Annotated in this window: 97 protein-coding genes and 3 tRNA genes; 69 read left to right on the forward strand and 31 right to left on the reverse strand. The window is 71.5% G+C overall.

Annotated elements, in window-relative coordinates; all coding sequences use genetic code 11:
- The first annotated feature begins 207 nt into the window (after positions 1 to 207).
- A complete protein-coding gene (locus tag ACTZWW_RS05065) occupies positions 208 to 1,896 on the forward strand; it encodes a lysine--tRNA ligase (protein ID WP_444779856.1) in 1,689 nt (562 codons plus the stop codon).
- A gap of 183 nt (positions 1,897 to 2,079) precedes the next feature.
- Here the strand turns inward: ACTZWW_RS05065 and ACTZWW_RS05070 are convergent, their stop codons facing one another.
- On the reverse strand, positions 2,080 to 2,793 hold the full coding sequence (locus tag ACTZWW_RS05070; protein WP_444779949.1) for a DUF1013 domain-containing protein: 714 nt from the start codon (positions 2,791 to 2,793) through the stop codon (positions 2,080 to 2,082).
- 366 nt (positions 2,794 to 3,159) lie between these two features.
- On the opposite strand from ACTZWW_RS05070, the gene ACTZWW_RS05075 reads away from it, so the two are divergent.
- Positions 3,160 to 3,660: a carboxypeptidase regulatory-like domain-containing protein gene (locus ACTZWW_RS05075; RefSeq protein WP_444779857.1), complete on the forward strand. Its 501-nt coding sequence runs from the start codon at positions 3,160 to 3,162 to the stop codon at positions 3,658 to 3,660.
- A gap of 7 nt (positions 3,661 to 3,667) precedes the next feature.
- Here ACTZWW_RS05075 and ACTZWW_RS05080 read toward each other — a convergent pair whose 3' ends face one another.
- Positions 3,668 to 4,648 carry an NAD(P)H-quinone oxidoreductase gene (locus ACTZWW_RS05080; protein WP_444779950.1) on the reverse strand — a complete coding sequence of 327 codons (981 nt, stop codon included), beginning with the start codon at positions 4,646 to 4,648 and terminating at the stop codon, positions 3,668 to 3,670.
- A 200-nt stretch (positions 4,649 to 4,848) separates the two neighbouring features.
- Here ACTZWW_RS05080 and ACTZWW_RS05085 point away from each other — a divergent pair, with 200 nt between their 5' ends.
- From ACTZWW_RS05085 to ACTZWW_RS05095, 3 genes are all read left to right on the forward strand, one after another.
- Entirely contained in the window at positions 4,849 to 5,055 is a 207-nt protein-coding gene (locus tag ACTZWW_RS05085; RefSeq protein WP_444779858.1) for a DUF1192 domain-containing protein, read from the forward strand.
- Positions 5,056 to 5,547: 492 nt separating this feature from the next.
- Entirely contained in the window at positions 5,548 to 6,075 is a 528-nt protein-coding gene (gene rcdA, locus ACTZWW_RS05090; protein ID WP_372422429.1) for a protease adaptor protein RcdA, read from the forward strand.
- A 97-nt stretch (positions 6,076 to 6,172) separates the two neighbouring features.
- Complete coding sequence (locus ACTZWW_RS05095) at positions 6,173 to 6,487, forward strand: hypothetical protein (protein WP_444779859.1); 315 nt, start codon at positions 6,173 to 6,175, stop codon at positions 6,485 to 6,487.
- Between the two features lie 13 nt (positions 6,488 to 6,500).
- On the opposite strand, the gene ACTZWW_RS05100 is transcribed toward ACTZWW_RS05095, so the two are convergent.
- Positions 6,501 to 7,340, reverse strand: a complete 840-nt coding sequence (locus ACTZWW_RS05100; protein WP_444779860.1) for a TrmH family RNA methyltransferase — start codon at positions 7,338 to 7,340, stop codon at positions 6,501 to 6,503.
- Positions 7,341 to 7,552: 212 nt separating this feature from the next.
- On the opposite strand from ACTZWW_RS05100, the gene ACTZWW_RS05105 reads away from it, so the two are divergent.
- The 4 genes from ACTZWW_RS05105 to ACTZWW_RS05120 all read left to right on the forward strand — a co-directional run bounded on the left by ACTZWW_RS05105 (position 7,553) and on the right by ACTZWW_RS05120 (position 9,131).
- Positions 7,553 to 7,638 (forward strand) — tRNA-Tyr (locus tag ACTZWW_RS05105).
- Between the two features lie 30 nt (positions 7,639 to 7,668).
- A tRNA-Gly gene (locus ACTZWW_RS05110) sits at positions 7,669 to 7,742 on the forward strand.
- A 104-nt stretch (positions 7,743 to 7,846) separates the two neighbouring features.
- Positions 7,847 to 8,164 (forward strand): GNAT family N-acetyltransferase, encoded by a 318-nt coding sequence (locus ACTZWW_RS05115; RefSeq protein ID WP_444779861.1) that lies wholly within the window; start codon positions 7,847 to 7,849, stop codon positions 8,162 to 8,164.
- 28 nt (positions 8,165 to 8,192) lie between these two features.
- The gene (locus tag ACTZWW_RS05120) at positions 8,193 to 9,131 is read left to right on the forward strand and encodes a DUF5996 family protein (RefSeq protein WP_444779862.1); all 939 of its coding nucleotides are present in this window, start codon (positions 8,193 to 8,195) and stop codon (positions 9,129 to 9,131) included.
- Between the two features lie 26 nt (positions 9,132 to 9,157).
- Here ACTZWW_RS05120 and ACTZWW_RS05125 read toward each other — a convergent pair whose 3' ends face one another.
- Together ACTZWW_RS05125 and ACTZWW_RS05130 are read right to left on the reverse strand one after the other, a co-directional pair.
- Entirely contained in the window at positions 9,158 to 9,928 is a 771-nt protein-coding gene (locus tag ACTZWW_RS05125; RefSeq protein ID WP_444779863.1) for an anti-sigma factor, read from the reverse strand.
- The gene (locus ACTZWW_RS05130) at positions 9,925 to 10,494 is read right to left on the reverse strand and encodes a sigma-70 family RNA polymerase sigma factor (RefSeq protein WP_444779864.1); all 570 of its coding nucleotides are present in this window, start codon (positions 10,492 to 10,494) and stop codon (positions 9,925 to 9,927) included. The genes ACTZWW_RS05125 and ACTZWW_RS05130 overlap by 4 nt, the downstream gene beginning before the upstream one ends.
- Before the next feature lie 196 nt (positions 10,495 to 10,690).
- On the opposite strand from ACTZWW_RS05130, the gene ACTZWW_RS05135 reads away from it, so the two are divergent.
- The gene (locus ACTZWW_RS05135) at positions 10,691 to 11,272 is read left to right on the forward strand and encodes a fasciclin domain-containing protein (RefSeq protein ID WP_444779865.1); all 582 of its coding nucleotides are present in this window, start codon (positions 10,691 to 10,693) and stop codon (positions 11,270 to 11,272) included.
- A 45-nt stretch (positions 11,273 to 11,317) separates the two neighbouring features.
- Here the strand turns inward: ACTZWW_RS05135 and ACTZWW_RS05140 are convergent, their stop codons facing one another.
- Both ACTZWW_RS05140 and ACTZWW_RS05145 read right to left on the reverse strand, forming a co-directional pair.
- Positions 11,318 to 11,674, reverse strand: coding sequence for a DUF190 domain-containing protein (locus tag ACTZWW_RS05140; protein ID WP_372422455.1), 357 nt, complete (start codon positions 11,672 to 11,674; stop codon positions 11,318 to 11,320).
- Positions 11,671 to 12,660 (reverse strand): sodium-dependent bicarbonate transport family permease, encoded by a 990-nt coding sequence (locus ACTZWW_RS05145; protein WP_444779866.1) that lies wholly within the window; start codon positions 12,658 to 12,660, stop codon positions 11,671 to 11,673. Before ACTZWW_RS05145 ends, ACTZWW_RS05140 begins: the two co-directional genes overlap by 4 nt.
- Before the next feature lie 176 nt (positions 12,661 to 12,836).
- Here ACTZWW_RS05145 and ppc point away from each other — a divergent pair, with 176 nt between their 5' ends.
- The 5 genes from ppc (at position 12,837) to ACTZWW_RS05170 (ending at position 19,220) form a co-directional block, all read left to right on the forward strand.
- On the forward strand, positions 12,837 to 15,632 hold the full coding sequence (gene ppc / locus ACTZWW_RS05150; RefSeq protein ID WP_444779867.1) for a phosphoenolpyruvate carboxylase: 2,796 nt from the start codon (positions 12,837 to 12,839) through the stop codon (positions 15,630 to 15,632).
- 56 nt (positions 15,633 to 15,688) lie between these two features.
- A complete protein-coding gene (locus ACTZWW_RS05155; RefSeq protein ID WP_444779868.1) occupies positions 15,689 to 16,090 on the forward strand; it encodes a carboxymuconolactone decarboxylase family protein in 402 nt (133 codons plus the stop codon).
- Between the two features lie 115 nt (positions 16,091 to 16,205).
- Entirely contained in the window at positions 16,206 to 17,267 is a 1,062-nt protein-coding gene (locus ACTZWW_RS05160; protein WP_444779869.1) for a TRAP transporter substrate-binding protein, read from the forward strand.
- Positions 17,268 to 17,281: 14 nt separating this feature from the next.
- Positions 17,282 to 17,875 (forward strand): TRAP transporter small permease, encoded by a 594-nt coding sequence (locus tag ACTZWW_RS05165; protein WP_444779870.1) that lies wholly within the window; start codon positions 17,282 to 17,284, stop codon positions 17,873 to 17,875.
- A gap of 16 nt (positions 17,876 to 17,891) precedes the next feature.
- Positions 17,892 to 19,220, forward strand: coding sequence for a TRAP transporter large permease (locus tag ACTZWW_RS05170; RefSeq protein WP_444779871.1), 1,329 nt, complete (start codon positions 17,892 to 17,894; stop codon positions 19,218 to 19,220).
- Positions 19,221 to 19,449: 229 nt separating this feature from the next.
- Here ACTZWW_RS05170 and ACTZWW_RS05175 read toward each other — a convergent pair whose 3' ends face one another.
- Positions 19,450 to 20,232: a crotonase/enoyl-CoA hydratase family protein gene (locus ACTZWW_RS05175; RefSeq protein ID WP_444779872.1), complete on the reverse strand. Its 783-nt coding sequence runs from the start codon at positions 20,230 to 20,232 to the stop codon at positions 19,450 to 19,452.
- Positions 20,233 to 20,411: 179 nt separating this feature from the next.
- Between ACTZWW_RS05175 and ACTZWW_RS05180 the strand changes: the two genes are divergently transcribed.
- From ACTZWW_RS05180 to ACTZWW_RS05250, 15 genes are all read left to right on the forward strand, one after another.
- Complete coding sequence (locus ACTZWW_RS05180; RefSeq protein ID WP_444779873.1) at positions 20,412 to 21,626, forward strand: thiolase family protein; 1,215 nt, start codon at positions 20,412 to 20,414, stop codon at positions 21,624 to 21,626.
- The gene (locus ACTZWW_RS05185) at positions 21,623 to 23,143 is read left to right on the forward strand and encodes an AMP-binding protein (RefSeq protein ID WP_444779874.1); all 1,521 of its coding nucleotides are present in this window, start codon (positions 21,623 to 21,625) and stop codon (positions 23,141 to 23,143) included. Before ACTZWW_RS05180 ends, ACTZWW_RS05185 begins: the two co-directional genes overlap by 4 nt.
- 91 nt (positions 23,144 to 23,234) lie before the next feature.
- Positions 23,235 to 24,200: a TRAP transporter substrate-binding protein DctP gene (gene dctP / locus ACTZWW_RS05190; RefSeq protein ID WP_444779875.1), complete on the forward strand. Its 966-nt coding sequence runs from the start codon at positions 23,235 to 23,237 to the stop codon at positions 24,198 to 24,200.
- Positions 24,201 to 24,240: 40 nt separating this feature from the next.
- A complete protein-coding gene (locus tag ACTZWW_RS05195; RefSeq protein WP_444779876.1) occupies positions 24,241 to 24,771 on the forward strand; it encodes a TRAP transporter small permease in 531 nt (176 codons plus the stop codon).
- Entirely contained in the window at positions 24,768 to 26,090 is a 1,323-nt protein-coding gene (locus ACTZWW_RS05200; protein WP_444779877.1) for a TRAP transporter large permease, read from the forward strand. The genes ACTZWW_RS05195 and ACTZWW_RS05200 overlap by 4 nt, the downstream gene beginning before the upstream one ends.
- A 397-nt stretch (positions 26,091 to 26,487) precedes the next feature.
- Positions 26,488 to 27,171, forward strand: a complete 684-nt coding sequence (locus tag ACTZWW_RS05205) for a TetR/AcrR family transcriptional regulator (protein ID WP_444779878.1) — start codon at positions 26,488 to 26,490, stop codon at positions 27,169 to 27,171.
- Positions 27,172 to 27,424: 253 nt separating this feature from the next.
- Positions 27,425 to 27,934, forward strand: coding sequence for an OsmC family protein (locus ACTZWW_RS05210; protein ID WP_444779879.1), 510 nt, complete (start codon positions 27,425 to 27,427; stop codon positions 27,932 to 27,934).
- 99 nt (positions 27,935 to 28,033) lie between these two features.
- Positions 28,034 to 28,690, forward strand: a complete 657-nt coding sequence (locus ACTZWW_RS05215) for an MBL fold metallo-hydrolase (protein ID WP_444779880.1) — start codon at positions 28,034 to 28,036, stop codon at positions 28,688 to 28,690.
- On the forward strand, positions 28,687 to 29,925 hold the full coding sequence (locus ACTZWW_RS05220; protein ID WP_444779881.1) for a threonine ammonia-lyase: 1,239 nt from the start codon (positions 28,687 to 28,689) through the stop codon (positions 29,923 to 29,925). Before ACTZWW_RS05215 ends, ACTZWW_RS05220 begins: the two co-directional genes overlap by 4 nt.
- Before the next feature lie 28 nt (positions 29,926 to 29,953).
- Positions 29,954 to 30,475 carry an RDD family protein gene (locus tag ACTZWW_RS05225; RefSeq protein ID WP_444779882.1) on the forward strand — a complete coding sequence of 174 codons (522 nt, stop codon included), beginning with the start codon at positions 29,954 to 29,956 and terminating at the stop codon, positions 30,473 to 30,475.
- A 128-nt stretch (positions 30,476 to 30,603) separates the two neighbouring features.
- Entirely contained in the window at positions 30,604 to 31,353 is a 750-nt protein-coding gene (locus ACTZWW_RS05230; protein WP_444779883.1) for an arginyltransferase, read from the forward strand.
- Positions 31,354 to 31,387: 34 nt separating this feature from the next.
- The gene (locus tag ACTZWW_RS05235) at positions 31,388 to 32,287 is read left to right on the forward strand and encodes a LysR substrate-binding domain-containing protein (protein WP_444779884.1); all 900 of its coding nucleotides are present in this window, start codon (positions 31,388 to 31,390) and stop codon (positions 32,285 to 32,287) included.
- 106 nt (positions 32,288 to 32,393) lie between these two features.
- Complete coding sequence (locus ACTZWW_RS05240; RefSeq protein ID WP_444779885.1) at positions 32,394 to 33,098, forward strand: type 1 glutamine amidotransferase domain-containing protein; 705 nt, start codon at positions 32,394 to 32,396, stop codon at positions 33,096 to 33,098.
- 171 nt (positions 33,099 to 33,269) lie between these two features.
- The gene (gene flgK / locus ACTZWW_RS05245) at positions 33,270 to 34,943 is read left to right on the forward strand and encodes a flagellar hook-associated protein FlgK (protein WP_444779886.1); all 1,674 of its coding nucleotides are present in this window, start codon (positions 33,270 to 33,272) and stop codon (positions 34,941 to 34,943) included.
- A gap of 14 nt (positions 34,944 to 34,957) precedes the next feature.
- Positions 34,958 to 35,995, forward strand: coding sequence for a hypothetical protein (locus tag ACTZWW_RS05250; RefSeq protein WP_444779887.1), 1,038 nt, complete (start codon positions 34,958 to 34,960; stop codon positions 35,993 to 35,995).
- On the opposite strand, the gene ACTZWW_RS05255 is transcribed toward ACTZWW_RS05250, so the two are convergent.
- Together ACTZWW_RS05255 and ACTZWW_RS05260 are read right to left on the reverse strand one after the other, a co-directional pair.
- Positions 35,986 to 36,420: a type II toxin-antitoxin system VapC family toxin gene (locus ACTZWW_RS05255; protein WP_444779888.1), complete on the reverse strand. Its 435-nt coding sequence runs from the start codon at positions 36,418 to 36,420 to the stop codon at positions 35,986 to 35,988. The genes ACTZWW_RS05250 and ACTZWW_RS05255 overlap by 10 nt on opposite strands.
- Positions 36,417 to 36,671 carry a FitA-like ribbon-helix-helix domain-containing protein gene (locus ACTZWW_RS05260; protein WP_444779889.1) on the reverse strand — a complete coding sequence of 85 codons (255 nt, stop codon included), beginning with the start codon at positions 36,669 to 36,671 and terminating at the stop codon, positions 36,417 to 36,419. Before ACTZWW_RS05260 ends, ACTZWW_RS05255 begins: the two co-directional genes overlap by 4 nt.
- Positions 36,672 to 36,905: 234 nt before the next feature.
- Here ACTZWW_RS05260 and ACTZWW_RS05265 point away from each other — a divergent pair, with 234 nt between their 5' ends.
- The 9 genes from ACTZWW_RS05265 (at position 36,906) to ACTZWW_RS05305 (ending at position 45,229) form a co-directional block, all read left to right on the forward strand.
- On the forward strand, positions 36,906 to 38,066 hold the full coding sequence (locus ACTZWW_RS05265; protein ID WP_444779890.1) for an ABC transporter ATP-binding protein: 1,161 nt from the start codon (positions 36,906 to 36,908) through the stop codon (positions 38,064 to 38,066).
- A gap of 12 nt (positions 38,067 to 38,078) precedes the next feature.
- Positions 38,079 to 39,014: an ABC transporter permease subunit gene (locus ACTZWW_RS05270; RefSeq protein WP_444779891.1), complete on the forward strand. Its 936-nt coding sequence runs from the start codon at positions 38,079 to 38,081 to the stop codon at positions 39,012 to 39,014.
- 13 nt (positions 39,015 to 39,027) lie between these two features.
- On the forward strand, positions 39,028 to 39,825 hold the full coding sequence (locus ACTZWW_RS05275; protein ID WP_444779892.1) for an ABC transporter permease: 798 nt from the start codon (positions 39,028 to 39,030) through the stop codon (positions 39,823 to 39,825).
- Positions 39,826 to 40,095: 270 nt separating this feature from the next.
- On the forward strand, positions 40,096 to 40,365 hold the full coding sequence (locus tag ACTZWW_RS05280) for an SEL1-like repeat protein (RefSeq protein ID WP_444779893.1): 270 nt from the start codon (positions 40,096 to 40,098) through the stop codon (positions 40,363 to 40,365).
- Between the two features lie 76 nt (positions 40,366 to 40,441).
- A complete protein-coding gene (ndk, locus tag ACTZWW_RS05285; protein WP_444779894.1) occupies positions 40,442 to 40,864 on the forward strand; it encodes a nucleoside-diphosphate kinase in 423 nt (140 codons plus the stop codon).
- 497 nt (positions 40,865 to 41,361) lie between these two features.
- Positions 41,362 to 42,084: a protocatechuate 3,4-dioxygenase subunit beta gene (gene pcaH, locus ACTZWW_RS05290; RefSeq protein WP_444779895.1), complete on the forward strand. Its 723-nt coding sequence runs from the start codon at positions 41,362 to 41,364 to the stop codon at positions 42,082 to 42,084.
- Complete coding sequence (gene pcaG / locus ACTZWW_RS05295) at positions 42,077 to 42,673, forward strand: protocatechuate 3,4-dioxygenase subunit alpha (protein ID WP_444779896.1); 597 nt, start codon at positions 42,077 to 42,079, stop codon at positions 42,671 to 42,673. Before pcaH ends, pcaG begins: the two co-directional genes overlap by 8 nt.
- A gap of 10 nt (positions 42,674 to 42,683) precedes the next feature.
- Positions 42,684 to 43,877 (forward strand): 4-hydroxybenzoate 3-monooxygenase, encoded by a 1,194-nt coding sequence (gene pobA / locus ACTZWW_RS05300; RefSeq protein WP_444779897.1) that lies wholly within the window; start codon positions 42,684 to 42,686, stop codon positions 43,875 to 43,877.
- On the forward strand, positions 43,874 to 45,229 hold the full coding sequence (locus ACTZWW_RS05305) for a lyase family protein (RefSeq protein WP_444779898.1): 1,356 nt from the start codon (positions 43,874 to 43,876) through the stop codon (positions 45,227 to 45,229). Before pobA ends, ACTZWW_RS05305 begins: the two co-directional genes overlap by 4 nt.
- A 25-nt stretch (positions 45,230 to 45,254) precedes the next feature.
- Here ACTZWW_RS05305 and ACTZWW_RS05310 read toward each other — a convergent pair whose 3' ends face one another.
- Complete coding sequence (locus ACTZWW_RS05310) at positions 45,255 to 45,425, reverse strand: hypothetical protein (protein WP_444779899.1); 171 nt, start codon at positions 45,423 to 45,425, stop codon at positions 45,255 to 45,257.
- Positions 45,426 to 45,522: 97 nt separating this feature from the next.
- Between ACTZWW_RS05310 and ACTZWW_RS05315 the strand changes: the two genes are divergently transcribed.
- Genes ACTZWW_RS05315 through ACTZWW_RS05325 form a run of 3 tightly spaced genes read left to right on the forward strand, consistent with a single transcriptional unit; the run spans position 45,523 to position 47,397 of the window.
- Complete coding sequence (locus tag ACTZWW_RS05315) at positions 45,523 to 46,200, forward strand: energy-coupling factor ABC transporter ATP-binding protein (protein WP_444779900.1); 678 nt, start codon at positions 45,523 to 45,525, stop codon at positions 46,198 to 46,200.
- Positions 46,197 to 46,853 (forward strand): energy-coupling factor transporter transmembrane component T, encoded by a 657-nt coding sequence (locus ACTZWW_RS05320; protein ID WP_444779901.1) that lies wholly within the window; start codon positions 46,197 to 46,199, stop codon positions 46,851 to 46,853. Before ACTZWW_RS05315 ends, ACTZWW_RS05320 begins: the two co-directional genes overlap by 4 nt.
- A complete protein-coding gene (locus ACTZWW_RS05325) occupies positions 46,840 to 47,397 on the forward strand; it encodes a biotin transporter BioY (RefSeq protein ID WP_444779902.1) in 558 nt (185 codons plus the stop codon). The genes ACTZWW_RS05320 and ACTZWW_RS05325 overlap by 14 nt, the downstream gene beginning before the upstream one ends.
- A gap of 16 nt (positions 47,398 to 47,413) precedes the next feature.
- On the opposite strand, the gene ACTZWW_RS05330 is transcribed toward ACTZWW_RS05325, so the two are convergent.
- The 11 genes from ACTZWW_RS05330 to ACTZWW_RS05380 form a co-directional block, all read right to left on the reverse strand.
- Positions 47,414 to 47,752, reverse strand: a complete 339-nt coding sequence (locus tag ACTZWW_RS05330; RefSeq protein WP_444779903.1) for a branched-chain amino acid transporter permease — start codon at positions 47,750 to 47,752, stop codon at positions 47,414 to 47,416.
- A complete protein-coding gene (locus ACTZWW_RS05335; RefSeq protein WP_444779904.1) occupies positions 47,742 to 48,401 on the reverse strand; it encodes an AzlC family ABC transporter permease in 660 nt (219 codons plus the stop codon). The genes ACTZWW_RS05330 and ACTZWW_RS05335 overlap by 11 nt, the downstream gene beginning before the upstream one ends.
- A 215-nt stretch (positions 48,402 to 48,616) precedes the next feature.
- The gene (locus ACTZWW_RS05340) at positions 48,617 to 49,246 is read right to left on the reverse strand and encodes a LysE family translocator (protein ID WP_444779905.1); all 630 of its coding nucleotides are present in this window, start codon (positions 49,244 to 49,246) and stop codon (positions 48,617 to 48,619) included.
- 76 nt (positions 49,247 to 49,322) lie between these two features.
- On the reverse strand, positions 49,323 to 49,943 hold the full coding sequence (locus ACTZWW_RS05345) for a formyltransferase family protein (RefSeq protein WP_444779906.1): 621 nt from the start codon (positions 49,941 to 49,943) through the stop codon (positions 49,323 to 49,325).
- 139 nt (positions 49,944 to 50,082) lie between these two features.
- Positions 50,083 to 50,703 (reverse strand): LysE family translocator, encoded by a 621-nt coding sequence (locus ACTZWW_RS05350; protein ID WP_444779907.1) that lies wholly within the window; start codon positions 50,701 to 50,703, stop codon positions 50,083 to 50,085.
- A gap of 46 nt (positions 50,704 to 50,749) precedes the next feature.
- The gene (locus ACTZWW_RS05355) at positions 50,750 to 51,865 is read right to left on the reverse strand and encodes a hypothetical protein (protein ID WP_444779908.1); all 1,116 of its coding nucleotides are present in this window, start codon (positions 51,863 to 51,865) and stop codon (positions 50,750 to 50,752) included.
- A gap of 182 nt (positions 51,866 to 52,047) precedes the next feature.
- The gene (locus ACTZWW_RS05360; protein WP_444779909.1) at positions 52,048 to 53,403 is read right to left on the reverse strand and encodes an aspartate aminotransferase family protein; all 1,356 of its coding nucleotides are present in this window, start codon (positions 53,401 to 53,403) and stop codon (positions 52,048 to 52,050) included.
- A 3-nt stretch (positions 53,404 to 53,406) separates the two neighbouring features.
- The gene (locus ACTZWW_RS05365) at positions 53,407 to 53,586 is read right to left on the reverse strand and encodes a hypothetical protein (protein WP_444779910.1); all 180 of its coding nucleotides are present in this window, start codon (positions 53,584 to 53,586) and stop codon (positions 53,407 to 53,409) included.
- Positions 53,587 to 53,623: 37 nt separating this feature from the next.
- Positions 53,624 to 55,462: a carbamoyltransferase family protein gene (locus ACTZWW_RS05370; RefSeq protein WP_444779911.1), complete on the reverse strand. Its 1,839-nt coding sequence runs from the start codon at positions 55,460 to 55,462 to the stop codon at positions 53,624 to 53,626.
- Complete coding sequence (locus ACTZWW_RS05375) at positions 55,455 to 57,662, reverse strand: iron-containing redox enzyme family protein (RefSeq protein ID WP_444779912.1); 2,208 nt, start codon at positions 57,660 to 57,662, stop codon at positions 55,455 to 55,457. The genes ACTZWW_RS05370 and ACTZWW_RS05375 overlap by 8 nt, the downstream gene beginning before the upstream one ends.
- A gap of 265 nt (positions 57,663 to 57,927) precedes the next feature.
- A complete protein-coding gene (locus ACTZWW_RS05380; RefSeq protein WP_444779913.1) occupies positions 57,928 to 58,899 on the reverse strand; it encodes an SGNH/GDSL hydrolase family protein in 972 nt (323 codons plus the stop codon).
- 704 nt (positions 58,900 to 59,603) lie between these two features.
- Between ACTZWW_RS05380 and ACTZWW_RS05385 the strand changes: the two genes are divergently transcribed.
- The 6 genes from ACTZWW_RS05385 (at position 59,604) to ACTZWW_RS05410 (ending at position 65,791) form a co-directional block, all read left to right on the forward strand.
- Positions 59,604 to 59,679: transfer RNA gene (locus ACTZWW_RS05385), tRNA-Ile, on the forward strand.
- 173 nt (positions 59,680 to 59,852) lie between these two features.
- Positions 59,853 to 61,844 (forward strand): oxidoreductase, encoded by a 1,992-nt coding sequence (locus ACTZWW_RS05390; RefSeq protein ID WP_444779914.1) that lies wholly within the window; start codon positions 59,853 to 59,855, stop codon positions 61,842 to 61,844.
- 165 nt (positions 61,845 to 62,009) lie between these two features.
- Positions 62,010 to 62,975: a tripartite tricarboxylate transporter substrate binding protein gene (locus ACTZWW_RS05395; RefSeq protein ID WP_444779915.1), complete on the forward strand. Its 966-nt coding sequence runs from the start codon at positions 62,010 to 62,012 to the stop codon at positions 62,973 to 62,975.
- Positions 62,972 to 63,481 carry a tripartite tricarboxylate transporter TctB family protein gene (locus tag ACTZWW_RS05400; RefSeq protein ID WP_444779916.1) on the forward strand — a complete coding sequence of 170 codons (510 nt, stop codon included), beginning with the start codon at positions 62,972 to 62,974 and terminating at the stop codon, positions 63,479 to 63,481. Before ACTZWW_RS05395 ends, ACTZWW_RS05400 begins: the two co-directional genes overlap by 4 nt.
- Positions 63,482 to 63,497: 16 nt before the next feature.
- Positions 63,498 to 65,009, forward strand: a complete 1,512-nt coding sequence (locus tag ACTZWW_RS05405; RefSeq protein ID WP_444779917.1) for a tripartite tricarboxylate transporter permease — start codon at positions 63,498 to 63,500, stop codon at positions 65,007 to 65,009.
- Positions 65,006 to 65,791, forward strand: coding sequence for an aspartate/glutamate racemase family protein (locus ACTZWW_RS05410; protein ID WP_444779918.1), 786 nt, complete (start codon positions 65,006 to 65,008; stop codon positions 65,789 to 65,791). The genes ACTZWW_RS05405 and ACTZWW_RS05410 overlap by 4 nt, the downstream gene beginning before the upstream one ends.
- Positions 65,792 to 65,890: 99 nt before the next feature.
- On the opposite strand, the gene ACTZWW_RS05415 is transcribed toward ACTZWW_RS05410, so the two are convergent.
- From ACTZWW_RS05415 to ACTZWW_RS05450, 8 genes are all read right to left on the reverse strand, one after another.
- Positions 65,891 to 66,610 (reverse strand): SDR family NAD(P)-dependent oxidoreductase, encoded by a 720-nt coding sequence (locus ACTZWW_RS05415; RefSeq protein WP_444779919.1) that lies wholly within the window; start codon positions 66,608 to 66,610, stop codon positions 65,891 to 65,893.
- Positions 66,607 to 67,623, reverse strand: coding sequence for a CobW family GTP-binding protein (locus ACTZWW_RS05420; RefSeq protein ID WP_444779920.1), 1,017 nt, complete (start codon positions 67,621 to 67,623; stop codon positions 66,607 to 66,609). The genes ACTZWW_RS05415 and ACTZWW_RS05420 overlap by 4 nt, the downstream gene beginning before the upstream one ends.
- 16 nt (positions 67,624 to 67,639) lie before the next feature.
- Positions 67,640 to 68,365: an isochorismatase family protein gene (locus ACTZWW_RS05425; protein WP_444779921.1), complete on the reverse strand. Its 726-nt coding sequence runs from the start codon at positions 68,363 to 68,365 to the stop codon at positions 67,640 to 67,642.
- Between the two features lie 49 nt (positions 68,366 to 68,414).
- A complete protein-coding gene (locus ACTZWW_RS05430; RefSeq protein WP_444779922.1) occupies positions 68,415 to 69,776 on the reverse strand; it encodes a dihydroorotase in 1,362 nt (453 codons plus the stop codon).
- Between the two features lie 130 nt (positions 69,777 to 69,906).
- Entirely contained in the window at positions 69,907 to 70,302 is a 396-nt protein-coding gene (locus ACTZWW_RS05435; protein ID WP_444779923.1) for a nuclear transport factor 2 family protein, read from the reverse strand.
- The gene (locus ACTZWW_RS05440) at positions 70,299 to 71,426 is read right to left on the reverse strand and encodes an AbrB family transcriptional regulator (RefSeq protein ID WP_444779924.1); all 1,128 of its coding nucleotides are present in this window, start codon (positions 71,424 to 71,426) and stop codon (positions 70,299 to 70,301) included. Before ACTZWW_RS05440 ends, ACTZWW_RS05435 begins: the two co-directional genes overlap by 4 nt.
- Positions 71,427 to 71,434: 8 nt before the next feature.
- The gene (locus tag ACTZWW_RS05445; protein WP_444779925.1) at positions 71,435 to 71,944 is read right to left on the reverse strand and encodes a tripartite tricarboxylate transporter TctB family protein; all 510 of its coding nucleotides are present in this window, start codon (positions 71,942 to 71,944) and stop codon (positions 71,435 to 71,437) included.
- Entirely contained in the window at positions 71,937 to 73,457 is a 1,521-nt protein-coding gene (locus ACTZWW_RS05450) for a tripartite tricarboxylate transporter permease (protein ID WP_444779926.1), read from the reverse strand. Before ACTZWW_RS05450 ends, ACTZWW_RS05445 begins: the two co-directional genes overlap by 8 nt.
- A 265-nt stretch (positions 73,458 to 73,722) precedes the next feature.
- Between ACTZWW_RS05450 and ACTZWW_RS05455 the strand changes: the two genes are divergently transcribed.
- The 3 genes from ACTZWW_RS05455 to ACTZWW_RS05465 all read left to right on the forward strand — a co-directional run bounded on the left by ACTZWW_RS05455 (position 73,723) and on the right by ACTZWW_RS05465 (position 75,808).
- Entirely contained in the window at positions 73,723 to 74,805 is a 1,083-nt protein-coding gene (locus tag ACTZWW_RS05455; protein WP_444779927.1) for a Bug family tripartite tricarboxylate transporter substrate binding protein, read from the forward strand.
- A 77-nt stretch (positions 74,806 to 74,882) separates the two neighbouring features.
- A complete protein-coding gene (locus tag ACTZWW_RS05460; protein ID WP_444779928.1) occupies positions 74,883 to 75,107 on the forward strand; it encodes a tautomerase family protein in 225 nt (74 codons plus the stop codon).
- Positions 75,104 to 75,808, forward strand: a complete 705-nt coding sequence (locus ACTZWW_RS05465) for a dienelactone hydrolase family protein (protein WP_444779929.1) — start codon at positions 75,104 to 75,106, stop codon at positions 75,806 to 75,808. The genes ACTZWW_RS05460 and ACTZWW_RS05465 overlap by 4 nt, the downstream gene beginning before the upstream one ends.
- Here the strand turns inward: ACTZWW_RS05465 and ACTZWW_RS05470 are convergent.
- The gene (locus tag ACTZWW_RS05470) at positions 75,757 to 76,557 is read right to left on the reverse strand and encodes a GntR family transcriptional regulator (protein ID WP_444779930.1); all 801 of its coding nucleotides are present in this window, start codon (positions 76,555 to 76,557) and stop codon (positions 75,757 to 75,759) included. The two genes, ACTZWW_RS05465 and ACTZWW_RS05470, sit on opposite strands and share 52 nt — an antisense overlap.
- A gap of 206 nt (positions 76,558 to 76,763) precedes the next feature.
- Here ACTZWW_RS05470 and acnA point away from each other — a divergent pair, with 206 nt between their 5' ends.
- The 18 genes from acnA to ACTZWW_RS05560 form a co-directional block, all read left to right on the forward strand.
- A complete protein-coding gene (gene acnA, locus ACTZWW_RS05475) occupies positions 76,764 to 79,514 on the forward strand; it encodes an aconitate hydratase AcnA (protein ID WP_444779931.1) in 2,751 nt (916 codons plus the stop codon).
- A gap of 95 nt (positions 79,515 to 79,609) precedes the next feature.
- On the forward strand, positions 79,610 to 80,557 hold the full coding sequence (locus tag ACTZWW_RS05480; RefSeq protein WP_444779932.1) for an isocitrate lyase/PEP mutase family protein: 948 nt from the start codon (positions 79,610 to 79,612) through the stop codon (positions 80,555 to 80,557).
- A 1-nt stretch (position 80,558) separates the two neighbouring features.
- On the forward strand, positions 80,559 to 82,025 hold the full coding sequence (locus ACTZWW_RS05485) for an FAD-dependent oxidoreductase (RefSeq protein WP_444779933.1): 1,467 nt from the start codon (positions 80,559 to 80,561) through the stop codon (positions 82,023 to 82,025).
- A 69-nt stretch (positions 82,026 to 82,094) separates the two neighbouring features.
- Positions 82,095 to 83,057, forward strand: a complete 963-nt coding sequence (locus ACTZWW_RS05490) for a tripartite tricarboxylate transporter substrate binding protein (RefSeq protein ID WP_444779934.1) — start codon at positions 82,095 to 82,097, stop codon at positions 83,055 to 83,057.
- Positions 83,058 to 83,207: 150 nt separating this feature from the next.
- Complete coding sequence (locus ACTZWW_RS05495) at positions 83,208 to 83,675, forward strand: tripartite tricarboxylate transporter TctB family protein (protein WP_444779935.1); 468 nt, start codon at positions 83,208 to 83,210, stop codon at positions 83,673 to 83,675.
- Positions 83,676 to 83,678: 3 nt separating this feature from the next.
- Positions 83,679 to 85,178 (forward strand): tripartite tricarboxylate transporter permease, encoded by a 1,500-nt coding sequence (locus ACTZWW_RS05500; RefSeq protein ID WP_444779936.1) that lies wholly within the window; start codon positions 83,679 to 83,681, stop codon positions 85,176 to 85,178.
- Between the two features lie 432 nt (positions 85,179 to 85,610).
- On the forward strand, positions 85,611 to 86,546 hold the full coding sequence (locus ACTZWW_RS05505) for a sugar ABC transporter substrate-binding protein (protein ID WP_444779937.1): 936 nt from the start codon (positions 85,611 to 85,613) through the stop codon (positions 86,544 to 86,546).
- A 166-nt stretch (positions 86,547 to 86,712) separates the two neighbouring features.
- Entirely contained in the window at positions 86,713 to 87,741 is a 1,029-nt protein-coding gene (locus tag ACTZWW_RS05510) for an ABC transporter permease (protein WP_444779938.1), read from the forward strand.
- Between the two features lie 12 nt (positions 87,742 to 87,753).
- Positions 87,754 to 88,710 carry an ABC transporter permease gene (locus ACTZWW_RS05515; RefSeq protein WP_444779939.1) on the forward strand — a complete coding sequence of 319 codons (957 nt, stop codon included), beginning with the start codon at positions 87,754 to 87,756 and terminating at the stop codon, positions 88,708 to 88,710.
- Positions 88,707 to 90,242 carry a sugar ABC transporter ATP-binding protein gene (locus ACTZWW_RS05520; protein WP_444779940.1) on the forward strand — a complete coding sequence of 512 codons (1,536 nt, stop codon included), beginning with the start codon at positions 88,707 to 88,709 and terminating at the stop codon, positions 90,240 to 90,242. The genes ACTZWW_RS05515 and ACTZWW_RS05520 overlap by 4 nt, the downstream gene beginning before the upstream one ends.
- Positions 90,239 to 91,129, forward strand: a complete 891-nt coding sequence (locus ACTZWW_RS05525; protein WP_444779941.1) for an NAD(P)-dependent oxidoreductase — start codon at positions 90,239 to 90,241, stop codon at positions 91,127 to 91,129. Before ACTZWW_RS05520 ends, ACTZWW_RS05525 begins: the two co-directional genes overlap by 4 nt.
- A complete protein-coding gene (locus ACTZWW_RS05530) occupies positions 91,126 to 91,845 on the forward strand; it encodes a ThuA domain-containing protein (RefSeq protein ID WP_444779942.1) in 720 nt (239 codons plus the stop codon). Before ACTZWW_RS05525 ends, ACTZWW_RS05530 begins: the two co-directional genes overlap by 4 nt.
- A complete protein-coding gene (locus ACTZWW_RS05535; RefSeq protein ID WP_444779943.1) occupies positions 91,842 to 93,647 on the forward strand; it encodes an extracellular solute-binding protein in 1,806 nt (601 codons plus the stop codon). Before ACTZWW_RS05530 ends, ACTZWW_RS05535 begins: the two co-directional genes overlap by 4 nt.
- 40 nt (positions 93,648 to 93,687) lie before the next feature.
- Positions 93,688 to 94,494 (forward strand): SDR family oxidoreductase, encoded by an 807-nt coding sequence (locus ACTZWW_RS05540; protein ID WP_444779944.1) that lies wholly within the window; start codon positions 93,688 to 93,690, stop codon positions 94,492 to 94,494.
- 111 nt (positions 94,495 to 94,605) lie between these two features.
- The gene (locus tag ACTZWW_RS05545; protein WP_444779945.1) at positions 94,606 to 95,910 is read left to right on the forward strand and encodes a M24 family metallopeptidase; all 1,305 of its coding nucleotides are present in this window, start codon (positions 94,606 to 94,608) and stop codon (positions 95,908 to 95,910) included.
- A gap of 29 nt (positions 95,911 to 95,939) precedes the next feature.
- A complete protein-coding gene (locus tag ACTZWW_RS05550; protein WP_444779946.1) occupies positions 95,940 to 96,956 on the forward strand; it encodes a thiamine pyrophosphate-dependent dehydrogenase E1 component subunit alpha in 1,017 nt (338 codons plus the stop codon).
- A complete protein-coding gene (locus ACTZWW_RS05555) occupies positions 96,949 to 97,944 on the forward strand; it encodes an alpha-ketoacid dehydrogenase subunit beta (RefSeq protein ID WP_444779947.1) in 996 nt (331 codons plus the stop codon). Before ACTZWW_RS05550 ends, ACTZWW_RS05555 begins: the two co-directional genes overlap by 8 nt.
- Positions 97,934 to 98,470, forward strand: a 537-nt coding sequence (locus ACTZWW_RS05560) for a biotin/lipoyl-containing protein (RefSeq protein WP_444779948.1), incomplete at its 3' end; no start/stop codon positions are given. The genes ACTZWW_RS05555 and ACTZWW_RS05560, both read left to right, overlap by 11 nt.

A 98,470-nucleotide genomic window follows, 5' to 3' on the forward strand; every position in this document is an offset into this window, starting at 1 on the left:
AGAGCCGACGGCGGCGGACAACGCCGTTTCGCAGAGGAATCCTACAGGGAAGGAGGACGGGTGCATCGGCACGCGGTGTCGGCGGAGTATCGACGAGAGACGAGAGCCTGCGCATCGGATCGCGGGGGCGCAGCAGCCTGTTGACGCCCCGCACCGCCGGGGCGTAAGCCTCGGCGCCCCATTCTCTCATCATGGAAGCCGCCCACGATGATCGACCCGGACGCGCTGCGCTCCGCCAACGCCTGGCCCTTCGAGGAGGCGCGCAAGCTCGTCGCGCGCCTGGAGCGTACGGGCAAGAAAGAGGTCGTCTTCGAGACGGGATACGGCCCGTCCGGCCTGCCGCACATCGGCACGTTCGGCGAGGTGGCGCGCACGACCATGGTGCGCAACGCCTTCCGCGCGCTGACGAACGATGCCGTGCCGACGCGCCTCGTCGCCTTCTCGGACGACATGGACGGCCTGCGCAAGGTGCCCGACAACCTGCCGAACCAGGCGCTCCTGCGCGGCGCGCTCGGCCTGCCTCTGACGAAGGTGCCGGACCCGTTCGGCACGCACGAGAGCTTCGGCCACCACAACAACGCGCGCCTGCGCGCCTTCCTCGACGCCTTCGGCTTCGACTACACCTTCCTGTCGTCCACCGAGTGCTACCGCTCCGGCCGCTTCGACGACACGCTGCGGCTCGTGCTCGAGCGCTACGAGGCGGTGCTCGCCATCATGCTGCCCACGCTCGGCGAGGAGCGGCGCGCCACCTACTCGCCCTTCCTGCCGATCCACCCGAAGACCGGGATCGTCATGCAGGTGCCCACCGAGGAGCGCAACCTCGCCGCCGGCACCATCGTCTGGCGCGACCCCGAGAGCGGCGAGCGGTACGAGACGCCGGTGACCGGCGGCCACGCCAAGCTGCAGTGGAAGCCCGACTGGGCGATGCGCTGGGTGGCGCTCGGCGTCGACTACGAGATGGCCGGCAAGGACCTGATCGACTCGGTGAAGGTCTCGGGCGCGATCGCCCGCGCGCTCGGCGCCGAGCCGCCGGAGGGCTTCAACTACGAGCTGTTCCTCGACCAGAACGGCCAGAAGATCTCGAAGTCCAAGGGCAACGGCCTGACCATCGACGAGTGGCTGACCTACGGCACGCCCGAGAGCCTGTCGCTCTACATGTACAACCGCCCGCGGGAAGCGAAGCGGCTGTTCTTCGACGTCATCCCCAAGCACGTCGACGAGTATCTCGGCTTCCTCGAGCGCTACCAGCGCCAGGACGACAAGAACCGTCTCGGCAACCCGGTCTGGCACATCCACGGCGGTGCGCCGCCGGAGCCGGAGACCGTGCAGAGCGAGGGCGGCAACGGGGCGGCGGCGCAGATCACCTTCGGCATGCTCCTCAACCTCGTCGCCGTGGCGAACGCCGCGGAGCCGGGGCTGCTCTGGGCCTTCATCCGCCGCTACGCGCCGAGCGCCTCGCCGCAGACGCATCCGCGGCTCGATGCGCTCGTCGGCCTCGCGGTGCGCTACTACCGCGACTTCGTGCGCCCGGCGAAGACCTATCGCGCGCCCACCCCGGAGGAACGCGCCGCGCTCGAGGACCTCGACGGCGCGCTCGCGTCGATGGAGGGCTCCACCGACGCCGCCGCGCTCCAGGACGTGGTCTACGAGGTCGGCCGCACGCATTTCCCCGACACGTCCGGCAAGTCGAAGAGCCCGGACGGACGCCCGGGCGTCTCGCAGACCTGGTTCGCCACCCTCTACCAGGTGCTGCTGGGCGAGGAGCGCGGGCCGCGCTTCGGGTCGTTCGTGGCGCTCTACGGGGTGGCCGAGACGCGGGCGCTGATCGAGAAGGCGCTCTCGGGGGCGCTGGAGCGGGAGCACGCGGCGTTCCTGGAGGGGCGGAAGGCTGGGTGAGCCGCGCGGACGCCGCCGGCCGCATTGGTGGTCGCGGATGTGCTGCTGCGTGCAGGGCGTCTCGTATGCGCAGCCGCCCCCGTGCGCGAGCCGGCGGCGTGAGGCCGCCCGAAATGCGAGAAAGGGCGGCCCCACCCGGGGCCACCCTCCATCCATGTCATCGATGCGGCGCGCCGCCGAGGATCACTCCTCCTCCTCGTCCTCCGGCCCCTTGAGGTTCTTGAGCTTGGCGAAGACCGAATCGGCCTCGGCGCGCTCCTCCACCTCGCGGCGGCGCTGGGCGCCGTAGCCGCCGTACTCCTCTTCCTCCGGGGGCTGGTAGCCCGGATCGGTGGAGACGTCGGCCGGCAGCAGCGTCTGGCCGCCCTCGCCAACGGGCGCGGGCGGGCGGTCCTTGGCGGCGCGCTGGACCTCGAGGTCGAGGTCGATCTGCGAGCACAGGCCCAGCGTCACCGGGTCGAGCGGCGAGAGGGAGGCCGAGTTCCAGTGGGTGCGCTCGCGAATCTGCTGGATCGTCGTCTTGGTGGTGCCGACGAGGCGCATGATCTGCGCGTCCTTCAGCTCCGGATGGTTGCGCAGGAGCCAGAGGATGGCGTTGGGCCGGTCCTGGCGGCGCGAGACGGGGGTGTAGCGCGGGCCGCGCTTGGTCTTGATCTCGGGCAGGCGCACCTTCGGCGGCGCGATCTTGAGCCGATACTCCGGGTGCTTCTGCGCCTTCTCGATCTCCTCGTGCGTGAGCTGGCCGCTGGTGATCGGGTTGGCACCCTTGATGCCGGCCGCCACCTCGCCGTCGGCGATGCCCTTCACCTCGAGCGGATGGAGCTTGCAGAAGTCGGCGATCTGATCGAACGTCAGCGACGTGTTCTCGACGAGCCAGACGGCGGTCGCCTTCGGCATCAAGGGAACGGCAGCGGACACGGGACTTCCTCCTGGAAACGAGCGCGGGACCGCGGATACCCCGCGATGCGCCGGCGCGCGGCAAACCTTCTCCGTGCTCCGACCCGGCCTGCGGCCGGAGCGACGACGTACCCGATTGTGAGGGGACGCGAACAATATAGGCGCTTCGCGGGCGGGGCGCAACGAGGATGGCGGGTGTCTCGCTGGGGCGGTATGCAGCTTGAAATTAGCATTGAACGCCAGCGTGACTCATAGTAGGAATTAAAGCGGAATGCAACATGGAAACATCTCTGTGTTGTTTCGATGGAGCTGAGCCGCGGTCTAGGCCTGCGGACCGCCCCTCGCTTTGGCTGTCGAGACTGGGGGTTGATTGTGATCCGACTGCTTGTAATCCTGCTTGCCGGCAGCTTTTTAGGAGCCTGCGTTACAGCGGAACTTCGGACGTCGTTCGACCCCGCAGCCGCGGCGTATATCTTTGAAGACGGCGATGCTTCCGTTAAAGGGCAGGCATTTCTGCGTCGCCGCAACGGTGACGTCGTTCGGGCCGCGGGAGAGGTTGTCAACCTGATTCCTGCAACCGAGTATGCTATCGAGCGGTTTGACGTACTCTATCGTGGCAGCAAGTTCGCTCAATTCGCGCCGAGGATTGAGAATACGCCACAATCGTATCTGGACGCTGTGAGACAGACAACGACAGATGCTGACGGAAATTTCGCCTTTGAGAACATATCTGCGGGAAGATACATCATTCAGACACAGGTCTACTGGGAGGTTCCCAACTCCATTCTTCCAAGCGGCGGTTCGTTCTATGATCTCGTTAATCTTCAGCCGGGACAAGAATTACAGGTAATTCTAGCAGGGCAGTAAGCGGCAATCAGCGGGTAGTCAGCACGATCTTCCCCACATGCGCGCTCGAGTCCATCCGCGCGTGCGCCGCCCGCACCTCCTCCAGCGGATAGGTCGAATCGATCACCGGCCGGCAGCGACCCTGCTCGACGAGCGGCATCACCTCGCGGGTCAGCGCGGCGGCGATCTCGGCCTTCTGGGCGACGCTGCGCGGGCGCAGCGTGGAGCCGGTGTGGGTGAGGCGCTTCATCATCAGGCGGCGGAAGTCGACCTCGACCTTCGGGCTCTGCAGGAAGGCGATCTGCACGATGCGGCCGTCGACAGCGGCCGCATCGTAGTTGCGCGGGATGTAGTCGCCGCCGACCATGTCGAGGATCACGTCCGCGCCGCGCCCGCCGGTGGCCTCCTTCACCGCGGCGACGAAATCCTCCTCGCGGTAGTTCACCGCCCGGTCGGCGCCGAGTGCGCGGCAGCGCGCGCACTTCTCGGCGGAGCCGGCGGTGGCGATCACCGTCGCGCCGAAGGCCTTGGCGAGCTGGATCGCGGTCGTGCCGATGCCCGAGGAGCCGCCGTGGACGAGGAGCGTCTCGCCGGACGCGAGGCGGCCGCGGTCGAACACGTTGGTCCACACCGTGAAGTAGGTCTCCGGGATCGCGCCGGCCTCGACCATGGAGAGGCCCGTCGGCACCGCGAGCGTGTTGTCCTCGTGGGCGAGGCAGTATTGCGCATAGCCGCCGCCCGGCACCAGTGCCATCACCGCCTCGCCCTCGCGCCAGCGCTCCGCGCACGCACCGCGGGCGACGACGGTGCCGGCGATCTCGAGCCCGAGCACGTCCGGCGCGCCGGGGGGAGGGGGGTAGTTCCCCTCGCGCTGGATCACGTCGGGACGGTTGATGCCCGCGGCCTCCACCTTCACCAGGATCTCGCCCGGCCCGGGCGCGGGCACGGGGCGCTCGACGAGCGTGAGGACCTCCGGCCCGCCGCCGCCCTCGGCGATCACGGCGCGCATGGTCCGCGGGATGGTCTCTCTCGTCGTCGCCACGGCTCGGCTCCCTCTCTGTTCGGTCTCTTTCGCGATCGGTCTCGTGGCGGGGAGGTGACACGCGCTCGCGCGGCTTGGCAAGCCGTGCGAGCGCTCCCGCGGGGTTGGCCATCGGGGGCGGGGCGCGCTAACATGGGGCTTCGACGATCGGCGCGGAGGAGACGGACATGTCCATCGATCCCTTCGGCGAGGCGCTGCCGCGGCCCCGCCCCGACACGCACGTGATCGGGCAGGACCTCGCGCATCTGTCGATCGAGGAGCTCGACGAGCGCATCGCCGTGATGGAGACCGAGATCGGGCGGCTGCGCGAGGCGAAGGCGAAGAAGCTCGATTCGCGCACGGCGGCGGACGCCTTCTTCAAGCCCGCCACCTGAGCCGCGCGACGAGAGCCGGAGAGGGTCGGGCCCGGACGCATCGGAGCCTGTGCCGAAATCGGCCAGGTCGCTCGCACTTCTCGCCGCGCGTTAAGTGTTCGTTAAGCTTCCTGTTTCATGAATATGGGTATCCAGTCCTTCTGGATGCGAGTGGCTCCTGTCCACTCTGTTTGACGCCTCCCTGTTGACGACTCCAGAGCCGCCTCACGGCGGCTCTTTTTTGTGCGCGCTGCCCCCGCGCCGCTCGCCACCACCCCGCGGGGCGTCGACGAGCGCAGAGAGACGGGTGGGGCCGAGCCGCCTGCCGGGCATCTCCTTCACGCGGTGCGCCTCGACGGCGTCGCGGTGCCGTTCTCACCCCGTTAACGTTAACCACATCCTAACGGAGCGCGCGGGCGCGTTCGGCGCTAGCCTTGCTCCGACGACTCGGGAAAGCCGCGCGCCGTATCGCGCCGGCACAATTCGAGACAAATTTTCGTCAGGAGGCGGCACATGAACGCGGACTTCACATTCCGGGACACCCGCGATCCCGTCGATTTCGGGCGGACCTTCGTGCACTCCGACGCGTTCCGCGCGCTGTTCCGGGACGGGATGGCGCTCGTGGAGGAGACGGCCGCCTACCTCGACGGGCAGGGGCGCGAGGAATCGCGCACGCTGCCGCGCCAGGCGGCCCTCACCTACGCCAGCGAGAGCATGCGGCTCACGACCCGCCTGATGCAGATCGCCTCCTGGCTCCTCGTCCAGCGCGCCGTCGCCGAGGGCGAGATCACGGCGGAGGAGGCGCTCAAGGAGAAGACCCGCGTGCGCCTCACCCGCCAGGAGAGCGCGAGCCCGGTCTTCGACGCCGCCGCGCTGCCCGAGCGGCTGAAGGAGCTGATCGGCACGAGCGTGCGCCTGCATGCCCGCATCGTTCATCTCGACGGCGTCATGTCCGAGGCGATCGCCGCGCCGAAGCCGGCGGCGGACAGCCCCGTCGCCATGCAGCAATGGCTGATCCGCTCGGCCTTCGGCGGCGGCTGAAACGCGATGAGCCGGGCTGCGGCGAAACGCAGCGGAGGACGCGCGACGAAGTTCGGGTTAACCTCTCGTTCACCATAACGAAGAGGGAGCGGTCGTCATGCGTGCATCCATCATCGTCAAGGCTTCTGCCGCCGGCGCGCTCGCGCTCGGCCTCCTCGCCGCCGGCCCCGCCGCCGCGCAGTGCGCCTGGGACGCGGCCAAGCGCGACCAGACCATCGCCTCGACCGTCGAGGCGCCGGTCCTGCGCACCGACGAGGGTCGCGTCGTGCTCGCGCCGCGCACCCCGGCGCCGCGCGAGATCGTCGTCACGCAGGGCGTGCCCGCCGTGACCGGCATCCGCCCGGCGCCGGTCGAGCCGCCGGCGATCTACGTCATCGAGGCCGCCGGGACGATCCTCGTCGACCCGTCCTGACGCGTTCTTCGCGTCACAGCCGCCGCGTCAGCGCGTAGAGCGCGATCGCGGCGGCGTTCGAGACGTTGAGGCTCTTGATCGCGCCGGCCATGTCGAGCCGCGCCACGACGTCGCACAGCGAGCGCGTGCGCGCCCGCAGGCCCTTGCCCTCGGCGCCCAGCACGAGCAGCGCCGGCCGGCGCGCGGGCAGGCTCTCGAAGGTCTCGTCACCCTCGGAATCCAGGCCGACGCGCAGGAAGCCGCGCGTGCCGAGCCGGTCGAGCGCGTCGCCGAGGTTCCTCACGACGACGAAGGGCACGTGCTCGAGCCCGCCCGATGCCGATTTCGCCAGCACCCCCGTCGCCGCAGGCGAATGCCGCGCCGTCGTCAGGATCGCGGTGACGCCGAAGGCGGCGGCGGTGCGCACGATGGCGCCGACGTTGTGCGGGTCCGTGATCTGGTCGAGGGCGAGCACCAGCGCGTCGTCGGGCAGGGTGTCGAGGTCGTAGCCCTCGAGCGGCTCGGCCTCGGCGTAGAGCCCCTGGTGCACGGCGTCGGGGGGGACGAGCGCGTCGATCTCGGAAGGGCGCACGATCTGCGGGCTCGCGACGACGCCCGGCAGCTCCTCGGCGAGCCGCCGCGCGGCGTTCTCCGTGGCGAGCAGGCGATGGATCGTCCGCTTGCCGTTGCGCAGCGCCTCTGCGACAGGATGCCAGCCGTAGAGCACGACGGCGTCGTCGAGCTCGGGACGCGGCGGACGCGCGCGGGGCCCGCGGGAGCGCGCCCGGGCGCCGGGGCCGATGCGGCCGTTGCCGGCGCGCGCGTGCGGCGGCTTGCCGGGGGGCTTGCGGGGCGGCTTGCGATCGTCTGGCACGGCGGCGGCTCCGGTCGGGTCGTCGCCAGGGCATGCGCGCCGGGCGCTCCCGGGTCAAGGCCGCGACGCGCGCCGAGCGTCGGCAAATCGGGCGCGCGCGCGCGATTTCGCCGTTGACACGCCTCGCCCGGGTCACCATAAGAGCCCCCACGCCACGGCCGAGGCGTCGGGCGCGGCCCGGCGCACCGAGAGATCGGCAGCCGGAGCGAGACGGGGGAATGTCCCGAGCGGCAAAGGGGGCGGACTGTAAATCCGCTGGCTTACGCCTTCGTAGGTTCGAGTCCTACTTCCCCCACCATCGCCACGGCGCTATGATCCGAGCAGCCGGGCGGGTGTAGCTCAATGGTAGAGCAACAGCCTTCCAAGCTGATGACGAGGGTTCGATTCCCTTCACCCGCTCCAGCACTCCCGTGTCCAGCCTAGCCGACGCGCGACGAGCCGCTTGCCCGCTCGGCCCTCTCCTGTAGTCTCGCTCACAGGGGCGAGGCCGGGACGATGGAGAGCGCATGTCCGACGTAAGCGACGTCACGGCCTCCGGCGAGCCGCCGGTTCGGCACGAGGACAACGGCTCCAAGGGCCGCTACGTCGTCGTTCTGGACGGCCACGAGGCCGAGATGACCTACACGCGCGCCGGCGAGAGCCTGATCATCATCGATCACACCGGTGTGCCGGACGCGTTGCGCGGCCGCGGGCTCGGCCTCGTCCTCGTGCGACGCGCGGTCGAGGACGCTCGGGCGGCCGGCAGGCGGATCATACCGCTGTGCCCGTTCGCCAAGGCGACGATCGAGCGGCATCCGGAATTCTGGGACGTGGTCGGGCGGTGACGCCGAACGTGGCTCGTCGGGGGTGATCATGAACGAACGCTGGCCGCCGCTCCCTCACGAAGCCTGGGGCGAGACCTGCTCGGCGCTGCACCTCTGGTGCCAGATCCTCGGCAAGTATCGTCTCGCGCACGCGCCGTGGGTCAATCATTCATGGCACGCGACCCTCTATGTCGGCCCCCGGGGCCTGACGACCGGAGCGGTGCCGGATCCAACGGGTGCGATCGCGCTGACGCTCGACCTGCACGATCACCTCCTCGTCGTGGAGGCGGCGGACGGCCGGCGCGAGACGATGCCGCTCGGGCCCATGAGCGTCGCGGACTTCTGCGCGCGGACGCGGGAGATGGTGGTCGCCCTGGGCGGTGGGTTCGCGATCCACGGGCGCCCGAGCGAGATCCCGGACGCGGTGCCGTTCGCGGACGACCGAACCCAACGGCCCTACGACGCGCGCGCGGTGGAGTATTTCCACACGGCGCTCCTGTCGATCGAGGCGGTCTTCCAGCATTTCCGCACGAGCTTCCTCGGCAAGGTCTCTCCGGTCCATTTGTTCTGGGGCTCGTTCGACCTCGCCGTGACGCGCTTCTCCGGCCGGCGCGCGCCGGAGCACCCGGGCGGCATTCCCAATCTGCCCGACGCCGTCACGCGGGAAGCCTACAGTCACGAGGTCTCGTCCGCCGGCTTCTGGCCCGGCGGGAACGGGATGGACGCCGCGTTCTATTCCTACGCCTACCCGACGCCGGAGGCCTTCGCTCGCGCGCAGGTCGCTCCGCAGGCGGCGACGTGGAACGGTGATCTCGGCGAGTTCCTCCTGCCCTACGAGGCGGTCCGCACCGCCGAGGACCCGGCAGCGACGCTCCTGGCCTTCCTGGAGAGCACCTACGCGGCCGCCGCCGAGACCGGCGGCTGGGACCGCACGGCGCTCGAGTGCGCGCGGGGCGTGCCGCGCGTTCCCCGTGCGGTCCCGGCCTGAAGCCGGGACGCCCGACACCCCGCGCGTCACTGCGGGATCAGCACGCCGGTATACACCACCGGCCCCGTCGGCGCGCCCGTCGGAGAGCCGCCGAGCGGCTCGACGCTGACCGCGAGGGTGGCGCCGGGCGTCGTGCGGGCGACCGCGGGCTCTAGGCGGATGTCGCTCGAGTCCTCGACGATGCCGAGCGAGCGTGGCGCGTCGCCCTCGGCGACCAGCCAGAGCTCGAGCGCCTGCTCGGGCGGCGCCTCCGCCGCGGGCGCGCGAACGCGCACGAGGCCGCTCTCCACGTCCACCTGGACGATGAGCGCGGGGAGCTCACCGCCGCGATCGACGACGGCGACGTAGCGCTCCGCCGCCGGCTCGTCCGGCGGCAGCGGCGCGAACGTACCCGGCGCCAGGATCGCGAGCGCCACCAGCGCCGCCGCCAGCGCGCCGAGCGAGCCCGCCGCGACGCGCCAGCGCCCGAGCGCCCGGCGCAGCCGGCGGACCTCGTCGAGGGAGACCAACTCGGCCGCGGGCGAGGGCGAAGATGCTGGCCGCGTCGCCGGGCGGCCCTCGTCGAGCCGCGCCTCGATGCGCGCGAACAGCCCAGGCGGCGGCGCCACCGCCGGGACGGCGTCGCTCAAGGGCGCGAGCCGCTCCTGCCACGCCGCGACGGCGGCGGCGAGCGCCGGCTCGCGGGCGAGCCGTGCCTCGAACGCGGCGCGCTCCGCGCCGCGCAGGGTGCCGAGCGCGTACTCGCCGGCCAGCGCGTCGTCGTCGTCGCCTTCGTACATGTCCGTCCCGGCGCTCATGACGACAGGCACCCCCGGAGCGCAGCGAGGCCGCGGTGCAGCCAGGTCTTGATCGTGTTGACGTTCTTGCCCGTGCGGGCGGCGAGCTCCTCGCGCGACCAACCTTCGCAATAGGCGAGGAGAATGCAATGCCTCTGCGTCTCCTCGAGGAGATCGAGGCAGCGGGTGAGCGCGTCGCGGTCGGCGAAGCTCTGGGCCGCGTCGAACGGGTCGGGGATCGCGGCGAAGGGGTCGTCGCCGTCCTCGCCCGGCTCGAGCAGCACCTCGCGGCGGACGCGCACTGCGTCGATGGCGCGGTTGCGCGCGATGGTGATCATCCAGGTCATCGGCCGCGCCTTCTCCGCCGCATAGGACGAGGCGCCGCGCCAGATGCCGAGAAAGACCTCCTGCAGCACCTCCTCGGCCATTCCCCGATCCCGCACGATACGGAGCACGACGCCGAAGAGTTTCGCGCTGGTTCGCTCGTACAGCCGCGCATAGGCACCGCGATCGGCGCGCGCGACCGCCGCGAGGAGGTCCTCCAACGGCTCGTCCACGGGCTCCTGCGGATCGGGGGGATGACGCACGCGGACCTCGTCGCTCGACGCAAGGCGCGTAGAGATAGCGCATCGCGCGCGGAAGTCACGCGCTCGGCGGCGCGCGAAGCGCGCTACAGCCGGCCGCGACATTTCTCGCGCGCGCCCGAAACCTCGGCCGTCGGCGCTCCGTAGCTGCGCGCGATCCCCCAGGAGGATCGACGTCCAGAGACAGGAGCAAGATGCCATGAAGACCACGCTTCGAAGCCTCGCCCGTCACCTCGTTCTCGGCGCCGCGGTCTGCGTACCCCTCGCCTTCGGCGCCGGGCTCGCCTCCGCCCAGGCGGTCAAGATCGTCGGCGGCGCACCGATGCTGCCCTCGCGCACCATCGTCGAGAACGCGGTGAACTCCGCCGACCACACGACCCTCGTCGCCGCCGTCCAGGCCGCGGGGCTCGTCGACACGCTCTCGGGGCCCGGCCCGTTCACGGTCTTCGCGCCGACGAACCGCGCCTTCTCCCGACTGCCGGCGGGCACGGTCGACACGCTGCTCGAGCCGTCGAACAGGGGCCAGCTCACGGACGTGCTGACCTTCCACGTCGTGCCGGGCACCTACACGGCGTCCGAGCTCCTGGCGCTCGCCCAGCGCGAGGGCGGGCAGGCGGAGCTGCGCACGGTCGAGGGCGGGACGCTCGCCGTGCTGCTCGACCGCAACGGCAACGGCCCCTACATCGCCGACAACCAGGGCAACACCGCGCGCGTGCCCATCTCGGACGTGATGCAGGCGAACGGCGTCATCCACGTCATCGACAAGGTCCTGCTGCCGTGAGGCCCGCGGCGCCGGGCGGGGCCTTTCGCCCGCGCCCCGGCGCCCTCAGAAATGCTCGCGCCGGATCACGGACACGTCGGACACGGTGACGACACCGATCTGGCGCGAGAGGAGCTTGTAGACGGGCTCGAGCACGTCCGGCACGCGGCTCTCGTCGAGGACGCAGATCACGAGCACCATCTGGCCGGCGTCGGAAACGAGCCCGGCGCGGCGCCAGGAGCCCTCGCGGCCGCGCCCGGCCAGCGCCGGGACCACGGTGTAGCCGGTCACGGCGAGGCGATCGAGCAGGTCGAGCAGGCGGTTCATGATCGGCGCCTCGACGATGATGTCGAGGCGCTTCTTGGCGTGGGTCTCGAGCCGCGGCCTGGGGGCCGCGGGCGCGGGCGTCTCGTCGTTGGTCATGACAGCGCCTCCGCGAGCGCGATGTAGAGCGGGATGCCGAGCGTCAGGTTGAACGGGAAGGTGACGCCGAGCGAGAGGGTGAGGTAGATCGCCGGGCGCGCCTCGGGGAGCGCGAGGCGCATCGCGGCGGGCACGGCGATGTAGGAGGCCGACGCCGAGAGCGTGATCAAGAGCGCCGTCCCGCCGGCCGAGAGCCCGAGAGGCAGGGAGACCAGCGCCGCCAGCGTCGCGCCGACGAGGGGCATGTAGAGCCCGAAGGCGAGCACCGGCCCCTTCAGCTCGCGCCAGCCCGAGCGCAGGCCGCGCCCGGCGACGAGGCCCATGTCGAGCAGGAACAGGCACAGCACCCCCTGGAAGGGAGCGACGAGGAACGGCGAGACGATCTCGAGCCCGCGATCTCCCGTGATCCAGCCGATCACGAAGGCGCCGGCGAGAAGCACGATCGAGCCGTTGAGGAGGATCTCGCGCAGGAGCGCTCCCTGCGGCTCGGCCTCCTCGCCCTCCGCGCCGCGCCCCGCCGCCTTGCGCGCACGCTGGGCGAGCCACAGCGCGGTGAGGATGGCGGGCGCCTCCATCACGGCGGCGACCGCGACGAGGTAGCCCTCCGCCACGAGCCCCGAGAGCCGCACCGATTCCGAGGCGGCGACGAAGGTGACGATCGAGATCGAGCCGTAGTGGGCCGCCACCGCCGCGGCGTCGAGCGCAGGCAGCTTCGTGGTGCGCCGCAGGATCTGGAAGGCGATCCAGGGAATGGAGAAGCTCAGCAGCGCGCCGGCGATCACGGCGCCGATCAGCCGGGCGTCGACCCCATGGCCGGCGACGCTCGCCCCGCCCTTGAAGCCGATCGCCATCATCAGGTAGAGCGCCAGCGCCTTCGCCACGGCGTCGGGCACAGCGAGATCCGAGCGCGCGAGCGCCGCCGCGAGCCCGAGCGCGAAGAACAGGACGATCGGCGAGGTGAGGTTGGCGAGGACGAGATCCAGCACGCGCGTGACACCCGGGAGCTCGAAGACGGATGCCCGGTCCTAGCGGAGGACGGCGCGCGTGAGAAGGGCGCCTCAGGGTGGGTTGGAGGTTGGCGAACGAAGATCGCCCGCCCCCCGCTTGAATGCAGCGCAAAAATCGTCACCCTGTCCTCGTCGAAACCGCGGGGAGAAGCCTCATGGCTGTCGGGCACGGCGTCGCGATCGGTGTGGCCGAGCGGGCGGAGGAGAAGGACAAGCCGCTGTGGGAGGACATCCGGCTGCTCGGCCGGATCCTCGGCGACACGGTGCGCGCGCAGGAGGGGGAGGCGACGTTCGACCTCGTCGAGCGCATCCGCCAGACCAGCCTGCGCTTCCACCGCGACGAGGACCCGGCCGCGCGGGGCGAGCTGCAGACCATCCTCGACGCGCTCTCGCGCGACTCGAGCCTGCAGATCATCCGCGCCTTCTCCTACTTCTCCCACCTCGCCAACCTCGCCGAGGACCAGCACCGCCAGCGGCGCTCGCGGGCGCACGCCAAGGCCCGCTCGGAGCCGCGCGAGGGCACGCTCGCGCGCACGATCGCGCTGTGCAAGGAGGCCGGCATCGCCCGGGGCGACCTCGAGGCCTTCTTCGAGGGTGCGGAGATCTCCCCGGTGCTCACCGCGCACCCGACCGAGGTGCGGCGCAAGTCGACGATCGATCGCGAGATGGAGGTGGCGCGCCTGCTCAAGGCCCGCGACACGGGCCTGCTCACGCCCGAGGAGCTCGCCGAGAACGAGGAGGCGATGCGGCGCAACGTGCTCGCGCTGTGGCAGACATCGATCCTGCGCGGCGTGCGGCTGCGGGTCGTCGACGAGGTGATCAACGCGCTCTCCTACTACGACGACACGTTCCTGCCCGCGCTGCCGCGCCTCTACGCGGCGCTCGAGGACGCGCTCGGTACGGAGGGGCTCGGTACGGAGGGGCTCGGCGGGGCGGAGCTTCCGCCCTTCCTGCGCATGGGCTCCTGGATCGGCGGCGACCGCGACGGCAACCCGTTCGTCACCGCCGACGTGCTGCGCGAGGCGCTCCACCTGCAGAGCCGCAAGGCGCTCGCGCATCATCTCGCGGAGATCGAGGCGCTCTCCGCCGAGCTGCCGCTCGACGAGCGGCTCGTGGGCGTCTCCGACGAGGTGCGCGCGCTCGCCGACGGCTCCCCCGAGCGCTCCGTCTTCCGGCAGGCCGAGCCCTACCGCCGGGCGCTCGCGCACGTCCATGCGCGCCTGTGCGCCACCGCCGCCGCGCTCGGCCACCCCGACCTGTGCCGCGACGCGGTGACGGACGGGATCGCGGCCTACGCGACGGTCGACGCGCTGGCGCAGGACCTCGACGCCATCCACCGCTCCCTCGTGGCCAACGGCTCGGGGGTGCTGGCGCGGGGCCGGCTACGGCTGCTGCGCCGGGCGGTGTCGGTGTTCGGCTATCACCTCGCCACGATCGACCTGCGCCAGAATTCCGACGTCCACGAGCGCACCATCGCCGAGCTGATCGCGGTGGCGACCCCCGGCGTCGACTACCTCGCGATGCCCGAGGAGGCGCGCATCGCCCGTCTCGTCGAGGAGCTGCGGACGCCGCGCCCGCTCTTCTCGCCCCACGTCGCCTACTCGGAGACGACGGCGTCGGAGCTCGCCATCGTGCGCGAGGCGAAGGCGGCGCGCGATCGCTACGGCCCGGCGGCGCTGCGCCACTACGTGATCTCCAAGGCCGACTCGGTCTCGGACGTGCTCGAGGTCGCGGTCCTCCTCAAGGAAGCCGGGCTCCTGCGCCCGCTCGAGGGCACGCTCGACGTCGACATCGTGCCCCTGTTCGAGACGATCGGCGATCTCCAGGCCTCGGCGCGGATCATGGCGGAGCTGTTCTCCGTCTTCGAGTACCGGGCGCTGCTCGAGACCCGCGGCAAGACCCAGGAGGTCATGCTCGGCTACTCGGACTCGAACAAGGACGGCGGCTTCCTCACCTCGAACTGGGAGCTCTACAAGGCCGAGATCGCGCTCGTGCGCGTCTTCCGCGAGACCGGCGTTCGGCTGCGGCTCTTCCACGGGCGCGGCGGCACCGTCGGCCGCGGCGGCGGGCCGTCCTACCAGGCGATCCTCGCCCAGCCCGGCGGCGCAGTTCAGGGCTCGATCCGCATCACCGAGCAGGGAGAGGTCATAGCGGCGAAGTACGCGACCCCGGAGCTCGGCCGGCGCAACCTCGAGATCATCGCGTCGGCCACGATGGAGGCGAGCCTTCTGCACGGCGACGACCCGGCCCCGCGCGACGCCTACCTGAAGGTGATGGAGGACCTCTCCGCGCGCGCCTTCGGCGCCTATCGCGCGCTCGTCTACGAGACGCCCGGCTTCGAGGATTATTTCTGGGAATCGACGGTGATCGGCGAGATCGCCAACCTCAACATCGGCTCGCGCCCCGCCTCGCGGAAGAAGTCGCGCTCGATCGAGGACCTGCGCGCCATCCCCTGGGTGTTCGGCTGGTCGCAGTCGCGGCTGATGCTGCCGGGCTGGTACGGCTTCGGCACGGCGGTGGAGGGCTTCCTCGCCGAAGATCCCGGCCGCATCGAGATGCTGCGGGAGATGCACCGGGAATGGCCGTTCTTCCAGGCGCTGCTGTCGAACATGGACATGGTGCTGGCGAAGTCGAACATCGCCATCGCCTCGCGCTACGCGGGCCTCGTCTCCGACGGGGCGCTGACCGAGCGGATCTTCCCGCGGCTGCGGGAGGAGTGGACGCGCTCCATCGAGACGCTGCTTTCGATCTCCGGCCAGGCGACGCTGCTCGAGAAGAACCCGCTGCTGGCCCGCTCCATCCGCAACCGCTTCCCCTACCTCGACCCGCTCAACCATCTCCAGGTCGAGCTCCTGCGCCGCCACCGGGCCGGCGACGCCGACGCGCGGGTGACGCAGGGCATCCACATGACGATCAACGGCGTCGCCGCCGGCTTGCGCAATTCCGGCTGATCGCGTCTCCTCCGGCAGCCGCCGGGCGGGCGGGCTATGGGGAGGGGAGACGCATCGTGGACGACGAGAGGTACGAGACGGGGCTCGCCAACCGCAAGGCGGTGCTCGGCGAGGCGCACGTCGAGCGCTCGCTGGCGGGGGCGGGCGCCTTCGCGGGGCCGTGGCAGGACTTCGTCACGCGCACCGCCTGGCACGACGTGTGGAACGACGAGGCGCTGCCCTGGAAGACGCGCTCGATGATCGTGCTCACGATCACGACGACGCTCCACCGCGAGGAGGAGTTCAAGCTCCACCTGCGCCCGGCGCTGAAGAACGGGGTGACCATTCCCGAGCTGCGGGCGCTCCTGATCCAGTGCGCGGTCTATGCCGGCGTGCCGGCGGCGAACGCCGCCTTCCGCTGGGTTCGCGAGGTCCTCGGCGACGAGGCCGACGCGCTGGCGGCGCCGGGAGACGGTTGACGGCGCAACTAATATCATGCTGACTTGAGGACGAGGTCGTATGCGCACGAATGATCGTCGTCGCGCGCGCCGCGAAGCCCGGAAAACGGGCCGACAAGAGGGAGAGACCGACATCATGCCCAGGATTGCCGTCACCCGTCTCGCGCTCGCCGCCGTCGCGGCCGCGCTGACGTTCTCGACCGCGCTGACCAGCCCGGCCGCCGCGCAGGAGGTGACGCTGCGCGTCCACCACTTCCTGCCCGCAGCCTCGCAGGCGCACCAGAACTGGCTCGTGCCCTGGGCCGAGAAGGTCGAGGCGGACTCGCAGGGCCGCATCGACGTCGAGATCTTCCCGGCGATGCAGCTCGGCGGGCGCCCGCCGCAGCTCTACGATCAGGCCCGCGACGGCATCGTCGACGTGGTCTGGACGCTCGCCGGCAACACGCCCGGCCGCTTCCCCTCGCTCGAGGCGATGGAGCTGCCCTTCGTCCCGCACGCCACCGGCGCGGTGACGAGCGCCGCCGCGCACGAGTTCTACGAAGAGAACGCGACGGGCGAGCTCGACGACGTCCACGTGCTCGCGGTCTTCGGCCACGGCCACGGCAACTTCTACACCCGCGAGAAGACGATCGTGCGGCCCGAGGACGTCGAGGGCATGACGATCCGCGTGCCCAACCGCGTCATCAACCAGACGCTCGCCAACCTCGGCGCCAACCCGCAGGGCATCCCTGCGCCGGGCGTGCCGGAGGCGCTCTCGCGCGGCGTCGTCCAGGGCGTGGTCTTCCCCTACGAGGTGGTGCCCGCGCTCAAGGTGAACGAGCTCACCGACAAGGTCGGCGCCTTCACCGGCGACCGCTCGCTCTACACGGCGATCTTCCTGTTCGTCATGAACAAGGGCGTCTACGAGGGGATGTCGGACGAGAACAAGGCGGTGATCGACGCCAATTCCGGCCTCGAGCTCGCCCGCCAGACCGGCGCCAAGTGGGACGAGTGGGACCTCGTCGGCAAGGCTGCGATCGAGGAGACCGGCAACGAGATCACGCTGATCGAGGGCGAGGCGCTCGAAGCCTGGAAGGCCGCCGGCGAGCCGGTGATCGAGGCCTGGATCGCGGAGCAGGACGCGGCGGGCCGCGACGGCGCCGCGCTCGTCCAGTCCGCGCGCGACCTCGTCGCCCAGCACGAAGCCGCGGCCAACTGAGGCGACCCGGGTCGATGACGGCGACGACGACACGACGACCGACGGCGGCGCTCTCCGCCGTCGGCGCCTTGCTGGAGCGTGCCTGCGGCGCCGTCGCGGTGCTCGGTGGCATCGCGCTGCTCGGCATGATCGCCGTCTCGGTCGTGTCGATCACGGGGCGCTCGATCCTGCCCGGGCTCGCTGGCCTCGTCGGGCTGGAGTTCCGGGCGGCCTCGATCCCCGGCGACATCGAGCTCGTGCAGATCGGCACGGGCATCGCCGTGTTCTCCTTCCTGCCGTTCTGCCAGCTCAGGCGCGGCAACGTGCTCGTCGACTTCTTCACCTCGGGCGCCGCCTTGCGCGTGCGCGCGGCGCTCGACCTCGTCGGCAACCTGATCTTCACGGTGCTCGCCGGCTTGATCGCCTGGCGCCTCGTGCTCGGGCTCCAGGACAAGCTCGCCTACAACGACACGACGATGGTGCTGCGCCTGCCGGAGGCGTACCCCTTCGCCTTCGGTGTCGCCTGCGCCTGGCTGCTCGCGATCGTATGCGCCTACACGGTCTGGCGCTCCGCCGAGGAGATCCGCGCGAACAGGCCGATCGGCCCCCACGACGTCGCCGAGCACTGAGAGAGGCGCTCCTTCCATGTCCAACGTCGCGCTGGGCGTTCTCTCCTTCGGGATCCTGCTCGGGCTCCTCGTCGTGCGAATCCCCATCGGCGTGGCGATGGCGGCGGTGGGCGGCGCCGGCTTCGTCTACCTGTCGGGCCTGACGCCCTTCCTCGCCTACCTGAAGCAGACGCCGTGGGAGGTGTTCGCCAACTACTCGCTCTCGGTGATCCCGCTCTTCCTGCTGATGGGGAACTTCGCGGCGCGCTCGGGACTCTCGGCGAACCTGTACCGGGCGGCGAACGGTTTCCTCGGGCACTACAAGGGCGGGCTCGCGATGTCGTCGGTGGGGGCCTGCGCCGCCTTCGGCACGATCTGCGGCTCCTCGCTCGCGACCGCGGCCACGATGGGCCGCGTGGCGCTGCCGGAGATGCGCAAGTACGGCTACTCGGGCGCGCTCGCCACGGGCTCGATCGCGGCGGGCGGCACGCTCGGCATCCTGATCCCGCCTTCCGTCGTGCTGGTGATCTACGCCATCCTCACCCAGCAGAACATCGCCAAGATGTTCCTCGCCGCCGCGGTGCCGGCGCTCTTGGCGGTCATCGGCTTCATGATCGCGGTGCGCGTCTACCTCGCGCTCTCGCCCGAGTCCGGGCCGCCGTCGCCGGCAATTCCGTGGCGCGAGCGCATCGCACGCCTCGCGAGCGTGTGGCCCGTCGTCGTGATCTTCCTCGCCGTGTTCGTCGGCATGAACGGCGAGACGCTGTTCGGCCGCGCGCTGTTCACGCCCACCGAGGGCGCGGCGGTCGGCGCCTTCGGCACCTGCCTCGCCGCGCTGACCTACGGCCACCTGCGCCCGCGCGAGATCGTCGAGGTCTTGAAGGACACCGCCGTGCAGACGGCGATGATCTTCCTCATCCTGCTCGGCGCGGACTTCTACAACGCCTTCCTCGCCCGCACGCAGATGCCCATGGCGGCCGGCGAATGGATCTCCGCGCTCGGGCTGGCGCCGATCGTGGTGCTGATCGTCATCGTCGCGCTCTACCTCGCGCTCGGCGCGATGATGGATTCGCTGTCGATGATCCTGCTCACCATCCCGATCTTCTTCCCCATCGTGATGGCGCTCGACTTCGGGCTGACGCCCGAGGAGACCGCGATCTGGTTCGGGATCATCATCCTGATCGTGGTGGAGCTGGGGCTGATCACCCCGCCCGTCGGGCTCAACGTCTACATCATCAACGGCTTGGCCAAGGACGTCCCGATGTGGGAGACGTTCAAGGGCGCCTCGGTCTTCCTCGCCGCCGAGATCGTCCGCGTGGCGCTGCTCATCGCCTTCCCGGCGCTGACGCTGTGGCTCGTGACGTAGGGGTCGTTCGCCCTCGCTCGCCGGGATCGCCTCAGCGCCGATGCCGCTCTTGTCCTTCCCCTACAGGGAAGGACAGGGGGCGCCGGCGTCCTTCGGCCAACTCTCCGGCACACGTCCTCCGGAGCCGAGGGAGGCACAGGAGGCGTGTGCACCGACTGGCCCTGTCGGGGAATGAGAAGGCTGGCCGCTCGACCCATGCCCGACCCGCTCCGAGCAGGGCCGCCCGCGATCAGCCCTCGCCGTCGCCGCTCCCCTTGCGCCCGAGGAACGCCTCCATGCGCGCCTTCGCCTCGCCGTCGGTCTGGACGAAGGCGGCCGCGAGCGCTTCCGTGTAGAGCCCCGCCGACTGGGGCATGTCGGCGATCTCCTCGAGGGCGCCGATGATCATCTGGTTGGAGAGCGGCGCGTTCGTCGCGATCTCGGCTGCGAGCGCCAGTGCCTCGGCGAGGCTCCCGCCCGGGGCGCTGAGGCGGTGGACGAGCCCGATGCGCAGGGCCTCCTCCGCCTCCACCTCGCGCCCGGTGAGCATCATCTCCGCGAGCCGGCTCGCGCCGACGAGGCGCCCGACCCGCACGGAGGCGCCGCCGCCGACGAAGATGCCGCGGCGCGCCTCGGGCAGGCTGAAGCGGGCGGACGGATCGGCGATGCGCACGTGCGCCACCGCCGCGAGCTCGAGCCCCGCGCCGATCACCGAGCCCTGGAGCGCGGCGACGACGGGCAGGCGCCCGGCGCGCACCGCCTGCGTCGCGCGGTGCCACAGCCGCGAGACGGCCATCACGTCGGCGGGCGTGCGCGCACGATGCTCGGCGAGGTCGAGCCCCGCGCTGAAATGGTCGCCCTGCGCCGCCAGCACCGCCGCCCGCCACGCCGCCGGCGGGTCCGCGAAGAGCGCGCAGATCTCCCGAATCATCTCGGTGCAGATGGCGTTGCGCTTGGCCGGACGCGACAGCGTCACCACCCCGACGGCGCCCTGCGTCGCGATCCCGATCTCGGGGCTTCGAGAGGCCGTCATGCGCTTCCCCCATTGCTACACACCCTGTGAAGTAACCGGTCGAGGGTGGCCGCTGTCAACGCGGTCCCGATTGGGCGCGAAGCCAACGCGCCATTGGCCGTTGACGCATGCGCAGCGCTGCGCGAATCTTCGACACAAATGTAAGTATCCCGGATCGAAGCCGGGAATGGAGGCGTCGCATGGCCGAACCCGTCGTGGCCATCCCCTACGGTGGCTACTGGTCCAGCCCCTTCGTGAAGTGGCAGGGCGCGCTCGCGGGGCACCACGCGCTCCGGCTCGCGGCCCGCACGGCGCGCGACGTGCTCGCGGCGCGCGGGATCCCGCTCGAGGCGATCGACCACGGCGTGCTGGGCACCACCGTGCCGCAGCGCGGCGCGTTCTACGGGCTTCCGTGGGTGATGGGGATGATCGGTGCCGAGCGCGTCGCCGGCCCCACGCTGGCGCAGGCCTGCGCCACGGGGGTGCGCATCCTCGCCTCGGCCTCCGACGAGATCGCGGCGGGTCGCGCGACCTGCGCGCTGGCGATCGCCGCGGACCGCGTCTCCAACGGGCCGCACCTGCTCTATCCCGACCCGCGAGCCCCCGGCGGCGCGGGCGCGCACGAGCACTGGGTGCTCGACAATTTCGAGCGCGACCCCTTCGCGGGCTGCGCCATGGTCGACACCGCCGAGAACGTGGCGCGGCGGCTCGGGGCGACGCGCGAGGAGCAGCACGAGGTCGTGCTCTTACGCGCCGAGCAGTATGCCCAGGCGCTCGCCGACGATCGCGCCTTCCAGCGCCGCTTCATGCCGCTGCCCTTCGCCGTGCCCGACCGCCGCTTCGAGGGTGTCGCCGAGACGCTCGACGGGGATTCGGGCATCTACCCGACGAGCGCGGAGAAGCTCGCGCGCCTCGCCCCGGTGCGCGAGGGCGGCACGGTGACGCTCGGCGCCCAGACGCATCCCGCCGACGGCAACGCCGGCATGATCGTCACGACGCCCGAGCGGGCGCGGGACCTCTCGCGTCGCCCGGAGATCGCCATCACCCCTCTCGCCTTCGGCCAGTCCCGCGAGGAGCGCGGCTTCATGCCGGCCGCCCCGATCGCCGCCGCGCGGCAGGCGCTGGAGCGGGCGGGGCTGCGGATCGAGCAGGTGGATGCGATCAAGTCTCACAACCCGTTCGCGATAAACGATCTCGCCTTCGCCCGCGCTTTCGGCATAGACTGGCGCCGCATGAACGCGTTCGGCTCCTCGCTGATCTACGGCCATCCCCAGGCGCCCACGGCGCTGCGGGGCGTGATCGAGCTGATCGAGGAGCTCGTCGAGCGGGGAGGGGGCATGGGCCTGTTCCAGGGATGTGCCGCGGGCGACAGCGCGATGGCGGTCGTCCTGCGCGTGGAGGACCGCCGGGCATGACGCTGCCGCGGATCCACCCGACCGTCGTGCACATGCTCGCCGACGCGGCGGCCGTGGCGCCCGGGCGCGAGGCGCTGGTCTGCGGCGACGAGCGGGTCTCCTACGCCGCCTATGCCGGCGCCGCCGAAGGCCTCGCGCGCGAGCTGCGGGACGCCGGCGCCGCCGGCGAGCGCGTCGCGATCCTCATGCCGAACAGCGTCGATTTCCCGGTCGCGCTGATGGCCGCCTTCGCCGCCGGCGCGCAGGCGACGCCGCTCAACCCCGCCTACACGGTCCACGAGCTGCGCCCGATCCTCGCCGACGCCGCGCCCCGCCTGATCCTCGCCGCGCCGGACGTCGCGGAGCGGATCGCACCTTCGTGCGCCGAGCTCGGCCTGCCGGAGCCGACACCCGTCGGGCCGGGCGCACGGCGGCTCCACGCCATCGCCGGCGACCCGGCGCGGCTGCCGCTGCCGGACCCGGACACGCTCGGCCTGCTGCAATACACCGGCGGCACGACGGGCGTCCCGAAGGGCGTCGACCTCGTTCACCGCGCTCTCGCGATCAACGTCTCCCAGCGCGAGGCGATCGTGCCCACGACGCCGGACGCCGAGCGGGCGCTCGTGATCACGCCGCTCTATCACGCCTACGCCATGGCGATGGGGCTGATGCTCGCGCTCTGGGCCCGGGGCACGATGGTCCTCCTGACGCGCTACTCGCCCGAGGCGACGCTTTCGCTCATCGAGGCGGAGCGCATCACCTTCCTCGCCGGCAGCCCGACGATCTACCACGGTCTCCTCGCCGCGCCGCGGGCGGCGCACACGGACTTCTCGACGCTGTCGCTGTGCTTCTCGGGAGCCTCCGCCCTGCCGGAGGCGACGCTGACGCGCTGGATGGCGCTCACCGGCGCCTCGCTGTGCGAGGGCTACGGGCAGACGGAGGGCGGCCCCGTCCTCGCGGCGAACCCGAGGGCGGGTCCGCACGTGACCGGATCGGTCGGCGTGCCGCTCCCCGAGACCGAGATCGAGATCGTCGATCCGGCGACGGGGGAGGGGCCGCTCGCGCCCGGCGAGCCGGGCGAGATCCGCGCGCGCGGGCCGCAGATCATGCGCGGCTACCGCAATCGCCCCGAGGAGACCGCCGAGGCGCTGCGCGACGGCTGGCTGCACACCGGCGACATCGGCGTGCTGCGGCCCGACGGCATCCTCGAGATCCGCGACCGCAAGAAGGACATGGCGATCGTCTCGGGCTTCAACGTCTACCCGCGAGAGATCGAGGAGGCGCTCCTCGCCCATCCCGCGGTGGCGGAGGCCGCCGCCTTCGCCGTGCCGGACGCGCGCAAGGGGGAGGTCATCCACGCCCGCGTCGTGGCGTCGGGCACGGACGTCGCCGCGCTGGAGGCGCATCTCGCGGAGCGCCTCGCCCGCTACAAACTGCCGGCCGTGCTCGCGCTCGTGCCGGCGATCCCCAAGACCGCGATCGGCAAGATCGACAAGGCCATGCTGAAGGCCGACGTCGCGGCCCGGCGCGCCTCGTGACCTCCGTCGAGGCCCAACGGCTCGAACCTGGGGCCGGCACCTCGAGAAGAGCTCTTCGATACCAGTCGAGAAAATGGAAAGGGACAAGGGAATGCACCGTCGCTCGCTCCTCCTCGCGGCCGCGCTCGCCGCCCTCGCCGCCGCCGCGCCCGCAGCGGCCCAGGACAAGACCCTGCGGGTCGGGACCTTCCTCGCGCCGCAGGGCGTGTGGCACGGCCCGATCGCGCACCTGATCGAGACGGTCAACGCCAAGGACGTGGGCCTCACCCTCGAGCTCGTGGCCGATCCGTCCTCGGTGAGCCCCTTCCAGCTCGGCAACGCGGTGCAGAGCGGCGTGGTCGACATGGCCTACATCTCGGGCTCGTTCTACACGACGCTCGTCCCCGAGGCGGACGCCAACAAGCTGTTCAACATCCCGGTCCAGGAGCTGCGCGAGAACGGCGCCATGGAGCTGATGGACGAGATCCACCGCGAGCGGATGGGCGCGGTGTTCCTCGGCAAGCTCGGCGACGGCATCCAGTATCACCTCTACACGGCCAAGCCCCTCGAGGCGCCGGACATGGCCGGCTGGAACATGCGCGGCACCCCGCTCTACCGCCCCTTCCTCACCGCGCTCGGCGCGAACGTCGTGCAGATGCAGGGCTCCGAGGTGTACGCGGCGATGGAGGGCGGCGTCATCGACGGCTATCCCTGGCCGCTGTGGGGCATCGGCGACATCGGCCTGCTGGAGGTGACGAAGTACCGGGTGGAGCCGGGCTTCTACAACGCCGAGATCAGCGTGCTGATGAACGAGAATTCCTGGAACGGCCTCACCGACGAGCAGCGGGCGGCGCTCACCGAGGCGATGATCGAGACCGAGGAGTGGTTCATCGACTACCGCAACGAGGTGGACGCGGCGCAGCGCGCCCTCCAGGACGAGGCCGGAATCGAGGCGATCACCTTCTCCGAGGAGGAGAACGCCCGCATGATCCAGACGGCCGACGACGCCGCCTGGGCCGTCGTCATGCAGAACTCGCCGCAATACGGCGAGCGGATCAAGGAACTGACCTACCGCTGACGCTGACGCTGACGCTGACGCTGACGAAGGGGCGAAGGGGATGACGGCGCTCAGGCTGCTCGATCGCGGGGTTGGGCTCGTGATCGAGGCGTTCGGCCTCGTCGCGGGTGCCGTCATCGCCTTCATGGCTCTCGCGATCAGCGCCGAGGTCCTGGTGCGGGCGCTCGGGCTGCCGGCCTTCGGCTGGACGCTCGAGCTCTCCGAGTACGGGCTCCTCGTCGTCGGCTTCCTCGGCGCGCCGTGGGTGCTGCGCCATTCCGACCACATCCGCGTCGACGTGGTGCTGCGCTCCGCCTCGCCGCGCGGGCGCCACTGGATGCTGCTTCTCGCGAACGGGATCTCGGCGCTCGCGTGCTTCGTGCTCGCCTGGTACGCGACGGTCGCGGCGGCGGAGGCCCAGGCGCGCGGCGCGCTGCTGTTCAAGCACCTCGTCATCCCGCAATGGTGGATCCTCGCGATCCTGCCGGTCGGCGTCGCGCTGCTCGGCTTCGAGTTCGTGGCGCGCATCGCCCGGCGCCTCGCCGGGCGCCCGCCGCCGCAGGAGGACGAGCTGGGGGAGGCGGTGCTGTGAGCGGGCTCTCCTGGGAGGTCGTGCTCGGGCTGATGGGAGGCGGGCTCGTCGCGCTGATGGGGCTCGGCGTCCCCGTCGCCTTCGCCTTCCTCGCCGTCAACCTCGTCGGTGCCTGGTTCATCCTCGGCGGCGAGGCGGGGCTGAAGCTGCTCGCCATGAACGCGACGGAGGCGGTGGGCTCCTTCGCGCTCGTGCCGATCCCGCTCTTCATCCTGATGGGCGAGCTCCTGCTCCATACCGGGCTCGCCACCCGCGCGATCGCCGCGATCGAGAAGCTGATCGCGGGCGTGCCGGGGCGGCTCTCCCTCGTCGCCGTGACGAGCGGCGCGGTGTTCGCCTCGCTGTCGGGCTCGACCATCGCCAACACGGCGGTGCTCGGTCGCGTGCTGCTGCCGGACATGCACCGCATGGGCTATCACCCCGTGCTCTCGCTCGGGCCGATCCTCGCGGTGGGCGGCATCGCCATGCTGATCCCGCCGTCCGCGCTCGCCGTCCTGTTCGGCTCGCTCGCGGGGATCTCGATCTCGGGGCTGCTGCTGGCGGGCATCGTGCCCGGGCTGATGCTGGCGGCGCTCTACTTCCTCTTCATCGTCGCCGCCGTGCGCGTCTCGCCCGGCCTCGCGCCGCCGGACCCGGTGGAGCGGCTGCCGCTGCGCGCCCGGGCCAAGCCTTTCCTCGTGTACGTCGTGCCGTTGATGGGGATCGTCGTCGTCGTCGTCGGGTCGATCCTGGCGGGCGTGGCGACACCGACCGAATCGGCGGCGCTCGGCTCGATCGCGACCCTCGTCGCCGCGGCCGCCTACCGCGCGCTCGACTGGAACGCCCTGCGCGCGGCCCTGCTCGGGACCGCGCGGACCTCGGCGCTGATCCTCATCATCATCTCGGGCTCGATCACCTTCTCGCAGATCCTGTCGTTCTCCGGGGCGAGCCGGCAGCTCATCGGGATCGTCACGGACATGGGGCTCGAGCCCCTCGTGCTCGTCGCCGCGATGCTCGTGCTCGCGCTGCTGCTCGGCATGCTGATGGACCAGGTCAGCATCATGCTGATCACGCTGCCGTTCTTCATGCCGCTCGTGAACCAGGCCGGCGTCGACCCGATCTGGTTCGGCGTGATGATGCTCGTCGCTCTCGAGATCGGCCTGATCACGCCGCCCTTCGGGCTCCTCCTCTACATCATGCAGTCGGTGGCGCCCAAGGGCGTCGGCATGCGCGCGATCCTGGGGGGAATCATGCCGTATCTCGGGCTCGAGCTCGTGGGGCTCGCGCTGCTCTTCGCCTTTCCCGCGATCGCCCTCTGGCTGCCGGGCCTGCTGCGATGAGGCGGACGGCCGCCTCCGCGGTGCGACGGCACGCAGGCGCTACCGAGCCGCGCGGCGCCGCCCGCGGCTTCGCGCCTAGCGGGTGGGCGCGTCACGTCACCTCCGCCTTGTCGGCTGCGCCTCGGAGGCACCGGTTGCGATCGCTGCGGCCGCGCTCTACAAATCCAGGGCCTACACGGACGAATGCGACGCCGCGGGTCCACGGTCTCGAGCCCGCCGTCGCAGGACCGATCACGGAGGAATTCGACGGCGTGACGCGGATCGTGCATCATCTCGGCCGGACGTCGGCGGCTGGGCAGGACCCGGTGGCGGGCGTGCCCGCGGGTCGGGCCGGCGGTCTCGCGGTTGGGACGGCATCGGCGCGCGTGGCGGCGCGTCGCCCGACGGAGCCCGCTCGATGAGCCCTGCGAAACCCCGCGCGACCCGCACGCGCCTCAAGCCGCCGCGGCGCGACGGCGAGCGCCGCACAGCGATCGTGCGTCGCGCGACCGAGATCTTCAAGGCCAAGGGCTTCGCCCACACGACGATCGAGGACATCGCCGAGGCGGTGGGCGTCACCCGCGAGGCGATCTACTACTACTTCCGCGACAAGGCGGAGATCCTCATCGAGATCATCAAGCCCGAGAGCGACTACCTCGTCTGGGGCCTGGAGCGCATCCTCGCGCACGACGTCTGCTCGCGCGAGAAGCTCGTCATGGCGGTGGAGAGCCACATGATGCGCTTCAACCCGAACTACCTCGAGATGGCCATCGCCGTGCGCGAGCTCAACGGCACGACGCGCGACCCCCGGATCTCCGCCCTGCGCCAGACCTGGCGCCGCTACACGGCGCTGTGGGTGTCGCTGATCGAGGAGGGGCAACGCACGGGGACCCTGGAGCGCGACCTCGACCCCAAGCTCGTCGCCTTCGCCGTTCTCGGCATGCTGAACTCGGCCTCGAGCTGGTTCGACCCGTCGCGCGGCTCGAGCGCCGAGCTGACCCGCACCTTCGTGCGGATCGCCGCGACCGGCGTGCTCTCGGACCCCAACCGCGCGCGGCGCGACATGGACGAGGCGCTGGCGCGCGCCGAGGCCGACGCCTGAAGCGGCGCGCCCGCCCGTGCGCGGGTGCGCGACCCGGGCGTGCGCATCCGCCCGCCGGCGGTCGTCTGCAAGCAAGACCCGCGCCGGACGTCGCCCGATCCGCGCACGCTCTGGAGCCCAAGCGCGGCGATGGTCGCGGCCCGGGCGGCGACCTATCCTGATGATGCGACACGCTGCTCGATGCACAGCCGGGGATGGCGCGTGCGTCGTGCGGATGGCCGGACGAACTGCAGACGAACCTTCGGAGACGACCATGGACGCTGCCGCACTGCGCGCCCTCCAAGCCCCGATCAAGCAGAAGTACCGTGAGGCGCCGCAATCATCGATCGTTACGATGAAGGCGCAGGGAACGCTCGATTCGGAAGCCGTCGCCTGCAAGGTCGAGACGGCCCGCGCCGTCGCCGTCGCCGGCCTGCACAAGGCCGCCGGCGGCACGGGGGCGGACCTGTGCTCCGGCGACATGCTGCTCGAGGCGCTCGTCGCCTGTGCCGGCGTCACGCTCAAGGCGGTGGCGACCGCCCTCGAGATCCCGGTGCGTTCCGGCGTCGTGCACGCCGAGGGCGATCTCGACTTCCGCGGCACGCTCGGCGTCGACCGGGAGGCGCCGGTGGGCTTCAAGGCGATCCGCCTGTCCTTCGAGATCGACGCGGATGCGAGCGAGGAGCAGCTCGCGCGCCTGCTCTCCCTGACGGAGCGCTACTGCGTGGTCTTCCAGACCCTCAACGCCAAGCCGGACCTCTCGGCGACCCTCGCGCGCGCCTGATCGCGCGCCGCCGCGTGCGCCGCGCATCGGGGCCGGGGGTGGAAACGCCCGGCCCGTCGTGCGAGAAAGCGGCATCGCGGGGGCGAGCGGGGGAGACCCATGGCCGAACAGGAACCGAGGCTCGGCGCGGCGATCGTGCCGGTGACGCCGTTCCAGCAGAACTGCTCCGTGCTCTTCGCCCGCGACACGATGCGCGGCGTGGTCGTCGACCCTGGCGGGGACGTGCCGCGCATCCTCGAGGCGATCCGCCAGACGGGCGTGACGATCGAGGCGATCCTGATCACCCACGGCCACGTCGACCACGTCAGCGGCGTCGAGGAGCTGCGCGACGCGCTGAAGGTGCCGGTGATCGGCCCGCATCCGGCGGACGCCATGTTCATGGACGAATCCCTCACGGCGACGTCCCAGGCCTACGGCCTGCCGCCGGCGCGGCCGGTGCGCGTCGACCGCTGGCTCGACGAGGGCGACACGGTGGACGTCGGCGGCATCGTCTTCGACGTGCTGCACACGCCCGGGCATTCGCCCGGCAGCATCACCTACGTCTCGAAGGCCGACCGCTTCGCGCTCGTGGGCGACGTCGTCTTCGCCGGCTCGATCGGCCGTACCGACCTGCCCGGCGGCGACCACGAGCAGCTGATCGAGACGATCCGCACGAAGCTCCTGCCGCTGGGCGACGACGTCGCCTTCCTGTGCGGCCACGGCCCGATGTCCACGCTCGGCCAGGAGCGGCAGACGAACCCGTTCCTCGTCGGATGAGCTACGCGGTCACCCTCGCGGACATCCGCGCGGCCGCGGAGACGATCGCGCCGCACGTGGTGCGCACGCCGCTGGTCGCCGCGCCACGGCTCTCCGAGCGGCTCGGCGCGCGGCTTTGGCTCAAGCTCGAGACGATGCAGCCCACCGGCGCCTTCAAGGAGCGTGGGGCGGCGAACCGTCTCGCGGCGCTCGACGCCGACGAGCGGGCGCGCGGCGTCGTCGCGATGTCGGCGGGCAACCACGCGCAGGCGGTGGCCTATCACGCGGCTCGGCTCGGCGTGCCCGCGACCATCGTCATGCCCGAGGGCACGCCGCTCGTGAAGGTCGAGAACACCCGCTCGCACGGCGCGCGGGTGATTCTCTCCGGCGAGACCGTCGCGGAGGCCGAGACCGAGGCGCGCCGGCTGGCCGACGAGGAGAGCCTCGTCTTCGTCCACCCCTACGACGACGCCCGCGTCATCGCCGGCCAGGGCACGATCGCCCTCGAGATGCTCGCGGACGCGCCCGGCCTCGAGATGCTCGTCGTGCCGATCGGCGGCGGCGGGCTCGCCGCGGGCATGGCGATCGCGGCGAAGGCGCTTTCGCCGTCGATCCGCATCGTCGGCGTGGAGACGCGGCTCTACCCGTCCTTCCGCAACGCCATTCACGGCGAGACGCTGCCGGTGGGCGGCGCGACGCTCGCCGAGGGCATCGCCGTCAAGAGGCCGGGTGGGCTGACGCTGCCCATCGTGCGCGACCTCGTCGACGAGATCGTGCTCGTCGACGAGCCCGAGATCGAGCGCGCGGTGAACCTGTGCGCCACGAGCCAGCGGATCATGGCGGAAGGGGCGGGGGCGGCGGGCATAGCCGCCATGCTCGCGCGCCCCGAGCTGTTCCACGGGCGCGCGGCTGGCGTCGTCATATGCGGCGGCAACATCGACCCGCGCATCCTCGCCTCCGTGATGGTGCGCGAGCTCGAGCGCGACGAGCGCATCGTCTCCTTCCGGATCTGGTCGAACGACCACCCGGGGCTTCTCGGGCGCATCGCCAGCCGATTGGGGGCGCTCGGCGCCAACATCCTGGAAGTTTCGCACGGTCGTCTCTATCTCGATGTTCCCGCCAAGGGCGTGACGGTCGACGTCACGATCGAGACGCGGGGCGCGGCGCACACCTCCGAGGTGCTGGCCACGCTGGCGCGGGAGGGCTTCGCCCCCACCCGCATCGACCCCCGGGGGCTCTCGCACCTCGGGTCCTGAGGACCGAGCGCGCAGAGAACGGAGCGACATGAGCACGAGCGACCATTCACCCGACCTCCCGCGTCCCGGTGCGGGCGGCCCGGACGTGCCGGCGCCGCGGCCGAGCTACGAGATCCGCATCGCGACGGACGGCGTGCTCGCCCGGCGGCTGTTCGCCTTCTGCCTCGACATGCTGGTGATCGGGGCGCTCGTGATCCTGTTCTCGCTGGCGATCCTCGTGCTCGGCGTGCTGACGCTCGGCCTCGCCTGGCTGCTCTTCGCCATCCTCGTCCCCGCGGTCGGCCTGCTCTACAGCGCCATGACGGTCGGCGGGCCGAACCAGGCGACGATCGGCATGCGGATGATGGGCTTGCGCGTCTCGCGGGTGCAGTCGACGGGGCGCGTCGACGCCATCACGGCGGCGGTGCATGCGCTGCTGTTCTGGCTCGCGACCTCGACCTTCTTCCTCTGGCTGCTCGACGTCGTCGTCGGCGTCGCGCGCGACGACCGCCGGATGGGGCACGATCTCCTCGTCGACGTGATGGTCACGCGCACGGACGCGACGCCCTGAAGCGCCGATATCGTGTTCCAATTGCGTGAGCACCGGCGCGTGCGGCGTCGAAACCCCTTGTTGGCGCGTGCGGGAATGGTATCGTCGACCAAAGCCGTTCGGGCGCGCTTCGCCGAGGTCAGACCCGCGTGACGAGCCATTCCCGCGAGACGCCGCAGTTCTTCCTGACGGCACCCTCCGCCTGCCCCTACCTTCCGGGGCAGGAGGAGCGCAAGGTCTTCACCCACCTCGTCGGGCGCCGCGCGGGCGAGCTCAACGACATCCTCACCCACGGCGGCTTCCGGCGCTCGCAGACGATCGCCTACCGGCCCGCCTGCGAGACCTGCCGCGCCTGCATCTCCGTGCGCGTGCCGGTGGACGCCTTCGAGCCCTCGCGCAACCTGCGCCGGATCGCCCGCTCGAACCGCGACCTCGTCGGCACCAGCGTTCCGAACCAGGCGACGAGCGAGCAGTACTCCCTCTTCCGCCGCTATCTCGACAGCCGCCACGCCGACGGCGGGATGATCGACATGACGGTGCTCGACTACGCCATGATGGTCGAGGACAGCCACATCGAGACGAAGCTCGTTGAGTACCGCCGGCGTGGTCCCGACACGGCGATCAACGGGCGCGGGGAGGGGCCGCTCGTGGCCATGTGCCTCACCGACGTCCTCGCCGACGGTCTCTCGATGGTCTACTCGTTCTACGATCCGGAGATGAGCGCCCGCTCGCTCGGCACCTGGGTGATCCTCGATCACATCGGCCGCGCCAGGGCCATGGGCCTCCCTTACGTCTATCTCGGCTACTGGGTCGAGGGCTCGCGCAAGATGGCCTACAAGGCCCGCTTCATGCCCCAGGAGCGGCTGCTCTCGCAGGGCTGGACGCGGGTGGAGGAGTAGGCGTGCGCCCGGGCGCCGCCGTGGCCGCCGCGCGATGAGCCTCGACCACGGCCTCCTGCGCACGCTCGTCGCGCTCGTCGAGGAGCGAAACGTCACCCGTGCGGCACGGCGGCTGGGGCTCGCCCAACCCACCGTGTCCGGGGCGCTGGCGCGGCTGCGGGACGCACTGGGCGACCCACTTCTCGTCCGCGACGGGCGCCGTCTCGCGCCGACGGCGCGGGCCCTCGCCCTGGTGGCGGAGGTGACGCCGCATCTCGACGCGATCGACGCCGCCGTCGCTGGCACGACGTCCTTCGAGCCGGGGCAGGCGCGGCGCGTGTTCCGCCTCGGCTGTACCGACGCCGTCGCCTTCGCGCTCCTGCCGGCGCTGTCGGCGCGGCTGCGGCAGGCGGCGCCGGGCTGCGATCTGCTGCTGCGTACGGGCGACTTCCGCACGCTCCCGGACCTGATCGCCACCGGCGCGGTCTCCACCGCGCTCGCGTATCTGCGCGACGACCCGTCCGCCACGGCCCGCATCCGCGCTGTGCGTCGCTCGCCCTGGGTCGTCCTGCGCGACGCCGCCTCCCGTCCGATCACCGACCTCGACGGCTTCTGCGAGCGGCCGCACGCCCTCGTCACGCCCTCGGGCGATCTGGGCGGCGTCGTGGACGATGCGCTGGCTTCCGAGGGCCGCACCCGGCGCGTGGCGCTCGGGCTGACGAGCTTCGCGCTGCTGCTCGCCGCGCTGCCCGGCGGTGACCTGGTCGCCACCGTGCCCGACTTCGTGGCCGCGCGCCTCGCCGCGCTCGCGCCGCTGGCCGTCGATCCCTGCCCCGTCGCCGTCGCGCCGGTGGTCAACAGCCTCGCCTGGAGCGCGGTGGCCGACCGGGACCCGGGCGAGCGCTGGTTTCGCGCGCTCGTGCGCGAGACCTTCGCGGCCGCCGAGCCGCGCTGATCGCGCGGTGCCGATAGCTCCTATCGGTATCCGTGATTTCCCGCCCGGGGCCGCGCACCCCATCTACCGGCCACACGCTCATCCCCCGACACGAGAGGCAAGCCGCATGGCCCGCATCCTGATCGTCCTCACCTCCCACGCCACCCTCGGCACGACCGGCAAGCCGACGGGCTTCTTCTACGAGGAGCTCGCCGCGCCCTACTACGCCTTCGTCGACGCCGGCCACGCGGTCGAGATCGCCTCGATCGCCGGCGGCGCGCCCCCGGCCGATCCGTCGAGCCTCGACGCCGACGAGTCGAAGCGTCCCGCAGCGGTGCGCCGCCTCCTCGCCGACGCGGCCGCGATGGAGGCGCTCGCCGGCACGCCGGCCATCGACGCGATCGACCCCTCCGGCTACGACGCGGTGTTCCTCCCCGGCGGTCACGGAACGATGTGGGATTTCCCGCAGAGCGTCGCGCTCGCCCGTGCGGTCTCCGCGATCCACGCGCGCGGCGGCGTCGTCGGTGCCGTCTGCCACGGCCCGGCCGGCCTCGTCGGCGCGACCCGCACCGACGGGCGCCCCCTCGTCGAGGGGCTGCGCGTCAACGGCTTCACCGATGCGGAGGAGGCCGCGGTGGGGCTCACCGACGTGGTGCCCTTCCTGCTCGAGAGCCGGCTCGTCGCGCAGGGCGCTCGCTTCGAGAAGGGCGGTACGTTCGAGCCCTTCGCCGTGCGCGACGGCCGGCTCGTGACCGGCCAGAACCCGATGTCGAGCGAGCGCGCCGCCGCCCTGATGCTCGAGGCGCTCGCCGAGGCCCGCGCGGCGGCCTGATGCCCCAGTCCGGCAGTTTCTTCCGGCCGACCGGGCAGAAACTGCCGGATACCCCCGCTTCTCGACGATCCGATCAAGGCGAACGCAAGACTTCTGCGTTGGCATCGCCCTTGCTGGCAGAATGCCGCCCGGGGTCTCGCCTCTCGGGCATCGAGCGAGCGAGGTCGCGCCATGACGCTGATGTCCGCGTTGAGCACTGCCGTGTCGGGCCTGCGCACCACGCAGGCCGGCATCTCGCTCGTGTCGCAGAACGTGGCGAACGCCGACTCCGCCGGCTACACCAAGCGTCGCCTCCAGCCCGTGGAGGCCGTTGCGGGGGATCGCTCGGCCGGCGTGCGCACCGGCGAGATCCAGCGCGTGCTCGACCGCGTCGTGCAGCGCACGCTCTGGCAGGAGACGTCGGGCGCCGGCTACACGGGCCAGCGCGCCATGCTGGCGGGCGCGCTCGAGCGGCTCTATGGGCCGCCGGCTTCCGCCAGCGCGCTCGACACGCTCATGAACAAGTTCTCCACCGCCGTGGAGCAGCTCGCCGACGATCCCGCCAACGCCACCACGCGCTCGGGCGTGATCGAGGCGGGGCAGGCGCTCGCCGGGCGGATCGGCACGATCGCTCAGGGCGTCCAGGCGCTGCGCACCGAGTCGGAGGGGCGCATCGCGTCCATGGTCGACGAGGCGAACGGTCTCCTCGCCGGCATCGAGCGCGTCAACCGCACCATCGTGCAGAGCGGCTTCACCGCCCCCCTGGCAGACGAGCGCGACCGGCTGATCGGCGCGCTCGCGGGGATCATGGACCTGCGCGTCCAGCCCTCCGAGAACGGCAGCGTCACCCTCACGACCGGCGCGGGCCAGACGCTGTTCGACGGCGTGCGGGCGCTCGAGCTGCGCTTCGACGCCCGCGCGACGCTGACCCCGAACATGCGGGTGGACACCACGCCGCCCTCGGTCGGCGTCGTCACGGTCGTCTCGGGCAGCGGCATGCAGACGAACCTGCTGGCGGCGGGCGGCATCAGCTCCGGTTCGCTCGCGGCGGCGCTGGAGATGCGCGACGAGACGCTCGTCCAGGCCCAGCGCCAGCTCGATGAGCTCGCGGCGGGCCTCGCGCGCTCCGTCTCCGACACGCCGCTGACGGTGACCCAGACCGGCGCGACCACGTTCGACCTCTCCGCCTTCACCGGGCCACGGACGGTCGATCTCGTGGTGAACGGGCGCTTCGAGCGGGTCAGCGGCACGCAAGCCGAGATCGACACCGCGCTCGGTGCCTTCGGCGGCGGCTTCGACGGCACGACGGTCACGATCCCCGGCGGCAGCGTGATCTCCGCGTCGGGCACCGCGACGGACCCGACGACCGGCACCGGACCCTTCCCGTTCTTCGCGGATTCGCCCGGCAACACGCCCTTCACCGGCGCGGGCGCCACCGATCCGCTGACGGGCTTCGCCCAGCGCATCCGCGTCAACTCGGATGTCGCGGGCAACCCCGCGCTCCTCGTCAACTCGACCTTCCAGGGTGACGCGGCGCGCCCGAGCGCGATGCGCGACGGGCTCGCGCGCGTGCAGACGATCGCCTCGCAGGCGGGGCTCTCGGGCGCAGCGCCCTTCCGCGCCGACATATCGGCCGCGGTGCGGCGCACGATCGAGGTGCAAGGCGCGGCCTCCGCGACGGCCGCGCGGCTCGACGAGGGCCAGCGCGTCGCGCTCGCCGCCGTAGAGGGGCGCTTCGCCGAGGTCGCGGGCGTGAACATCGACGAGGAGATGGCGCAGCTCGTCCAGCTCCAGACCGCCTACGGCGCCAATGCGCGCGTCCTCTCGGCGGTGCGGGAGATGATGGACGTGCTGATGCGGATCTGAGGGGACGACGAGACATGACGAGCATCACCCCGTTCGCCGCCGGCTCCTTCGACACGCGCGAGACCTCGCGCATGTTCGTGGAGATGCGCAAGGAATCGCAGCGGCTCGAGCGCCAGATGGCCACGGGCCGCAAGGCGGACACCTATTCCGGCTTCGGCTTCGAGCGGCGCACCGCGCTCGACCTGCGCGCCAGGCTCGGCGCCTTCGAGGGCTACGGCGAGACGATCACCAGCGCGAACCTGCGCCTGAAGGTCATGACGGGCGCCGTGCAGAGCCTGGAGAAGATCGCCTCCGACACCCGCTCGGCGGCGGCGGAGCCCCTGTCGGGCATCGTCGACGGCACCGGCGTGCCGCAGGAGCAGGCGCTTGCGCGCAACAACCTCGCCTTCGCCGTCGAGATCCTCAACACGGACGTGAACGGCCGCCACGTCTTCGCCGGCCGCGCCAGCGACACGCGGCCCGTCGCGTCATACCAGCAGATCTTCACCGACCTGCGCGCGGCGGTCGCAGGGATCGCCGACCCGACGGACCCGAACCAGATCGTCCAGGCGGTGTCGGACTATTTCGACACGACGGCCTGGCGCACCCCGGGATCCGAGACGACGACGCCGATGCCCACCACCCCGGACGCGCGCGCGAGCGTGCTCGCGCGCATCGACGAGGAGCAGAGCGTCGCCATCGGCGCGCGGGCGGACGAGCCGGGCTTCCGCAATCTCCTTGTCGCGCTCGGATCGCTCGCGGCGGCGGACGAGACGCAGCTCTCGCAGGAGGACTTCGCCGCCCTCTCGAGCCGCGTCTCCGACCTGCTCTCGCCCTCGCGGCCCCAGCCGCGCGACATCGCCATGGACCTCGGCCGCGCCCAGGCGACGATCAACGCCACCAAGGAGCGCCAGGACGCCAGCGCCTCGCTGCTGCGCGAGGCGCTCGACGACGTCGAGCTCGTCTCCACAGAGGAGGCCGCGGTCTCGCTCCTCAACCTGCAGACCCGCCTGCAGGCGAGCTTCCAGACGACCGCGATGCTCTCGCGGCTGTCGCTGGTGAACTACCTGTGAGGTAGGAGCGGGTCCACCCAAGGGTCCACGACGCCGACGCCTGCCGCCGTGAAGGGGCCGGTGTCGCGGGTCGCGACCGGCAGGCCGTGCGCCGCAGCGATCGCGGCGATGTAGCCCTCGGGTATCGGAAAGCCCTTCCCGGCAGCACGGGCTTTCGCGGCGAGGCTGCCGTAGCAATCAGCGGCGTCAGTATCGAAGGGAAGAATGCGTGGGCCGAAGGAGTCGATGATCGTCTGGAGTATCCTGGCGAGACCCTCCTTGCGCCTGCCCGTCGGGAGCAAGGCGACCCCGAGGCGCAGCTCGGCGACCGAAATGCTGGACAGATGCAGAGTCTCGACGGCTTGGGCATCCAGCCAACCCCGCACCGTCGGGTTCGGCGCCAACCTCATCGTCTCGGAGACGACGTTCGTGTCGAGCAGGATCATTCGAAGCTGACCGGTTCGGGGGGGCGCCGGTCGCGCAGGCTCTCGATCATCTCGACATCGTCGTCCGTAAGTCCAGCTTCCCGGCTCATGGTCCACAGCGTCGTCCCGAGCCGCAGCCGTCCCTCCGGAAGCGCCGCTTCCTCCAATATGGCGCGCATTTCGGCTTCCGTGCTGCGATTGTGGCTCGCCGCGCGGACCTTCAGGGCACGATGTGCTTCGTCGCTCAAGTTGCGGATGGTGACGGCTGCCACAGGACGACTCCCGGCGACGTGTTCTAATGATATCATCGTAGGCCATCTGATGGCATGCAACACGGGTGGCCGTCGCGCTGGATGCACCGAGCGGCAGCATCGGCTCGCGTTCCGTCCGAGCCTTGTCCATGGGCTCGATCCGACCGGCCCGGCATTGCTCTTGCCTCCCCCGGCTGGAATGCCCTAAGGGGGCGCGCAGCCGAACCATCCCGCCGGGGGGCCGATGAATTGCCCGTGGTCGACAAGTCCTCCCGCGCCATCGGCGCGGTGCGCCAGTCCTTCGCGCCGTGGAACGACCCGGCGGCGCGCCCGCTCATCCGCTTCGAGGGCGTGACCAAGCGCTTCTCGGACGCGGTCGCCGTCGACGACGTCACCCTCGACGTCTACGAGAACGAGTTCTTCTGCCTGCTCGGCCCGTCGGGCTGCGGCAAGTCCACGCTGATGCGCATGCTCGCCGGCTTCGAGGAGCCGAGCGGCGGGCGCATCCTGCTCGGCGGCGTGGACCTCGCCGGCGTGCCGCCCTACGAGCGCCCGGTGAACATGATGTTCCAGTCCTACGCGCTCTTCCCGCACATGAGCGTGGAGAAGAACGTCGCCTTCGGGCTCAAGCAGGAGGGGCTGGCCAAGGACGTCATCGCCGCGCGTGTCGCGGAGATGCTCAAGCTCGTGCAGATGGAGCGCTTCGCGTCGCGCAAGCCGCATCAGCTCTCGGGCGGCCAGCGCCAGCGGGTCGCGCTCGCCCGCGCTCTCGCCAAGCGCCCGAAGGTGCTTCTCCTCGACGAGCCGCTCGCCGCGCTCGACAAGAAGCTGCGCGAGGAGACGCAGTTCGAGCTGATGGACATCCAGATCGAGCTCGGCACCACCTTCATCATGGTCACCCACGACCAGGAGGAGGCGATGACCATGGCCGACCGCATCGCCGTGATGGATGCCGGGCGCCTCGTCCAGGTGGCGACGCCGGGCGAGATCTACGAGCAGCCGAAGAACCGCTTCGTCGCGGACTTCGTCGGCGACGTGAACATCCTCGACGGGACGGTGACCGGGCGCGAGCCGTCCGGCCTGTGGCGCATCGCGGCGCCCGGCGCGCTCGGCCCGCTCGCCGTCGACGATCCCGACGAGGCGCTCGACCCCGGCCAGGCGGTCGCGGTCGCGGTGCGCCCGGAGAAGATGACGGTCTCGCGCGAGCGGCCGCAGGGCGAGAACGCCCTCGAGGGCGAGGTCTGGGACATCGGATATCTCGGGGACTGGACGGTCTACCGCATCCGCCTCGACGACGGGCGCATCCTGCGCGTCACCCGGGCGAACACGACGCGCTTCGTCGAGCGGCCGATCGACCTCGAGGAGCGCGTCCACATCGGCTTCCTCCCGGACGCCGCCGTGATCCTCTCGAGCTGAGGAGGGGAGGGGATGGCACGCGACGAGATCCGCCGCGACGAGCCCCGACGCCGCGGTCTGGGCCGCCGGCTCGTGATCGGTGCGCCCTACCTCTGGCTCGGCGCCTTCTTCGCGCTGCCGGTGCTGATCGTCCTCAAGATCGCGCTCTCCTATCCGGAGCTGGCCCAGCCGCCCTACGGCCCGACGCTGGACCCGGCCGGCGGATGGGAGGGCTTCGTCGCCTTCCTCGGTGATCTGTCGTTCGACAACTTCGTCTTCATCACCTCCGACGACCTCTACGTCGCCGCGCTCGGCTCGTCCCTGCGCATCGCCGCGTCCTCGACGCTGATCCTGCTCCTCGTCGGCTACCCCATCGCCTACGCCATGGCGAAGGCCTCGCCGTCGCTGCGCGGCATCCTCGTCGCGGCGGTGATCCTGCCGTTCTGGACGAGCTTCCTGATCCGCGTCTACGCCTGGATCGGCATCCTGCGCCCGGAGGGCCTGCTCAACGGCGCCCTCATGGCGATCGGCGTGATCGACCGGCCGCTGACGATCCTCAACACCGAGATCGCGGTGCACATCGGCATCGTCTACACCTACCTGCCCTTCATGGTGCTGCCGCTCTACGCCACGCTGGAGCGCATGGACGACACGCTGATCGAAGCGGCGCAGGACCTGGGCTCGACGCCGCTGAAGGCCTTCTGGACGATTACCGTGCCGCTGTCCTGGCCGGGTATCGTCGCCGGCGCGCTCTTGTGCTTCATCCCGGCGGTGGGCGAGTTCGTCATCCCCGACCTGCTCGGCGGCTCGGACACCTTGATGATCGGGCGCATCCTGTGGAGCGAGTTCTTCTCGAACCGGGACTGGCCGCTCGCCTCGGCCGTGGCGATCGTGATGCTGGTCGTGCTCGTCGTCCCGATCGTGCTCTTCCGGGAGGCCGAGGCGCGGCGCCTGGAGGAAGGCCGATGATGGAGGAGAGCCGATGAGAGGCCGCCTGTCGCCCTTCAACGTCGTCTCGCTGACGCTGGGCTTCGCCTTCCTCTACATCCCGATCCTGATCCTGATCCTCTACTCCTTCAACGCCTCGCGGCTGGTGTCGGTGTGGGGCGGGTTCTCGACGCAATGGTACTTCGCGCTCCTCCAGAACCAGCCGCTGATCGACGCCGCCTGGGTGACGGTGCGCGTCGCCTTCGTCACCGCGATCCTCGCCACCGTGCTCGGGACGATGGCGGCGATCTCGCTCACCCGATACGGGCGCTTCCGCGGACGCGCGCTGTTCACCGGGATGGTCTACGCGCCGATGGTGATGCCGGAGGTGATCACCGGCCTGTCGCTCCTCCTGCTGTTCGTCTCGATAGACCTCGATCGCGGCTTCTGGACGGTGACGCTCGCCCACGTGACCTTCACCATGTGCTTCGTGACGGTGGTGGTGCAGGCCCGCCTCGTCGCCTTCGATCGCTCGCTCGAGGAGGCGGCGATGGATCTCGGGGCGACGCCGTGGCGCACCTTCGTGTCGGTGACGCTGCCGGTCATCGCGCCCGCCGTGCTCGCGGGCTTCCTCCTCGCCTTCACGCTTTCGCTCGACGACCTCGTCATCGCGAGCTTCACCTCGGGCCCGGGCGCGACGACGCTGCCGATGCGCATCTACTCGTCGGTGCGGCTGGGCGTCACGCCCGAGATCAACGCCGCCTCGACGATCCTCATCGCGCTCGTCACGATCGGGGTGATCGTGGCCGCGCTGGTGACCAAGCGCTCGGTGATGATGCGCCGGGCGGGCTAGCGGGCAACCTCCCCGCAGGGGAGGACGACGGCCGAAGGCCGGAGGGTGGGGAGGGCGGCGGTGCCGCTCGCAGGACGTTCGAACGGCCCCGCCGCCCGCGCGTTCCGCGCGGATTTCTCCGCTCCGGGGAGAACGCGGCTTCACCCCGCATTCACCTAAACACGTGGTCATCTAGGTTACGCACCGATTCACCGACAATTTTAGACGAGATTTCATCCGTCCCCGGCAAGCTTCCCTTCAACAACGCAAGTGGAACAGGGGAGCAGGACCATGGCTCGTCTCGATCTCGGTGCCGCCGACATCGCCGCCCTCGTGCCGGATCTCGATACCGGTGAGGCCTACCTCGAGCTCGGCCTCATGCATGCGGTCGGCCGCTCGGTGCCGCTCGATCTCGTCGCCGCGCACAAGTGGCTGAACATCGCGGTCGCCAAGGGCTGCCGGGCGGCGGTCTCGCGCCGGGCCGAGCTCGCGCAGGAGATGAGCGCCGACGAGATCGCCGCCGCCCAGCGCGCCGCGCGGATGTTTCTCGCCGCCGCCTGATCGGGCCGCTTGAGGGTGCGGGGCGGCGCGGCTATAAGCCCGCCATCTTCCACGCATCCCGAGAGCGGATACCGACATGGCCACCGAGCGCACCTTCTCGATCATCAAGCCCGACGCGACCAAGCGCAACCTCACCGGCGCCGTGAACGCCGTGATCGAGGAGGCGGGCCTCAGGATCGTCGCGCAGAAGCGCATCCTCATGACCCGCGCCCAGGCGGAGACGTTCTACGCCGTGCATTCCGAGCGTCCGTTCTTCGGCGAGCTCGTGGACTTCATGATCTCCGCTCCCGTCGTGGTGCAGGTGCTCGAGGGCGAGAACGCCATCGCCAAGTACCGCGAGGTGATGGGCGCGACGAACCCGGCCAACGCCGCCGAGGGCACGATCCGCAAGAAGTTCGCCCTGTCGGTGGGCGAGAACAGCGTCCACGGCTCGGACTCCGCCGAGAACGCGCAGATCGAGATCGCGCAGTTCTTCGCGGGCAACGAGATCGTCGGCTGACGCGCGCGGTTTCCGGAACTCGGACGACGATCGGTCGCGTCGCCGATGACGCGCGCGACGGTCTCCCCTCTCCCTTGTGGAGAGGGGCCGGGGGTGTGGGGCGTCTAGGATTGTCGCCGACGCCGATGCCGTCCCGGACCCCCTTTCGTTCCCGACCATCGGCCTGCCGGCGCGGCGCCGCTGCCTCCCCCCCCTCGGGCCACGAGCGCAGGTCGTCCCGCGGTATCGTTCGCAAGAGAGGGGCGGCATGAATTCGCCTCGAGCAACTCCTGCACGCCCCCCACCCCCGCCCCTCCCCACGAGGGGGAGGGGAGACCCGCGGCGCAGCCGCGACGGCGAAGCGCTTCATCTCGACGCTCTCACGTGATCACGCCCTCGCGCGCCCGCGCGGGGGCGTCCTCGTTTTGACAAGGCCTCCCTTTCGCGCCAAGATCATTCGCATACGAATGACCGCGCCCGGCAGCGCCGCCGGAGCGCGGCGCGAGGAGGGACGGGAGATGTCTCAGACGCCCACGCGCGCGTACCCGCGCGAGAGCCTCGCCGCCCATCCGCCCAACGACGCGCCGGCCTACGCCTCGACGCGCCTGCGCGCGCCCCGCAAGCCGCTGGTGATCCTGCCGCATACGCTGACCGAGCTGACCGGCCCGGTCTACGGTCACGAGAGCGTCGCGCCCGACGAGAACGACCTGACCGCTGGGCATGCGGGCGCGCCGATCGGCGAGCGCATCGTGGTGACGGGCCGCGTCCTCGACGAGGACGGGCGGCCGGTGCCGCATACGCTCATCGAGATCTGGCAGGCCAACGCGGCCGGCCGCTACATCCACGTGAACGACCGCCACGACGCGCCGCTCGACCCGAACTTCACCGGCGCCGGCCGCGTCGTCACCGACGCGAGCGGCGGCTACACCTTCACGACGATCAAGCCCGGCGCCTATCCCTGGCGCAATCACCACAACGCCTGGCGCCCGGCGCACATCCACTTCTCCCTCTTCGGGCCGAGCTTCGTCACGCGGCTCGTGACGCAGATGTACTTCTCCGGCGACCCGCTGCTCGCGCTCGACCCGATCTGGCAGTCGATCCCAGACCCCCGCGCCCGCGAGCGGCTGGTCTCGTCCTTCGACATCGAGACGACGACGCCCGAATGGGCGCTCGGCTACCGCTTCGACATCGTCCTGCGCGGGCGCGCCGCGACGCCGATGGAGGACCCGCATCATGACTGAGCGCCGGGTCACGCCCTCCGGGATCACCCCGTCCCAGACCGTGGGGCCCTTCTTCGCCTATTGCCTCACGCCCGAGGCCTACGACGCCCGCGGCATCGCCGGCAGCATGCTCGTCACGCCGGATGCGACGGGAAAGCGCATCCGCATCGAGGGCCGCGTCCTCGACGGGGCGGGCGAGCCGGTGCCGGACGCCATGCTGGAGATCTGGCAGGCGGACGGGGAGGGGCGCTACCCCGACGATGCCGCCGACACCGCCTTCCGCGGCTTCGGCCGCGCGGAGACCGATGCCGACGGCCGCTTCGTCTTCGTCACGGTGAAGCCCGGCGCGGTGCCCGGCCCGGACGGGACGAAGCAGGCACCGCACATCGCGGTGTCCGTCTTCGCCCGCGGGCTCCTGAACCGCCTCGCGACCCGCCTCTACTTCGACGACGAGCCCGCCAACGCCGCCGACCCCGTCCTCGCCCTGGTGCCCGCGGAGCGCCGGGCCACGCTGATCGCCCGCCGGGGGGGCGAGGGCGAATACGCCTTCGACGTGCGCCTCCAGGGCGATGGTGACGGCGAGGGCGAGACCGTGTTCTTCGAGGTCTGAGGAGGCCGCAATGACGCAGCCACATGTCCAGGTCGGCATCGTCGGCGCGGGGCCGGCGGGCCTGCTCCTGTCGCACCTCCTCGACCTCGTCGGCATCTCCTCCGTCGTGATCGAGGCGAGGAGCCGCGCGCATGTCGAGGGGCGCATCCGCGCGGGGGTGCTCGAGCAGGGCACGGTCGACGTGCTGCGGGATACCGGCGTCGGCGCGCGCATGGACCGCGAGGGGCTCCTCCATCACGGCACGATCCTGAAGGTCGCGGGCGAGGCACGGCGCATCGATTTCCAGGACCTCGTCGGCAAGTCGGTGATGGTCTACGGCCAGCACGAGGTGGTGAAGGACCTCGTCGCCGCGCGGCTCGCGGCCGGCGGCGAGATCGTCTTCGAGGTGTCCGACACGCGCATCGACGGCATCGAGGGCGACGCGCCGACGCTCTCCTGGACGCAGGACGGCGTTCAGCACGCCCGCCGCTGCGATTTCATCGCGGGCTGCGACGGCTTCCACGGCGTCTCGCGCGCCGCGATTCCCGCCGACGTGCTGCGGGTCTACGAGCGCGTCTATCCCTTCGGATGGCTCGGAATCCTGGCGAGGACGCCGCCGGCCTCCGAGGAGCTGATCTACGCGCACCACGAGCGCGGCTTCGCGCTCCTCTCGATGCGCTCCCCGGAGATAAGCCGGCTCTATCTGCAATGTCCGCCCGACGAGGACATCGCGACGTGGCCCGACGCGCGGATCTGGGAGGAGCTGCAGGTCCGCCTCGCCGGGGGCTCGGGCTGGCGGCTCGAGGAGGGCGAGATCGTCCAGAAGGGCGTCACCGCCATGCGCAGCTTCGTCGCCGAGCCGATGCGCCACGGCCGCCTCTTCCTCGCCGGCGATGCCGCGCACATCGTGCCGCCGACGGGGGCCAAGGGCATGAATCTCGCGGTCGGCGACGTGCGCGTCCTCGCCCGCGCGCTCGAGAGCTACTACGCTCGCGGCTCGGAGGCGGCGCTGGAGGCCTATTCCGACACCTGCCTGCGCCGGATCTGGACCGTGCAGCGCTTCTCCTGGTGGATGACGCAGATGCTCCACACCTTCGACGACGCGTCCCCCTTCGACCGCCGCCGCCAGCTGGCCGAGCTCGACTACGTCACCACCTCGCGCGCGGCGATGACCACGCTCGCCGAGAACTACGTCGGCCTGCCGATGGACTGGGGGCCGGCATGACCTTCTCCGCGCTCGATTCCGCGCTGACCGGCCCGCTCTTCGCGAGCGAGGCCATGCGCGCGGTCTTCGACGATCGCGCGCGGATCGCCGACATGCTGGCGGTGGAGGCGGCGCTGGCGCGGGCGCAAGCGGGCCTCGGCCTCGCGCCGGAGACGCTCGGCCCGGCGATCGCGGCGATCGCGCCCGACGCCGTCGACCTCGCGGCGATCGGCCGGGAAACGGCGCATGCCGGCGTGCCCTCCATCCCGTTCCTGAAGGCGCTTCGGGCGATGCTGCCGCCCGCGCTCGCCCGCGACCTCCACAAGGGCGCGACCACGCAGGACCTGATCGACGGCGCGCTGGCGCTCGCCCTGCACCGCGCCTTCGCCCTCGTCGCGGCGGATCTCGACGCCATCCTCGCCGGGCTCGCGCGGCTCGCCGAGGCCCATGCGCGCACCCCCTGCGCGGGGCGCACCTATGGCCAGCACGCGACGCCGGTGACGTTCGGGTTCAAGGCGGCGGTCTGGGCGGCGGGGATCGCCGACGTCGCGGCCGAGCTGCCGGCGGTGCGCACGGGCGCCTGCGTCGCCTCCCTGGCCGGGCCGGCAGGAACGCTTCCCGCCTTCGGCGCGCGGGCGCCCGAGGTCGCCGACGCCTTCGCCCGCGAGATCGGGCTGGCGGCGGCGCCGATCGCCACTCACACGCGCCGGGCGGGCGTGGTGCGGGCGGGGACCTGGCTCGCGACGCTCATGGGTGCGCTGGGCAAGATGGCGGGAGATGTCGCCCATCTCGCCGCGACCGAGGTGGGAGAGGTGGCCGAGCCGCACGCGCCCGGCCGCGGCGGCTCCTCCGCCATGCCGCACAAGCGCAACCCCGTCTCCTGCACCGTGATCCTCGCGGCCGCGAGCGCCGCGCGCGGTCCCGCGACGACGCTCCTCGACGCCATGGTCGCCGCGCACGAGCGGCCGGCGGGCGCTTGGCACGCCGAATGGCATGCGCTGCCGACGCTCTTCGGGCTCGCGTCGGGCGCGCTCGCCGAGGCGCGGCGGCTGGCGGAGGGGCTCGTCGTGGACGAGGCGGCGATGGCGCGCAACCTCGACCTGACCCGTGGCCTTCTCTTCGCCGACGCCGCCGCCGCGGCGCTCGCGCCGGTCCTCGGGGCCGAGGAGGCGCACGCGCGCGTCACGGCCGCCGCCGACGACGTGCGGTCGCGGGGCATGTCGCTGCGCGACGCCCTCGCCGCGCCGGGCGATCTTCCCGCGGACGTGCTGGCGCGCGCCTTCGACCTCGCGCCCTACGTCGACGCCGCCGCGGCTTTCGTGCCCGGTGCGCTCGCGCAGGTCGAAACGGCGCGCCGCGCGCTCGCCCTCTGATGGTCAGCCGAACGGCCGCTGCGGCTCAGGACGCGAGCAGGATCTTGCCCGCTCGCCCCGACCGCTCGGCATGGCGCAGGGCGTCCGCGATCTCCGCGAGCGGGAGGGTCGGGCCGGTCTGCTGTGCCCCGTGCGTCTCCAGGCGGACCACGTCCGCGGGTTCGCCGAAGCGGTGGACGAGCGTGGCGAGCGTCATCGTGCCCGCGACCCTATCCCATCGCAGCCGCGGGTGCTAAGGGCCGATGCCGCTAGACCCCGAGACCCCGAGACCCCGAGCCCCCGCCGTCCCGAGCATGTCCATCGTCGTCGACAACGTCAGCGTCACGTTGCAGGAGCGACCCGTGCTGCGCGGGATCGACCTCGTGCTCGAGGAGCGGCGCGTGGGGGTCGTCGGCCTCAACGGCTCGGGCAAGAGCACGCTGGCGCGCCTCCTCAACGGCCTCGTCCTGCCCGACGCGGGCACGGTGCGCGTCCACGGCCTCGACACCCGCACGCAGACGCGCGCCGTGCGCCGCGCGGTCGGCTTCGTGTTCCAGAACCCGGAGAACCAGATCGTCTTCCCCATCGTCGGCGAGGACGTCGCCTTCGGCCTGCGCAACATCGGGTTCTCGAAGAGGGACGCGCAGGCGCGGGCGCTCGCGGCGCTGGCGGAGCACGGGCTCGACGGGCTCGCGGATCGGCCCGCCCACACGCTCAGCGGCGGCGAGAAGCAGATGCTCGCCCTCGTCTCCGTGCTCGTCATGGAGCCGGAGATCGTCGTCCTCGACGAGCCGACGACGGCGCTCGACCTGCGCAACCGCAACCGCATCCGCGATGCGATCGCCATGCTGGCGCAGACGGCGATCGTCGTCACCCACGACCTCGATCTCGTGGGCGACTTCGAGCGCGTCCTGGTCGTCGACGAGGGCCGCATCGTCGCCGACGACGCGCCGGAGCCGGCTTTGCGCTGGTATCGGGAGAACCGCGCATGAGCCCCTCGCTCTACGTTCCGGGCGACGGGCCCCTGCACCGCCTGCCGGCGGGCGCGAAGCTCGCGGCGCTGGCGGGGCTCGGCCTCGCGCTGTTCCTCGTCTCCTCGCCGATCGTGCTCGGCGCGGCGGCGATTGCCGCGGCGGGCGTGGTCGCGGCGACGGGCGTGCGGCTCGCCCGCATCCGCGGCGCGCTCGCCGGGATCGCCATCGTCGTCGCAGTCGTGGTCGCCGCCAACGTCTGGCTGGTCGGCTGGCGCGAGGCGGCGGCCCTGGGCGCGCGCATGGTGGCGCTCGTGCTGCTCGGCTATGCTCTGACGCTGACGACGCGCACCTCGGACCTGTTGGCGACGCTGGAGCGGCTGCTGATGCCGCTCGAGCGCATCGGCATCGCGGACGCCGGCAAGGTCGCGCTCGCGGTGGCGCTCGTCCTGCGCTTCGTGCCGGAGCTCGTGAAGCAGGCCGCCGACATCCGCGAGGCGCGGGCGGCGCGCGGCCTGCGGGTCGGGCCCGTCGCGCTCGTCGTGCCGATGATCGTGCGCGTCCTGCGCAGCGCCGACGCGATCGCCGAGGCGATCGACGCACGCGCCTATCCGCCATCCAGATCGATCTCCTCCAAGACCGGCCCCGGGAGTGCCGACCATGACAACGCGTGACCTCGTCCTCGTCGCCCTCTTCGCCGCCCTCACGGCGGCGCTCGGGCTCGTGCCGCCGATCAACGTGGGCTTCCTGCCCGTGCCGATCACGCTGCAGTCGCTCGGGCCGATGCTGGCGGGGCTGATGCTCGGCCCGAAGCGCGGCGGCCTCGCGCTCGCGCTGTTCGTGCTCCTGGTGGCGCTCGGCCTGCCGATCCTCGCCGGCGGGCGCGGCGGCTTCGGCGTCCTGCTCGGGCCGACGGGCGGGTTCATCCTCGGCTGGATCGTCGGCGCGGTCGTCGTGGGTGCGCTGGCGGCACGCATCCGGCGCATGGGACCGTGGCGGACGCCGGATCTCGCAGGCGCCGCGCTCGCCTGCGTCGTCGGCGGCATCGGCGCGGTCTATGCGGTGGGCGTCCCGTGGCTCTCGGTGGTGACGGGCATGGGCCTCGGCCCGGCGGCGGCGAGCATGGTCGTGTTCCTGCCCGGCGACGCGATCAAGGTCGGCGTCGCCGTGATGGTCGCCCGTGGCGTGCAGCGCGCCTATCCGATCGCGCTGCGCTGACGAACCACGGCCCCGTTCATACGAGGCCGTTCACCGCCACGAGGTGGCAGGCGAGGCCCGCCCCGATGCCGACGAGGGCGTTTCGCGTGAACCAGTAGAGCGCGAGTGCCACAGCGGCGGAGCCGAGGATCGGCAGGCCGTAGGGATAGGTCGTGACATCGACGTCCTGGAGGGTGTAGGCCACGAGCAGAACCATGACGCCCACCGGCATCTTTCGGCCGAGGTGCAGCAGGTAGCCGTTGCGCGCGAGCGCGTCCATGGCGACGTAGGGCATCGCCCGCAGCGCCACCGTCACCGCGGCGACGACGAGGATGACGGCGAGCACCCGCCCGTCGGAGATCGTCTCAGCCGGCATGGGGGGCCTCCTCGCGGGCTCGCTGGGAACGGACCCAGTCGGCGCTGACGAGGCCGAGATAGGCGATCAGCCCAGCGATCAGGAAGGCGTTCTCGGCGACGAGCCGCTCGGCGGCGAAGCCGGCCGCGCAGGCGGCCCCGGCGTAGACGAGCAGGCGCCCGTCGCGGCTGTGGCGCACGGCGTCGACGGCGAGGATCAGGAACATGGCGGTGAGCGCGAACTCGAAGCCGCCGATGTGCGGCGGGATGATCGCGCCGAGCCCGGCGCCGAGCCCCGCGCCGAGGATCCACCAGAAATGGCTCACGAGCTGGAGGAGCGTGATCCCCGGCCCGTCGAGCCGGCGCCCGTCGCCGGCCGCCGTGATCCCGTAGGTCTCGTCGGTGAGCGCGTAGACCCCGTAGAGCTTCTGCGGCAGCGTCCTCAGCCGGCCGATGGGGAAGGAGAGCCCGTAGAAGATGTGGCGGAAGTTCACGACGAAGGTCGTCCACGCCACGACCGCCAGCGGCAGGCCGGCGATCAGGAAGCTCACCGCGAGGAACTCGATCGAGCCCGCGAAGATGATCATCGCCGACAGCGGCGCCCAGTACCAGGCGATGCCGCTCGACACGAGATAGACGCCGAAGGCGACACCGAGCGGGAGGTAGGCCATCGCGACGGGGACCGTCAGCCGCAGCACGCGCGCGAGGCGTGCGCGCGGCGTGTCGGCGTGTACGCGTTCCGCGAAGTGTTCCGTGACGTGTTCCGTGACGTGTTCCGTGACGTGTTCCGTGACGTGTTCCGTGACGTGTTCCGTGGACGTTTCGGCAGGCATGGTCCGAGACTCCGGCGCGGCGGTCGGTCGGGAGGTTCAGGAAGGGTCGGGGGTCAGGAGAGCAGGAGGCGCGTGCCGGCGGCGCCGAAGAACAGCGCGATCACCGCGCTGATCCAGCGCCGCAGCCCCGCATAGATCCGAACCACCGGCGCGCTCGAGAACACGATGGCGTAGGTGACGAAGACGAGGACGCCGAGCACGGCGCAGCCGGCGACGATCAGCGCCGCGAGTACCGGCGGCGCGCCGACCGGCAGGCCGAGCGTGATGATCGCCATCCAGACGAACACGGCCTTGGGGTTCACCAGGTGGATGCCCAGCCCGCGCAGATAGTGGCGGCGCAGCGTCATCGTCACGCCCGTCGCCGGCCCGGACGGCAGCTCGACGGCGGTCTTCGACAGCGCGCCGCGCGCGGCGCGGAAGGCGAGCCAGAGGAGGTAGAGCCCCCCCATCACCTTCATGACGACGAGCGCGGTCGCGGAGGCCTCGAGCAGCGCGCCGAGGCCGAGCGCCGCCACGGTGCCCCACATCACCGAGCCGGAGACGACCCCGAAGGCCATGGCGACGCCGGCGGTCCGGCCGGCCTCCATCGAGGTCGCCATGATGGCGAGGTTCGCCGGGCCCGGGCTCGCCGTGCCGACCACGTAGGTTCCGTACGCGATGAGCAGGTAGGGAAGGATGTCCACGAGCCGCTCCGCCTCGGGGAGAATACGCGCATGCCGCGGGCGATCTCATACGCCGCCCGCGGTCGCTCCGCAAGCGTCAAAGCAGGCAAAGGTGGTTCGGCTCCGTCTCGCGCATGTGGGCGAGCCAGGCGTCGATCTCGGCCTGCCGGTAGAGCCGGTCGCCCCAGCGCCGCTCCGAGCGCGGCAGCGGGTTGCCGGGCAGGATGTAGCGCGTGAGCAGCCGCAGGTACTGCTGCAGGCAGGCAGCGCCCACGTGGATGCGCAGCGTCGAGGCGGTGGAGCCCGGCGCGACGTCGAACTCCTCCACGTCGATGATGTCTCCCGTGTCGACCGAACGCGCCAGGTGGTGGCAGGTCGAGCCGTAGGTCTTGTCGCCGGCGTAGATGGCGTAGTGCTGGCTGCCGAGCCCGCGATAGCGCGGCGGCGCCGGGTGGAAGTTGATCGCGCCCTTGCGCGCGCGAGAAAAGACCCGCTCGGGGAAGATGAAGTCGCCGCGATAGGAGATGATCCAATCGCCCTCCCAATCGTCGACCATGGCGGGGTACGGGTCCCCCGGGTCCCACAGCAGCACGTCCATGTTGGTGAAGACACGCTTGGAGAAGGCCACGCCGAAATCGCACCAATCCATCGTGCAGACCGACAGGAGGACCTTGTCGTGGTTGAGGATCGGGTCCGGGGCGCGGGGGATCTGGATCATTCCGGTCTCCTGGTATGGACGATCGCGAGCATGCGGACCCGTCCGCACACGGGAGCCGGGCGGGTCGTATCATGATTGAGAGTTGTACGATGCTGCGGCGGTCGGTTGCAAGACCGCAGATGGGTGCCGCCGTGCCCGATCAGGGCGTAAGGTAGATCGACAGGACCGGCCAGAGCGACGCGACGAGGAGCGCGGCCATCGCCACGTTGAAGGCCCGCAGCCAGCGCGGATCGCCGAGCACCCGCCGCATCGCCGAGCCGCCCAAGAGCCAGACCGCCGAGCAGGGCGTGCCGAACAGGAAGAAGATCAGCGCGATGGCGAAGACCTGCATCGCATAGGTGTCGGACGCGATCGAGTAGACGCTGACCGCGCCGACCGCCATGATCCAGGCCTTCGGGTTGACGAGCTGGAACAGCGCGGCCTGCATGAAGGTCAGCGGGCGCGCGTTCGCGCCCGCGTCCTTGCTGCGGCCCGCCGTGGCGATACGCCAGGCGAGCCAGAGCAGGTAAGCCGAGCCGACGATGCGCAGCACGTCGTGCAGGACCGGCCACGTCTGGAATATGCCGCCGATCCCGAGCCCCACCGCGACCACCATCAGCGGGAAGCCGATGTTGATGCCAACGAGCAGCGGCATGCTGGAGCGCACGCCGTAGTTCACGCCGGAGGCTAGGAGCATGGTGTTGTTCGGTCCCGGCGTGATGCACGTCGAGACCGTGAACAGGATCAGCGACAGGTACTCGAGCCCGAGACCGGTTCCCATGGGTGCCTCCGGATGCGTGGAGCGTGACCATGCCAATCGTCGCGGGTCAGGTATAGTCCTCGAGCGTGCCGCGCCGGCGGATGTCCACCGAGACGCAATGGAAGCCCCCCGAGAGGGTGCGCGCCTGCCGCATCGGCAGCGGCACGACGCCGACGCCGTGGGACTCGAGCTGGCGGATGAGCGGGCGCTGGAGCTCGTTCACGACGGCGAGCGCGGGGTTGATCATGATGAAGTTCATGCCCTGCCAGATCGAGGCGCGCGGGTAGGACCAGGCGTAGCCGGTGTCCACCATGTCCTCGACCCAGATCTTGTCCCAGCGCGCGAAGATCGCCGGCACCTTGTCCGGGCTCACCCGCTCGGCGCTCAGCGCGACGAGGCCGGGACGCACGAGGGTGATCGAGGTGTCGATGTGGGTGCCGTCGTAGACGCCCTCCACCGCGTGCACGCGGTACTGCGGACCGAGCACGCTGCGCAGCCAGGCGAGCCCCAGGCGATTGCCGCTGCGCGAGATCTGGAAGAGGATGTCGCGCCCCACCCGCAGGACGTTCGCGGCGTCGAAGAGCGGCTCCAGCTCGGCGATGATCGGGCCCTCGCCGGGGCGCGCCGTCCAGGTCTCGTCGGGCAGGCGCGGCTTGGGCGCCGAGATCCAGCGCGCGCCGCTCTCGACGTACTCCGCCAGCAGGTGGCGGTAGGCGAAGGGCTCGAAGTAGCGCGAGCGCAGCATCATCGGCGCCTCGATGATCATGTCGCCGATCGGCAGCAGCACGTCGCGCGGGCAGTAATTGTATTCGCCGTCGGTGGTCCAGCCGGGTGCGCCGAAGGTGGCGGCGTGATCCGTCGGCTCCGGACGGCGCACCGTGACGCCGTGGGCGGCGAGCGTCTCGGCGAAACGCGCGAGATCCTCGTTCGCCTCGGCGATCACCCGGTGCTCGTAGGGGCCTGACGGGATCTCGTCGGCGCTCGCGTGATTCTCCGCGTAGTCGACGGCGTAGAGGCCGGGATCGGCCCGGGGCACGCGGGCGCCGTCGGCGATGCCGACGATCATCTCCTCGAGCGGGTCCCACTCGTTGTGGACCTGGACGAGGGGCCGGCGGACGGGCGAGGCCGTCGGCGAAGGGGCCGCCGCGGGCTGCGCGGCGACGAGGTCGGACACGATCGACATGGACGGTTCCTCGGTTGCTGAGCTTCTTGGGCGCCCCTTCGCCCCTCGGTCGTGCCGGGTCGCTTCGTTCCGCTACCGCACGTTTTGAGGGTTTCATTCCGCCTTGTACACTTTAAAATGGCATACTTACTTCGTCGCGTCCATGACGGGCGGCGACGTTCCCGCTCCGTCGTGCGCGTGCCTCACGCGTGGGCGGGCGCGCGGGCAGCGGCCTCCAGCGCAGGGCGCGCGTCGGCGAGCACCTCGGCGAAGCGCGAGACCATCTCGGCGATCTCGGCGGGGCTCGAGACGAAGGGCGGGGCGAAGAGCACGTGGTTGCCGCGCACCCCGTCCGCCGTGCCGGAGCCCGGATAGATCAGCAGCTCGCGGGCGAGCGCCCGGCGCTTGAGTTCCGCGACGAGCGCGCCGCCGCCGTCGAGCGGCTCGCGCGTCTCCCGGTCCGCCACGAGCTCGACGCCGAGGAAGAGCCCCCGGCCGCGGACGTCGCCAACGAACGGATCGTCCGCGAAGGCCTCCTCCAGCAGCCCGCGCATCCGGTGGCCGTGGGCGGCGGCGATCGAGAGGAGGTCCTCCTCCTCGATGATCCGCTGCGCGGCGAGCGCGACCGCGCAGCCGAAGGGATGGTTGACGTGCGTCTGGCCGTTGCGCAGCACGCCCGAGCCGTCGCGGATCGCGTCGAAGACGTGCTGGGCGAGGAGGTAGCCGGAGATCGGCTGGTAGCCGGCGGCCAGGCCCTTGCCGACGGCGACGATGTCCGGGACGATCCCGTCCTCGAGGTGCGAGTAGAGCGGTCCCGAGCGGCCCATGCCCGACATCACGTCGTCGAGGACGAGCAGCGCGCCGTGCCGGTCGCAGACCCTGCGCACCGCCTCGAAGTACCCCGGCACCGCCGGCACCGCGCCGTTGGTGGAGCCGACGACCGGCTCCGCCAGGAAGCCGGCGACCCGGCCCGGGCCGATGGCGCGCATGGCCTCGTCGAGCTCGTCGGCGAGGCGCGCGGCGTAGTCCGCGTCGCTCTCGCCCGGCGCCTTGCCGCGATAGGCGTAGCAGGGCGAGACGAACTCCGTGCGCATCAGGAGCGGCTCGAAGACCGAGCGGCGGTCCCGGTTGCCGGAGACCGCCAGCGTGCCGAGCGTCGAGCCGTGGTAGCCCTGCCGGCGCGCGACGAAGACGCTGCGCTCGGGCTCGCCGCGCTCGCAATGGTACTGGTACGCGACCTTGAGCGCGAGCTCCATCGCCTCCGAGCCGCCCGAGAGGAACTGCACCCTGGCGAGCCCGCCGGAGCGCGCGACGAGGAAGTCGGCGAGCTCCTCCGCGGCCTCGCAGGTGAAGCTGCCGGCGTGCGCCCAGGCGACGTCGCCGGCGGCGGCGCGCATCGCCTCGATGATGCCGGGATGGCGATGGCCGAGGCTCGAGACGCACACGCCCCCGCAGGTGTCGAGGATGCGCTCGCCGCCCGCGCCGTGCAGCCAGGCGCCCTCGCCGCCGACGACCGTGATCGGCGTCGCGGCGAGCGTCTTGTAGATCGTCGCCGACATGGCTCAGCGCCCCTGCGTCCGGGAGGAGACCGTCGCGGGGGCGACGCGGACCACCGGCCTGTCCCAGGCCGAGGGCGCGGCGTGGAAGCGCCGGCCGAACCGCGAGCCGCCGGTGATCCGGCGTACCGCCCAGATCGGCAGGAGGACGACGACGTAGAGGAGGTGATACAGCGGATGCAGCATGACGTTTCCCTCGTTGCGACGCGGTGCGGCGTGGCTCTCAGTCGAGCGGGATCTCCGCGCGCCAGTCGACGTCCTCGACGAGCGGCGCCTGGTCGCCCTTCACGAGGAGGCACGAGCCGAGCACGAGCACGTCCATCTCGGTGCGCATGAAGCAGCGGTACGCCTCCTGCGGCGTGCAGACGATCGGCTCGCCGCGCACGTTGAACGACGTGTTGACGAGAACCGGGCAGCCGGTGAGCGCCTTGAAGCGCCGCAGGAGCCGCGCGTAGCGGGGCGAGCGCGCCTCCGTCACCGTCTGCACCCGCGCCGAGAGGTCGACGTGGGTGATCGACGGGAGCGTCGAGCGCACCTCGTTGATGGCGCCGAGCGAGCGCCGCGGCGTCGGCCCGACGCGGATCGCCTCCGCCACCGGCGAGACGACGAGCATGTAGGGGCTCTCCTCGCGCACCTCGAAATACTCCGCCGCGTCCTCCTCCAGGACGGAGGGCGCGAAGGGGCGGAAGCTCTCGCGGTACTTGATCTTGAGGTTCATCGTGCGCTGCATCTCGGTGTTGCGCGGATCGCCCAGGATCGAGCGGGCGCCGAGCGCACGCGGGCCGAACTCCATGCGGCCCTGGAACCAGCCGACGACCGCGCCCTGCTCCAGGTGCCGCGAGACGGCGTCGAGCAGGTCCTCTTCCGGCATCCGTTGATGGGCGTGCCCCGCCTCCTCGAGATAGGCGACGATCTCCTCGTCGGAGAAATCCGGCCCGAGATAGGCGCCCTTCATCGCATCGGGCTGCGCGGGCACGCGCCGGCCGGTGCCGGTGATCGCCGTGTCGAGCGCGGCGCCGAGCGCGCAGCCGGCGTCGCCCGCCGCGGGCTGGACCCACAGCCGCGAGAACAGGCCCGAGCGCGAGACGTGGCCGTTCGAGACGCAGTTGAGCGCGACGCCCCCGGCCATGCACAGCGCGTCCTCGCCGGTCATCTCCTTCGCGGCGCGGGCGAGCCCGAGCACCGCCTCGTCGGTGACGGCCTGGATCGAGGCGGCGATGTCGCACTCGCGCTGGGTGAGCTTGCTCTCCGGATCGCGGGCGGGGCCGCCGAAGAGCTTCGCGAAGGCCTCGCCGATCATCCGCTCGCCGCGCAGGAACTCGAACTCGTCCAGCGCCAGGGTAAAGGAGCCGTCCGGGCGCAGCGCGATGATCTCGCGGCGGATCAGGTCGGCGTAGCGCGGCTCGCCGTAGGGCGCGAGGCCCATGAGCTTGTACTCGCCCGAATCGACCTTGAAGCCGCAGAAGGAGGTGAAGGCGGAGTAGAGCAGCCCGAGGGAGTGCGGGTAGGAGACCGAGTTGACGAGCTCGAGCGCGCTGCCCTTGCCGTGCCAGATCGTCGTCGTGTGCCACTCGCCGACGCCGTCGATGCACAGCACGGCCGCGCTCTCGAAGGGGGAGGGGAAGAAGGCGGAGGCCGCGTGCGAGCGGTGGTGCTCGATGGCGCGCGCCTTCGGCGCGGTGCCGAGGCCGAGCTTCGCGAGCTCGCCGTCGACCACCGAGAGCGCGTTGCGCTTCCAGCCGAGCCACTCCGGCGCGATGCGCCCGAAGGCGCCGATCCCGCGCGGGCCCGCGCTCGCGAAGGAGGACAGCGTGCGGCGGAACTTGATGTCGGGGCGCTCGTAATAGGTCACCGAGGCGAGATCCGACAGGGAGATTCCCGCCTCCGTCAGGCAGAAGCGTACCGCGTTCGCGGGGAAGCTCGAATCGTGGCGGCGCCGGGTGAAGCGCTCCTCCTGCGCCGCGGCGACGGGCGCGCCGTCGCGCACGAGGGCGGCGGCGCTGTCGTGGTAGTAGGCGGAGATGCCGAGGTGATAGCCCGAGTGCTTGCCTTGGTCACGCATGTTCGGCCTCGCGGGCGGGCGCCCGGACGGGCGCGTGATGCAGGAGCTCGAAGGCGCTCGGCGTGCCGGCGGCGGCCGGCGCGCCCTTGCGGAAGTAGTCGAGCTCGGCGGGACGCTTGACGATCGGCGCGAGCGACTCGTAGCCGGCGCGCACGCGCTCCCAATGGGGCTCGGGGTCGTCGATCTCCCCGACCGCGAGCATGTAGGCGTCGATCGCGTCGGCCGCCCAGGCGGAGTGCCCGGTCGAGACGTTGTCGATCGTGTTGTGAAGGTCGACGAACAGCGTCGGGAAGCCGTAGTGCTTCAGGAAGCGCCGTGCCGAGCGGTAGGCGCCGCCCACGCCCGAGAGCTCCATGGCGAGGTTCATGCCGAGGATCTCGGGGCGCAGCGTCGTCGGGAACTTGCCGAGGCACAGCCAGTAGACCGGCAGGCGGAACGACGCGTCCTCCAGCAGCGGGCTGTCGGCGAAGGCCCGGGAGCCGGTCGGCGGCAGGCGGATGTCCATCGCCGCCAGCACCTCGCGGTAGATCTTGGGGTGGTTGATGGTCCAGTCGCCGTTGCCGAGCTCGTCCCAGTAGGTCTCGAACAGCGGGAAGCCGACGCGGGTCGCGGCGAGCGAGGTCTCGGTGAAGCCCTGCAGCCAGGCGCCGTCGATCAGCGTCAGCGGCGCGAGCTGGAGCGTCTCCCGGATCACGTCCTCGCGGCTCGGCATCGCGTCCTCGCGGTGCTGCTCGAACGTGTCGGCGTTCTTGTCGTGCGAGTCGAGGAGCCAGGCGCGCACGCGCCCCGGCGACCAGTCCGCCGGCAGCGAGCGCTCCGTCGCGTCGATCGAGCGGCGCGCGGCGTCGAGCCAGAACCGGGCGTAGTCGAGGGCGAACGCCCGGGTGCGCGGGGCGAGCGCACGGCCCTGGAGCAGGTGGTAGGCGTCGCGGATCGTCGCCGGGACCGCGCCGAGCGCGGCATCGCCCGCCGCGATCGGCCCCCGCCGCGGCGCGAGCACGTCGAGCGGCAGCCGCGCCGGCGCCTCGGCCGCGTCCGCGGCACGCGGCTCGGCGAGGCTCGCGATCCAGCGGCGGATCACCGCCACGTCCTCGGCGCGGAAGATGCGGAACATCGGGCCGTTGGGGCGGATCAGCGTGCCGATCAGCGCCGAGCGGTCGGGGTCGCTCGGGCGCACCAGCTTGGAGCGGGCGAGCGCGTCGACGAGCGGCAGCGGATCGTCCTGCGCCTCCACGAACCAGGCATCGAGGGTCTTGCCCTCGAGCTTGTAGGTCTGATGGTAGACCGCGGCCTCGCGGGCGCGCTCCCGCACGAGCAGCGCCATGGCGAGCCGCGGATCGACGGCGGTCGCGGCGAGCTCCTCGATCTCGCGCGCCGCGCCGAGGATGCCGCGCGCGCCCCAGGCGAAGCCCTCGGCCACCCGTCGCGCGGCCTCGGGAACGGCGTAGCGCGCGGCGATGCCGAGCGAGAGCGAGAGCGGCGTGTGGCCCTTCGGCAGCGCCTCGTCGGTGAGCGCGCGCGCGAGGTCGAGCTGCGGCAGCTCGGGCATCTCGCGCAGGGCGGCGAGGGCCGAGAAGGCGGGGGCGACGCCCATCGTGCGCAGCGCGAGGTCGATGCCCGCGAGCTCCGGCGCGAAGGCGTCGGAGCGGCGCGAGAGCGCGAACAGCACCGCGGGAAAGCGGAAGGCCACGTCCTGGATCTCGCGCACGGCGACGAGGTCGCGCGGGCCGCCCGCGACGTCCGGCAGGCCGGCGCGCCGCGCGAGGAGACGGAAGGCGTCGGCGCGCGACGCCTCCGGCTTGCCGACGCCGACGTCGTCGGCGAGCAGCGCCAGGATCTCGAGGTGCGTCTCGTCCTCGAACACCCCGGGCGCCGAGAGCCCCTGGAGCCAGGCGCCGAGCGCGGACGCGAAGGGGGCGGACTGGCCGATCAGCGTCTCCTCGATTCGCTTCCCCGCGTCCTGCGCGCCGGTCTCCTGCGAGCGCGCCGAGCCGACGAGCCCCGCGAGCGAGGCGCGCGCCCCCTCGACGGCCTCGTCGAGCCGCGCGCGCGCGGCGTCGAGATCGCCCGCGGCGGGCGCGGCGAAGGCCGCCTCGCCCTCGGGGCCGGCGAGACCGGCCTGGCGCACGAGGTCGCGCAGGTTGGCCGCGTCGAGGAAGACTTCCGGGTTGATCGCCCAACGGTAGACGTGACGCCACATCGCGCTCTCGCTCCAGCATGATCGGTGGATGCGCCCGCACGCCGGGCGTGCGGGGCCGTCTCCCGCGCGCGTCGTGGCGCGCGGGATCTCTCGTCCTGCGGTGAGGGACGGTGCCGAGCGCGCTGCGCTCAGGACATCGGCGCTCGGAACATCGGCGCTCAGAACATCGGCGCTCAGAACATCGGGTAGATCGACGCGTCCTTCTTCTTGGCCTGCTTGCGGCCGAAGAGACGGGCGAAGAAGGAGAGAATGGTCTTCATGGTGATTATCCTCCGTTGAGCGTGCGAAGCATCAGCTTCGCGACGAAGTCGTGCCCGTCGTCGGTGAAGTGGATCCGGTCGACGAACAGCCAGCGGTCCGGCGCCGCCTCCGCGGCGATCACCGGCGCGAGATCCACGAAGCGCACGCCCATGCCCTCGGCACCGGCGCGCAGCCGCTCCGCGTAGGTTCGGTGGGTGTCGGCGGCGAGGATGTCGCCGTACATCTCGGTGAAGGAGCCGCGCCGCTCGAGCTCGGCGAACAGCGCCTCCTCCTCGCGCGAGCCCGTCGCACGCACCCAGTTCGCCAGCGGCTGCAGCACGTAGGTGAGCCTCGCGCCCATGTCGGCCGCGAGCGCGCGCCAGACGTCGAGATGGCGCAGCGTCAGGCCCGCCGCGTAGTCGATCTGCTCGGCCATGGTCGGCGGCGCCTCGTCCTCCTCCTGCTCGCCGCGGCCGCGCAGCCAGGAGGTGAAGGTCGAGGGCTTCTTGCGCGACATGGCGTCGAAGAAGTCGCGGCACATGAAGAAGGCGCCGTGCTCGCCGCGCATGCGCGCCGGGAGCCGGGCGAGGCCCAGATCGTTGAAGCCCGAGAGCAGCACGATCTCCTCGACCTTCGGCAGGCGGTGCTTGTTCAGCGTGAACAGCACCAGCTCCTGCGTCGAGTTGAAGCTGCGCCCGCCGAAGTTCACCCACGCCTCGGGGCGCGTGTCGTTCTCGGTGAGGCGCGCCGCCAGCGTGTGACGGTCGCGGCTCGCGCCGATGCCGAACACCGTCGAGGAGCCCGCGACGACGCGAACGGCATCCATCCCGTCGAGGTCCGCGACCGAGTAGCGCCGGTTGCGCGCCTCGGTGTAGCGGAAGCCGCTGGCGTCGGTGGAGACCGTGTCCGAGCGGTAGCCGAACGGATGGAAGTACATCACGTAGGGCAGCCAGTTGATGTTGCCGGAGTCCGCGAAATCTCCAGCGTAATCAGCCATTTGAGGCGTAAGGTCAGCGATCGCCGGCATCGTCCTCCCCACCGTTTTCTTCAACCCGCGACACCAGCGGGGCGGGTTCCATACCACCGGCGATCGTTGTAATCAAGAGATGTTTTCGTTAGCTCTTGCACGCCTTTGTTTATACGTATTTCAACCAAAGAGTGCAACACCGGGCGGCGTCGAGCTTTCGCCGGCGAGCGCCGCGCGCTGCCCAGGCAAACACGCGCAGGGCGATGGAGCGATGCACCGCTGGATGGGTGTTTGCGCACCGTCATCACCGAGGCGTGGCGACGCGCCGCAGCGGATGCGGTGCATCTCGGACGCATCCCGCGGAAAATGCGTCATGTGCCGGGATGGCAGCGGGACGGCGAGTGCGGACCGAGGTCCTCCTGATCCATCGTCCGCGTCTGCGGCGAGGCGAAATGGTCCGCCAGCGGCGCGATCGGGCTCTGCGGCGGGACCGCGCCGCGGCGGCGCATGCGCTCGGCGGGGATCGGCGTGCGTTTCGGTCCGCATCCACACGGAATGCGGTCGGCGCGGGTCACCACCTTGCGGCACCGGCGGCCGACGCCTACAAGGGGCGCCGGTGGATCGGAGCACCCGTTCGCGGGAACGGGACGGGGGCGGGTTCACCGTGAAAACGTGGCGATGCCGGACCGCTCGGCCCGGGATCGCACAGGCCGCAACGCCTCATCCCCCGTCGGGGGCCCGTAGCTCAATGGTTAGAGCCGGCCGCTCATAACGGTCTGGTTGCAGGTTCGAGTCCTGCCGGGCCCACCAAAGCCTCCGACAGTCGATCCGCGCTCCTCGTGCCGGTCTCGGGGCTCTCCATCCGGACGCGCCGGCGGGCCCTCCCGGGCTCGCGATCGCATCAGCGAAGTGTTGACAGTTATTGCTTCGGACGGCAGGTTCGTCGCGTCGGCGCCGCGCGCGCGCAAGCACGAGAGCGTCCAATGCCCGCCAACGACGCCTATCCCGCGATCCATGCGCCTCTGGCCCTCGCGGGGCGTCCTTTGAAGAACCGGATCGTCCACGCGTCGATGACCACGCGCCTCCAGAAGAACGGACGCGTCACCGAGCCCTTGATTCGCTACTACGAGAACCGGGCGCGGGGCGGGGCGGCGATCATCGTGTCCGAGCCGCTCGCGCTCCTGGCGCGGCAGGCCGCGGATCCGAAGGTCCAGGTGCGCGACCCCGAGGCGGCGACTGGGCTCGCCGCGTGGGCGGCGGCCGTCGGCGACCACGGCGCGCTGCTGCTGGCGCAGCTCCAGCATCCCGGGCGCGGGCGCCATCATCCGGGGCGAACCGTCGATGCGATCAGCGCCTGCGCCCTGCCGGACGCCCTGAGCTGGACGATGCCGCGCGCGCTCGAGGCCCCCGAGATCGCCGCCCTCGTCGCCGAGCTCGCGGACAGCGCGCGTCGCCTCGCAGACCTGGGTTTCGCCGGCGTCGAGATCTCGGCGGGGCACGGGCACCTCTTCCACCAGTTCCTCTCCCCCGTGTCGAACCAGCGCGACGACGCCTATGGCGGCGATACCGAGCGGCGCACGCGGCTGCTGCGCGACCTCGTGCGCGCGCTGAAGCGGAGCTGCGGGGCCGGCTTCGTCGTCGGCGTGAAGCTGCCCGCGGAGGACGGCGTCCGCGGGGGTGTCGACATCGAGGAGGCCGCGGCCATCGCGCGGCTGGTGACGGGGACCGGCGATGTCGACTACGTCGCGTTCGCCCGGGGCGCGCACGACCGCTCGCTGGAGGATCACCTCCCGGATCGGCATGGGCCTCCCATCCCCTGGCGCGCGATGCTGGCCGCGCTCCGCCCGGCCTGCGGCGCGGTCCCCCTGATGGCGCTCGGCCGCATCACCGATCCGGCCGAGGCGGAGGGGCTGCTCGCCGGCGGCGAGGCCGAGCTCGTCGGGCTCGGTCGCCCCTTGCTGGCGGACCCGGCCTGGCTCGAGAAGGCCCGCGCGGGGCGCAGCGACGAGATCCGCTATTGCCTCTCGTGCAATTCCTGCTGGGGGCACGGGACGATGTTCGGCCGCAGCCTCTCCTGCGTCACCAACCCCCGCGTCGCCCGCGCCGACGAGGTCTGGTTCTCTCCTCCGAAGGCGGAGCGGTCGCGCCGCATCGCCGTCGTGGGCACGGGGCCGGCGGGCATGGAGGCGGCCTGGGTGGCCGCCGCGCGCGGGCACGCCGTCACCGTGCTCGGCCGCGGGAGCCGCATCGGAGGGCGGCTCGCGTCCGCGGCGGAGCTCCCCGGCGGGGAGAGCCTGACGAGCGTCCCGGACTGGCAGGCGAGCGCCGCCGCCCGCCACGGTGTCGACATTCGGCTCGGGGTCGAGGCCGATCTCGAGGCCGTCCTCGCGTGCGCTCCGGACGCGGTCGTGATCGCGACCGGCGCGGAGCCGACGATCCCGGGCTGGGTTCCGCCGGACCATGCCGCGGAGGGCGTCGTGCCCGACCTCGGCGCGGCGATGGAGTCCCTGCGCGGCCGCACCGCGCGACAGCCGGGGACGGCGGTCGTCTACGACATGGATCACGGGGAGGCGGTCTACGCGGCGCTCGAGCGGCTCGCCGCCCTGTTCGAGCGTGTCGTCGTCGTCACGCCGCGCGAGGCGATCGCGATGGACGTCTTCCTCGTCGCACGCCAGGGCGTGCTGCGCCGGCTCTCCCGGCTCGGCGTCGCCGTCACGACGCTCGTCGAGCCGGTCTGGACCGACGCCTTCGAGGAGGAGGGCCGGCTGGCGCTGGAGCACGTCTACACGGGCGCACGCAGCGAGATCCCGGGCGTCGCCTTCCTCGCCTACGCGACCCCGCGCAGACCGCGCACGACCCTCGCCGCGACGCTCGTCGCGCACGGCGTGCCGGTGCGTGTCGTCGGTGACGCGCGCTCGCCTCAGGACCTGATGTTCGCCACGGCGACGGGGCACGAGGCCGGCATGGCCGTCTGACCATCGTGCGGCGCAATGCCTACACTCTGGCCACTCCCGCTCCCCGTATCGCTGAGGTTTCCTGGATTCGTTAATCATAAGTGTTGACTCTTTTGTCCAAGGAGCCGCATCCTGGCCACAAGCGGACACCGAGGTCCGCAAGGGAACTCGTGGAGGACGATCGAGATGAAGACCCGCCTCGCCACTCTCGCGCTGGCCGCCTTGGCCGCGCTCGCGCCCGCCGCCGCCTCGGCCTTTCCGGAAGAGGGGCGTGCGGTGACGATCATCGTGCCGTTCTCCGCCGGCGGGACGACGGACGTGTCCGCACGGCTTCTCGCCGAGTTCCTGGAGCCGGAGCTCGGCGTGCCGGTCCAGGTCGTCAACAGGCCGGGCGCGACGACGCAGATCGGGAACACGGAGCTGTCGCGGTCCGAGCCCGACGGCCACACGCTGGCGCTCGCCTCGCTGCCGTCGCTGGCGATGACCTATCTCGACGCGGAGCGGCAGGCGCCCTACGACCGCGCGAGCTTCACGCCGATCGCCCACTACATCTCCGGCGCGAACCTGCTGGCCGTCCTCGCCGACAGCCCGTTCGACGACGTGAACGATCTCGTCGCCGCCGCGAAGGAGAGCCCGCGCACGGTGCGGATGGGCACGGTCGGCCTGATGAGCAACGGGCATCTCCCGGGCGTCGCGCTCGAGGAGGCCACCGGCGCCGAGTTCGCGTTCGTCCATTTCAACGGCGCCGCGCCGCTCGTGACCGCGCTCCTGGCCGGCGACGTTGACGTCGCGATCAACGGGACGCAGACGACGGTCCCGCACATCGACTCCGGCAGCATGCGGGCGATCGGGTTCTTCGGGGACCGGCGGACCGGCTTCCTGCCCGAGCTCGCGACGCTGCGCGAGCAGGGCATCGACGTCTCCGCTCCCTCGTCGTTCGCGATCATCGGCCCGGCCGGCATGGACGACGCCGTCGTTGAGCGGCTGTCCGAGACGATCGGCGAGGTCGTCGCCCGCGACGCCTTCCAGGAGCGCCTCGCCGCCCTCTCGCTCGAGTCCGAGTACATGGATCCGGCGGCGCTCGAGGCGTTCTGGGCGGACTTCGACGAGCGCCAGGCACGCCTGATCACCCTCGCTCGGGAAGAGCAGTGAGCGCCGGCACGACGAAGCGCGGAGCCGCACCCGGCCGCCGCGGGGTCAGCGTCAGCTACCTCGTGGCGGGCTTCGTGCTCCTCGCGCTCGCCGCGATCGTCGGCCGCGAGGCGGTCGAGATGCGGTTCTACTCGTCGCTGGGCCCCGGTGCCGGCTTCTTTCCGGCGATCCTGGCCGGTCTCCTCGCCCTCCTCGCGCTCGCGCTCGTCTGGCAGGCGACCTTCCGCGCGGACACGCTGCCGAGGACCGAATTCGCCTCCGTCGGGCGGGCCGGCTACGCGCGCATCGGAGCCATCGTCGCGGGCCTCCTGGCGATCGCGTTCCTCGTCGAGTGGGCGGGCTTCCGCCTGTCGGTCGGGCTCTTCCTGTTCGCCCTGTTCGTGATGGTCGGGCGCTATCCGCTCCTGCGGAGCGCGCTCGCGGCCGCCCTGCTGGCCGCGGCCTACCACCTCGTGTTCGACGTCCTGCTGCGCGTGCCGCTCCCCGCGGGCGTGCTGGGCTTGTGAGGGAGCGCACAGTGCGATGAGCGAGAACTTCGCCCTCCTCGGCGCCGGGCTGGCGGCCGCGCTCCAGCCCCTCAACCTGCTCGCCGCTTTCGCGGGCTGCTTCCTCGGCACGCTGGTGGGCATGCTGCCGGGCCTCGGCCCGTCCGCCGCCATCGCGATCCTCCTGCCGATCACGGTCGCGATGGATCCGACGAGCGCCATCATCATGCTGGCGGCGATCTACTACGGCTGCCAGTACGGGGATACGATCACGGCGGTCCTGTTCAACACCCCCGGAACGGGGGCGGCCGCGATGACCGCGGTCGAGGGGCATCAGATGGCGCGCCAGGGCCGGGCCGGGACCGCGCTCGCCGTCGCGGCGATCGCGTCCTTCGTCGGCGGCACCGTCACCATCTTCGCGCTCGCGCTCGTCGCCCTGCCGCTCACCTCGCTGGCGCTGAGGTTCGGTCCTCCGGAATTCTTCGCGCTGATCGTGCTCAGCCTCCTCCTCGTCGTCACGCTGGGCGGCAGCTCCATCCTGCGCGGCCTGATCGCGGCGGTCGTCGGCCTCCTGCTCGCCATGGTCGGCACCGACCCCGTGATGGGGCTGCCGCGGCTGACCTTCGGCCAGATGCACCTGCTCGACGGGGTCGCGTTCATCCCGGCGATCATCGGCCTGTTCGGCGTCGGCGAGATCCTGCGCAACCTGGAGAACCCCAAGGCTTCCTTCGCGCCGGTCGCGACCAGCCGCCTGTCGATCACCCGCGACGATCTCCGTCGCTCGGCGCCGGCCATCGCCAGAGGGACCGGGATCGGCTTCGCGATCGGCATCGTACCCGGCCTCGGCACGATCCCCGCCGCCTTCATGTCCTACGTCGCCGAGAAGCGCCTGTCGCGCCGTCGCGAGGCGTTCGGCACCGGGGTGATCGAGGGCGTCGCCGGCCCCGAGAGCGCCGCCAACGCGGCCGCGAACGGCGCGCTCCTGCCGCTCCTGACGCTCGGCATCCCGGGCTCCGGGGTGGTGGCGATCCTCATGGGCGCGCTCCTGATGAACGGCATCATCCCGGGCCCGATGATGTTCCAGGAGCACGGCGACATGGTCTGGACGCTGATCGCGAGCCTCTACGTCGGCAACGTCATCCTCCTGATCCTCAACCTGCCCTTCATCCCCATGTGGGTGTCGATCCTGCGCATCCCCTACGGAATCCTGTTTCCGCTCATCCTCGGCTTCACCGTCGTCGGTGCCTACAGCCTCGCCAACAGCCGCTTCGACATCGGCCTCATGGCGGTGTTCGGCCTCGTCGGATGGGTGGCGCGCAAGCTCGACATCCCGCTCGTCCCCATCATCATGACGATGGTTCTCGGGCCCCTGATGGAGGGCGGCCTGCGCCGTTCCCTCGAGATGTCCCAGGGCGATTTCACGATCCTGCTCACGCGTCCCATCGCCGCGACGTTCCTCGCGCTGGCGGTCGCCGTGCTCGTCGTTCCCCCGCTCGTCGCGCTGGCGCGCCCGCGGCGGGCGGCGGTCGAGAGCGGGGGCGAGGCATGAGGCTCTGGTACCAGAGCCTCGGGCGGCTCGATGCCTGGGGCGGCTACCCGACCGCGCTCTCGGCCCTGATCACGGCGGCGGCTCCCGGCATCGCGGTTCGGCTCGAGGGCACCGGCCGCGGAGTCGCCGAGCATCATCACGCCACCGCGCAGGCCGCCGCGGGAGACGTGCTCGACGCCGTGCGTGCGGCCGTCGCGGAGGGCGTCGATGCGCTCGTGATCGGCAACTTCTTCGACATCGGCCTCGACGCCGCCCGCGAGATCGCGCCGTTTCCCGTGCTCGGCCTCGGCCAGACGAGCCTGCACCTCGCCGCCCAGATGGGCGCGAGCTTCGGGCTCGTGGCGCCCAACGAGAAATACGCGGCGCGTCTCCTGGAGGGCGTCCGGCGCCACGGCCTGGAGGGCCGGCTCGCCGGCATCGCGGCGCTGGACCTGCCGCGCATCCGCCGTCTCTCCGCGGCCTTCGACGACGAGGCGGCCCGTGCCGACTTCCTCGACGCCGTCGCCGTTGCGGTCGAGCGCGAGCTCGGCCGGGCCGAGGTGATCGTGCCCGCGGGCGGGGTGCTGATGGCGCTCCTCTGGCGGGCGGGCGTCACCTGCACGCCGCGCGGCGCGCCGATCCTGAACGGGATCGCGGGCCTCGTCGGGATGGCGGAGGTCGCCGTGCGGCTCGCGCGCCTGCACGAGGGCGGCTTCGTCAGCCGACGCGCGACCTGGGCGCGGCCCAGCGCGGAGGAGGCCGAGGAGATACGCCGGTTCTACGGGCCGATCTACCCGGCCTAGAGCGCCATCCGACCTGACGGGGTCGGGTCGGGCACTCCAGGTCTTCGTCTTGTCGCATCATTCTTCCCGCGACCGGCATCCACTCGCTGGGATGATGCTCTAGCCCGCCGCGCGCGGGAGCGACGCGCCGCCGCAGACGGTGAGGACCTGACCGGTGATGGCGCCGCCGTCCTCCGAGAGGAGCAGCGCCGCCAGCGCGGCGATCTCGTCGGGACGGATGATGCGGCCGATGGGCAGGGGCGCGATCGGCGCGTCCGCGCGGGCGGGGTCGCGCAGCATCGGCGTGTCGACGGTCGCCGGCGCGATCGCATTGACGGTGACGCCGCGCGGGACGAGCGCCGCCGCCCAGCTCCTGACGAGACCCGTCAGCGCCGCCTTCGAGGCGGCGTAGAGCGCGCGCCCCGCGCGTCCGTCCCCGGCGCGGCTCGACAGGACGACGACGCGGCCGCGCCCGTCGGGCATCGACGGCGCGAGGCGCTCGACGAGGCGGTGCGCCGCAGCGACGTGGACCGACCAGAGCGCGAGGCCGGGGGGCTCGTCGTGTCCCGCCGAGGCGTCGGAGCGCATGAGTCCGGCCGCGTGCACGATCGCGACCGGTGCGTCGCCCTCGCGCACGAGGACGTCGAGCACGCCGTCCAGGGCGTCGCCGTCGGCCAGGTCGACCAGGATCGCCCGCGACCGCAGGTCGCTCGATCGCGGCGGCTCCCGGTCGAGGCCGGTGACGCGCCAGCCGTCGCGGATCAGGCGCTCCGCGATCGCGGCGCCGATCCCGGATGAGGCGCCGGTGACCAGCGCATGCCCGCGGTAGCGCGATCTCATGATTCCTCCTCAAGGGCGGCTGCGATCTCCCGGAGCCGATCGGGCGGCGTCCCGCGGGCGATCAGGACGAGGCGGTCGCGCGCCTCCGGGGGTGGGGCCCAGGCGAGCCGTCGTGGCGGATCGAAGACGAGGCGCACACCCTGGAGCGCGTAGGTCGCGCCGTCCTCGAAGCCGATCAGGCCCTTGACGCGCAGGATGTCGTCTCCGAGCGCACGGGCCCGCTCGACCATGCGCGCATACCCCGCCCACGTCGCCGGCCGCCCGATCCGCGCCGCCACGCTGACGTAGCCGTGCGCGGCGATATGGCCGTGCGCGTGGTCGTGTGCGTGGCCGTGCGCGTGATCATGCGCGTGGTCGTGGTCGCACGCGGCCGGCGCGGGGGCCGCCGGGAGTCGCCCGGTGTCGGCGGCGCCGAGCACGAGCGCGGGATCGATGGCACCGGACACGGCGGCGAGCCGCTCGGCGTGCGGCGCGAGCGCGTCGAGCGCCGCCTCCGTCGCACGACGCCGGTCGCCGCTCGCGACGTCGGTCTTGGTCAGGACGAGGCGGTCGGCCATGGCGGCCTGGAGCCGCGCTTCCTCGAAGCGGGCGAGCTGCTCCGCGCCATTGACGCTGTCGACCGTCGTCACGATCGCCGCGAGCCGGACGAAGCGCGACACGAAGGGACCGGCCGCGAGCGCGTTGGCGATCGGTCCCGGATCGGCGAGCCCCGTCGTCTCGACGACGACGCGCGCGAAGCGCGGGATCTCGCCGCGCTCGGCCTTGTAGTAGAGGGCCTCGAGCGTGTCCTCGAGCGAGCTCGTCAGCGTGCAGCAGATGCAGCCGGAATCGAGGAGGACGGCGTTCGTCTCGTCGCCCTCGCTGACGAGGAGGTGATCGAGGCCGACCTCGCCGAACTCGTTGACGATGACGGCGGTGTCGGCGAAGCCCCGATGGCGCACGAGCGCGGAGAGCAGCGTCGACTTGCCCGAGCCGAGGAAGCCCGTCAGCAGGAAGAGCGGGATCGTCGTCATGGTGCGGGCTCCCGCCTCAGCCGACCGCGACGTCGGCGCGCACGGGCAGGCCGGCGAGGTAGTCCTCGACCTCCCGGGTCGGGATCACGTCGGCGTATTTCGAGTTCAGGTCGAACAGGTTGACGGCGTGGCTCGCCTGGAAACGGTCGAACGTCGTCTCCTCCGGGATCACGACCTTGAAGTTGAAGGAGTAGGCGTCGACCGCGGTGGCGCGCAGGCAGCCGGACGTCGTCCCGCCGGTGAGGATCAGCGTGTCGACGTCGAAGAAGTTGAGATGGCTCATGAAGATCGTGCCGAAGAAGCACGACGGCTTGCGCTTGCCGATGCGGATGTCCTGGGGCCGCGGCGCCAGCGGAGCGACGGTCTGGGTCGCGTGGGTGCCCTCCGTCGAGGTCCGCTCGCCGCCGCGGTGGCTCTTGCCGACCTGGACGCCGGAATCGATCATGTCCGGCCGCCGGGCGCTCTCGGTGTAGAACACCGGGATGTTCTTCTCGCGCGCCTGGTGCAGCAGCGGCTCGATGTGCCGCACCGCCTCCCAGGCCTCGCGTCCGCAATGGGTGCGGTACTGCTTCAGCCCCTCGAGGATGTCCTCGGGCCTGTCGCCGCAGAAATTGTACTGGACGTCGATGATGAACAGAGCCGGGCGCGTGCCGAACCCGCCGCGCTTGCCGTAGCCGGCCGCCTGGAAGACCTGCTTGTCGCGCTCGGTGAGGAAGTCGTCCCAGATCCGCTTCTCGGTCATGATGTGCTCTCTCGGTTCGCGTGCGTGGCGGGCGTCCGTGGCGGGCGTCTCAGGCGGGGCGGGCGAGGTAGCGTCCGGCCGGGGCGCGGCGCGCCTCCTCGGTGATCGCGCCGTTCTCGACGACCTTGCGGCCGCGCAGCCAGGTCGTGTGGGCCCAGCCCTTGAGGGCCATGCCCTCGAAGGGCGAGTAGTCGGCGAAGGATTCGAGGTTCGCCGCGTCGACGACGCGCTCGGCGTCGGGATCGACCATCACGAGGTCGGCGTCGTAGCCCGGCGCGATCTGTCCCTTGCCCTTCAGGCCATAGACCTTCGCCGCATTCGCGCTCGTGACGGCGGCGATGCGCTCGATCGGCACGCCGCGGCGGTGGTGGCCTTCCGTGATCATGACCGGCAGCATGGTCGCGACCCCGGGGAATCCCATGGTCGAGGACCAGATCTCCTGCTTCGTCTCGCGCTTGCGCGGCACGTGGTCGGTGCCGACCGTGGTCACGGTCCCGTCGAGCACGCCCTCCCACATCGCCTCTACGTCCGGCTGGCTGCGCACCGGCGGGTTCACCTTGGCGAGGACGCCGCACGGGGACTCGCGCGTGAGCGAGAGGTAGTGCGGGCAGGTCTCCACCGTGATCCGCGCCTTGTGGTAGCTGCGGTGACGGCGGACCTCCTCCAGCGCCTCGCGGCTCGACAGGTGGACGATGTTGACCGGGCAGCCGGTCTTGCCGGCGAAATACGCCACCCGGTGGACGTTCTCCGCCTCGAGGAAATCGGGGCTCTGGTCGTCCCAGGCGCCGAGGCCGGTGCGCCCCTCCCGGCGCAGCGGGTCGCGCAGGACGGGGATGACCTCGACGTTCTCGCAATGGACGCCCAGCACGCCGCCCGGGATGCGCAGGGTCTGGAGCATCGCCGCGTAGAGAAGGCCGTCGTCGATCTCGGTGAAGCCCTTCGAGAGGCCGGCCTGCCCCTTGTACATCAGGTAGAGCTTGTAGGAGGTCACGCCGAAGACCTTCGAGGCCTCGACCAGGGTGTCGACATGCAGGCGATGCGTGATCCCGAAATGGAAGCCGACGTCGATGCAGGCCTGCTCCATCGCGCGCTGGCGCACGGCCACCAGGCCCTCGCGCGGATCCTGCGAGCGGTGGAAGGACAGGACGGAGGTGACGCCGCCGAGCGCGGCGGAGCGGGTCTCGGTGGCGAAGTCCGTCTCCGGCGACCCGAAGCCGAAATGGACGTGCGGGTCGACGAGCCCCGGCATCACCCAGCGTCCCCCGCAATCGACCTCCTCCGTCGCGTCGAGGCGGACGCCCGGCGCCAGCACGGCCGCGATGCGCCCGTCCTTCACGCCGATCGAGCCGGGCGTCACGCCGACGTCGGGGTGGACGATCATCGCGTTGCGAAGAAAGAGGTCGAGGGTCATCGCGGGCACAGCCTCCGTTCGCGCCTTCCGGGCGGGCCTCCCCTCCGGACGAAGGGTGGCGAAGATCATGTCAATGGCGGCAATCTGTCGACACTTTTGCGTCGTTGTCAATCGGCCGCGCAGGCTCCGCTCACCGCGGCGGGCGGGCGTGGGCGGCGTCGTTCCAGACGTCGTGGCGGACGATCAGGCCGTCCCGGACGACGAATCGATCGATGAAGCGGATGCCGTCGAACGCCTCACCGTCCGCGAAGACGCCGTGCAGCGTCCCGAAGCAGTAGACGATCGCGTCGGGGCCGTCCTGGAGCGTGTCGAACCGCTCGAAGCGCTTTCCGACCCGGCGGTAGCGCGCGGCGGAGCCGGCGACGATCTCCTCGATCGAGCGGCGTGTCGCGCCGCCGGGAAAGGTGATCGCCGCATCCGGGGCGAGGGCGGCACCCGCGGTCGCGAGATCGCGCCGCTCGAGGTCGGCGAGGAAGCGGCGTGCGATGTGCTCGGCCGCGTCGAGCGGCATGGAGGGCGCGGTCATGGTGTGTCCTTTCCCGGATCGTCCGGCCGGCCGTGCGGGCCGCCTTCGGCGCCCTTCGGTCGGGGGCGCTTCCCGCCGCCGGCGATCGTCGCGAAGACGATCACCACGGCGAGGCGCGCGAGCTGGTGCGTCGCCACGAAGGCGGCGTCGATGCCGAGCACGAGGGCGAGGAGCCCGAGCTCGGTCATTCCGCCGGGCGCGTAGGCGAGCACGATGGAGGGGAAGTCGGCGATGCCGCCGAGCGCCAGCAGCGCGGCGGCGGCCGTGGCGACGCCGAGGGAGAGCGCGACGAAGCCGAGCGATTCGGCGGCGATTCGGCCGACGACGGCCGGCGGTGTGCCGAGGAAGCGGCAGCCCGCCACCGATCCTATCACGATCTGCGCGGCGGCGAGGAGCGGCCCCGGCACGGCGGCGTCGGTCCAGCCGAGCACGTGGGCGGGCACCGACACGAGGAGCCCGCCGAGCAGCGGCGCCACCGGCAGGCGCAGTCGCTCGGCCAGCCGCCAGGCGACGATCCCGGCGGCGACGAGCGCGACGAGATGGTGGACCGGCGTCCCCAGGCCGTGAGGCGACGCGGCCGCGGGAGCGGCCGGCGGCTCGCCGAAGGCCAGGGCGAACCCGAGCGGGACGAGCGTCACCGTCGCGAGGATGCGCCCGGCATGCGCCAGCGCGACCCGTCTCAGGTCGGCCCCGGCCGCCTGGCTCAGCAGCAGCATCTCGGACAGGCCGCCGGGGATCGCGGCGTAGAAGGCCGTCGCGCGGTCGTAGCCGCCCACGACCCGGAAGTAGACGCGACCGAGGAGCGCCACCGCGACGAGATAGGGGATCATCAGCGCGAGGCTCGGCCACCAATCGGCGACGCGGCCGATCGTGTCGGGGGTGAACGACGCGCCGAGCGCGAGGCCGAGCAGCATCGCCATGGGCGGGCGCAGCCAGCCGGGGCTCGCGAGCGGCGCGCCGGCGAGGCTCGCGGCGAGGCAGGCGAAGAGCGCGCCGAGCATCCATGCCAGCGGGAAGTCGACGGCGAACGCGAGCGCGCCGCCGGTGGCGCCGAGCGCGAGGGTCGGGGCGGATGTGGCGGCGCGTCGGGCGCGCGCCGCCGCTCGCTCGGCGAAGCGTGTCATCCGCCGGCTCAGAACGTCGTCGCCCAGGGCACCAGGTCCCCGAGCACGCCCTGCGGCCAGTAGACGTTCAGCGCGAGGCCGAGGCCACCGGTGAGCCCCAGCGCCAACGCTCCCACGACGAGGACCGTGAGCCACGAGGTGCGGCCCTCGATCCTGAGGAAGCCGACGATGAAGGCGACGCTCGCGGGCAGGAAGCCGAGAAGGGGCAGGAGGACGAGGTAGCCGAGCATCCAGCCCCACATCCGCACCGCGGGCCAGCCTTCCGCGGACTCCGAGGTCGCGTCGAAGGCGGCCTGCGATGCCCGGGTACCGCGCCAGGCGTTCACGACGTGGAAGATCCACAGCGCGAGCGTCGCCGTGCCGACCGAGATCGGGAAGAGCTTCGCCGCCCAGGGCAGATCGAGGGCGCCGACGACGGCGAGGACGATGGCGCCGCCGATCGCGAGATCGAACAGGCGCCGTCCCCAGGGCACGCCCGAGAAGGCTGGGAAGGCGGATTCGTCGCGCGTGTCATCCATGGCTGCGCTCCTCGCCGGCGTCCGCCGTCTTGGGGAAATCCTCGTGGTGGACGAGCGGCTTGCGCCTGCGGCTGCCGATCACGACGAGGATGACGGTGAGGAGGCCGATGGTGATCACGCCCGGGCGCTCCAGCCAGTCGAGCCCATAGCGCTGGGTGGTGATCCAGAGGTTCCGCTCGACGAGGGGCGAGAGGATGAAGCCGATCAGGAGCGGTGCCCGCGGGAAGCCGTGGCGCTTCATCAGCCACCCGAGGAAGCCGAAGGCCGCGAGCACGATCAGGTCGCCGACGTGCCGCGTCGCCTGGAAGGCCCCGACGGTCACGAGCAGGAAGATCACCGGGAACATCGTCGAGAACGGGATCGTCGTCAGCCGCGCGATCGGCCGGATGAAGACGAGGCAGGCGATCGTGCCGAGGATGTTGGCGAGCGCGAGCGACCAGATGATCACGAAGACGAGCGAGAGGTTCGTGTCGAGCATGCGCGGCCCCGGCTGGATGCCGAAGACCACGAAGGCGCTCAAGAGGAGCGCCATGCCCGCGCTCCCGGGCACGCCGAACAGCAGCGTGGGGATCAGCGCGCCGCCCTCCTTGGCGTTGTTGGCGCTCTCGGGCGCGATGACGCCGCGCACGTCGCCGCGCCCGAGCTCGCCGCGATCCTTGGCCGTCTGGACGAGGTAGCCGTAGTTCATCCAGTCGACGATGGCCGAGCCGAGGCCCGGCACCATCCCGACACCGACGCCCATCAGGCTGTGGCGCAGGACGAGCCACCAGTGCCGCACGATGTCGCGCGCGCCCTCGAGCCAGCCGCCGCCGAGCGCGGCTCCGCGCTTGGCGATCGCGCCGCCGCGGGCGAGCAGGTCGACGAACTCGGGCAGGGCGAACAGCCCGAGCGAGACGACGACCAGCGGCAGGCCGTCGAACAGGTAGTCGTAGCCCATGTCGTAGCGATAGGCCGGGGCCACCTCGGCGGCGCCGATCGTTCCGACGAGCAGGCCGAGGCCCGCGACGAGCAGGCCCTTGAGCGGCGCGTCGCCGCTCAGCACGCCGATCATGCACAGGCCGAGGATGCTCATCATGAGCAGCTCCGGCGTCGCGAAGGACAGGACGAGCGGACGCGCGATCGGCAGGCTCGCGGTGAGCGCGAGCGCGCCCAGCACGCCGCCGAACATCGAGGCGATGAAGGCGGCCGAGAGCGCGCGCGCCGCCTGGCCCTTCTGGGCCATCGCGTAGCCGTCGATGATCGTCGCCTGCGAGCCGGCCGAGCCCGGGATGCCCATCAGCACCGAGGGGAAGGTGTCGGACGTGGTGATCACGGCGGCGACGCCGATGAGCATGGCGATGCCGGTCTGCGGGTCCAGCTGGAACGCGACGGGGAGCAGGAGCGCCATCCCGACGATTCCCCCGAGCCCCGGCAGGAACCCGACGGCGAGCCCGACGAACACGCCGAGGCACAGGAAGGCGAGGTGCGTCGGATCGAGCACCAGGAAGAAGGCTGCGACGGCGGCGTCGATCATGGCCGCGCCTCCCGCACGCATTCGGCTGCGGAACGTCGACAGTACGCCCCCTCGATAGGCAATGAGTCACCGCGTGTCGGACCCATGAACGTCTTCCTCCTTTGATTTGTGGCGATCCTGCCTCGACTGCCACCCCCTCGTCAAACCAAAATGTTGACACTATGCCATGAGTGAGGGCACCTTGACGTCTCGCGCCGGGCAGGAACCGGCCGGCGCCGATCCGGGGCCGAACCCCGTGATGCGACCAGCAGGGAGGATGCAATCCATGATCAAGTTCGCAGGCCGTCTGGCCACGTCTGTCGCAATCCTGGCGCTCACCGCCACAGGGCTCGCCGCACAGCCCTTCTACGAGGGCAAGACCGTGACGCTCCTCGTCGGCTTCTCGCCCGGCGGCGGCACCGATCGCTTCGCGCGGGTGGTGCAGCAGCATCTCGGCGCCCACATCGCCGGCGAGCCGACGGTCCTCGTCCAGAACATGCCCGGCGCCGGCAGCGTGCTCGCCTCGAACCACTACGTCGATCGCGCGCCGCGCGACGGGACGATGCTGATGGTGGGCACGGGCCAGCTCCTCATGCGCATCCTCCTGGGGGTCGAGGGCTCGACCGCGCGCATCGCGGACTACGAGCCTCTGATGGCGGGACCGGTCGGGCGCATCACCGCCGCCTCGGCCGATCTCGGCATCGACGGACCCGCCGACCTGATGGACGGCGGCGAGGAGCTGATCGTCGGCAGCGCCGGCATCATGGCCTCGATCGACACCATCCTGGGCCTGCGCCTGCTCGACGTCGACTTCCGCGCGATCTCGGGATACGAGGGCAAGGCCGAGACGCTGCTCGCCATGCAGCGCGGGGAGGTCTCCGTCGACGGCCAGACGACGCCGGTCTACAACGCGACGGTTCGCCCGCTCGTCGAGGAAGGCTCGGTGACGCCGCTCTTCGCCCAGGGCTTCATCGACGGCGAGGGCAACCTCGTGCGCGACCCCGCAGCCCCGGAGGTCCCGACCGTGCTCGAGGTCTACCAGGAGGTCCGCGGCGAGATGCCCTCGGGTCCGGCCTGGAACGCCTACATGGCCACGACCGCGGCGACCGTCGTGGCGGGCAAGGTGCTGATGATCCACGAGGAAGCACCGCAGGACGCGAAGGACGCGCTTCGCGCCGCCATCGATTCCATGGTGGAGGACCCCGCCTTCCAGGCGGACGTGGAGGATTCCCTCGAAGGCTACGACATCTTCCTCGGCGCCGATCTCGATGCGGCCGTCCAGGCGGCCGTGGGCATCGGCGAGGAGGACCTCGCGTGGCTGAGGGACTACCTGTCGAGCGAGCACGGCATGCGCTTCGACACCAACTGAGACCCGAGGGCGCCGCCGTCGTCTCGCAGGACGGCGGCGCCCCGCATGTCGCATCCAAGCAGGAGAGAGACACGACCATGCCCGTCATAACCGTGGCGGCGCCCGAGGGCGCCTGGGACCGCGCCGCGAAGGAGCGCCTCGTCGCCGAGATCACCGACGCCGTCGTTCGCGTCGGTGGCGAGCGCCAGCGGGGGAACACCCGCATCCTGATCCAGGACGTGCCCGAGGGGAATTGGGGCTCCGGCGGGAAGGTCTTCGTGCGCGCCCCCGCCGCGCCCGTCGCAGAAGGAGGTGACCGATGACCGCGACCCGTTGGGAGACGATCCTCGAGGCGGAGGGGCGCGCCATGCGCGCCTACGTCAGCCTGCCGCCGAGCGGGCGCGGGCCGGCGTTGGTCCTCGGCGCCGAGATCTTCGGCATCAACCTCCACATCCGCGAGGTCGCCGATCAATGGGCGGCGGAAGGCTTCGTGGTGGTGGCGCCCGACCTGTTCTGGCGCCTCGAGCCAGGGGTCGAGCTGGGCTACGACGGCGAAGACCTCGAGCACGCGCGCACGCTCTACCGGGCGCTCGACCTCGATCAGGCGGTGCGCGACGCGGCCGCGACGCTCGACCATGCCGGGCGGATGCCCGAGTGCGCGGGTCCCGTCGGCTTCCTCGGCTTCTGCTTCGGCGGGAAGCTGTCGTTCCGGGTCGCCGCCGCCGCGGATCCGGCCTTCTCGATCGGCTATTACGGCGTCGGCCTCGAGACGATGCTCGACGAGGTCGGCGACGTGCGCTGCCCCTACATGATGAACTACGGCGGGGCGGACAAGTCGACGCCGCCGGAGGCGGTGGAGGCGGTGCGCCGTGCGATGCAGGGCCGGGACGACGCCGTGATCAACGTCTGGGAGGGCGCCGGGCACGGCTTCAACAATTGGCGCAAGGCCAACGCCTTCCACGGGCCGGCGTCTCAGCGTGCCTTCGCCCGTTCGCTCGCCTTCGCGAAGGCCGCGCTGGCGTGAGGCTGGTCTCCCGCGAGCCCGGCATCCGCGGGGCTCGCGGGGACGAGCCGTCGCCGTCGCCGCCGCGGCGGCTTGGGCGGGGTGCTCTCGCCCTCCGCGGCACGCTCGGCGGCGAGCGTCGCGAGCAGCGACTCGGTCGCGCGCGCGATGTGGGACCGCATCAGCGATTCGGCGAGGTCCGCATCGCGGTTGTGCATGGCGCGGACGATCTGCCAATGCTCGTCGAAGGCCTGCTCCCGCCGCCCGGGGAGGTCGCCCGAGCGACGGCGGTAGAGCCGAAGCAGGTGGTAGAGCTCCTCGGTCAGGAGCTGGCGCGCGCGCTCGTTGCCGCAGGCGACGGCGACGCGGATGTGCAGGTCGAACGGCTCGCCCGGAATGTCGGCGCTGCGCGCGCCGTTGCGTCTCGCCCGCTCCAGGTCGGCCATCAGCCGGTCGAGCGCCTCGTCGCTCATGGCGTTGGTGGCGAGGCGGCAGGCCATCCCCTCCACGACCTCGCGGAGCTGGAAGATCTCGACGACGTCCTGCTGCGACAGCGAGACGACGCAGGCGCGCATGTAGGGCTCGCGCGTGATCAGCCGCAGGCCCTGCAGCCGCCGCACGGCCTCGCGCACGGTGCCGCGGCTGATGTCGAAGCGCTGGGACAGCGTCACCTCGTTGACCTCGCTGCCGAGCGGCAGCTCTCCCGAGAGGATCAGCTCGTAGATGCTCTCGAAAGCCTGCTCCGCCAACGTGCGCTGCTCGCCCGGCATGCGTTGTCCGCCTCCCATGATCTCGGCACGTCTCGTATGTGATCTCCCGTAAACTGTCAACGCATCAGCACATGTTCGGATTGCCGATGCGAGAGCGGGCGGCTTTCGGAGCGGGGGTCTGGTACCAGAGTGTTGACAGTTTTGTTGCGCCTGCTTAGTGTCGACACCGTCGGCTCCGGAGGCCGACCCCGCTCGTGGAGGACGTCATGGCAGACCTCGTCGCCGCACGCGCCGACGCCTATCGGACGCTGCCGGAAGCCGGCCCGCGGGGCGCCTTCCTCGACGTCTGCGCGCTCGCCGGAACCTCGCGCGCGACACGCGAGGCGCTGCCGTACACGATCCGGATCCTCGCCGAGAACGCCGCGCGAAACGCCGGCCCCGGCTTCGCCGACGACGCAGACGTGAGGCGCCTCGTCGGCTGGCGCCCGGGTGCCGCTCCGTTCACGGTACCGCTGCGCGTCTCGCGCGTGCTCCTGCCCGATTCGAGCGGGCTCCCCGCCTTGATGGATCTCGCCGCCCTGCGCAGCGCGCTGGCGCGGCGTGGTCTCGACCCCAGCGTGGTCGAGCCGCAGGCGCCGGTCGACCTCGTCGTCGATCACTCCCTGACCGTCGATTTCTTCAACCGGCCGGATGCGGCCTCGCTGAACGTCGCGCGGGAATACGAGCGCAACGCCGAGCGCTACCGCTTCCTCAAGTGGGCGGAGCAGGCGTTCGCCGGCCTGCGCATCGTGCCGCCGGGCATGGGCATCGTCCACCAGGTCCATCTCGAGCGTCTCGCCCGGATCGTCGCGACCGAGGAGCGCGACGGTCGCACCGTGGCGTTTCCCGAGTTCGTCGTGGGCGGGGATTCGCACACGCCGATGGTCAACGCGCTCGGCGTGCTCGCGTGGGGCGTCGGCGGGGTCGATGCCGAGTCGGCGATGCTGGGGCGCGCCTACGTCGTCCCGGTGCCGCGGGTCGTCGGCGTGCGGCTCGAGGGGCGGCTGCGCGAGGGGGCGACCACCACGGATCTCGTCCTCACGGTGACGGAGCGGCTGCGGCGGGTCGGCGTCGTCGGCGCCTTCGTCGAGTTCGTCGGGCCGGGGGTGTCGACGCTCTCCGTGCCCGACCGCGCCACGATCGCGAACATGGCGCCCGAGTACGGGGCGACCGTCGGGTTCTTCCCCGTCGACGAGAGCACGCTCACCTACCTGCGCCAGACCGCGCGCGAGCCCGACCACGTCGCGCTCGTCGAGGCGCATGCGAGGGCCGCGGGCCTCTTCCGGGACGAGGATGCGCCGGTCCCCGCCTACGACGAGCTCGTGGAGCTCGACCTCGACGACGTCGTCCCCTGCGTCGCCGGGCCACGCCGCCCGCAGGACCGCGTCGCGCTCGCCGACGTGAAGGCGGGCTTCGCGGCGGCGCTCGCGCGCTCGCGCGACGAGGGGGGCTTCGGCGTCGCGCCCGACGCGCTGGCGCGCAGCGTCGAGATCGTCGTCGACGGCCGGCGCGAGACGCTGCGCCACGGCGCGCTCGCCATCGCCGCCATCACCGCCTGCACCAACACCTCGAACCCGAGCGTCATGCTCGCCGCCGGGCTCCTCGCGCGCAAGGCCTGCGAGAAGGGCCTGCGTCCTCCGGCGTCCGTCAAGACGTCGCTGGCGCCGGGCTCGCGGGTGGTGACGCGCTACCTCGAGGAGACGGGGCTGCTCGAGCCCCTCCAGCGCCTCGGCTTCCACGTCGTCGGCTACGGCTGCACGACCTGCAGCGGCAAGTCCGGCCCCCTGCAGGAGCCCGTCGCGAAGGCGTTCGAGGAGCACGGCCTCGTGCTCGCGGCGGTGGCGTCGTCGAATCGCAACTTCGAGGGCCGGATCCACCGGCAGGTCCGCGCGGCCTATCTCGCCTCGCCGCCGCTCGTCGTCGCCTACGCGCTCGCGGGTCGCGTCGACCTCGACATCACGGCCGAGCCCCTCGGTGTGGGGACCGACGGCGCGCCCGTCTACCTGCGCGACATCTGGCCCAGCCGGGAGGAGATCGACGCCCTCGTCGGCCGCTCGCAGGTCCCCGATCTGTACCGCGAGAACTACGCCCGCATCTTCGCCGGGACGGAGCACTGGCAGGCGCTCGAGGCGCCCACCGGCCCGCTCTTCTCCTGGGATCCGGGCTCCACCTACCTGCTCGAGCCGCCCTTCTTCACGATGGCCGAGGCGGCGGCGCGCGGCGGGATGCCGGACACGATCGTCGGCGCGCGGGTGCTCGGCGCCTACGGCGACATGCTCACCACCGACCACATCTCCCCGGCGGGGGAGATCCCGGTCGAGAGCGAAGCCGGGACGCTGCTCGTTGCGCACGGCGTCGCGCCGCGGGCGTTCAACGCCTTCACCATGCGGCGCGGGAACCACGAGGTGATGGTGCGTGGCACCTTCGCCCACCCGCGCATCCACAACATGATCGACGCCGACCTCGCGCCCGGGCAGACGCTGAAGCTCCCGGAGCGGGAGCGTGTCTCCGTCTACGAGGCGGCCCGGCGCTATCGCGCGGAGAAGGCGCCGCTCGTCGTGCTCGGCGGGCAGGCCTACGGCATGGGCTCGAGCCGGGACTGGGCCGCCAAGGGGCCGTTCCTGCTCGGCGTACGGGCCGTGATCGCGGAGAGCTACGAGCGCATCCACCGGGCCAACCTCGTCTCGCTCGGCGTCGTTCCGCTGACCTTTCCGGAGGGAGAGAGCTGGCGCTCGCTGGGGCTCGACGGGTGCGAGGTCTACGCGATCGAAGGCCTGCGGGCCGGGATCGCGCGCGGCGCGCCCGTCGCCGTGACGGCTTCGCGGCCCGACGGGACGGCGATCCGCTTCACTGCACGCGCCGCGATCGCGGGCGCTGCCGAGGCGCACATGCTCGAGACCGGCGGCATCTTCGAGGCCTTCCTGGAACGGATGACGGAGGCGGCCCGCGTGGCCCGCAGCCGTCCGGCCACCGGGTGAGGGGGCGGTCCGGCGCGATGCCGGACCATGCCCCCGACCGGCGATCCTCGCCGGCAGACGACAGATCCAACGCTTGAAGAGGGCGGCGAAAGACGATGACGGGTTCGACAGCGACCAAGAGCAAGGCGCGGATCTATCGGGACCTGCTCGAGAGCGGCGAGTTCATCGTCTCTCCGGGCGTGTACGACGGCTACAGCGCCCTGCTCGCGCAGGACGCGGGGTTCAAGACCGCCGCCACGAGCGGCGCGGCGATCGCCAACGCCCTGCTGGGCATGGAGGACGTCGGCGTCCTGGGGCTCAGCGAGAACGTGGCCCACTGCCGCAACATCGCCCGCGCCGTCGACATCCCCCTGACCTGCGACGCCGACACCGGCTACGGCAATCCCGTCAACGTCTACTTCACGACGCAGCTCTTCGAGGAGGCGGGCGTCGCGGGCATCAACATCGAGGACCAGGTCTCGCCGAAGCGCTGCGGCCACATGCCCGGCAAGGAGGTCGTCCCCGCCGAGGAGATGGCCAAGAAGATCGAGGCCGCCTGCCTCGCGCGCCGCGACGACGCCTTCGTCATCGTCGCGCGCACCGACAGCCTCGCGATGGAGGGCATCGAGGGCGCCATGGCGCGCGTGCGGCTGTACGCCGAGGCCGGCGCGGACATGATCTTCCCCGACGCGGTGCGCTCGGAGGACGACATCGCGCGCATCGTCGAGGCGGCGGGCGTGCCGGTGACCGTGAACATGGGTTTCGGGATCCGCGAGCGTCCGACGTCGCCTCTCGTGCCGATCCCGCGCCTGAAGGCGCTCGGGGTCCGGCGCATCAGCCTGCCGCGGATGCTGCCCGCCGCCGCGATCAAGGGCATGAAGGAGGCCCTGCGGATCATGCGCGAGGTCGCCGACACCGGCGTGCCCGCGAACCGCCCCGACCTCCTCGTCTCCATCGACGAGATCTGGAGCCTGATGGGCTTCGACGGGATCCGGGCGCTCGAGGAGAAGCTCCTCGTCACCTCCGCCCTCGAGGCGAAGTACGGCGCGCGCCGCGGAGATTGACATGGGTGCGTCGATGGCTCCGCGCGTCCTCCCCGCGCCCTGGGTCGAGGCGAGCAGCGAGGCCGGGCGCGCGCCCGACCTCACGGTCGACGTGCTCGTGGTCGGCGCCGGCGGTGCCGGCCTCGTGGCGGCGCTCGCGGCCGCCGAGGCGGGCGCCGAGGTCGCCGTCCTGGAGAAGGGCGAGCGCCTGGCCGGCAACACGGGCCTCTCCAGCGGATCGATTCCGGCGGCGGGCACGCGCTTCCAGCGCGCCGCCGGCGTGAGCGACGATCCCCGTCGCTTCGCGGACGATCTGCGGCGCGTCGGCGGTGCGCACGAGGCGGATCACCTCGTCGATCGTCTGGCGGAGGTTTCGGCGCCACTCGTCGAATGGCTGGTCGACGTGGCCGGGGTGCGCCTCGGGCTGGTCGAGACGTACCGGCACGTCGGGCATTCGGTGAACCGCCTCCACGCCCCGCCGTCCCGGCGCGGGGCCGATCTCCTGCGCGACCTCGAGCGCGCGGCCGCGGAGCGCGCCGTGCCGGTGGCGCTCGGCAATCCCTGCGTCGCGCTGCTCACCGATCGGGACGGATCCGTCCGCGGAGCCCGCGCGCGGACCCGCGCCGGGGCGACGACCGACATCGCCGCGCACGCCGTCGTCCTCGCGACGAACGGCTTCGGGGCCAACGCCGCCCTCAAGGCGCGCCTGTGCCCGGAGGCCGCCGGTCTCGCTCATGCGGGCGCCGGCACGAGCGAGGGCGAGGCCGTCCTCTGGGGCGAGGCGCTCGGCGCCCGCATGGCGAACCTCGGAGCGTACCAGGGGCATTCGGCGCTGGCGCAGCCGCACGGCGCGCTCGTCACCTGGACCGTGGTCGAGAAGGGCGGGCTCGTCGTGGACGAGAGCGGGCGCCGCTTCGCCGACGAGACGCTGGGCTACTCCGCCTTCGTCGCGCCGCTCCTGGCCGCCGGCGGGCGTGCGGTCGTCGTCTACGACACCCGCGTCAGGGATCTCACGGCCGCAGGGCAGGAGGAGTTCGCCGAGCTCGTCGCCGCGGGCGGGGCGATCGAGGCGCCGGATCTCGCGACGCTCGCCGCCCGTCTCGCCCTCGATGCGGACGCGCTCGCCGCAACCCTCGCCGCGGCCCGCGCGGCGGCGCTCGGCGAGGCGCGCGACCCGTTCGGGCGAACCACCTTCGGGATCGGTGCGCTCGAGCCCCCGTTCGTCGCGACGCGGATCGCGCCGGCGCTGTTCCACACCCAGGGCGGCCTCGCCGTCGACGCGCAGGCGCGGGTCCTCGCCGCGTCTGGCGTGCCGATCGCAGGCCTGTACGCCGCGGGCGGCGCCGCCGCCGGCGTCAGCGGGCGCGACGGCCCCGGGGGCTATGTTTCCGGCAACGGCCTCCTGGCCGCGCTGGGGCTCGGATTCCTCGCCGGGCGCGCGGCCGCGGCCGCCGCCGTCGAGGGAAGAAAGACGCAAACCGCCGGCTGAGGCAGCTGCCGGGGGAGGCGGCGGGCGATGCGCCCGTGCACCAGAGCTGCCAGGATCGGGAGGACCGACATGTTCACGAGACGCACCCTCATCGCCGGCGCGGCCGGCCTCGCCCTGGCGGCGACGGCGGCGACGGGCGCCGCCGCCTTCCCCAACGACACGATCACCCTGGTGGTGCCGTACTCGCCCGGAGCGACGGACACGCTCGCGCGCACGCTCGCGCCCGAGCTCGAGCGCATCCTCGGCCAGACGGTGCTCGTCGAGACGCGGCCGGGGGCCGGCGGCACGGTGGGCGCCAACTTCGTCGCCAAGTCGTCGGAGGCCGACGGCCATACGCTCCTGTTCGGCGTCAGCTCCGTGCAGACGGTGGCGCCGCATCAGCAGGATCTGCCCTACGGCTTCGCGGATCTCGTGCCCGTCGCGCGTATCACGGCCGGACCCAACATGATGGCCGCGCGCACCGACGCGCCGTTCGGCACGCTCGAGGAGCTCGTCGCCTACGCGAAGGCCAATCCGGGCATCGTCACCTTCGGGAGCGCGGGTACCGGCGGCGCGACCCATCTCGCCGGCGAGGCCTTCGCCCGGGCCGCGGACGTCGAGCTCAACCACATCCCGTTCCAGGGCGTGACGCCGGCGGTGGCGGCGACGGTCGGCGGCACGATCGATCTGGTGCTCGGCTTCGCGTCCGCGCTGATGCCGCAGGTCGCGGGCGGCAACCTCGTCGCCATCGCGCAGTTCGGCGACGCGCGCGCCTCGGTCGTCCCGGACGTGACGACGCTCCAGGAGGGCGGGGTCGACCTCTCGATGCCGCCGAACATCGGCGTGTGGGCTCCGGCAGGCACGCCGGCGGAGGCGATCGCGACGCTGGAGAGCGCCTTCGAGGAGGCCGCGGCGTCCGAGGCCTTCCAGCAGCATGCCCGCAACTCGCTCACGGAGGTCGCCTTCCTCGGTGCGGACGCCTTCGCCGAGGAGCTCACCCGCGAGGACGCGTTCTACGCCGACCTGCTCGCCGCGCTCGGCATGGCCAAGTGAGCGTACGCTGAGTGGGCGCACGGCCGAACGCGCGCATCGCCCCCCCGACGTGGCGCGCGATCGGCATGCCGGACGGACGGAGCCCCGGCTCCGTCCACGACCCGCGAGCGGGACCACCGCTCGCGGACACGAGATCGAGGAGATAGCCCCATGTCCCGCGCCCGCGACCTGATCGCCGGCTGCGCCTTCGCCGCCCTCGGCGCGACCGGGATCGCGCTCGCGTACGACCTGCCGATGGGCTCTACGCGGCTGCCCGGAGCCGGTGCGATGCCGATCCTGCTGTCGTGCGCGCTGCTCGTGCTCGCGCTCGCCCTGATCTGGCGGACGCTCGCCGGGGGCGCGGCCTCCGAGGAGGATACGGACGGTCCCGTCGACACGTTCGGCCAGGGCCGCGTCGCCGTCGCGGCCGCGCTGATCGCGGCCTACGCCGCGGTCCTCTCGTGGCTCGGCTTCATTCTCGCCACCAGTATCCTGATGGCGCTCCTGTTCATGCTCGGCGCCAAGAAGCCGCTCTCGCTCGCCCCGGTCCTCTCCGGCATCGGCGTGACGGCTCTCGCCTGGGCTCTGTTCGTTCTCGCGCTCGACGTCCGCCTGCCGGTCGGCGCGATCTGGGGGTGACGCATGGAAGGCCTTCTCGGCGGCTTCGTCGCCATCCTCTCGCCCGAGACCCTGCTCTTCTGCTTCGTCGGCGCGCTCGTCGGCACGCTCATCGGCGTCCTGCCGGGGCTCGGGCCCACCGCCACGATCGCCATCCTGCTTCCGCTCACGATCGGGCTCGATCCGGTCACCGCCATCGTGATGATCGCGGGCATCTACTACGGCGCGAGCTACGGCGGCTCCACGACCGCGATCCTCGTCAACATACCCGGCGAGGCGCAGAGCGTCGTGACCTGCATCGACGGCTACCGCATGGCTCAGCAGGGCCGCGCCGGCCCGGCGATCGGCATGGCGGCGCTGGGCTCGTTCATCGCGGGCACGGCGGGCGCCTTCGGCATCGCGCTCGTGTCGATGCCGCTGATCGCCTTCGCGGTGCGGTTCGGGCCGCCGGAATACTTCGCGCTGATGCTGCTCGGCTTCATCGTGCTGCTGGTCCTCGCGCGGGGCTCCGTCGTCCGGTCGCTGATCATGATCGTGACCGGGCTGCTCTTGAGCATGGTCGGCCAGGACGTGATCACCGGCGAGGTGCGCTACGCCTTCGGCGTGCCGCAGCTGATCGACGGGATCTCCATCGTGACGATCTCGATGGGAATCTTCGGCCTGGGCGAGGTGTTCTTCAACCTCGAGCGCCTGGCGCATCGCAGCGTCCAGGCCGTGCCCGTGAACCACATCCTGCCGAGCCGCGACGACTGGAAGGCCTCGGCCGGCCCGATCGCGCGGGGGTCGGTGCTCGGCTTCCTCGTCGGGCTGCTTCCCGGCGGCGGCGCGACGCTCGCCTCCTTCGTCTCCTACGCGCTCGAGAAGCGCATCGCCAAGGATCCGAGCCGCTTCGGGAAGGGGGCCATCGAGGGGGTGGCCGGGCCCGAGGCGGCGAACAATGCCGGCGCGACGGGCTCCTTCATCCCGCTCCTGACCTTCGGCCTTCCGGGCAACCCGGTGACGGCGATCCTGCTCGGCGCGCTCATCCTCTACGGCGTCACGCCTGGGCCGCTGATGATCCAGACCAACCCCGAGATCTTCTGGGGCGTGGTGGCCTCCATGTACGTCGGCAACGTGATGCTGCTCGCCCTGAACCTGCCGCTCGTCGGCCTGTGGGTGCAGCTCCTGCGCGTTCCGTACCGCTATCTCTATGCACCCCTGATCCTGTTCATGATCATCGGCGCCTACTCCATCAACAACAGCGTCTTCGACGTGGGCGCGCTGCTCTTCTTCGGCGTCGTCGGCTACGTCCTGCGCAAGCTGCGTTTCGATTCCGCTCCGCTGATCCTCGCCTTCGTGCTCGGAGGTCCCATCGAGACCAACCTGCGCCAGACGCTGATGCTCGGCCGCGGGTCGTGGGAGTACGTCCTCGATCGACCGATCGCGCTCACGATCCTGTCGGTCGCGTTCGTCGTCGCGGTTCTTCCGATGTTCGGCTTCGTGCGCAAGGGGCTCAAGCAGGCCCGGGCGGTGAACGAGCTGTGACGCGACGCCGTCGTTCGGCATTCGCGCGCCAGCCGTCGTGCAGGCTGCGCCCGAGTATGGCGTAGACGCCCTGGAGCGCGATGCCCTGGCCGTCGGCGTGCGGTCGCCCAAGCGCGCCACCATCGCGACGCCCCCGTCCCGCCATCGGTGGGGATGACCGCCCGGGCGTGAAATGGACGCAACCTCCCAAGCGCCCCGTTCATCCCCGCCGACCCCGGGGGGCGGGGCGCGACGCCGCACGCGAGGGCGTCGGCAGGGCCGCATCAATCTGGATATCCGGGCGAGATCGCCCTCCCGTGGCGGGCCCGCCTTTATCCATTGTGGATAGAACAGCGGCACGATCCGGATTTCGTTCCTGTACGGTAGCCGCAGTGGCCGATGCGGATCGCTCGACGAAGACCGCAGCAGGCAACGCCCAGGGAGGAAAGAACCATGAAACGTGCCCTCGTCACGTCGCTGCTCGGCTCCGTCGCGCTCGTCGGCGCCGCCGCCGCGCAGGAGCCGATCCGCATCGGCATCACCCAGAACAACGTCGGCGTCGACAGCTACCAGACCACCTACGAGCAGGCCTTCATCGAGGCCGCGGAGGCCGACCCGCAGGTCGAGGCCGTGGTGCTCGACGCCGGCGGCGACGTCGCCCGCCAGATCGGGCAGGTTCAGGACCTGATCCAGCAGGGCGTCGACGCCATCATCATCTGGCCGACGAACGGCCAGGCCGTCGTGCCCGTCGTGCGCCAGGCGCATCAGGCCGGCATCCCGGTCGTCGTGACGAACAGCCAGATCGCGGAAGCCGGCTTCGACTTCATCGCCTCGTTCTCCGGCCCGGACAACATCACGCAGGGCCAGTACGCCGCCGAGATGATGTGCGACGCGCTCGACAATGCCGGCCGTGTGGTGCAGATCGCCGGCCAGCCCGGCTACACGACCGCGATCGAGCGGCAGAAGGGCTTCGAGGACGCCCTCGCCGAATCCTGCCCCGACGTCGAGATCGTCGAGACGCAGCCGGGCGACTGGAACCGCGAGAAGGCCCAGCGGGTGATGGAGAACTTCCTCACCAAGTACGACGACATCGACGGCGTCTATTCCGGCGACGACAACATGGGCGTCGGCGCGCTCAACGCCGCCAAGGCGGCGGGCCGCGACGACCTCGTCTTCATCGGCGCGACCAACTTCGCGGTCGGCTACGACGCGATGGAGCGAGGCGAGTACTGGGGCTCCGTCTACCAGTCCCCGGTCGAGGACGCCCGCAACGCGCTGGCCACGGCCAAGGCCGTCGTCATGGGCGAGGAAGTTCCGTTCCTGAACTACTTCGATACGCCGAAGATCACGCAGGACAACATGGGCGACTTCGACCGGCCGGTCTTCTGAGCGGATCGCGACGGACCTGCGGGCGCCGGCGCGGCCGGCGCTCGCAGGACATCCATTTCGGATAGACTCGAGTCGTCACGAGCGGCGCGACGGAACGCAGAGTCCGCGCACCGCGAGGCGCATCGCGAGCCCCGGTGGGCTGCGTGGGCGTCGGAGGAAACGGATCATGGCGAAGACCGAGGTGAAGGGCGACGGCACGCTCGCCGTGCCCGTGGGGCGCGACACGCGGCCCACACGAGAGACCGTCATCCATCTCCTGCAGACGAAAGGCCTCCTGATCGCCTTCGCGCTGTTCCTGGTCGCCTTCTCGCTGGCCAGCGATCGCTTCGCGAGCGTGGACAACGTCTCCACCGTCCTGCGCCAGGTGGCGATCATCGGCACCATCGCGGTGGGCGTGACCATCGTCGTGATCGGCGGAAACCTCGACCTCTCCGTCGGCTCGCTCCTCTCCTTCACCACGGTGCTCGTCGTCGACCTGCACGACGAGATCGGCCCCGGCCCGGCGATCCTGATCATGTTCGCCGCCGCGCTGGCCGTGGGCTGCGTCAACGGGCTCCTGGTGGGCTTCGCGCGGCTCAACTCGCTGATCGTGACGCTCGGCATGCTGTCCGCCATCCAGGGGCTGACGCTGATCTATTCCGGCGGGCAGAACGTCGACATCGTCGACCAGGAGGGCACCTGGTTCGCCTTCTTCGGGCGCGACTTCCTCCTCGGCATCGCCGTGCCGACCTGGATCTTCCTCGTGCTCGCCGTCGTCTTCCACGTCGTGCTCACCCGCACGAGCTTCGGCCGCAAGGTCTTCGCGGTGGGCGGAAACCCCACCGCCGCCGCCTTCTCCGGCGTGCGCCGGGCGCGGGTCGTGTTCTCGACCTACCTGATCTCGGCCTTCTGCACCGGCTGCGCGGCGCTGATCCTCGGCAGCCGCGTCATGGGCAGCCAGAACAACGTCGGCCAGGGTTACGAGCTCGTCGTGCTCGCCGGCGTGATCCTCGGCGGCACCTCGCTGCTCGGCGGCTCGGGCTCGGTGCCGAAGACGGTGATCGGCGTGCTGATCCTCGGCTTCATCCAGAACGGCCTGCTTCTGCTCGGCTACCCCTACTACACGCAGTGGCTCGTCACCTGGGTCGTCATCATCCTCGCGGTCTGGCTCGACGTCGCGTCGAAGCGCGGGCGCCTGTTCACCACGACGAGCTGAGGGAGGCCGACCATGACCGCGAGCCCGCTTCGCCTCCTCTCCCGCGTGCCCCCGATCTGGCTGATCCTGATCGCCTGCGTGGCCTTCTTCTCGGTGTTCGCGGACAGCTTCTTCGCCGTCGGCAACTTCACCAACATCCTGATCCAAACCTCGACGATCGGCCTGATCGCGCTCGGGATGACGGTCGTGATGATCAACGGCAACATCGACCTCTCGGTCGGCGCCGTCGTCGCGCTCGCCGCGAGCCTCGCGGTGGGGCTCCAGGCCGATCTCGGCATCGTGCCCGCGGTGCTGGTGGGGCTCGGCGCCGGCATGGCGCTCGGCTTCCTCAACGGCGTGATCGTGTGGAAGACCGGCGTCGACGCCTTCATCGTCACGCTCGGCGCGATGATGGGCGTGCGCGGCCTGGTCTTCGTCTACACCGGCGAGCAGTCCTTCTTCTCGATGGACTTCGCCTATGCCGATTTCGGCATGTCGTCCGTCGCGGGCGTGCCGACGCTGGCCTGGATCTTCCTCGCGCTGACGCTCGTCATGCACGTGGTGATGACCCGCACGAGCCACGGGCGCAACGCCTATGCTGTGGGCGGCAACCGCGAGGCGGCGGAGAACGCCGGCATCCGCGTGGGCCGGCACATGGTGGCGAACTTCGTCGTCGTCGGCTTCTTCGCCGCGCTCGCGGGAATCACGCTCTCCACCCAGATGGGCGCCTCGACGCCCAATCTCGGCACGAACTACGAGCTGTGGGTGATCACCGCCGTCGTGCTCGGCGGCACCAAGCTCACGGGCGGGGTGGGGTCGATCCTCGGTACGCTCGGCGGCGTGCTCACCATCGGCGTGCTGCGCAACGGCATGAACCTGATGCAGGTGCCCGCCTTCTACGTCCTCGTCGTGATGGGCGTCATCCTGATCGCGGTGCTGCTCGTCGACGCGCGGATCAACCGCCGCGAAGCCGGGGAGGTGAGGCTGTGAGAACGCTCGCGCACCACACGCAGGCCGAGCTCGCCGAGCGCGCGACCCGCGCGCCCCTGCTGCACATCGACGGCGTGACGAAGACGTTCCCCGGCGTGAAGGCGCTCGACGACGTCTCGCTCGACGTCCGCGCCGGCGAGGTCCACGCGCTGCTCGGCGAGAACGGGGCCGGCAAGTCCACCCTGATGAAGGTGCTCGCCGGCAACCACCAGGCCGATCGCGGCCGGATCCACCTCGAAGGCGAGCCGATCCGGGTGTCCGGCCCGCACGAGGCGAAGCACCTGGGCATCGTGCTGATCCACCAGGAGCTCTCGCTCGCGCCGGAGATGACGGTCGCCGAGAACATCTTCCTCGGCTCGCTGCCGCGCCGGGCGCTGGGCTTCGTCGACTTCCGCAAGCTCTACGCGGATGCCGGGCGCATCCTCGACCGCCTGGGCTGCCGCTTCGCCGCCTCCGACAAGGTCGAGACGTTGTCGATCGCCAACCGGCAGATGGTCGAGATCGGCCGTGCGCTGGTGTTCACGCCCAAGATCGTCGTGTTCGACGAGCCCACCGCCTCGCTCACCGACGCCGAGAAGGTGGTGCTGTTCGACGTGATCCGCTCGCTCCAGGCGGAGAACGTCGGCATCGTCTACATCTCGCATCGGATGGACGAGATCTTCACGCTGTCCGCCCGCATCACCGTGCTTCGCGACGGCGCCGTGCGCGGCACGCTCGTCACCGCCGAGACGACCGAGGACGAGGTCACCCGCCTGATGATCGGCCGCGCGCTCGAGCCCCGCAGCCGGGCGCAGGCCCGCCCCGCGGGGAAGATGGCGCTCGAGGTCAAGGGCCTCTCCTGCGGGGATCTCTTCCGCGACGTGTCGTTCGGCGTGCGCGCGGGCGAGGTCGTGGGCATGTACGGCCTCATCGGCGCCGGGCGCACCGAGATCGCCGAGACGATCTTCGGCCTGCGCGCGCCCGACGCCGGCGAGATCCGCCGCGACGGCGAGGTGGTCTCGATCAACTCCCCGCCCGACGCCATCGCCCACGGCATCGCGCTCGCGCCCGAGAGCCGCAAGGAGCAGGGCCTCGTGCTCTCGATGAGCTGCCGGGACAACATGTCCCTCTCCCAGCTCGAGACCGTCTCCCGCGCGGGCTGGCTCGACCGTTCGGCCGAGCAGGCGATCTACGATCGCTATGCGGAGCGCCTCGCGCTGAAGTCGCCGAGCTGGCGCACGCCGGTCGTGAACCTCTCGGGCGGCAACCAGCAGAAGGTCGTGCTCGGCAAGTGGCTGGGCACCGCGCCGAAGGTGCTGATCATCGACGAGCCGACGCGCGGCATCGACGTCGGCTCGAAGTCCGAGATCCACAAGCTGATCCGCGAGCTCGCGGCGGGCGGCATGGCGGTGCTGATGATCTCGTCCGAGATGCCCGAGGTGCTCGGCGTCTCCGACCGGATCCTGGCTCTCTACCACGGCCGCCTCGCCGCCGAGTTCGACGCCGACACCGTGACGGAGGACGCCCTCGTGCAGGCGATTTCCGGGTTATGAGCGCGCCGATCCGCATAGGCTTCGCGGGGCTCGGCCGCATGGGCGCGCCGATGGCGGCGCGGCTGGCGCGGGCCGGCTTCCAGCTCGCGGTCTGGAACCGCACGGCGGAGAAGGCGCAGGCCTTCGCCCGCGAGAGCGGGGCGCGGGTCGCGACGAGCCCCTCGGCCCTCGCGGAGACGAGCGACGTCGTCATCGCCATGGTCGCCGACGACGCGGCCTCCCAGGCGCTGCATCTCGGCCCCGGCGGGCTCGCCGAAGCGGCGTCGGGCCGGCTCTTCGTCGAGATGTCCACGATCTCCCCCGACCACGTGCGTCGCCTCGGCGCGGCGCTCGCGGCGCGGGGCGGTGCGCTGATCGACGCGCCGGTGTCCGGCAGCGTCGACGCCGCGCGGGCGGGGTCGCTCGCGATCATGGCCGGCGGCGATCCGAAGGACGTCGAGAGGGCGCGCCCGGCGCTGGACGCCATGGGGCGCGTCGTGCTGGAGACCGGCCCGCTGGGCACCGGAGCGACGATGAAGATCGTCGTCAACAGCCTGATCCACGGCCTCAACCAGACGCTCGCCGAGGCGCTGGCGCTCGCCGAGAGCGCCGGGATCGCGACCCGCGACGCCTTCGCCGTGATCGAGAATTCCGCCGCGGCGGCGCCGATGCTCGGCTACCGCAAGCCGCTCTACCTCGAGCCGCAGGCCCATCCCGTGGCCTTCGCCCTCGATCTCGCGCTCAAGGACATGGGTCTCGCGCTCGCGCTCGGCGAGGCGGGCGGCGTGGCGATGCCGCAGGCGCGCGTCACCCGCGCCGTCCTCGAGCAGGCCTCCGCCGCCGGGCTGGGCGGCGAGGACATGGCCGCCGTGGTTCCGTTCATGCGCCGGTTGGGGAGGTCCTCATGAAAGCCATGCTCTTCGTCGGCGGCTGGGAGGGCCACGAGCCCGAGGCCTTCCGCAAATGGGCCGACGACCTCCTCTCCTCGAACGGCTTCACGGTCGAGAGCCACGACAGCCTCGAGCCGCTGGAGCATGCCGACGCCATGCGCGACGTCGATCTCGTCGTGCCGATCTGGTCCTCGGCGCGCTCGGCCCATCGACCCGAGTTCGGCAACATGACCAAGGCGCAGGAGGACGGCCTCCTCGCCGCGATCGCGAGCGGGACCGGCATCGCCGGCTGGCACGGCCACATGGGCGACGCCTTCCGCGACCGGCCGACCTACCATTTCCTGATCGGCGGCCAGTTCGTCGCCCACCCGCCGGGCTGGCCGGACAACCCGGTCCCGTCGGACGACTTCGTCGACTACGACGTGACCATCACCCGGCCCGACCACCCGATCGTGGAGGGGATCGACAGCTTCCGGCTCCACTCCGAGCAGTACTACATGCTGGTCGATCCCTCGAACGAGGTGCTGGCCACGACGACCTTCTCCGGCGAGCACCTCTGGTGGATCGAGGGCGCGACCGTCCCCGTCGTCTGGACGCGGCGGTGGGACAAGGGCCGGGTGTTCTACTGCTCCATCGGCCACACGGTGGACGATCTCGAGACGCCGCAGGTCACGGAGATCATCCGCCGCGGAATGATCTGGGCCGCCGAAGGTTCTGCCGGGGGGCGCGCATGAGCACCATGCGCCGCACCACGCGCCCGGAGGAGGGCTTCGGCGCCGCGCTGCCGCGCAAGGGGCGCGCGGCCGGTGCGCTTCCCCCCGGCGAGCGCCAGGCCTTCACGCCCGACGAGATGCTCGCCTTCATGGACTTCCTCGAGGAGATCGAGGCCGAGGGCGCGAGCGTCTTGCCGCTGTTCACGCCCGATCCGTACCTGAGCATGAGCCTCTTCCTCATGCGCAACCACATCGAGGGCAAGCTCACCACGATCTCCTCCCTCGCCGCCGCGTCTGGCGCGCCCTACGCCACCGCCATGCGGCGCATCGGCGACATGACCGAGCGCGGCCTCGTCGATCAGCGCCCGCGCTCGGCCTCGGGCAAGACCTTCTCGCTGCACCCGAGCCCGGCCCTGATCGAGGCGTTCGGGGACTACGCCCACCGGATCAAGCTGTCGATCGGCCGCGCGCTGGGCCTCGCCGCCAAGGGCGACGTCGCGGACTATTATTTCGGCGGATCCTACCTGAAGGCGCGGGTGGTCCCGCTGCCGGCGGCGCGCACCGAGCCGCTCGGCATCACGGGGCCGTTGCGCATCCTCGTCCACGCCGACCCGACCTTCATGGCGATGGACAGCCTCAAGCGGCAGTTCGAGCATCTGCTCGGCGTCTCGATCCGCAACCGCGCGCTCTCCATCGACCGGCTGCGGCTCGAGGCTCTGGCCAATGCCGAGCGCGCGTCCTCGGCCTACGACATCATCGCCGTCGACCTGCCCTGGATCGGCGAGTTCGCCGAGAAGGGCGTGCTCGCGCCGCTCGCGGACTGCGTCGCGCGGGAGGATTTCGACCTCGCCGACTTCCACCCCGCCGGCTGGCAGGGCTGCATGCACCGCGGCGAGCCCTACGGCATGCCGATCCAGACGACGCCGGAGCTCCTGTTCTACCGGCGTGACCTGTTCGACGAGGCCGGTCTCGAAGCGCCGCGCACCACGGTCGACCTGCTCGCCGCCGCACGAGCGCTGCATCGGCCGGCGCGGAACCTGCGCGGCATCGCCTGGAACGGCGCGCGCGGCACGCCGCTCGGCCACACCTTCATCTTCGCCATGGCCGATTTCGGCCAGCCGGTGGTGAACCTGCGCCGGCGCGGCGACGGCTTCGACCCGTTCGACCTCACCGGCGAGCGCCTGCGCCCGATGATCGACAGCGAGGGCGGGCGGCGCGCGGCGGACTTCCTGATGGAGCTCCTCGACGTCTCCGCGCCGGGCGTGCTCTCGATGTCCTGGTTCGAGCGTGTCAAGGCCTACGCCTCGGGCGAGGTGGCGATGGCCTACGGCTACTCGCTGCTCGCACCCTATTTCGAGCTCGACCCGTCCTCGCCCGCGCACGGCACGACCGAATACGTGCCCCATCCCGGCGCGCCGGGCCGGCGCTCGATCGCGCCCGTGGGCGGCTACGTGCTCGGCATCCCCGCGAACCTCTCCGAGGAGCGGCGGCTCGCCACCGAGAACGCCGTGCGCCTCCTCACCTCGGCGGAAGCCTGCAAGCTCTACATCACCAACGGCTCGCGGGTGTGCCCGCGCTTCAGCGTGAGCGCCGATCCGGACGTGCGGGCGCTCTCGCCCATCGTCGGCGCCGTCGACGACCTGGCCCGCGCCGGCGCGCTGCAGCTGTGGCCGCGCCCTCCCGCGCCCGAGTTCGCCGAGATCACCGCGATCCTCGGCGAGGAGATCCACGACATGCTCTGCCGCCGCAAGTCGCCGGCGGCGGCGCTGGAAGACGCCCAGGCCCGCGCCGACGCGCTGATGCGCGTGGCCGGGCGATACTGAGCCGAACGATACGGGCGAAGAACTCTGAAGGAGAAGACCCATGGATCGCGAACGACTGAAGGGCAAGAACGTGCTGATCACCGGCGCCGCCCAGGGCATGGGTGCGGCGATCGCCGAGCACTACGCGGCCCAGGGCGCCAACGTCTGCCTGGGCGACGTCAACGAGGCCGGTGCGAAGGCGGTGGCCGAGCGGATCAATGCCGAGGGCTACGGCCGCGCCATCGCGATGAAGCTCGACGTCACGAAGCGCGCCGACAACGCCGCCGCGGTGGCCGCCACCGTGGAGGCCTTCGGCTCGCTCAACGTCGCCCTCCTCAACGCCGGCCTCAACAAGCCGCGGTTCTTCATGGACATCGACGAGGAGAACTGGGACCTGATCATGAACGTGAACGCCAAGGGCGTGCTGCTCGGCATGCAGGAGGCGGCGCGCCAGATGATCGCCCAGGGGCCCGAGCAGGGGCCCTACAAGATCATCAACGTCGGCTCCATCGCCTCGCGCACCACGTTCGACGACGTCGTGCCCTATTGCTGCTCGAAGCACGCGGTGCTCGCCATGATCACCGGTGGCGCCCGCGCGCTCGTCGACCACAACATCACGGTGAACGGCTACGGGCCGGGCGTGGTGCGCACCGAATTGTGGGAGCAGCTCGACAAGGACCTCGTCGAGATCGGCAAGTTCGACAAGCCCGGCGAGTCCATGGACAGCCTGGCGCGCAACATGATCCTGATGAAGCGCTACTCGTACCCCGAGGACGTGGTGGGCACCGCCGCGTTCCTGGCGAGCCGGGACTCCGACTACATGACGGGCCAGCTCATCCTCATCGACGGCGGCATGGTCATGCAGTGACCCGAGCCCACGCCGCGCGGTGACACACGCGCGCGGCGCCATCCGACATCCTCGAACAGGTCCGCCCGGGGCGGACGACGCGCCTCGACGCGGGGCGCGAAGGAGATCCTCATGCGAGACACGTCCGCCCTGAGCCCGCGCATCCTCCAGCCGGGCGACCTCGACCCGAACTGGCGCTGGGATCGCCACATCCCCGCGCTCGGCCACACCGCCGTCGACTTCGAGCGGCGCGTCGACCACGACCGCCTGCGCCGCTACCGGCTCTCCCGCGCCCGCCAGGCCTTGAAGAACTCGGAATGCGGCGCGCTGATCCTGTTCGACGTCAACAACATCCGCTACGTGTCGGGCACCAAGATCGGCGAGTGGGAGCGCGACAAGATGTGCCGCTTCGCGCTGCTCGCCGGCGACGAGGAGCCGTACGTCTGGGACTTCGGCTCGGCCGCCGTGCACCATCGCGAGAGCTGCGACTGGCTCGACCCGGAGCATTGCCTCGCCGGCGTGGTGGGCATGCGCGGCACGATCCCGCCCTCCTTCGGGCTGATGAAGCGCTACGCCGAGGAGATCGCGAGCCTGATCCGCAAGGCCGGCGTCGGCGACATGCCCGTGGGGCTCGACTACGCCGAGACGGCGATGATGTTCGAGCTGCAGAAGGCGGGATTGAACATCGTCGACGGCCAGCAGGTCATGCTCGACGCACGCGAGATCAAGAACGTCGACGAGATCCACCTGCTCAACCAGGCGGCCGCCATGGTCGACGGCGTGTATCACATGATCTGGGAGGAGATGAAGCCGGGCGTGCGCGAGAACGATATCGTCGCCATGGCCAACAAGATGCTCTACGAGATGGGCTCGGACGACGTCGAGGCCATCAACGCCATCTCCGGCGAGCGCTGCAACCCGCATCCGCACAATTTCACCGACCGATACTTCCGCCCCGGCGACCAGGCCTTCTTCGACATCCTGCAGAGCTACCAGGGCTACCGCACCTGCTACTATCGCACCTTCAACGTCGGCCGCTCCACGCCCGCGCAGCGGGACGCCTACGTCAAGTGCCGGGACTGGCTCGACGCGGCCATCGCCCTGATCAAGCCGGGCGTGGGCACGGACGTCGTCGCCCGCGCCTTCCCCGAGGCGCACGAGTTCGGCTTCCCCGACGAGCTCTCCGCCTTCGGCCTGCAGTTCGGCCACGGGCTCGGGCTCGCGCTCCACGAACGCCCGATCATCAGCCGGGTCGTCTCGCTGGAGAACCCGATGGAGATCCAGACCGGCATGGTCTTCGCGCTGGAGACCTACTGCCCGGCGACCGACGGCTACTCCGCCGCGCGCATCGAGGAGGAGGTCGTCGTCACCGACAAGGGCTGCCAGGTGATCAGCCTCTTCCCCGCCGAGGAGCTGCCGATCGCCAACCGCTACTGAGGCCCGCTCGCCGGAAATCCGAGGACGACATGAACGCCACCGACAACACGGCCGAGTACCTGCGCCTCTACGAGCAGATGGCGCGGATCCGCGCCTTCGAGGACAACGCCAACCAGCTCTACCTCTCGGCGAAGATGCCGGGTCTCACCCACATGTATACCGGCCAGGAGGCCGTCGCGGTGGGAATCTGCGAGGCGCTGGAGCAGAGCGACCACATCACCTCGACCCATCGAGGCCACGGCCATTGCGTGGCCAAGGGCGCGGACTTCAAGGAGATGTTCTGCGAATTGCTCGGCAAGGCGGAGGGCTATTGCCGCGGCAAGGGCGGCTCGATGCACATCGCCGATCAGGCCAACGGCAATCTCGGCGCCAACGCCATCGTCGGCGGCTCCGCCGGCATCGCCACCGGCGCGGCGCTCTCGGCCAAGCGCCTCGGCACCGGCGCGGTGACGGTGTGCTTCTTCGGCGACGGGGCGCTGGGCCAGGGGCTGCTCTACGAGGTGATGAACATGGCGGCGCTGTGGAAGCTGCCCGTGATCTACGCCTGCGAGAACAACCATTACGGCGAGTACACCCGCACCGACGAGATGGCGGCCGGCGACCTCTGCGCCCGCGCCGCCGCCTTCGGCATCGAGACGCACCAGGTCGACGGCCAGGACGTGCTCGCCGTCAACCGCCTGACCCGCGATCTCGTGGCGCGGGCGCGCAAGGGCGAGGGGCCGTTCTTCGTGCTGCTCGACACCTATCGCTGGCACGGACACCACGTCGGCGACATCAACCGCGCCTACTACCGGCCCAAGGACGAGGAAGCGCTCTGGAAGGAGACCCGCGACCCGATCCTCAATTTCGGCAAGTGGCTGGAGGGCGAAGGCATCGCCGGCGCCGACGACCTCGTCGCCATCGGCGAGCGCGTGCGCCGGGAGGCGGAGGATGCCGTCGCGTATGCCGAGGCCGCCGCCTACCCGCCGGCCGACGAGGTCGACGTGCACGTCTACGAGCGCCCCGGCACGGCCGACGGACGCCGCGAGGAGCTTCATCATGCGTGAGATCACCCTGGCCAAGGCCGTCAACGAGGCGATCGCCGAGGAGATGCGCCGCGACCCGACGATCTTCCTGCTCGGCGAGGACGTCGCCGAGGCCGGCACGCCGTTCAAGGTGCTCTCCGGGCTCGTCGAGGAGTTCGGCCCCGAGCGCATCATCGACACGCCGATCTCCGAGCCCGGCTTCGTCGGGATCGCCGTGGGCGCGGCGCTGACCGGCTCGCGGCCGATCGTCGATCTGATGTTCGGCGATTTCCTGTTCCTGGTGATGGACCAGCTCTGCAACCAGGCGGCCAAGGCCCGCTACATGTCCGGCGGCAAGCTCAACGTGCCGATGGTGCTGCGCACGAACCTGGGCGCCACCCGCCGCTCGGCCGCGCAGCATTCGCAGTCGCTGCACGCGCTCGTCGCCCACATTCCGGGGCTGAAGGTGGCGATGCCGTCCTCCGCCTACGAGGCGAAGGGGCTGATGAAGACCGCCATCCGGGACAACGACCCGGTGGTGATCTTCGAGGACAAGCTGATGTACCAGGACAAGGCGCCGGTGCCGGAGGAGGAATACCTGATCCCCTTCGGCGAGGCCGCCGTCCTGCGCACCGGGCGCGACGTGACGCTGGTGGCCACCTCCTCGATGGTGCAGGTCTCGCTCGCCGCCGCGGAGATGCTGGCGGGTGAGGGCGTCTCGGCCGAGGTCGTCGACCCGCGCACCATCGTGCCGCTGGACGAGGACACGATCCTCGCCTCGGTGCGCAAGACGAGCCGCGCCGTCGTCGTCGACGAGGGCCACCGCAGCTACGGCGTCTCGGCGGAGATCGCCGCGCGCATCTCGGAGAAGGCCTTCTACCACCTCGACGCGCCGGTCGCCCGGCTCGCCGCCATGGACGTGCCGATCCCGTTCTCGCCGGCGCTCGAGGACCTCACCGTGCCCACCCCCGACGACGTCGTCGCGACCGTGCGCCGGATGCTGCGCGGGGAGATCCGTGATGCCGCATGAGGTGATCATGCCGGCGCTGGGGATGGCGCAGGACACCGGGCTGATCGTCTCCTGGGCGAAGGCGCCGGGCGACGCCATCGCCGCGGGCGAGGTGCTGCTCGAGGTCGAGACCGACAAGTCGACCATGGAGATCGAGGCGCAGGCGGGCGGCTTCGTCGCCGAGATCCGCGCCGCTGCCGGCGTCGACGTGCCCGTCGGGCAGGTGATCGCGGTTATCGCGGCGCAGAAGCCGGACGCGCCGACGGGGCCGGGGGAGGGGGCTTCCCCGCCGGAGCCGAAGCCGTCGGCGACGACGGAGCCGGTCGCGGAAGCGGCGGCGGTGACCCGGCCCGCGCCGGCGTCGAAACCGGAGCGCGCCCCCGCGACCCCACCGCCGCCGACGAACGGTCGCGTCCTCGCCTCGCCGAAGGCGCGCCGGCTGGCGGCCGAGCGCGGCCTCGACCTCGCCCGCCTCGTCGCGGAGGGCGCGGGCCAGCCGATCCACGTGCGCGATCTCGACGCCCTCGCCGCGCGTGCCGCCGCGAGC

The organism is Salinarimonas sp. NSM, assembly GCF_052380005.1.
Lineage (GTDB): Bacteria > Pseudomonadota > Alphaproteobacteria > Rhizobiales > Beijerinckiaceae > Salinarimonas.

Coding starts and splice junctions, on each gene's coding strand:
- ACTZWW_RS05065 (WP_444779856.1), top strand. CDS start 208: ATGATCGACCCGGACGCGCTGCGCTCCGCCAACGCCTGGCCCTTCGAG.
- ACTZWW_RS05070 (WP_444779949.1), bottom strand. CDS start 2,793: ATGCCGAAGGCGACCGCCGTCTGGCTCGTCGAGAACACGTCGCTGACG.
- ACTZWW_RS05080 (WP_444779950.1), bottom strand. CDS start 4,648: ATGCGCGCCGTGATCGCCGAGGGCGGCGGCGGGCCGGAGGTCCTCACG.
- ACTZWW_RS05085 (WP_444779858.1), top strand. CDS start 4,849: ATGTCCATCGATCCCTTCGGCGAGGCGCTGCCGCGGCCCCGCCCCGAC.
- rcdA (WP_372422429.1), top strand. CDS start 5,548: ATGAACGCGGACTTCACATTCCGGGACACCCGCGATCCCGTCGATTTC.
- ACTZWW_RS05095 (WP_444779859.1), top strand. CDS start 6,173: ATGCGTGCATCCATCATCGTCAAGGCTTCTGCCGCCGGCGCGCTCGCG.
- ACTZWW_RS05115 (WP_444779861.1), top strand. CDS start 7,847: ATGTCCGACGTAAGCGACGTCACGGCCTCCGGCGAGCCGCCGGTTCGG.
- ACTZWW_RS05120 (WP_444779862.1), top strand. CDS start 8,193: ATGAACGAACGCTGGCCGCCGCTCCCTCACGAAGCCTGGGGCGAGACC.
- ACTZWW_RS05125 (WP_444779863.1), bottom strand. CDS start 9,928: ATGAGCGCCGGGACGGACATGTACGAAGGCGACGACGACGACGCGCTG.
- ACTZWW_RS05135 (WP_444779865.1), top strand. CDS start 10,691: ATGAAGACCACGCTTCGAAGCCTCGCCCGTCACCTCGTTCTCGGCGCC.
- ACTZWW_RS05140 (WP_372422455.1), bottom strand. CDS start 11,674: ATGACCAACGACGAGACGCCCGCGCCCGCGGCCCCCAGGCCGCGGCTC.
- ppc (WP_444779867.1), top strand. CDS start 12,837: ATGGCTGTCGGGCACGGCGTCGCGATCGGTGTGGCCGAGCGGGCGGAG.
- ACTZWW_RS05160 (WP_444779869.1), top strand. CDS start 16,206: ATGCCCAGGATTGCCGTCACCCGTCTCGCGCTCGCCGCCGTCGCGGCC.
- ACTZWW_RS05165 (WP_444779870.1), top strand. CDS start 17,282: ATGACGGCGACGACGACACGACGACCGACGGCGGCGCTCTCCGCCGTC.
- ACTZWW_RS05170 (WP_444779871.1), top strand. CDS start 17,892: ATGTCCAACGTCGCGCTGGGCGTTCTCTCCTTCGGGATCCTGCTCGGG.
- ACTZWW_RS05175 (WP_444779872.1), bottom strand. CDS start 20,232: ATGACGGCCTCTCGAAGCCCCGAGATCGGGATCGCGACGCAGGGCGCC.
- ACTZWW_RS05180 (WP_444779873.1), top strand. CDS start 20,412: ATGGCCGAACCCGTCGTGGCCATCCCCTACGGTGGCTACTGGTCCAGC.
- ACTZWW_RS05185 (WP_444779874.1), top strand. CDS start 21,623: ATGACGCTGCCGCGGATCCACCCGACCGTCGTGCACATGCTCGCCGAC.
- dctP (WP_444779875.1), top strand. CDS start 23,235: ATGCACCGTCGCTCGCTCCTCCTCGCGGCCGCGCTCGCCGCCCTCGCC.
- ACTZWW_RS05195 (WP_444779876.1), top strand. CDS start 24,241: ATGACGGCGCTCAGGCTGCTCGATCGCGGGGTTGGGCTCGTGATCGAG.
- ACTZWW_RS05205 (WP_444779878.1), top strand. CDS start 26,488: ATGAGCCCTGCGAAACCCCGCGCGACCCGCACGCGCCTCAAGCCGCCG.
- ACTZWW_RS05210 (WP_444779879.1), top strand. CDS start 27,425: ATGGACGCTGCCGCACTGCGCGCCCTCCAAGCCCCGATCAAGCAGAAG.
- ACTZWW_RS05215 (WP_444779880.1), top strand. CDS start 28,034: ATGGCCGAACAGGAACCGAGGCTCGGCGCGGCGATCGTGCCGGTGACG.
- ACTZWW_RS05220 (WP_444779881.1), top strand. CDS start 28,687: ATGAGCTACGCGGTCACCCTCGCGGACATCCGCGCGGCCGCGGAGACG.
- ACTZWW_RS05225 (WP_444779882.1), top strand. CDS start 29,954: ATGAGCACGAGCGACCATTCACCCGACCTCCCGCGTCCCGGTGCGGGC.
- ACTZWW_RS05235 (WP_444779884.1), top strand. CDS start 31,388: ATGAGCCTCGACCACGGCCTCCTGCGCACGCTCGTCGCGCTCGTCGAG.
- ACTZWW_RS05240 (WP_444779885.1), top strand. CDS start 32,394: ATGGCCCGCATCCTGATCGTCCTCACCTCCCACGCCACCCTCGGCACG.
- flgK (WP_444779886.1), top strand. CDS start 33,270: ATGACGCTGATGTCCGCGTTGAGCACTGCCGTGTCGGGCCTGCGCACC.
- ACTZWW_RS05250 (WP_444779887.1), top strand. CDS start 34,958: ATGACGAGCATCACCCCGTTCGCCGCCGGCTCCTTCGACACGCGCGAG.
- ACTZWW_RS05255 (WP_444779888.1), bottom strand. CDS start 36,420: ATGATCCTGCTCGACACGAACGTCGTCTCCGAGACGATGAGGTTGGCG.
- ACTZWW_RS05270 (WP_444779891.1), top strand. CDS start 38,079: ATGGCACGCGACGAGATCCGCCGCGACGAGCCCCGACGCCGCGGTCTG.
- ACTZWW_RS05275 (WP_444779892.1), top strand. CDS start 39,028: ATGAGAGGCCGCCTGTCGCCCTTCAACGTCGTCTCGCTGACGCTGGGC.
- ACTZWW_RS05280 (WP_444779893.1), top strand. CDS start 40,096: ATGGCTCGTCTCGATCTCGGTGCCGCCGACATCGCCGCCCTCGTGCCG.
- ndk (WP_444779894.1), top strand. CDS start 40,442: ATGGCCACCGAGCGCACCTTCTCGATCATCAAGCCCGACGCGACCAAG.
- pcaH (WP_444779895.1), top strand. CDS start 41,362: ATGTCTCAGACGCCCACGCGCGCGTACCCGCGCGAGAGCCTCGCCGCC.
- pcaG (WP_444779896.1), top strand. CDS start 42,077: ATGACTGAGCGCCGGGTCACGCCCTCCGGGATCACCCCGTCCCAGACC.
- pobA (WP_444779897.1), top strand. CDS start 42,684: ATGACGCAGCCACATGTCCAGGTCGGCATCGTCGGCGCGGGGCCGGCG.
- ACTZWW_RS05305 (WP_444779898.1), top strand. CDS start 43,874: ATGACCTTCTCCGCGCTCGATTCCGCGCTGACCGGCCCGCTCTTCGCG.
- ACTZWW_RS05310 (WP_444779899.1), bottom strand. CDS start 45,425: ATGACGCTCGCCACGCTCGTCCACCGCTTCGGCGAACCCGCGGACGTG.
- ACTZWW_RS05315 (WP_444779900.1), top strand. CDS start 45,523: ATGTCCATCGTCGTCGACAACGTCAGCGTCACGTTGCAGGAGCGACCC.
- ACTZWW_RS05320 (WP_444779901.1), top strand. CDS start 46,197: ATGAGCCCCTCGCTCTACGTTCCGGGCGACGGGCCCCTGCACCGCCTG.
- ACTZWW_RS05325 (WP_444779902.1), top strand. CDS start 46,840: ATGACAACGCGTGACCTCGTCCTCGTCGCCCTCTTCGCCGCCCTCACG.
- ACTZWW_RS05330 (WP_444779903.1), bottom strand. CDS start 47,752: ATGCCGGCTGAGACGATCTCCGACGGGCGGGTGCTCGCCGTCATCCTC.
- ACTZWW_RS05335 (WP_444779904.1), bottom strand. CDS start 48,401: ATGGCCTACCTCCCGCTCGGTGTCGCCTTCGGCGTCTATCTCGTGTCG.
- ACTZWW_RS05345 (WP_444779906.1), bottom strand. CDS start 49,943: ATGATCCAGATCCCCCGCGCCCCGGACCCGATCCTCAACCACGACAAG.
- ACTZWW_RS05350 (WP_444779907.1), bottom strand. CDS start 50,703: ATGGGAACCGGTCTCGGGCTCGAGTACCTGTCGCTGATCCTGTTCACG.
- ACTZWW_RS05355 (WP_444779908.1), bottom strand. CDS start 51,865: ATGTCGATCGTGTCCGACCTCGTCGCCGCGCAGCCCGCGGCGGCCCCT.
- ACTZWW_RS05360 (WP_444779909.1), bottom strand. CDS start 53,403: ATGTCGGCGACGATCTACAAGACGCTCGCCGCGACGCCGATCACGGTC.
- ACTZWW_RS05365 (WP_444779910.1), bottom strand. CDS start 53,586: ATGCTGCATCCGCTGTATCACCTCCTCTACGTCGTCGTCCTCCTGCCG.
- ACTZWW_RS05370 (WP_444779911.1), bottom strand. CDS start 55,462: ATGCGTGACCAAGGCAAGCACTCGGGCTATCACCTCGGCATCTCCGCC.
- ACTZWW_RS05375 (WP_444779912.1), bottom strand. CDS start 57,662: ATGTGGCGTCACGTCTACCGTTGGGCGATCAACCCGGAAGTCTTCCTC.
- ACTZWW_RS05380 (WP_444779913.1), bottom strand. CDS start 58,899: ATGGCTGATTACGCTGGAGATTTCGCGGACTCCGGCAACATCAACTGG.
- ACTZWW_RS05390 (WP_444779914.1), top strand. CDS start 59,853: ATGCCCGCCAACGACGCCTATCCCGCGATCCATGCGCCTCTGGCCCTC.
- ACTZWW_RS05395 (WP_444779915.1), top strand. CDS start 62,010: ATGAAGACCCGCCTCGCCACTCTCGCGCTGGCCGCCTTGGCCGCGCTC.
- ACTZWW_RS05405 (WP_444779917.1), top strand. CDS start 63,498: ATGAGCGAGAACTTCGCCCTCCTCGGCGCCGGGCTGGCGGCCGCGCTC.
- ACTZWW_RS05410 (WP_444779918.1), top strand. CDS start 65,006: ATGAGGCTCTGGTACCAGAGCCTCGGGCGGCTCGATGCCTGGGGCGGC.
- ACTZWW_RS05415 (WP_444779919.1), bottom strand. CDS start 66,610: ATGAGATCGCGCTACCGCGGGCATGCGCTGGTCACCGGCGCCTCATCC.
- ACTZWW_RS05420 (WP_444779920.1), bottom strand. CDS start 67,623: ATGACGACGATCCCGCTCTTCCTGCTGACGGGCTTCCTCGGCTCGGGC.
- ACTZWW_RS05425 (WP_444779921.1), bottom strand. CDS start 68,365: ATGACCGAGAAGCGGATCTGGGACGACTTCCTCACCGAGCGCGACAAG.
- ACTZWW_RS05430 (WP_444779922.1), bottom strand. CDS start 69,776: ATGACCCTCGACCTCTTTCTTCGCAACGCGATGATCGTCCACCCCGAC.
- ACTZWW_RS05435 (WP_444779923.1), bottom strand. CDS start 70,302: ATGACCGCGCCCTCCATGCCGCTCGACGCGGCCGAGCACATCGCACGC.
- ACTZWW_RS05440 (WP_444779924.1), bottom strand. CDS start 71,426: ATGACACGCTTCGCCGAGCGAGCGGCGGCGCGCGCCCGACGCGCCGCC.
- ACTZWW_RS05445 (WP_444779925.1), bottom strand. CDS start 71,944: ATGGATGACACGCGCGACGAATCCGCCTTCCCAGCCTTCTCGGGCGTG.
- ACTZWW_RS05450 (WP_444779926.1), bottom strand. CDS start 73,457: ATGATCGACGCCGCCGTCGCAGCCTTCTTCCTGGTGCTCGATCCGACG.
- ACTZWW_RS05455 (WP_444779927.1), top strand. CDS start 73,723: ATGATCAAGTTCGCAGGCCGTCTGGCCACGTCTGTCGCAATCCTGGCG.
- ACTZWW_RS05460 (WP_444779928.1), top strand. CDS start 74,883: ATGCCCGTCATAACCGTGGCGGCGCCCGAGGGCGCCTGGGACCGCGCC.
- ACTZWW_RS05465 (WP_444779929.1), top strand. CDS start 75,104: ATGACCGCGACCCGTTGGGAGACGATCCTCGAGGCGGAGGGGCGCGCC.
- ACTZWW_RS05470 (WP_444779930.1), bottom strand. CDS start 76,557: ATGCCGGGCGAGCAGCGCACGTTGGCGGAGCAGGCTTTCGAGAGCATC.
- acnA (WP_444779931.1), top strand. CDS start 76,764: ATGGCAGACCTCGTCGCCGCACGCGCCGACGCCTATCGGACGCTGCCG.
- ACTZWW_RS05480 (WP_444779932.1), top strand. CDS start 79,610: ATGACGGGTTCGACAGCGACCAAGAGCAAGGCGCGGATCTATCGGGAC.
- ACTZWW_RS05485 (WP_444779933.1), top strand. CDS start 80,559: ATGGGTGCGTCGATGGCTCCGCGCGTCCTCCCCGCGCCCTGGGTCGAG.
- ACTZWW_RS05490 (WP_444779934.1), top strand. CDS start 82,095: ATGTTCACGAGACGCACCCTCATCGCCGGCGCGGCCGGCCTCGCCCTG.
- ACTZWW_RS05495 (WP_444779935.1), top strand. CDS start 83,208: ATGTCCCGCGCCCGCGACCTGATCGCCGGCTGCGCCTTCGCCGCCCTC.
- ACTZWW_RS05500 (WP_444779936.1), top strand. CDS start 83,679: ATGGAAGGCCTTCTCGGCGGCTTCGTCGCCATCCTCTCGCCCGAGACC.
- ACTZWW_RS05505 (WP_444779937.1), top strand. CDS start 85,611: ATGAAACGTGCCCTCGTCACGTCGCTGCTCGGCTCCGTCGCGCTCGTC.
- ACTZWW_RS05510 (WP_444779938.1), top strand. CDS start 86,713: ATGGCGAAGACCGAGGTGAAGGGCGACGGCACGCTCGCCGTGCCCGTG.
- ACTZWW_RS05515 (WP_444779939.1), top strand. CDS start 87,754: ATGACCGCGAGCCCGCTTCGCCTCCTCTCCCGCGTGCCCCCGATCTGG.
- ACTZWW_RS05525 (WP_444779941.1), top strand. CDS start 90,239: ATGAGCGCGCCGATCCGCATAGGCTTCGCGGGGCTCGGCCGCATGGGC.
- ACTZWW_RS05530 (WP_444779942.1), top strand. CDS start 91,126: ATGAAAGCCATGCTCTTCGTCGGCGGCTGGGAGGGCCACGAGCCCGAG.
- ACTZWW_RS05535 (WP_444779943.1), top strand. CDS start 91,842: ATGAGCACCATGCGCCGCACCACGCGCCCGGAGGAGGGCTTCGGCGCC.
- ACTZWW_RS05540 (WP_444779944.1), top strand. CDS start 93,688: ATGGATCGCGAACGACTGAAGGGCAAGAACGTGCTGATCACCGGCGCC.
- ACTZWW_RS05545 (WP_444779945.1), top strand. CDS start 94,606: ATGCGAGACACGTCCGCCCTGAGCCCGCGCATCCTCCAGCCGGGCGAC.
- ACTZWW_RS05550 (WP_444779946.1), top strand. CDS start 95,940: ATGAACGCCACCGACAACACGGCCGAGTACCTGCGCCTCTACGAGCAG.
- ACTZWW_RS05555 (WP_444779947.1), top strand. CDS start 96,949: ATGCGTGAGATCACCCTGGCCAAGGCCGTCAACGAGGCGATCGCCGAG.